Here is a 110,329-nt window from a genome sequence, read left to right as displayed (position 1 = left end):
CCGCCGGTCAGATCCGCGGCTAATTGCTCCTACGCCCTCTCCCCTCTGGGGAGAGGGCCAGGGTGAGGGGTCACCCTCGCGACAAACGATATCCAGAGGACGAACAAGTCACCCATGTTTGCCTACTACCTACAGCTCGGTCTACGCAGCCTCCGGCGCAATCCCATGCTCACCACGCTGATGGTGATGGCGATTGCCTTCGGTGTGTCCGCGTCGATGATTACGTACTCGGTGTTCCGCGCTGTATCCGGCAATCCGATACCGGAAAAGTCCTCGCAGCTGTTCGTGCCGCAGATCGATAGCTGGGGGCCGGGACTCAATGAAAAGGGCGAGCCGCCGGGTGCGTTGAACTATGTCGACGCGATGGCGCTGATGCGCGCGCATCAGGCATCGCGCATGACGCTTATTTATCAGGTCGGTTTGTCGACGCTTCCGCGCGATGCCGATAGCGTGCCGGTCTCCAGTAGCGGTTTTGCGGTAACCGCCGACTTTTTCCCGATGTTCGACGTACCGTTTCTTTATGGCGCCGGTTGGAGCAACGCCGACGACGACGGTCGCGCTCCCGACGTCGTGCTCAGTCAAGAATTCAATCAGCGCATGTTTGGCGGCGCGAACAGCGTGGGCCAGAAAATCACGCTTTCCGGACACGACTATCGCATCGTCGGCGTCGCCAAACGCTGGAATCCTTCGCCGCGCTTTTACGATGCGTGGGAAGGCGGCGGCTTCGACAATCCGCCCGATTTTTATCTGTCGCTCAATCGCGCGCTCGATCTGCAGACCGATAACGCGGGCAGAAACAGTTGCCGTGGCGCGATTACCTACAACGGTTGGGATCAATATCTACAAAGCAACTGCATTTGGCTGATGCCATGGGTGGAGCTGGATACGGCGAGCGATGTCGCGCGATATCGACAATTCTTGGAAAGCTATTCGGCCGATCAGCAACACGCCGGCCGATTCGGGTGGGCGCCGAATGTACGTTTGCCCGACGTCATGAAATGGCTGGATGTAGAACACACGGTGCCGCCCGAAAGCCGCATTTCGCTGATCGTGGCATTGAGTTTCTTCGTCATCTGCCTGGTCAATACGATCGGTTTGTTGTTGGCCAAATTTATGCGTCGGGCAGGAGAAATCGGCGTGCGCCGTGCGCTCGGTGCGACTCGCCACGAAATCTACGCTCAATACTTGGTCGAAGCTGCAGCGGTCGGATTGGCGGGTGGGTTGATTGGATTGTTGCTCACTGCGGTTGGCATGTCCGGCGTGGGCGTGTTGTTCGAACCGGATATCGCGCGGCTCGCGCATCTGGATGTATCGCTGATCGGTTTGTCTTTGGCGTTGGCGATCTTCGCCACCGTTGCGGCTGCGTTCTATCCCGCCTGGCGTGCCGCGCAAGTGCAGCCTGCTTGGCAACTGAAGTCCAACTGAGGCGAGGGAGCATCTATGCAAATTCAGCCCATTCTCGCCGCACTGCGCCGCCATAAGGCGGGCACGGTTTTGATCGCTTTGCAAATCGCCTTGACGCTGGCCATCGTTTGCAATGCGCTGTTCATCATCCATCAGCGCCTGGTGCACATCAACGAACTCAGCGGCGTCGACGAACCCAATTTGTTTGTGATCGGGAACCAGTGGGGCGAGCAGTACTCCACGCAGGAAGCGGCGGAACGAATTCAGCAAGACCTTGTTACGTTGCGGCAGGTGCCTGGCGTACAGGATGTTACGACCGCCAACAACTATCCGATCAGGGGTAACAGCAACGACAACTTCATCACCATGACGCCAGAGCAGCGCGCTCCGACGAGCGATGCGGCGTTTTACATGGGCGATGCCAATTTCGTGCGTACGCTCGGTCTGAAGCTGATCGCTGGACGCGACTTCAGGCCCGAAGAAGTGCGCGACCAGGGTTTGAGGCAATCCGTGGTTCCGTCCGTCGCCATCATCAGCAAGGCGATGGCCGACAAATTGTTCCCGCACGGCGATGCGCTCGGTCAACATTTCTACGCCATGACTCCTAATCCGATCACCGTGATCGGCATCGTCGACGTATTGCAGCGCGGCGATGTGGGAACGTGGAGCGAGCCTTATGCGGGCGAATCGATGGTGGTGCCGGTCCGGCCGGCTGAGCCATTCGGGCTTTACTACGTCGTGCGCGCCAAACCCGGTCAGCTCGCCGAAGCGATGCGCGCCGCGCCTAAGGCGCTCTACAAAGAAAATCGCATGCGCATGATCGATCCCAAGGATGGCTTGCTCAGCTACGCGGAAATTCGTCGTCGCGCCTTTGAAAGCGATCGCGGCATGGCGATTTTGATGAGCGTCATTTGCGGAGTGCTACTCGCCATTACAGCAGCGGGCATCGTCGGCCTTACCAGTTTTTGGGTGGGCCAACGTCGCCGGCAAATCGGCGTGCGGCGTGCGTTGGGCGCGACTCATCGCGACATTCTGCACTACTTCATGACGGAAAACCTGTTGATCAGCCTGGGCGGCATCGCCATCGGCGTGCTGCTGACGTTCGGGCTCAATCTGTGGCTGGTCACGCATTTTGATGCATTGAAATTGTTGCCGCTGACTTACGTGCTGAGCGGCATCGCGCTTTTGCTTTTGCTTGGACAGGGTGCGGTGTTCGCGCCGGCCCTGCGTGCGTCGCGTGTACCGCCGGTCGAAGCAACGCGTCCGGCCTAACGATCGTCTGTTTTTCGATACGAACGAAAACATCTTGGAGAAGCGTACATGCTGGGCTATTACCTTGATCTGGCGATACGAAGTCTGAAACGAAGCCCTGGGCTCACCCTGCTGATGATCCTGATCGTCGGCTTCGGCGTGGCAGCGTCCATGACCAGCTACTCGGTGTTCCGCGCGGTGTCGGGCGATCCGATTCCGTGGAAATCCGCGCGGCTGTTTGTCCCCCAGATCGATATGTGGGGGCCGAAAGGGCGTCTGGATCAAACCAACAACAACGAGCCGCCGGATGCGATGGATTACACCGATGCCGTCGCGCTGATGAAACAGCATCGCGCGCGCAACCAATCGGCGATGTATCGTGTGTCGCCGTCGGTGGTGCCGCCCGATCCGACGATGCATCCGATCAACGTCGGCGGTCATGCGGTGTACGGCGAGTTTTTCCCGATGCTCGACGTGCCCTTCAAATACGGCAGCGGCTGGAATGCGGACAGCGACGCGCAACACGCGGCAGTAGTGGTGATCAGTGGCAAGCTCAATCAGAAGCTGTTTGCTGGCGCCAATAGCGTCGGCAAAACGCTGAACATGGACGGCAAGGATTACCGCGTGATCGGCGTGCTGGACAACTGGAATCCCAAGCCGGTGTTCTACGACGTGGTCAATACGGGCGGATTCACCACCCAACAAGAAGATGTGTTCCTGCCCTTTACACGCGCCATTGATGTCGGCATGCCCAACGACGGCAATACCAACTGTTCGGAAATTCCGAAAGGTTCGGGCTTTGTCGGTCTGCAGCAATCGTCGTGTGTATGGATATCCTATATGGCGGAGCTGGACGACAAAGCGGCAGCAGCCTCCTATAAGGATTATTTGGATGGCTATTTCCAAGATCAAAAATCCGCCGGTCGATTCAACTGGCCCGTGAACAACCGTCTGCGCGATCTGCCCGCGTGGTTGGAGAGCGAGCACGTCGCGCCCAGCGATACCAAGGTGTCGTTGGTGGTGGCGCTAGGTTTGTTGATCGTTTGCCTGGTGAACACGGCCGGTTTGTTGCTGGCAAAGTTCCTGCGCCGCAGCTCCGAAATCGGCGTGCGCCGCGCGTTGGGGGCGCCGCGTTTGGCGATCTACTCGCAGTTCCTGATCGAGGCGGCCACCGTCGGTTTGACGGGTGGCGTGCTCGGTTTGTTGTTGACGTGGGTTGGCGTCGTCGGCGTGGGTTGGGTGCTGCCCAAGGAAATCGCCACCTTGGCCCATGTCGACTTCAGCTTGTTGGCGCTTACGCTGCTGGTGGCGGTGATCTCCACCATGCTGGCCGGGCTGTATCCCACCTTCCGTGCATCGCGCGTGCAACCCGCGCTGCAACTGAAATCGAACTAAGGAGCGCTGCCATGACTTTGCATCCCATGATCGCGGCATTGCGCAAGCACAAAGCGGGCGTCGTGCTGATCGCTTTGCAGATCGCATTGACGCTGGCCATCGTCTGTAATGCGATCTTCATCATCTACGCGCGCATCGAGAACGTGAAGCGCCCCACCGGCCTGGAAGAGGACAACCTCTTCATGGTCACGCAGCAGTGGGTCGGCGCGCCGAGCGGCGACGATGCGGCCAGCATCCAGAAGCTCGATGCGATGTTGCAGGAAGATCTAAGCGCCCTGCGCGCAATGCCGGACGTCGAATCCGTTACGCCGGTCAATACGCTGCCGCTGTTTCCGTCGAGCTGGAACGGTGCGATGTCGCTAAAGCCCGGCACGGAACTTCGCGCGGGCAATGCGCGAACGACGTACTACTTCGGTGACGAACGTTTGCTGGCGACTTTGGGTCTGCATTTGGTCGCCGGGCGGAATTTTACCTCCGCCGATGTCGTCAACAAAGGCTTTCGCGATCCCAGTGAAGCGAATCTGGTAATCGTTTCCAAAGCGCTCGCCGACAAATTGTTCCCGACGGGTACCGCGATCGGTAAGGTGGTTTATATGGATGGCTCCAACACGCCGAGCACGATCGTCGGCGAAGTCGAGCGTCTGCAAGTACCTTCCGTAAGCAGCTGGGCGAGCTCCTTCGTATGGAATTCGACCATCGAACCGGTTCGTCTCAATTCCAATTTCTCGCGTTATGCCGTGCGTACCAAGCCGGGCCGGCTCAATGACGTGATGCGCGCCATTCCGGCGAAGCTCTATTCGATCAATCCGATGCGCGTGCTGGATGACGACAGCGTCAAATCGTTCAAGGACATTCGCACCGAAGCGTATCGCGCCGACGTTGGCATGGCGGTGTTGATGGGCGTGGTCTGCCTGATTCTACTGGCGGTTACTGCGGCAGGTATTGTCGGGCTGACCAGTTTTTGGGTGGGACAACGCCATCGCCAGATTGGTGTGCGTCGCGCACTGGGCGCACGCAAGGTCGATATCTTGCATTACTTCCAAATGGAAAATCTGATGATTGCCGGTGTAGGCGCGGTCGTCGGTATCGGGCTCGCCATTGCATTGAATCGTGTGCTGATGAGCAAGTTCGAGATGGCAAGCATGCCGGTGTATTACGTGTTGGTGGGACTTGCGGTCGTGATGCTGTTGGGGCAGCTCGCCGTGTTCGTGCCTGCGCGACGCGCATCCAACGTACCGCCGGTGGTGGCGACGCGGTCGGTGTAAGCCAACAAGGTGCAAGGGGAATGCCGTGCTGAGTTACTACTTCAGTCTTGCTTTGCGTAGCCTGCAGCGAAACCGCGTGCTTACGGCGCTGATGGTGCTTGCCATCGCGATGGGCATCGGCGCGAGCATGACCACGTTGACGGTGCTGCATGTGCTCTCCGGCGATCCGCTGCCGGGTCGCAGCGGGTCGCTGTATTACCCGCAAATCGATCCGCAGGATATGGACGACTTCGGGCCCAACGTAGAGCCGCCGGATCAGCTCACCTGGACCGACGGCATGTACTTGCTGAAGGCCAAGCGCGCGACGCATCAAGCGTTGATGACGGAAGGGATGGTGCCGTTGCAGCCGACGCAATCGAGCGTCGATCCGTTCCAGGCGGCGTCGCTCTACACCACGGCCGACTTCTTTCCGATGTTCAGCGTGCCGTTCAAGTTTGGCCAAGGCTGGGGTGCGGGAGAGGATGATGCGAAAGCAAGAATTGCAGTCATCTCATCGTCGTTGAACGACAAGCTGTTCAACGGCGCGAACAGCGTCGGCAAGGAACTGCGGCTGCAGGATGCGAGTTTTCACATCGTGGGCGTATTGGGTGATTGGCATCCCAATCCGCATTTTTACGAACTCTACATGGGTAGCTACGACAGCGACGAGGATGTCTATATCCCGCTGTCGACATCGCGAGATTTGAAGCTGGAACACGACGGCACTACGAATTGTTGGGGCGGTACGGGCAGCGACCCGAACAACCTGGAACACTTGAGTTGCGTGTGGTTGCAGTTCTGGGTGCAACTCGATAGCCCTGCGGATGTTGCGGCGTACAAAGCGTTTCTCACGCATTATTCGGAAGATCAGCACACCGCCGGACGGTTTCTTCGACCGCCTAACGTTCGCCTTCGCAACGTGATGCAGTGGCTGGATTACCAACGCGTGGTGCCGAGCGACGCGAAGTTGCAGGTATGGCTGGCGCTGGGTTTTCTGGTGGTGTGCCTGGTGAACACGGTGGGTTTGATGCTGGCCAAGTTCATGCGTCGCGCCGGCGAACTGGGCGTGCGTCGTGCGCTGGGTGCATCGCAGAGCGCGCTGTTTGCGCAATTGCTGGTCGAGTCGGGCGTTATCGGTTTGGCGGGTGGAGTAGGTGGCTTGCTATTGGCCTTGATCGGCCTTTGGTTGGTCCGGCATCAACCGGCGGATTACGCCGCGTTGGCGCATATGGATATCCCGATGTTGCTCGCCACGCTGACGCTGGCAGTGTTAGCAAGTTTGTTGGCAGGACTGCTGCCCGCATGGCGCGCCTGCCGCATCACACCCGCTCTGCAGCTGAAGGCGAACTGACATGGACATCAAGCCGATTCTTTCAACATTACGCCGGCACAAATTCACCGCCTGCCTGTTGATTGCGCAGATTGCGCTAACCTGCGCCATCGTGTGCAACGCGATCTTTTTGATCGGTCAGCGTCTGGAGCGCATGAACGTTTCCACTGGCATGGCCGAGCACGAACTGGTTTACGTGCAGCTCGCCAATATCGGCCATCGCCCCGACGCGATGGCGCGCACCGCAGCCGACATTGCCGCGCTGAAAGAAATCCCTGGCGTGATATCGGCGATGTCCACCAATCAAATCCCCTTCGCCGATTCCTCGTCCAATACGGGCATCAAAACCGATCCGATGCAACGGAACAACGTGATCAACGCGGGCGAGTATCTTGGCGAGGACGTGGTGCGTACGCTCGGCGTGCAACTGGTCGCGGGTCGCGATTTTCGTCCGGACGAGTATCGCGATCTGGATGATGTGTACGCCATGTTACGCAGGGGCGATAACCACGCTTTGCCCGGTTCCACGCTCGTCACGCAGGTAATGGCGGAGCGCCTTTGGCCTGGACAGAATCCGCTCGGCAAGCAGGTTTATGTCGCGCAGAATATTTCCGAGACGGTGGTGGGCGTCGTCAAGCAACTGGCGCGCGGCGGCAATTTTGAAGAAGGCATGCAATACAGCATGATCGATCCGATCCGTATCGGCATGTCGTCGGGCACGCTATATGTGATCCGTTGCGCGCCGCAGGACCGCGAGCAGGTGCTGAAGAGCGCGCTGGCCAAGCTGAAGGATTTGGGTCCCAACCGCATCGTTCTCAAAAAGGGTACGTACGACGAGTTGCGGTACGGCTATTTCCGCAACGACCGTTCGATGGCCGGCATTCTGCTCGGCGTGAGCCTTGGATTGTTGATCATCACCGCGCTCGGGATTGTGGGTTTGGCAAGCTTCTGGGTGGCGCAACGCAATCGCAGTATCGGCGTGCGCCGTGCATTGGGAGCGACCCGCGGCAATATCCTCAATTATTTCCAGACCGAAAACTTTTTGTTGACCACGATGGGCATCGTGCTGGGAATGGTGCTCGCTTATGGCATCAATCTGTTTTTGATCGTGCACTACGAGTTGCCGCGCATGCCCGGCATCTATCTTCCAGTTGGCGCGATCTTGCTGTGGGCGATCGGTCAGGCTGCCGTGCTGGGGCCGGCGTTGCGCGCGGCCGCGGTGCCGCCGGTCGTCGCGACACGGTCGGCGTAAAGGGCAACACATGTTCCGTTATTACCTTGATTTGGGCTTGCGCAGCCTGACGCACAACAAAGTACTCACCATGCTGATGGTGCTTGCGATCGCGGTGGGTATCGGCGCAAGCATGACGACGCTTACGGTGCTGCATGTCCTGTCGGGCGATCCGCTCCCCGGACGCAGCGGTTCGTTGTATTACCCGCAAATCGATCCGCGCGATCCAACCGGCACCCTTTCCGGCAAGGAGCCGCCAACTCAGGTAACGTTGATCGACGGATTGAATCTTCTTCGCGCCAAACGCGCCAACCGGCAAGCACTGATGAGGGGTGGCGCGGTGGCGGTGATGCCGTCATCGACCGGCCTCGATCCGTTTATCGTCGAGGCGCGTTACACCACGGCCGATTTCTTTCCGATGTTCGATACGCCGTTTTTGTTTGGCGGCGGTTGGAACAGTGTCGACGACGAAGCCAAGGCGAGGGTGGTCGTGATCGCCCGCAAACTCAATGACCGTTTGTTCGCTGGCGCAAACAGCGTGGGGCGCGTGCTGCGTATTGGGAAAAAAGATTTTCGCATCGTTGGCGTGCTCAACGATTGGTCTCCGAATCCTCACTTCTACGATCTCAACACCGGCGATTACAACTATGCCGAACAGGCATTCGTGCCGCTGCTGACTGCCTTCGATTCCGGCTTCAGCATCGACGGTTCGAATGATTGCTGGGGTAATGGAACCGGTGGCGTGGGCACGACGCTTCCGTCGGAGACGTGCGTGTGGCTGCAGTTCTGGATTGAACTGGATAGTCCGCAGAAGGTGGCCGACTATCGGAACTTTCTGGTGAACTATTCCGAACAGCAGCGCGCCTTGGGACGATTCGAACGTGCGCCGAATGTGCGTTTGCGTAATGTCATGCAATGGTTGGATTACAACCAAGTGGTTCCGGATGATGTGCGTTTGCAGACCGGACTCGCGTTCGGTTTTCTGATGGTTTGCCTGGTCAATACCGTCGGTCTGCTGTTGGCGAAATTCTTGCGGCGGGCCGGCGAGCTGAGCGTGCGCCGCGCACTGGGCGCATCCCGCCGCACGGTCTTTATGCAATTGATCGTGGAGGCGGGTTTAGTGGGGCTCCTTGGCGGCCTATTGGGGCTTGGACTTGCCTTGTTCGGTTTGTGGCTGGTGCGACATCGTCCATCCAGTTATGCCGCGCTTGCGCATTTGGATGTTTCGATGCTGGCGACCACGCTCGCGTTGGCGGTCGGCGCCAGTGTGATTGCGGGCCTGTTGCCCGCGTGGCGCGCGTGCCAGGTGGCGCCGGCCTTGCAGTTGAAGAGTCAGTGAGGCGCCATGGAAATCCGTCCGATTCTTTCGACGCTGCGCAGGCACAAGATCACGGCATGGTTGTTGATCATGCAGATCGCGCTGACCTGCGCCATTGTCTGCAACGCGATCTTTCTGATCGGCTTGCGTCTTCACCATATGCATATGCAAAGCGGCGTTGCCGAGCACGAGGTGCTGCAGGTGCAAGTGGCCGATGTGGCGAATACTGACAATAGGTACGTACGCGCGGCGGAAGACCTTGCCATCCTTCGGCAAATTCCCGGCGTGCAAGCGGTGGGCCAGACCAATCAGGTCCCGTTCGCCGGATCGTCTTCGAACGTCAATATTCGGCTCGACGCCAATCAACACGAACCCACGTTAAGGGCGGGCAGCTACTTCGGCGACAATATTACTCAGGCGTTGGGTAGTCGCCTGGTGGAAGGGCGCGATTTCACAGCGTCCGAATATATCGACGCGGACACCGCCATCAAAGCATTGAGCAGTGGCGATACCAGATCTTTGCCCGCCATTGCGATCATCACTCGGCCCCTCGCCGACCGTTTGTGGCCGGGGCAAGATCCGCTGGGCAAAACCATCTATCTGACCCAAAGTTTCGGCGCGCGCGTGATCGGCGTCGTGCAGGGTTTGGCGCGCGCCAACCCCTATAAGGACGAAACAGCGCAATATTCCATGGTGCTTCCTCTGCATATGGGTGTGGGGAAGGACCAGAGTTATGTGATACGCACTCATCCGCAGCAGCGCGCGGAAGTTCTCAAAGCAGCCGTGGCCGCTCTTAAGCGTGCCGATCCCGAGCGCGTTGTCATACGTCAACGCACGCTCGATGACATTCGGCGCGATTTTTTTCAGGATGACATCGCCATGGCGGGCATTCTGGTGTCGGTCTGCGTGGCGCTGCTGGTGGTGAATGCGCTCGGCATTATTGGTCTGGTGAGCTTCTGGGTAGCGCAACGTCGGCGCAGCATCGGTGTGCGCAGGGCTTTGGGCGCGACGCGCGCCCATATCCTGCATTACTTCCAGACAGAAAACTTTTTGCTGGCGACGATGGGTATTGGTCTGGGCATGATGCTGGCCTACGGCATCAATATTTATTTGATGCTGCATTACGAATTGCCACGCTTGCCGACGATGTATTTGCCCGTAGGCGCTGCGTTGCTTTGGCTGATCAGTCAGGCATCGGTGCTATGGCCGGCCTTGCGCGCGGCCGATGTGCCACCGATTGTCGCGACGCGGTCGGCGTAAGCGCGATATTCCATTGCATTCACAGGGAGTTGGTTATGCCGTTATTTGGAAGGGTTCGTTGGTGCGCGACGTGGTTGGTCGCCGCTGCCGTCATGGCTCCGCTGTATGCCGCGAACACGTCGCACGATGACGCGAACGCGCAAAACAAGCCGCAAACGATGACGCGAGCGGAAGTCACCGCGATCATCGCCAACAGCCGCCGTATCGTGACGCCCAACGGCGTCGACGAGATGGTGAAGGTGCCGATCAACGGCATCGATCAGTGGCTGTCGATCCGCGGCAAGGATCGTCGCAATCCCATCTTGCTGATGCTGCATGGCGGTCCGGCATCGCCCAGCATGCCGGACGATTACACCTATCAATCCTCATGGGAGGATTACTTCACCGTTGTGCAATGGGATCAACGCGGGGCAGGCAAGACGTACGCGGCCAATAGCGAACAGAACATGGCGCCGGGCATGACCATCGAAGGCATGACGGACGATGCAGCGCAGGTAGTGCAATATCTGCGAGAGCATTACCACAAGCAAAAAATCTTCGTGCTGGGACATTCGTGGGGCACGGTGCTGGGCACACGTCTGGCGCAACAGCATCCCGACTGGCTTTACGCCTATATCGGTGTGGGGCAGGTGGTGAATGTGCGCCGGAATGAGGAAATCGGCTACGGCTTTGCGCTGCGTGAGGCTCAAGCGAGCGGCAATGCGAAAGCGCTCGCGGAACTGAAAGGCATTGCGCCGTATCCCGGCACGGCGCCCTTGACGCTCGACCGCCTTGGCGTGCGCAGCAAGTGGGAAATGTTTTACGGCGGTCTGGCGTTTGGTCGGCAGAACTACAGTTTCGATTCCGATGCGGAGACGCTGTCGCCGGATTACAGCCAACAAGAACTGGATGCGATCGACAAAGGCAGCGCGTTCACCATCCATCATCTGATGGCGTCCGTTATCGACGTCGATTTCGACAACACGACGCATTTCAAGTGCCCCGTGATCCTGTTTGTGGGCGCGCATGACGAAACCACCTCGCACGAGCTCGCCGAACAATGGTTCGACAAGCTGCAGGCCCCGTCCAAACGACTGGTCATTTTCGCCGACGCCGCGCATATGGTGATGCAGGAGCAGCCGGGCCGTTTTCTGACGCATCTCGTGAACGACGCGCTGCCGCTGGCTCAGGCCGCTGGCGACGCCGCGCCGGCAGAGGTTTCACGTGACCGCTAACACGTTGTTACGTGTGTTTTTTTGGGTTCCATGACTCATCGCCGTATACGTAGGCCATTGGGCATGGCAACCTTTTGGGCGGGAGCGGCATCTATGCCCGCATGTGTAGGAAACGAATGCGTACCGTACTGATCATCGACGACAACCCTGCCGTAGGCGAGGCGCTCTCGCTGCTGCTGTCCTTGCACGACGTACGCCCGTTGGTGGCGCTGACGCCGCACGAGGGCTTGGCCATGCTGGGGCGCGAATCCGTCGATGTGGTCATTCAGGATATGAACTTCACGGCCGACACCACGTCAGGCGAAGAAGGCGTGACCCTGTTTCGCGATATCCGGCAAGCGCACGCCGATCTGCCTGTCATCTTGCTGACAGCGTGGACGCATCTGGAAACGGCCGTGGAATTGGTGAAGGCCGGCGCCGCCGACTACCTCGCCAAGCCGTGGGACGACTCCAAGCTGCTGGCGACGGTGGAGAACCTGCTGGAGCTGTCGGAATCCACGCGCGAGGTCAATCGCACGCGTCAGGAGCGCCGCAAGCGCCGCGACGCCTTGCAGCGCAAATACGAGCTGGATGGCTTGGTGTTCGCCTCCGAAGCGATGGCGCGCACCATCGATCTCGCCTGCCAGGTGGCGCGTTCGGATGTGCCGGTGTTGATCACCGGCCCCAACGGCTCGGGCAAGGAGCGCATCGCGGCGATCGTGCATGCCAATTCGTCGGTGAAGGACGGCCCATTTATCGCCGTGAACTGCGGCGCGTTGCCGGGCGAGCTGATCGAAGCGGAGCTGTTCGGCGCTGACGCCGGTGCGTATACGGGCGCGAACAAAGCGCGCGAAGGACGTTTCGAGCTTGCCGACGGCGGCACCTTATTCCTCGACGAGATCGGAAATCTGCCGTTGCCGGGACAGATGAAACTGCTGCGCGTGCTAGAAACCGGGCAGTTCGAACGACTTGGCTCCGGACGCACGCGCAAGGTGAAAGTGCGCGTGTTGAGCGCCACCAACGCCGATCTCAAAGGCATGATTCGCGCCGGTACGTTCCGCGAAGATCTTTATTACCGGCTCAACGTGATCGACGTGAACTTGCCGCCGCTGTCCGAGCGGATCGACGACATTCTGCCGCTGGCCGATTTCTTTCTGGCAGGCCGCGCAGAACTCAACGATGCCGCACGCGAGGCGCTGCTCACGTATCCGTGGCCGGGCAACGTGCGCGAGTTGAAGAACGCGATCGAACGCGCGGCGCTGTTGGCGGGTAGCGGTCCGATCACGCCCGAGCAGCTCAATCTGCCGCAACACGCGGGCGCGGCGGCGGTGCGCAATCTCGACGAGCCCAGTCGCGAAGTGGTGGAAACGGCCTTGCATCGCGCCGATGGCGTGGTAAGCCGCGCGGCTCAATCGCTGGGCTTGTCGCGCCAGGCGCTTTATCGGCGCATGGAACGCTACGGATTGATCTCGCAGGCGTGATTCGCGCCCGCATCGGATTGGACTTCGAAGCGAGCGCCCATGCGTGGCGCTCGCGGCGGCAACCGGAACAAGCTTCCGGCAGTGGTATGCATACGTCGCAACGTGTAGAACAACTGCATTCCACGGGGAGATCGTCCATGCCTCCACGCACGTACCAAAGCCGGGGTGCTTCATGCGCATAAGATCGCTGGAGGCTCGCCTGGCGATGTGGCTGGCGCTGGCGGCGCTCACCGGCGCGCTGGTCTATGTCGGCGTAACGCAATGGCCGCTGCCACAGGCGTTGTTGTGGTTCCACAATGAACTGAAGCTGCAACTGGCCACACCGACGCATACCGAAGCCATCGTGATCTGCGCAGCGGTGCTTGCGCCGCTTTGCTGGTGGTTCGCGCATATCGTGATGGACCCGGTGACGCGTCTGCTGCGTGCGTTGGAGGGTGCGGTAGCGAGTTATCGCGACGGGGATTTCAGTATTTCCATTGCGCTGGATCGTCGCGATGAATTGGGCGATCTCATCCATGTGCACAATGAGCTCGGTCAGACGCTGCGCGAACAACGGCAGAATCTCGCGCAACGCGAATTGCTGCTCGATACCGTGGTGCAGAACACGCCCGTGGCGCTAGTGTTGACGGATGGCAGTGGTCGGGTGGCGTACGCCAACATCGCGGCACGGCATTTGTTCAACGAAGGGCGCAGCCTCAACGGCCTGCATTTCGGCAGCTTGATCGCCGACGCGCCCGAAGCCCTGCGCAAGGCGACCGAAGGCACGGAAGACGCGCTTTTCAGCGTGGAAATGGACGGCAGCGAAGAAACCTTCCATCTCTCGCAACGCAGTTTTCGACTGCAGGGCAGGCCGCATCGTCTGCAGCTGTTCCGTCGTATGACGCGCGAATTGTCGCGGCAGGAAGTGGCAGCATGGAAGCGCGTGATTCGCGTGGTGAGTCATGAATTGAACAATTCGCTCGCGCCGATTTCTTCGCTTGCGCACTCCGGCGCCGAGTTAGCGCGGCGCGGCGACGTGCAACGTTTGCCCGGTGTTTTCGGCACGATCGGCGAGCGCGCTCGCCATCTGCACGGTTTTATCGACGGCTATGCGCGCTTTGCCAAATTGCCTGCGCCGCGTCCGATCCTGATCGAGTGGAAGCCGTTTCTGGACGGGCTGGCCTTGCATTGTCAATTCCAATTGGTCGGCAACGCGCCGACACAGCCGGGTTGGTTTGACACCGCGCAAATCGAACAAGTGCTGATCAATTTGATCAAAAACGCGCATGAATCGGGCAGCGCGCCCGAGGGCGTCACTTTGTCGCTTACCGTCGTCGGGCACGAACTGCGTGTGGAAGTGGCCGACCGCGGTCCGGGCATGAGCGAAACGGTGTTGTCCCAGGCACTCTTGCCGTTCTATTCCACCAAGCGTTCGGGCACTGGTTTGGGCTTGGCGCTGGCGCGCGAAATCAGCGAAGCCCACGGCGGTCGCATTGCGCTGGCCAATCGCGAGGATGGCGGCTTACGCGTAACGCTGATTTTACCGTTACTTTCTAGCACTACGTCATAACGTAACTGGGGTGTACAAAGAGCTGCCCTATACTCCGCCTGGTCAAAAGGAGGAGATGTCATGGGAAGTACGGAAGGTTTCGTTGCACTCGTTTTGGTGATCGTTGCGATCATCGTCGTAGCCAAGCTGGTACGTATCGTTCCGCAGGGTTACGAATGGACGGTCGAGCACTTCGGTCGTTATACGCGCACGCTCTCGCCCGGTTTGCATTTTCTAGTTCCGTTCGTCTACACCATCGGTCGCAAGATGAACATGATGGAACAGGTGCTGGATGTGCCCAGCCAAGATGTCATCACCAAGGACAACGCCGTCGTGCGCGTGGACGGCGTGGTGTTTTACCAAGTGTTGGATGCCGCCAAAGCGGCGTATGAAGTGGCGAATTTGGAGCAGGCGGCGCTCGCGCTGATCATGACCAATATCCGTACCGTGCTGGGATCGATGGATCTGGACGAGTCGCTAAGCCAGCGCGACGCGATCAACGCTAAGTTGCTCACTGTCGTGGACGAAGCCACGCATCCGTGGGGCGTAAAAGTCAATCGCATCGAGATCAAAGACATTGCGCCGCCGCGCGATCTGGTCGATTCCATGGCGCGCCAGATGAAAGCCGAGCGCGAAAAGCGCGCGCAGATTCTGGAAGCCGAAGGCATGCGTCAGTCGGCCATTCTGAAAGCGGACGGTGAAAAGCAATCCGCCATTCTTGCGGCCGACGGCAAAAAAGAAGCGGCGTTCCGCGAAGCCGAAGCGCGCATTCGTTTAGCCGAAGCCGAAGCGCAGGCGACGAAACTCGTCTCCGATGCGATCGCCAGCGGCGACGTCAATGCGCTCAATTATTTCGTCGCCAACAAATATGTGGAAGCGCTGAAGGAAATGGCCAATTCGCCTAATCAGAAGATGCTGATGTTGCCGATGGAAGCAACCGGCATTCTCGGGTCGCTGGCGGGCATCGCAGAATTGGCGAAAGAGTCGTTCGGGCAGCAGCAGGAAAAGATCGCGGCGCGCCGCACGCCGCCGTCCATCGGCTGAGTGCGGTTGGTGATATGACGGGCCGCCAGTCGGCCCGTCATGCATGTTTTGCTTCGAAACATTTTGGAGTCGATCATGTTTGCAAGCGTTGCTGCGCATTACCTCTGGTGGATCGTCGCGTTGGTGTTGATCGGCATTGAAGTCGCGATGCCTGGGTTTTTCATGTTGTGGATCGGCATCGGTGCAGCCGCGACGGGATTGCTGACCTTGTTCGTGCCCGGTCTTTCGCTACTCGCCCAGGCGATTGCCTTTGTGGTGTTGGCGTTCGTGTCGTGCGCGGTTTATGGGTACGTCCTTCGGCCGAGGTTTCAGCAAGGCCAGGTTGGCGATGGGCGGCTTAATCGGCGCGGCGAGCAGCTTATTGGCGGGCGCTATGTGCTGATCGAGGCGATCAGCAACGGTCGCGGCAAGGCGCGAGTAGGCGACGGACAGTGGCTTGTCAGCGGCCCCGATTTGCCGGTTGGCAGCACGGTGGAAGTGGTGTCAGTTGATGGCACGACGTTGAACGTGCGGCCCGTTTGATCGGGCCGCGTATCGGACTCGACAGCCTTTGCATACAAAAGTGGCGCGGTTCCGGTAAAAATGGAGCCATGTCCGCTGTCACGTATCCATCTTCGTTACCGCATGTCGCCGTCGCCCGACCAAGGGCGATTACGGCATGAACGTGCAATTCGCCACCACGGCGCTCAATACGCGCATGGCCTTTCTGGTCGAGCTTGCGACGCGCCTGCATAAGTACGGCGCGTCCTCGCCGCGCTTGGAAATGGCCATTACCAGTTCCGCGCACCGGATCGGTCTCAGCGCGGACGTGTGGTCCAGTCCTACGGCGATCATTATTTCCTTTGCAGACCTCGCACAGGGCGACGAGGGACGTTTGGCGCAGGTGACCCAGGTGGTGAGGCTGCTGCCCGGCGACGTCAATCTCGACAAGCTGTGTCGCGCGGACGAGATTGCTGATCGGGTGATCGCCGGTGAGCTGGATTTGCGCGAAGGCTTCCGTCTGCTGCGCGCACTGGAAATTCCCGATACGCCGCGTCAACAGGCAGGCGTGATTCTTAGCTACGGCTTGTCCGCGGCCGCCATCGACGCGCTGTTTCTGCATACCGCCTGGACGGATCTGCTGGTCGCCGCGTTTGTCGGCTTGATGATCGGCACCATCACTATTTTGTCGGCGACGCGCCCGCGCCTGCAGGTTGCCAGCGATGCGATCTGCGCGATGGTCGCCACGTTGACGGCGATTGTCGTGAGCGCGTTTGTGGTGCCGTTGGCGATCAAGTCCGTGGTGTTGGCGGGGCTGATTGTGCTGGTGCCGGGCATGTCGCTGACCACGGCCGTGCGCGAGATTTCCAGCCAGCATCTGGTTTCAGGCATGGCGCGCATGGGCGGCGCGATGTCGACGCTGCTCAAGCTCACCTTCGGCACGGTTGCGGCGACGCAGATTTGCGCCGTGCTCCATATCGAACCGCGCGATTTTGCGTTGCCGGCGTTGCCGGGATGGATCGATTATCCGGCGCTGCTTTTAGCCGCCATCGCCTTTGCCATCCTGTTTCGCGCGGCGCTACGCGATTGGCCGGTGGTGATTCTTGCGGTGATCGCGGGCTATCTCACCACACGTCTTGGCGGTGAGATTTCCTTGAGCATCTCCGGCGCTCCATTCGGCGTTTTCCTCGGTGGTTTGTTGCTGAGCGCGATGGCGAACCTTTACGCGCGCTATGCCGGTCGCCCCGGCGCGGTGATTCGCGAGCCGGGCATTTTGTTGCTGGTGCCGGGCAGCGTGGGGTTTCGCAGCGTTTCGTATCTGCTCGAACGCAATGCGACGCTCGGCTTCGATACTGGCATCTTGCTGGTGACCTTGCTGATATCGCTGGTCGCGGGGCTTATGTTCGGCGAATTGTTGATCGCTCCGCGTCGCTCGTTGTGAGGCCTCGCCAACAAAAAAAGCGCCGGCATTGACCGGCGCTTTTTAGGGCGTTCGCGACAATCAGATCGCGAGATCTTTTTCTTTCTTGCCGGCTTTCAGCGCATCGTTGAACCAGCGCGGACGCTTGCCGCGGCCGGACCAGGTCTGTTCCGGATCGGCGGGATTGCGGTATTTCGGGGCGACGGAGCCGGTGCCACGGCGCTTGCCGCGCACGACTGCGCCGGCGCCGAAAATATCTTCGAACGTGACGCCTTCGGCTTTCAGCAGGGCATGCACCTTTTCACGCACTTTGGTGATTTTTTCTTTTTGCAATTCGTTTTGACGCAATTGCGCTTTTTGAATCAGGTCATTGAGCTGGTTATGGTTGAGGCTCTTGATATCAATGGCCATGTGCGGCTCCGGTAAAAAGAAAATGAGCAGAACACTCCGAGCTATAGGATTATGAATAATATGCCCGGATAGATTTTTTATTCTCTCGCATCGAGGGATAAATTGCAAAAATGGCGGGCACTTAGATAATCGTTTTTGTACTACACCGCGATTTTCTTGGCGTGACGAGCGCGCATAAAAAAGGCCGCATAAAGCGGCCCTTTTTAAACCTTGGTGAGCGTATCAACCCAATATTTCAAAAAGCTCATCGCGCGTAATGGCGCTGCTTTCGGCGGCAGTGCGGGCGCGATATTCGAGAGTGCCGGCCGCTAGGCCGCGCTCGCTGACCACCACGCGGTGCGGAATGCCGATCAACTCCATATCGGCAAACATAGCGCCGGGGCGCAGGCCGCGATCGTCCCACACGGTTTCGATACCGCGCGCGACGAGTTCGTCGTAGAGCGACTCGGCTGCCGCATCGACGTCGGGCGAATTTTTCGGATTGATCACGCACACGGCGACACGCCACGGCGCCATCGCGTCGGGCCAGATAATGCCGGCGTCGTCGTGACGCTGTTCGATGGCGGCGGCCACGATGCGGCTGACGCCGATGCCGTAGCAGCCCATCAGCATCACTTGCTTCTTGCCCTGATCGTCGAGCACGGTGGCGTTGAGCGCCTCCGCATACTTTTTGCCGAGCTGGAAGATATGGCCGACTTCGATGCCGCGCGCAATCTGCAGCGTGCCGTGACCATCGGGCGAAGGATCGCCCGCCACGATCTGGCGAATATCTTCCACGCGCGTGATGCGCGCATCGCGTTCCCAGTTGGCGCCGGTGTAATGCGTGTCGTTGGCGTTGCCGCCGCAAATGAAATCGGCGAGTACGGCCGCGCTGCGGTCGACGATGACGGGAATCGACTCGGGCAGACCGACCGGACCGACGAAGCCGGGGCGTGCGCCGACAGCCGCGAGAATTTCTTCTTCCGTAGCGAGCACGGATTCGTCGGGCAGTTCGGGAAGCTTGCAAGCCTTTACTTCATTGATTTCATGATCGCCACGCAAACACAGCGCCACCAGACCTTCGTTGCCGCGTACGAAAATCGTTTTGACGATGCGATCGGCGCCGATGCCGAAATGCTTGGCGACATCCTCGACCGTACGCACGCGCGGCGTATCCACGCGCTGTAGCGATGCAGCGGGGGCAGGGCGCGTGGTGGCCGGCGCAAGCGCTTCGGCTTTTTCGATATTGGCGGCGTAATCGGAACCGTTGGAGAAGGCGATCAGATCTTCGCCCGAATCGGCCAGCACCTGGAATTCGTTGCTCGCGTTGCCGCCGATGGCGCCGGTGTCCGCCTGCACTGCACGGAATTTCAGGCCCAGGCGCGTAAAGATGCGCGAATACGCCTGATACATCACGTCATACGTTTCAGCCAGCGACTCCTGCGTGAGATGGAAGGAGTACGCATCCTTCATCAGGAATTCGCGCGCGCGCATGACGCCGAAGCGCGGACGAATCTCGTCGCGGAACTTGGTTTGAATCTGATAGAAGTTGACCGGCAGCTGCTTGTAGCTCTTCAGCTCGTTGCGCGCGAAATCGGTCACGACTTCTTCGTGCGTGGGGCCGTAGCAGAATTCCTGCTCTTTGCGGTCTTTGATCTTCAACAGCTGGCCGCCGAATTTTTCCCAGCGACCGGTTTCTTCCCACAGCTCGCGCGGCTGTACGGAAGGCATCAGCATTTCGATCGCGCCGGCGCGGTTCATTTCCTCGCGCACGATATGCTCCACCTTGCGCAGCACGCGCAGGCCCAGCGGCGACCAGGTGTAGAGGCCGGCGGCGAGCTTGCGGATCATGCCCGCGCGAATCATCAGCTGGTGGCTGGCGATTTCGGCGTCGGCGGGTACTTCCTTTACGGTGGCCAGGTGGAATTGGCTAAGGCGCATGAGTCGGGGGTCCGGCAGGTAAAACGATGATTATAGCCAGGCCCCCGCTGCTCCTTGGAGATGGAACGTTAGCCGTTATTGCGTCGCGCAGTACTGGCTGTATTGGGACTGGCTGGCGTTGAGCTGCTGTTTGCGTTGATCGGCGTTGAGCGCTTGTTGCTGACCGCCGGCGCCCTGCATCACCACCGGGCCGCTGCCCTGGAGGGTGGCGATATTCGTTTTCAACGACGTGCACAGTTTGGCGCGATTCTCCGGGGTGTCCGCCACCGGCGGAGCCGGGGTGCTGCTTGAAGAGGCGCTGCTGTCGGTGCTCGACGTGGTCGTGGACGCCGCATCCGAGTTCGACCCGGCGGGTGCGCTCGAGCCCGTGTTTACGCTGACCTGGCTGTACTTAGTGCCCTGCGCAGGCGGCGTTTCGGAGTAGTGCGTGGTGCCGTGCGCATCGGTCCACTTATAAACCTGGGCGCAGGCCAAGGGCGCGACCAACAGCAGCACCAGGGCAATGGAGGGTCGACGCATGGCAGGACTCCGGCAAAAGGTTGGAGGAACACGGCTAGGGGTGCTCAGATTCATTCTACGTAGGCGGCATGATGTCCAGAGAGCTCGCAGGGTGTGTTGCGTGGCGCAGGTCAGACTGGCCGTCTGTTCAAGCCGCGCGACACACCCTGCGAGCCCTCTGGACATCACCCTTCGGACCGGCTTGTCCGTTTGCATGCCTTCGGCTCATCGTCTTGACAGACAGCCAGTCTGCCTTCGCCGATGGTCCTGTGGCATGCAAACGGACAAGCCGGTGACGCCTGCGTAGAATGAATCTGAGCGCCCCTAGTTAACAACCGGGCCGGTCCGGACTCAAGCGGGGCGTGGGCCAAAGTGTCGATAACGTGCTTGCTCGCACGTTTGCGGCGGGTGTCTCCCGGCACCCTGCTACACTGGTGAGCATCCCGTCACGGATGGATTCATGAGCGAAACGACACCAGCCCGGGTGCCGCGGCATCGCGGTATTTATCTCCTGCCGAACCTGTTCACCACCGGCGCGATGTTCGCCGGTTTCTACGCCATCGTCGCGAGTATCGCCGGGCACTTCACGGATGCCGCCATCGCGGTGTTCGTGGCGGCGCTGCTGGACGGACTCGATGGCCGCATCGCGCGCCTCACGCATACGCAAAGCGAATTCGGCGTGCAGTACGACTCGTTGTCGGACCTGGTCAGCTTTGGCCTGGCGCCGTCGTTGGTGATGTACAACTGGTCGTTGTCGAGCCTGAAGGAATTCGGGCCGCTGTTGGGCAAGATCGGTTGGGCTTCGGCCTTTATCTATGCCGTTTGCGCTGCGCTGCGTTTGGCCCGCTTCAATACGCAGGTCGGCGTGGCGGACAAGCGCTATTTCCAGGGGCTGCCCAGTCCGGCGGCCGCGGCGGTGTGTATGTCGTTCGTGTGGAGCATGGAAAACTGGGGTTTCTCTGGCGACGAGCTCGACATGTTTATGCCGTTTATGTCGGTGATCGTCGGCTTGCTGATGGTGAGCCGCTTCCGCTACTACAGCTTCAAGTCCTTGCCGATGGCGGACAAGGTGCCGTTCTTGTGGATCCTTATCGCGGTGTTGATCTTGGTGCCGCTGTTTGTCGATCCGCCGCGCGTGCTGCTGGCGGTGTTTTCGCTTTATCTGTTGTCGGGGCCGGTTGTGACGCTGTGGGGATTGGCGACACGTCGCAAACGCCCGCGTCGTAGCGCGATATGAGCGCCGTCGTCGCCAGCCCCGTGCATCGCGCCCGCGTACTGCGCGCGCTGGGCGTGGTGCCGTGGCGCATGCGCGCGGTGGAAACGGTTGCGCCGATGGAACACGCAGCCGCTTCGCAGCCTCAGCAAGCGACGGCTGGCGCAAATGTCGTGGTGGTGGTGCCGCGTGGATGCGCAGTGCGCGAGCTGGATTTGCTGGGGCGTGCGCTGTCCGCCTTCGGACCGCAACTTGCGCGAGCGCCGCGCATCGAAGCACTGAACGATGAGCCCATGCAGGTGCCACATGCCGCGGCGTATCTGGTGTTCGGTCAGGCGCAAGCGCATGCCCTTGGGCGCGTGTTGTCGGCCGATGTGATGCGCAACGCCCATATCGTGCTGGCGGATGCGCCGTCCGACATCTTGGCCCAAGCCGCGTCTAAACGGCGGCTATGGCAGGCCTTGCGCGCCCTGCGTCGCGCATTGGCGATAGGGAAACAAGCCTGATGGTTGCGGTGGCGCGCCCCTCGCTTGAGATGCGCGCGATGCGGCGCGAAGATCTGTCGCGCGTCAGCGAGCTGGAAAGCGCTTCCTACGATTTTCCCTGGACCATGGGCATTTTTGGCGATTGCCTCAAAGCCGGGCATCCGTCTTGGGTGCTTTGCATGGACGGCCAGATCATCGGCTACGGCATCCTTTCCGTCGGTGCTGGCGAAGCGCACGTGCTCAATGTCTGCATCGATCCGGAACAGCGCGGCCGTGGTTTCGGTCGTCATTTGATGCGGCGCTTGCTGGACATCGCGCGGTGGAACGGCGCCGATCGCGTCTTTCTCGAAGTTCGGCCGTCCAATCCGAATGCGCAGGCGTTGTATACGTCGCTGGGCTTTCATGAGATCGGGCGGCGCCCGCGCTATTACCCGGCGCATCAAGGGCGCGAAGATGCGATCGTGATGGCGATGGATTTTCCGGTGTCGTGATGCGCTTTTACTCCCTCTCCCCTTCGGGGAGAGGGCTGGGGTGAGGGGTCAAGGCTTGCCTCAGATTTTATAAAGGCCGCGCTCAGATTTACCTATCGCGCAAGAGCAGCCCCTCACCCTAACCCTCTCCCCGAAGGGGAGAGGGAACTGGGCCGCACGCGTTACCCAAGCTTCAACATCTGCTCGCGCAAAGCGCCAAGCTGCACGCCCCAATCGGCGATGCGTTGACGTTCCTGCGCCACCACCTCGGCCGGCGCATTGGCGACGAAGTTGGCGTTGCCGAGTTTGCTCTCGCACTTTTTGATCTCGCTTTCGATGCGCATGATCTCTTTGCCGAGGCGTGTTTTTTCCGCACTCAAATCGATTAAGCCAGCGAGCGGAATCAGTACGCGTAGCGAGCCGACCACCGCAGCGGCGGCTGCCGGCTCATCGCTGCCTGAAGCAATCCACTGCGGCGCTTCCACGCGCGCGAGGAAGCTGATTTGCGTCGCGAATTTCGCCACGCGTGCGCGATCGCTGGCGTCGCCGTCCGCCAGCAGCAGCGGAATGGTTTTGCCAGGCGCAATATTCATTTCGGCGCGAATGCGGCGAATGCCGCTGAGCACGTTTTTAAACCACTCGACTTCGGCCGTCGCTGCTTCGTCGACGGCAATCTCGTTCGCATTCGGCCACGAACGCAGAAAAATGCTGTCGGCGTGGATGCCGAGTTTCGGCGCCACCGACTGCCAGATTTCCTCCGTGATAAACGGCACGACCGGATGCAGGGCGCGCAACACTGTTTCCAGCACCACCACCAACGTGTGGCGCGTCGATGCGGCGGCCGTTGCGTCTTCGCCGTTCAATGCGGGCTTGGACAGTTCAAGGAACCAATCGCAGTACTCGTTCCACACGAATTCGTACAACGCTTGCGCGAGCAAATCGAAACGATACGTAACGAAATGCTGCTCGACCTCGTTGAGCGTCTGCTTCAGGCGCGTGAGAATCCAACGTTCCGCTTCGGTCGCCGGCGCGCCGGTCGGTGCGGGAAGTTCGCCTTCCGGCAAATTCATCAACACGAAGCGCGCCGCGTTCCACAGCTTGTTGCAGAACGCCTTGTAGCCTTCGGCACGCTTGATATCGAAGTTGATCGTGCGGCTGTAACTGGCCAGCGCTGCGAAGGTGAAACGCAACGCATCGGTGCCGATGGCGGGAATGCCTTGCGGATAATCCTTGCGAATGCGCTTTTCGACTTTCTCGCGCACCTGCGGAATCAGCAGCGACTTGGTGGATTTTTCCACCAGCGGTTCCAGCTCGATGCCGTCGATCAGATCCAGCGGATCCAACGTATTGCCCTTGGATTTGGACATCTTCTGGCCTTCGGCGTCGCGCACGATGGCGTTGATGTAAACCTCGCGGAACGGCACTTTGCCCGTGAAATATTTGGTCGCCATCACCATGCGCGCGACCCAGAAGAAGATGATGTCAAAGCCGGTGACCAACACCGCGCTCGGCAGGAAGATTTTGTCGATCTCCCAGTTCGCGACGATCTCGCCGCGCTCGTTTTTCACCGGGCCGTTGGCCGGCCAGCCGAGTGTTGAGAACGGCCACAATGCCGAACTGAACCACGTGTCGAGAACATCCTCGTCTTGCTTCAACGCGCCGACGGGTGCGACGGACGCATGCTTGCGTGCATCGGCTTCATCTTCGCCGACGAAAATATTGCCCGCTTCGTCGTACCACGCCGGAATGCGATGGCCCCACCAAAGCTGGCGACTGATGCACCAGTCCTGGATATTTTCCAGCCACTGCGTGTACGTGGTGGTCCAGTTCTCGGGCACAAATTTGATTTCGCCGGTGCGCACGGCATCGAGCGCGGGTTCCGTAATCGCCTTGCGACCTTTCTCGCTGGTGAGATCGACGAACCATTGGTCGGTGAGCATCGGCTCGATCACGGCATCCGAACGCTGACTCACCGGTACCTGCAATTTGTGCGGTTTGGTTTCGACCAACAGGCCGCCCGCTTCCAGATCCGCGAGCACAACTTTGCGCGCTTCGTAACGATCTAAGCCTTGATACTTCGGCGGCGCGTTGCCGTTGACCTTGGCGTCGAGCGTGAAGATATCGATCGGCGCGAGTTTATGGCGCTGGCCGATGGCGTAGTCGTTGAAGTCGTGCGCGGGCGTGATTTTCACGCAGCCGGTGCCGAATTCGCGATCGACATAATCGTCGGCGATCACCGGAATCTGGCGGCCGGCGAGCGGCAAGGTGAGCGTTTTGCCAATCAGGTGCTGATAACGCTCGTCTTCGGGATGCAAGGCCACGGCGACGTCGCCGAGCATCGTTTCCGGACGTGTGGTGGCGACGACAAGGCTTTCGTCGCTATTGGTGACGGGATAGCGAATCGACCACATGTGGCCGTCGCGTTCGACGTTGTTCACTTCCAGATCGGACACCGCGGTGCCCAGCACCGGATCCCAGTTCACCAAGCGATTGCCGCGATAGATCAAACCGGCGCGGAACCACTCGACGAACACTTTGCGCACCGCGCTGGACAGACCTTCGTCCATCGTGAAGCGTTCGCGCGACCAATCGGCGGCGACGCCGAGACGACGCATTTGATGGGTGATGGTGGAACCGGATTCTTCCTTCCACTGCCACACGCGTTCGACGAACGGCTCGCGACCGAGATCGTGGCGGCTCTTGCTTTCGACGGCGAGCTGGTTCTCCACGATCTTTTGCGTGGCGATGCCAGCGTGATCCGTGCCCACCTGCCACAGCGTGTTCAAGCCGCGCATGCGCTGGTAGCGAATCAGCATGTCCATCACCGTCTGCTGGAACGCATGGCCCATATGCAGCGTGCCGGTGACATTGGGCGGCGGAAGCAGGATGCAGTACGGCTCGCCGGTGCCGGACGGGCGGAATACATCGCTGGCTTCCCAGCGGGCATACCACTTCGACTCGATCGGGCGGGGCTCGAAACTCTTTTCCATCGGGGACTCGCAATGGCGCGACCATGCAGGCGCGCGTGGGAAGGCATAAAGGCCCCATTGTACGGGGAGGGTGCGGGCCTGCCAAAGCGCGGGCCTATGCGAGAATGACGCGATGAATCTCCTAGCCCTCGAAACCGCCACCGAAGCCTGTTCCGTGGCCCTTGTGCACGGCGAAACCGTGATTGCCCGCACCGAGCTGGCGCCTCGCCGCCAGGCCGAACGCGTGCTGCCGATGGCGGATGAGTTGCTCGCCGAGGCCGGCATCGGCAAGCACGCACTGGATGCGATTGCCGTAGGGCGTGGACCCGGCGCGTTCACCGGTGTGCGGCTGGCGGTATCGCTGGCGCAGGGCATGGCGATGGCGTTGGATCGTCCTGTCGTGACCGTTTCGTCGCTGGCCGCGCTGGCGCTGGAAGCGCCGGAAGACGATGCGGCGATTCTCGCCGTGATCGATGCGCGCATGGGCGAAATTTACGCGGCCAGCTATCGACGCGACGACGAGGGCGGTTTGATCGCGCTGGACGACGAGCGTGTCAGCACCGCCGATTCGCTGATTCTGCCGAACCTCGATGCGTGGAACGTGGTCGGCACGGGTTGGGCGACCTATCACGATGCGTTGCGTAGCCGATTAGGTTCGGCGCCGCGCTCCGCCGATGGTGCCTGCTTTCCGCAGGCCAAACATGTGGCGACGCTTGCCGTTCGCGAATTCAAGGCCGGTCGGGCGGTGGCGCCGGAGCATGCGCTCCCTGTCTATCTGCGCGACAAAGTGGCATTGACGTTGGAAGAGCAGGGTCGCTGAAACGTCAGAGCTGCCCGATCGTCAATTGCACGAGCAAGCTGCTGATCGACACCGCCGCCCACACACCCAGTCCAAGCAGAATCGGACGCACGCCCGTCGACGCCATCTTGCGCAAGTTGGCCGATAGGCCGATCGCGGTGAGCGCGACGATGATCATGAATTCCGCCGCCACGTGGATCGCCGGTTGAATCGCTACCGGCACGAAGCCCATCGTGCGAATGGCCGAGGCCACCAAGAACCACAGGATGAACCAGGGAAAGATGCGGCCCAGGCTGAAATCGCTGGCGACGCCGGCGTGCTTCGCTGCGCGCTTTTCGCGCATGGCTACGACGATGGCGAGCACCAGGCAGATCGGAATGATCAGCGTGGCGCGCGTCAGCTTCACGATGGTGGCGTAATCGCCGGCCGCAGTGCTGTAGCTGTAACCCGCTGCAACGACGGATGAGGTGTCGTTGATCGCGGTGCCGGCCCACAGTCCGAAACCGAGATCGGACAGGTGAAGCGCATGCCCGAGCAGCGGGAACAGCAGCACGGCGACGATGTTGAACAGGAAGATGGTGGAGATCGCAAACGCGGTGTCGTGATCGTCCGGCTTGATGATCGGCGTGACGGCCGCAATGGCCGATCCGCCGCAAATCGCCGTGCCCACGCCGATCAGCACCTGCAATTTGTCGTGCACTTTCATCAAACGGCCAAGCGCGAACGCGGTGACGAAAGCGACGGTCATGGTCACCACGGTGACCGAAAGCGATTCCAGTCCGGTCTTGGCGACCTGGGTGAGGCTCAGCCCGAAACCGAGCGCGATGATCGACCACTGCAGAATCTGCTTGCTGGCGAACTGGATGCCCGGATTGAAGCGCTCGCCAGGCGCAAACACATTGCGCACCACGATGCCGATGACGATGCCGAACACCGGGCCGCCGATCAGCGGCACGAAGCGACCCAGCCACCAGGCCGCAAGGGCAATCGCGAAAGCCAGCGCCAGACCCGAGGCGCGGATGCGAAGAGTGGGGGCGGCAAAGTGGAGCGGGATGGCGTTCATGGCTGGCGATCCGGTGGGATGCACCTATTGTCCGTTTCGTCATGTATTAGGAAAATTTGAAATATCTAATCAAAGCTATAAGATTGGCTGATGATCAACGTCAGCCTCCGTCAGCTCGATGTATTCGTTCAGATCGCCCTGCATGGCAGCGTGCGCGCCGCTTCGGAGCGACTCCACCTCACCCAGCCGGCGGCCAGCATGGCGCTGGCGGAAATGGAGCGGCAGCTCGACGCCCCCGTCTTCGATCGCGAACGCGGGCGATTGCGCCTTAATGCACGCGGGCGCGAATTGTTGCCGCTGGCGCAGGAACTGCTGGAGCGGCACGCGGAGTTCGGCCGTCGCGCGACCGGGAAAACATTGGCGCTCGCGGGCGAATTGCGCATCGGCGCCAGCAACACCGTTGGCAACTATCGCGTCGGCGAATTGCTGGGAGACTTCGTGCGCGCCTATCCGCAGGTCGCCATCCGCTTGCGCGTTGCTAACACCGACGATATCGCCGCAGCCGTACTCGACCACAGCCTCGACGTCGGCTGCGTCGAAGGCCCGGTCATGCATCCGCTGCTGGAAGTGCGACCGTGGCGCGACGATGCGCTGTTGGTTTGCGCGCCGCCGGATCATCCTCTGGCCAAAAAACGCCACCTGAAACCCGAGCATTTCGCCGGCGCGCGCTGGGTCGTGCGCGAACCGGGTTCCGCCACGCGCGCGACGACCGAGCGTGCGCTTGCGCAGTTGCCTGCCGGCGAAACTGTGATGGAGCTGGATCAGATCGAAGCGATCAAGCAGGCGGTAAAAGCCGGATTGGGCATCGCATGTTTGCCGGAAGTGGCGGTGACGGATGCGTTGGCGACGGGTTGTTTGGTGGCGTTGAAAACCCCGTTCCTCGATCTGCAACGCAAGTTGTCGATCTTGTTGCATCGGGAAAAATATCGAGGCGCGGCGCTCGATGTTTTTCTGCAGTCGGTGAGTGGCGGCTAACACATCGTTTGCACCACTGCTCCCTCCCCTACGTGCAGTAGGGGAGGGGGCAAATCGCTAGTGGCAGCAGTTGTCCGTAATCGAAGCGATCAGCGATTCCGCTTCTTCATGCGTATGCGCGCGAATGATGCGCGGCGCGTAACTCCGGAGTTTGGCGTGATCGAGCGTCGCCAGACGATCGCGCACATGCAGAATGCGGCTCGGATGCATGCTGAATTCGCACAATCCCAAGGCCAACAGCAGGGCGGTGAAGTTCTCGTCGCCGCCGATTTCACCGCACAAACTTACCGGTTTGCCGGCACGACGGCCGGCCGAGATCACATGCGACAAGAGACGCAGCAGCGCGGGCTGCAGCGGGTTGTAGATATTTTCCAACGCGTCGTTGCCGCGGTCGGCGGCGAGCACGTATTGCGCCAGATCGTTGGTGCCGATAGCGAGGAAGTCCGAATGTTCGAGCAGCGCGCGCACGTTGATCGCGGCGGCGGGCACTTCGATCATCGCGCCGAGCGGAAGTTTTTCGGGTAGATCGACGTTCTCGCGCTTGAGTTCTTGTCGCGCGAGCTTGAACAACGTTCGCACGGCGATCAGCTCATCCGGCTGCGTCACCATCGGTACGAGTACGCGTACCGGGCCGTAGCAGGCAGCGCGCAGGATGGCGCGAATCTGCGTCGTGAACACCGCAGGGTGACGAAGCGAAAGCCGCACGCCGCGCACGCCGAGTGCGGGGTTTTCCTCGCCGCGAATGGCAAGTCCGGCCGCATCCGCTTTATCGGCGCCCAGATCGAGCGTGCGGATCGTGACCGGTGCGCCGCCCATGCCGAGCACAACGTCGCGATAGGCGTTGAATTGCTCGTCTTCCGATGGCAGCCCTTTGTGCTGCAGAAACAGAAATTCGGTGCGATACAAGCCCACGCCATCGGCGCCACGCGAGCGCGCAAGCGCGACATCGCCCGGCGACTCGGCATTCGCCAGCAAGCGCACGTCCACGCCATCGCGCGTACGAGTCGGCGCGTTCGCCAGACTGGCGAGGCGGCGTCCCTCCAGGATCGCCGCGCGCTGCCATGCGCGATAACGCGCGAGATCCTGCGCGGTAGGGTGCACGACCGCTTCGCCGTGCTCGGTGTCGACCAGAATCAGGTCGTCGTCGTGAATGGTGGAGAGCGCATCGCGCGTACCCACCAGCATCGGTAGGTTGAGGCTGCGCGCGAGAATTGCGCTGTGCGAATACGGGCTGCCGGAACTGGTGATGACGCCGAGCAAACCGTGGCCGGCCAGGTGCGCCATATCGGCCGGCGCAATCGTGTCGGCGACGAGAATTTCGCCGACGCGCGCGGCGAGTTTGCGTTCTTCCACGCTGGTTTGCCGTTGCAACGCGGAGATCACGCGACCGATTACCTGGTCGACGTCTTCCATGCGGCTGCGCAGATACGGATCGTCCATCGCGCTGAATACGCCCGCGAGTCGATCGCGTTGCTTCTTCAGCGCCGCGCCGGCGCGATAGCGGCCGATGGTGATCATCTCGTCGAGGCCGCGCAGCAGCTCCGCATCGTCGAGCAGCAGACTGTGCGCGTCGATGAATTCGTTGACTTCGCGCGCCAACGCGCCGTGCAGTTTTCCGCGCAGCTCGCGCAATTCTTGTCGCGCGGTGTCGAGCGCTTTATGCAGATGTTCGAGTTCGGACGAGACTTCGTCTTCGTTCAACGGGCGCGTGTCGACCAGGTAACGGCTGGGTTGAACCAGGCGGGCGCGTCCCAGGGTCATGCCGCGAGAGGCCATCGTGCCGGACAGGATTTGCCTCATCGGCGTCCTCCCGCAACGACGGAAACAAGCAACGGGGAACGGAGAATATCGATGCCGCGCAGGCGTGCGTCACGCTGCGGCCGCGAGTTTTCCCGTTCCTGGTTCCTTGTTCCTTGCTTCATTCAAGCGCCTTCGTCGAATTTGCGATCGAACAGTTCCACCACCGCATTGAGCGCGGCCGATTCGTCGGGACCGTCTGCGCGAACCGTGAGCGGCGTGCCGATGCCCGCTGCCAACATCATCACGCCCATGATGCTCTGTGCGTTGACTTCGCGGCCTTTGCTGATCAACCACACGGTGGATTTGAAACTTTGCACGAGTTGCACCAGCTTTGCCGATGCGCGGGCATGCAAGCCCAGTTTGTTGGTGACGACAATATCTTTTTCAAGCATGATCGATGAAGATTCCTCCGCGACCGCCGCTGGCCGCTATTTCCGCAAGTTCGTCCAGCGGCTTGTCGGCGTAATTGAGTACGCGCAGCAGCATGGGTAGGTTCAATCCTGAAACACAACGCAGCCTTACACCCACCGTACTCAGCGACAGCCCGATATTGCAGGGCGTCGCGCCATACAGATCCGCCAACACCAGCACGCCATCGCCGTGATCCAGCTCGCGCGCATGCTTGGCAGTCAGCGTGCGCATGACATCCGGATCGGCTCGCGCCGGCACTTCCACGGTGGCGACTCGCAGCGGCAGTTTTGGCAGCACGTGACGTGCGGCTTTCACCAGCGCCTGGCCAACCGACTCGTGGGTCATCAGAAGCACGCCGACGGTCATGACACGGCGGCTTCAAAGAGGCTTGTTAGAGACAACATAAACATCACTCAAGTTCGCGATGGAATGTGAGAACGCCTTCGCGGGTCGCGCGATAGTGCGCTGCAAGTTTTTCGACCAGATACACCGAACGGTGACGTCCGCCGGTGCAACCGATGGAGATGGTGACGTAACTGCGATCGTCCGCCTCGAAGCGCGGCAGCCACGCGTCGAGCCAGCGCGCCGTGTCGGCCTCGTATTCGGCGACCAAAGGTTGCCGTTCGAGGAACTCGCGCACCGGGCCGTCCTTGCCGGATAGCGGGCGCAGCGTCGGTTCCCAATGTGGGTTGGGCAGGCAGCGGGCGTCGAACACGAAATCGGAATCCAGCGGCAATCCGCGACGGAACGCGAACGACTGAAACATCAACGTAAGGCCGGCCGTGGTTTGCGCGTAACCGGTCGCGATAAAGCGACGCAATTGGTGCACGTTTAAATCGCTGGAATCGATCACGCGCTCGGCGATCGCCATTAACGGGCGCAACAACCTGCGTTCTTCGGCGATCGCGTCGGCCAACGATCTGCCGCGCGTGGCTAGCGGATGTCGGCGTCGCGTTTCGGAGAAGCGCTTGGTCAGCACTGCATCGCTGCAATCGATAAAGATCAAATGCACCTGCACGGTGTTGGCGAGCGCCGAGAGCACCTTGGGCATGTGTTGGAAATCTTCGTCGCGATTTCGAACATCCACGCCGACGGCGATGCGGCGACGATGACTGTCGCCGCGTGTCGCCGCTTCGACCAACTGCGGCAGCAACGCGCTCGGCAGGTTGTCGACGCAGTAGAACTCGAGATCTTCCAGCGCGCGCAGCGCCACCGTTTTGCCGCCGCCGGACATGCCGGTAAGCACGACCAGATGAATGGCGTTCGGATCGTCGTTGGAAATAAGGCCTTCGTATTGAGATTGACTCATGGGGTCACCACGGTGGGAGCCGGCGCATCTGATGGGCTTGGCGGTCCATAAAGCTCGTCGCAGGATCGATGCCCTTGCTCTTTAACATATGGCTGCGCACAGCCGCTTCGACCAGTACCGCCAGGTTGCGGCCGGGCGCGACCGGCAACGTAATCATCGGCATCTTTACATCGAAAATTTCGCGATGGCCGACATCGCCGGTGAGGCGCGTCAGCGCATCCGTATTTTCGCCGTCGCGCAATGGTTTGAGGTGAATGACCAGGCGCAAGTATTTCGACGTCTTTACCGACGTGTGGCCGAACATCTCGCGCACGTTGAGCACGCCCAGGCCGCGCACTTCCAACAGATCTTGCAGCAATTCCGGACAGGCGCCGTCGATTACATCCGGCGCGATCAGCGTGAATTCGGGCGCATCGTCGGCAACCAGTCGATGGCCGCGACTGATCAGTTCCAGCGCCAGTTCGCTTTTGCCGGAACCCGCTTCGCCGGTAATCAGCACGCCGATGGAAAACACTTCCAGCAACACGCCGTGCAACGTTAGACGCGGCGCCATCGTGCGCGCGAGGTGATATTGCATCCACGTCAGCAATTCGTGACCGCGCTTGGAGCTGATCCAAAGCGGCGTATCGGTTTCCTCGGCGACTTCGCGCAAGTCGGCGGGAATCGGTTGATCTTTAGTGACGATAAATGCGACAGGATGCGTGGCGGCTGCTTTGTGGATCACTTCCCAACGTTGGCGCGAATCCAGGCTGTCGAGAAAACTCAGTTCTTCCGTGCCGACAATCTGGATTTTGTTCGGGTAAATAACGTTGAGATAACCCACCAGCGACGGACGGCGCGCCGGCGTGGAGCCGTATTCCAGCACGCGCATTTCGCCGCGCATGCCCGCCACCCACCGGAGCGCCATGCGCTCGTGGATATCGTCGAAGAGTTGTCGTGCGGTAAGCCGTTCCAAGGATGTTCCCTTTGCCGCAGGGCTGCCTCATCGGGGCGGCGGCGGGAACATTGTGCCAGTTTGGTGGCTTGAAGGGTCGCTTCGCCGCCTCGTGTCCCGCTATGGGGCGAGGATTTTGGGGAGAAATGGGAGCTTGCGGCGGTTGGAGATGACTGAAGTTCGGATCGTTTCTAAATAAGGGCGAGATCCATCGATTTCCAGTCTTGCGGCCTTTTGTTCTATCCCTCTCTCCGGTCGGAGAGAGGGATAGGTACGGCTGGGCGTGTCAGCCGTATTGTCGGATTTCGCGTACTTCGCGTTGATGTTTGTCGCACAGCTTTTCACGGTAACGGCGCAGCTGATCGACGAGTTTGTCGAAGAGATTGTCTATAGAGGCGTACATATCGTTCTCGGTGGCTTCGGCGTGCAGCGTACTGCCCACGACTTTGACGGTTCCCTCGGCACGTTGCTGAAGCTTGTCGACCGAGAGTACGACGCTCAGGCTTACGATGCGGTCATCGAGGCGAGTCAATCGATCGAGCTTGGTTGTCACGTGATTGCGCAGGGCGGGAGTGACGTCGATCTTTTGACCACTGAGTTGGAATTGCATGGTGCGCCTCCTTCTAGAGCTGGCCGCCAGTGGCGGCGTTGATCGATGCGCGGATTGCCGTGAAACAATCGTTGCACCGTGAAGCTAGAGACTTTGAATAAACCTTACTCCTGAAAATGGGATCGTTCCATGAAGCCACAAGTTCCCTGAAAAAATTTTTCGGGCGTGCGGACTTCAACTGCTGCGTTGTCGCTCGCTGGAACTGGGAATGCGCAGAATTTCTCGGTATTTCGCCACCGTACGGCGCGCTACCTGAATGCCTTTGCCGTGCAACTCTTCGGCGAGCGCCTGATCGGACAGCGGCTTGCGCGGGTCTTCGTTGTCGACCAGCTTGCGCAGCATCGCTTGAATGGCGGTAGCCGATGCGCTGCCGCCGTCCTCGGTGGACACGCCGCTGGAAAAGAAATACTTCAGCTCGTAGGTGCCGCGCGGCGTGTGAATGTATTTGCGGGTCGTTACACGTGAAATCGTCGACTCATGCATACCCACCTCCTCGGCCACTTCACGCAGCACTAACGGCTGCATGGCTTCCGGACCGTAGTCCAGAAAGGCGCTTTGCCGTCTCACGATGGCGTCGGCGACCTTTAGGAGTGTTTCGGCACGAGACTCCAAACTCTTAATCAGCCAGCGCGCTTCCTGCAGTTGACCGCGCATCCAGCTGGCGTCGTCGCTGCGCGCCTGGGCGATAAGACTGCAGTAATGCTGGTTGAGGCTGAGCTTGGGTTGGCTGTCCGGGTTCAGGAGCACGCGCCAGCGCGTGCCGTCCTTGCGGGCGTAGACGTCGGGCGCCACGTATTCGACGGGCGTGGTGTCCATCGCCGCGCCGGGACGCGGGTCCAGGCTGCGGATAAGCAAGGCGGCGCCGGTGGTTTCTTCCTCGGTCGCGTGCAGGCGGCGAGCGAGCTTGGCCATGTCGTTGCGCGCCAAGAGTTCCAATTCGTTTTCGACGATGCGCAACGCCAGGTCCCGATGCGGCGTGCTGGGCGCGAACTGCTCCAGCTGAGCGCGAAGACAATCGGGAAGGTCGATGCTCGCCACGCCGGCAGGGTCGAAGTGCTGCAATCGGCGGCGTACGGCTTCCACTTCTTCGAGAGTGGCTTTCAGGTGCGGAGGAAGCGCCGCGAGCACCGCATCGAGACCTTCTTCCAAATAACCGTCGGTGTTAAGCGCGTCGATCAGCACCGTGGCGATGGCCTTGGCGCGTGGATCCATCGGTGTGAGATTAAGTTGCCACAGCAGATGTTCCTGCAGCGACTCGGGCGCCGCATTCTGCGGTTCCATGCCTTCGTCGTCGCGATTGTTCGAATTACCGCTGCCGTTGGACGACGAAAAATCGATCGGCTCGTCGGAACTCATTTCCGGTTCCGCCCAATCCGGCGCCTCGTCGTTGCCGTCGCTGCCCGATGCCGAATCGCTGCTGACGGTTACCGGCGCATCGAATTCGTTTTCGAATTCGCCATCGGTTTCGGTTTCGTCTTGTTCTTCCGATGCATCTTCGGCGAACTCGAGCAGCGGATTGCTCTCGGCAAGTTGACGCAACTCGGCAGCCAGCTCCAGTTGCGACAATTGCAGCAGGCGAATGGCCTGTTGCAGTTGTGGCGTAAGAGCCAGCTGTTGATTTAGACGGAACTGAAGCCCTGGTTTCATGCCTGGCGAAAGGGTTGTGGGATGCGCTGACTCATTCTACGTAGGTGTCACCGGTCCTGTCTGTTCGCATCTCTTCGGTCCATCGTCTCGACAGACGGCCAGTCTGCCTTCGCCGATGGCCCTGTGATCTGCGAACAGACAGGACCGGCCCGAAGGGTGATGTCCAGAAGGCTCGCAGGCTGCGTCGCGCGGCTTGAAAAGACGGCCAGTCTTCCCTGCGCCGCGCAACACATCCTGCAAGCCTTCTGGACATCATGCCACCAACGTAGAATGAGTCAGCGCATCCCTTGGCCTCATCCTAACCCTTAGACGGAGTGTCGGCCATAGTTGCTATGGCCGGAAATACCTGCCCGTGCCGTGGGTGTGAAGCGGCGCAAATTGCAACTTGTGCGGACGGCGAAGTTGGAGTATTACAAACGGAATTCGCGGCCCAGATACACTTCGCGAACCCGCTCGTCCGCCAGAATATGCGCCGGCGTGCCGCGCGAGAGCACCTCGCCCTCGTTCATGATGTAGGCGCGATCGCAAATGCCCAGGGTTTCGCGCACGTTGTGATCGGTGATCAGCACACCGATCCCGCGCTCCTTCAGATGTCGCACGATGCGTTGGATTTCGCCGACTGAAATCGGGTCGACGCCCGCGAACGGTTCGTCCAGCAACATGTAACGCGGCTGCGCGGCGAGGGCGCGTGCAATTTCAACACGGCGACGTTCGCCGCCCGACAGGCTGATGCCTTTTTGCGTCGCGATGTGCGCGATTTTCAGTTCGTCGAGCAAGCTTTCCAATTCGGCATCGCGCTTGCGTTGATCCAAGCCTTCGCGCAATTCCAGCACCGCCATGATGTTGTCGGCGACGCTGAGACGACGGAAAACGGACGCTTCCTGCGGCAAATAACCGATGCCAAGTTTGGCGCGCGCATGCATGGGAAGGCCAGTGATGTCGCGCTTGTCGAGTTTGATGGAGCCGGCGTCGGCTTCGATCAAACCCACGATCATGTAGAAGCAGGTGGTTTTACCGGCGCCGTTGGGACCGAGCAGGCCCACCACTTCGCCCTGGCGAATCGAAAACGCAAAATCGCGCACCACTTGGCGCGCGCGGAAACTTTTTTGCAGACCTTCTGCGGAAAGCATGAGTAATGATTATCCCTTCGACGGCGCGCTGCTGGCGGGCGCCGGCGCTTTGGTGCTGGATGACGATGCCGGTTTGGCGGGAGCGTTGGTGGCCGGCGTCGAAGCGGGCGCGCCATGCTTCGGCGGCGGCAGCGGCTTCTGTTTCGGCAGGAAGGTCATCGTGACCTGACCGCTGCTGCTGCTTTCGCCGACCATGTAGCTGGTTTGCGTGTTGTAGGTGAGCTTGGCGCCGTGCGCGTCGCCTTTGTTCTGTTGGTGCACGTTGGCGTTGCCAGTGAGAATGGCGATGCCGTTGACGTTGTCGTAGTAAAGCTGATCGGCGTCGCCGGTCATCAGGTTGCCGCTGTCGTCGATCTGCTCGATATGCGGACGCTTTTGCGGCGTGCCGGTCACGATGATGTGATCGACGGACGTGTCTTCCTTCGCCGTATAAATTTTCGCAACCTGACCGGTGAGTTTCATCGTGCCCTGCGTGATCAACACGGCGCCGGTGAAGGTGCTGATCGTGTTGGGCTGGTTGTAACCGTCGAAGCTGTCCGCATGCACCACGTGGATCGGCTGGTTGCGGTCATCCTGCTTTGCTAGTGCCGGTTGCAGAAGCAAGAGCCCGGCAATCAAGAGGCTTAGCCGTAGCGTTGTTCTGGCTTGAATAAAGCGTGCCGTGCACGTCATGGAGCAACTCCAGATGGTTTTCGTTGAGATTGGCACGCATGCCGATGCCGTTCATTACGCTTGCGCCCTGCGTCATGGTGGCCGGATCCGCAGTTTCCATGCGGTTCTCCTTCGGCCAACCGGTGACGTTGGAGGTACATAATGTTGCCATGGGACCCTGCGCATAGGCAGGGCGGTGCATGTAAACCGCACCGTCGAGATTGACTTGCGTGCCGCTCTTGTTGACCCGGCCGAAGGGTGCGTTGCCTTGCCAGTTCGGCACGCCGGGCTTTTTCGAAATAAGTTCGAACACGGGCGAATTGAGATACAGCGATTCGTCGCCCGCGCGGCGATCGATGCGCGGCGAGGTCATGTTGATGCTCAGCAGTCCGTCGATGTCGTAGCTCCAAACTTTGGAGTTGTAGAGCACGTAATCGGAAATCGGCGGCCCGACGAAATCGTTGACCGGCGGCGCGCCGACCACCCAACGCTGCAACATCCAGCTGGCCGGTGCAGCGATGGCGAGCAGCGCGATGGCGACGTTGATGCGGTTGTCGCGCAGGTATTGGCGAAAACTCACTGCCAATGCTCCTGTTCTGCGCGGCTTTTGTTCTGTGCGTGCAGGATGAGATCGCACACTTCGCGCACCGCGCCTTGTCCGCCCGAAAGGTGTGTCTGGTAGTGCGCGCGTTGCGCCACCCAAGGGTGCGCATTCGCCACGGCAACCGCCAGGCCGGCGACGCTCATCGCCGGCAGATCCGGTAAATCATCGCCCACGAATGCGACATGTTCCGGCTGCAGGTTCAACGCTTCCATGATCTGGCGCATGCATTCGCGCTTGTCGGATTGACCTTGATAGACGTGCGCGATGTTCAACTCTTCCGCGCGCAACGCGACCGGATGACTGATACGCGCGCTGACGATGGCCACCTGCACACCGTGTGCCTGGAGACGCTTCAAACCCAGGCCGTCGTGGACGTGAAACACCTTGGTTTCGTGGCCGCTTTCGCTGTACCACAAGCGACCGTCGGTAAGCGTGCCGTCGACATCGAACGCGGCCAGGCGAATCTTGGCGGCGCGAGCGAGTACGTCGGCGGGCAGGTTGGAAAGGTAATCCATGGAATAAAGTGTTCCGTCAGACCACGCGCGCGCGCAGCAGGTCGTGAATGTTGAGGGCGCCGACCACGCGTTGCGCTTCGTCGACCACCAGCAAAGCGTGAATCTGATACTTCTCCATCAGCTGCGCCGCTTCGATGGCGAGCTTGTCCGCGCCGATCACCTTGGGGCCGCGCGTCATCAAATCGCTGACGCGCGCGCTGCGCAGATCGACACCATCGTCGTCGAGCGCGCGGCGCAAGTCGCCGTCGGTGAACACACCCAGCAAATGCTGGTTGTTGTCGACCACGGCGGTCATGCCCAAATGTTTGCGGGTCATTTCCATCAGTGCTTCGGTCAGGCTGGCGTCGGGGGAGATCGTCGGGATGCCCGTGCCGGTGTGCATCACATCGCTGATGTGCAGCAGCAACCGGCGCCCAAGGCTGCCCGCCGGGTGAGAACGCGCGAAGTCTTCAGAGGTAAACCCGCGCGCTTCCAGCAGGGCGATGGCCAGCGCGTCGCCCATGACCAGGGCGGCTGTGGTGCTCGCGGTCGGGGCCAGACCAAGCGGGCAGGCTTCGGCGGAAATGCCGGCGTCCAGATGCACGTCGGCCTGGCCGGCGAGGGACGATTCCGGATTGCCGGTGATGGCGATCAGCGGAATGCCCTGGCGCTTGATCACGGGCAGGATGAAGAGAATTTCGTCGGTCTCGCCCGAGTTGGACAAGGCCAGCACCACGTCCTGCGGCAGGATCATCCCCAGATCGCCATGGCTGGCTTCGCCGGGATGCACGAAGAAGGCCGGCGTGCCGGTCGAGGCCAAGGTCGCGGCGATCTTGCGCCCCACATGCCCGGATTTACCCATGCCGGTGACGACCACGCGCCCTTTGCAGCCCAGAATCAGCCGGCAGGCGTCGACAAAGGTCTGGTCGACGCGCGGCTCCAGGGCCCGAATGGCGGCCGCCTCGGTGGCGATGACCGTGCGCGCGCTGCGCACGATGGCGGCGGCATCCACCCGGGTGGATTTGGCTTTGGTGATGGGTGCGTTCATGCGTCCTCAGGGGCAGCTGGACAGGGAATCGACAGTGATGTCGTTTCTGCGACAGCGGATTTCCATTAACATGGCATATTCGCATTCTATCTTGATGCCCGACGCCAATGGCTCGCCCTGAACTGGCCGGCGGTGGGCGTTCAGTATTTTAGTAAATGGGTAACCGATGGACGCAGCCAGCATCCAGGCAATGATCGAAACCGGCCTGCCGGGCGCCAAGGCGAGCGTGCAGGGTGACGACGGCGTGCACTTCGAGGCCGAAGTGGTGGCCGCGCAGTTTGCGGGCAAATTGCCCCTAGCGCGCCACCGTCTCGTGTACGCCACGTTGGGCGACCTCATGGGGGGCGCGATCCACGCGCTCGCGCTCAAGACATTGACGCCGGAAGAAGTCGCTGCGCGCCGATAACGGCGGCGCAGTCAGCTCCGGCCTCGCATTTATTTAAGGACCCTCGATGGCCAAAATCCTGATCAGCGGCGGCGAGCCGCTACGCGGTGAAGTGGGTATTTCCGGCGCCAAGAACGCCGTGCTGCCCATTCTCGCTTCCTGCCTGCTGGCCGACGAGCCGGTCACGATCAGCAACGTGCCGCATCTGCACGACGTCACCACCACCATGGAACTGCTCGGCCAGATGGGCGTGCAGTTGGTGCTGGACGATCGCATGAAGATCCAGGTGGATCCGCGCCCGGCTGATCGCTATTTCGCTCCGTACGAGCTGGTGAAAACCATGCGCGCGTCGATCCTGGTGCTGGGGCCGCTGGTCGCGCGCTTTGGTCAGGCCGAGGTCTCGCTGCCTGGTGGTTGCCAGATCGGCTCGCGCCCGGTGGATCAGCACATTCGCGGCCTGCAGGCGCTGGGCGCGGAGATCGACGTCGAGAACGGCTACATCAAAGCGCGCGCCAAGCGTCTGAAAGGCGCGCGCATCGTGATGGACATGGTCACCGTCACCGGCACCGAAAACGTGATGATGGCGGCCGTGCTCGCCAACGGCACCAGCATCATCGACAACGCGGCGCAGGAACCGGAAGTGGTGGACCTCGCCAACTGCCTCAATGCGCTCGGTGCGCAAATCGAAGGCGCGGGCACGTCGACGCTGGTGATCCACGGCGTGGAACGCCTGCACGGCGGGCATTACGAAGTACTGCCCGATCGCATCGAAACCGGCACCTTCCTGGTCGGTGCAGCGATGACCGGCGGCAAGGTGCGTGCGCGCAACGCGCGCGCCAACACACTCGATGCGGTGCTGGTGAAACTCGAAGAAGCCGGCGCGCATATCGCCACGGGTCCGGATTGGATCGAACTGGATATGCACGGCCGTCGCCCGAAGGCGGTGAACATCACCACCGCGCCATACCCGGCGTTTCCCACGGACATGCAAGCGCAATTCACTGCACTCAATTGCGTGGCCGAAGGCGTGGGCATCATCACCGAGACCGTCTTCGAAAATCGCTTTATGCACGCGCACGAGCTGCAGCGTCTTGGCGCGGATATTCGCCTGGAAGGCAACACCGCGATCATCCAAGGCGTGAACAAGATGAGCGGCGCGCCGATCATGGCCACCGATTTGCGCGCATCCGCGTGTCTGGTGCTGGCCGGCTTGGTGGCCGAAGGCGATACCACGGTGGATCGCGTGTATCACATCGATCGCGGCTACGAGAACATCGAAGAGAAGCTCAGCACGTTGGGCGCGAAGATTCGTCGCCTTCCCACGTAATGTTTCATATCGTCATCCCAGCTTTCGCTGGGATGACGAGCAAAAGCGTTATGGCGTGCTGTAATGCACGAGCTGCAACGTCAGATTGCCGCCATCGCTCTGCGCGATCTTTACCGGCAACGGATATTGCTTGGGCACGTACCACGCGTCGAAGTGTTTGTCCGAATCGGTGCGCGAGACGCGCTCCGCTTGGAACTTGCCTGCTGGCACATCGACCGCTTCGGTGCCTTGCACTTTGAACTGTTGCTGTTCAACGCGCTGTTTGACGCCCACGGGCAGCGTTACGTTCTGATTGCCGGCGCGCAGCGCCAAACCAAGCGCATACGACATCGTGTTTCGATCCACCATGCCCGGCGCGGCGGCGTAATTGGTAACGCCTTTGCCTTCGTCCACGCTGACTTGCTTGGTATTCCAATCCACTTGCATCGTGCGTTGCTTGGTTTTCAGCGCAGAAACCTTGGACGAGTAGGTTTCGGTTTCGGGTGCGTTGTTGTTCCAGCGAAAGCGTGTAACGTCGCTGGAGTTGGCGCCGAGCATCGCGGCCAAACCGGACGTTCCGTGAATCTGGTTGCTGTATTCGAATTCGCCGTTGCCCAGCGATTTCAGTGTAATGGTCGCTTCGCCCATCGCTTCGCCTTCGCGCGAGACTTGATACGTCGCGGTGAACGGCGTCGGCTGAGCGGCAAACGCGGATGTGGTGAGGACGGCCAACGCGAGGCCGGCGAGAACAGAGCGAGCAGGGTTGAGTGTGCGCATGGGTCGGCAGTGTACGCCGGAATTCTGAACGTTCGATGGCGGTCAGCGAACCAGTTTTCCGCCGGTCCACAGCAAAGGTTTGCGAAGCAGCTCGCCGTCGAAGGCAATGCCTTGATCGCCAAGCGCAAGCCGGTCGTCGGCAATGCACGCAACCACGGCAGGAAGCAGGCGGTGTTCCAGCGGAAGCAGCTTGCCGGCGAGCGTGTCTTCGGTGTCGCCCGATTCGATCGCAAGCGTTACTTGCGCGATGACAGGACCGCCGTCGAGTTCGGCCGTCACGTAGTGCACGCTGGCGCCGTGTTCGGCATCGCCCGCTTTCAGTGCGCGACGATGCGTATGCATGCCGCGATATTTGGGCAACAGCGAAGGATGAATATTGATCATCTTTCCGGCCCACGGTTTCAACGCATCGCCGTCGATGATGCGCATAAAGCCGGCGAGCACGATCAAATCCGGTTTGCTGACCGCAATGCGATCGAACAATGCGATGTCGTAGTCGCGGCGTTCCGCGTAATCGCGTGGATTGAGTACAAGCGTGGGAATGCCTGCGGTTTGCGCCAGCGCAAGCACGGTGGCATCCGCTTTGTCGCTGGCGACAAGCACAAACTCGACCGCCAATTCGCCGCGCTCGCGCGCCGCCAGCAGCGCAGCGAAATTGCTGCCGCGTCCGGAGGCGAGTACTGCGATGCGAAGCGGTGATGACATGGCGTTTTATTTACTCCCTCTCCCCTATGGGGAGAGGGCTGGGGTGAGGGGCAAATCTTGCGACGGTGTCAGCGTCTGAAAGCGGTTTTTCGCAATCAGCCGATATGTACGCGTTCGTCGCCCTTGGCGGGCACGACTTCGCCGATCACCGAGCTAGCCAAACCGTGCTTCTTCAGCAACGCGGACGCAGCGCTCACGGCATCGCGCGGCAACAACACGGTGAAGCCCACGCCGCAGTTGAACGTGCGCCACATTTCTTCGCGCGCCACATTGCCTTCGCGCATCAGCCAATCGAACACAGGCGGCAACACGATGGCGGATGCATCGAGTTGCAAGCCAAGACCATCGGGCACGACGCGGATAATGTTTTCTTTCAGGCCGCCGCCGGTGATATGCGCCATGCCGTGCACAGGCACGGATTTCAGCAGGTCCAGCATGGCCTTCACGTAGATGGTGGTGGGCGCCATCAGCGCGTCGGCGAGTTTTACGCCGCCCACGTCCAGATCCAACGGGCTGCCTGCGCGTTCGACGATCTTGCGCACCAGCGAGTAACCGTTCGAGTGCGGACCGGACGATGCGACGCCAAGGACGACGTCGCCCCCGACGATGCTGTCGCCGCTCATCAAGGCATCTTTTTCCACCGCACCGACGGTGAAGCCAGCCAGGTCGTATTCGCCCGGCGGATACATGTCCGGCATCTCCGCCGTTTCGCCGCCGATCAGGGCGCAACCGGCCAGTTCGCAACCTTTCGCGATGCCGCCGACCACGGCGACGGTGGTGTCCACGTCCAGCTTACCGGTGGCGAAGTAATCCAGGAAGAACAACGGCTCGGCGCCTTGCACCAGCACATCGTTCACGCACATGCCGACAAGATCGATGCCGATCGTGTCATGACGGTTCAATTGTTGCGCCAGCTTGAGCTTGGTACCCACGCCATCCGTGCCCGACACCAGCACGGGCTCTTTAAAGCGGGTGCCGAGATTGAACAGGCCGCCAAAACCGCCCAGGCCGCCCATGACTTCGGGCCGGAAAGTGCGCTTGACGAGCGGCTTGATGCGTTCGACCACGGCATTGCCGGCATCGATGTCCACGCCTGCGGCGCGGTAGGTGAGGGCGTCGGACATGGCCAACCTGACGTTGAAGAAACGTCCAATGATAGACGTTGGGGGTCGGATTGGGCAGACTTTTGTTCGATCCCCCAAGTCTGAACATGGCCCACTCATGCGTCTTTCACGCCTGCTGATCGCAACTTCGCTGTTTGGTCTGGTGCTGGGGCTGCTCCCAGTCGCCCGGAGCCAGACGACCTCCCCCTACACCGTCCTCGTGCCAGTGACCGACACCAGCGCGGCGCAACGCAATCAGGCCTTCCAGACAGCGCTGGGGCAGGTGCTTGTGCGCGTGTCGGGCGGTCAGGACCTTAGCGCCAAGAGCGGCTATCCCGAAGCCATGCAAAACGCGGCCGGCATCGTGAAGCAGTTCCAGTACCAGGGTAACGGCGGCAATCCGCCTACCTTCACGCTCAACGTCAGCTTCGATCAGGGCGCGGTGCAGCGGCTCGTGACGCAGCTGGGCGCCACATCCGCGGGCGTCAAGCCACCGTTGCTGGTGGTGGTGAAAGGGAGCGACGGCAAGGTGCTTGGAAAGGACGGATTGGGCGCGCTCAGCAGCGCAATCAGTCAGCACGGCTATCAGGTGAGCTACGGCGATCCTGCGCAGCTGCCGGATCTCGGCAAGCTTGCTTCGGCCGATCCCGCCGCGCTCTCGGCGATCAGCCGCATTTATCACACCGGTCTGGTGCTGATCGGCGATCTTCATGCGAACGGTGCCGACTGGACGCTGATCAGCGGCGGCCAGGCGCAACACTGGGCCGCGCAAGGCAACGATCAAAACGGCCTGTTCGCCGATGCGGGCAAAGGCGCGACGGATCGTCTGGGTCAGGCGCTCAACGTGATCGGCTCCAGCCAGATCAACGCAAAGTTGTGGGTGTCGGGTCTGCATTCGGCGATGGATTACGCCAACTTGTTGTCCACCCTGCATGCCGATCCTTCTGTGCAAACCATCACCACGCTGGGCGCGCAGGACGATGGTGTGCTGTTCGCCGTCAAAGCCGGCATGCCGCTGGACGGGCTGGTCGCCAATCTCACGGCGGGCGGCCGCATGATGGAAGGCAGCTCTCACGACGGCGCGGACGCAAGCCTGCGCTGGCTGCATTGATGTCATGGCCGTGGCGATGCCGCTTGCGTCGCGATCGCCCTGGCGGCATTTGCCCAATGCCATCTCGTTGTTGCGGGTGTTGCTCGTGGCGCCCATCTGCTGGCTGCTGTGGCATGAGCGCTGGTCATCCGCGCTGATTTTGGTTGCTGTGGCGGGCGTGTCGGATGGCGTGGACGGTTTTCTCGCGCGTCATTTCGGCTGGCAAAGTCGGCTCGGCGGCATGCTCGACGCGATCGCCGACAAGTTGCTGCTAATCAGTTGTTTCGTGATTTTGGCGTGGCTTGGGTTTGCGCCGGTTTGGCTCGCTTGGCTCGTTTGCGGGCGCGACGTGGTGATCGCCACCGGCGCGCTGTTCTGGCGAATGTTGATTGGCCCGATCGAGCCGCATCCGAGTCTGCTTTCGAAAGCCTGCACATTGATGCAGATCGTGTACCTATTGGCCGTGCTGCTGATGCTGGCGCAATGGCCGGCGCCACCCGCACGTTGGTTCGTGTGGCTGGTGGCAGTGCTTTGCGCGGCGAGCGGCCTGGATTACGTGGTCCGTTGGTCACGCCGGGCCTGGTTGGCGTTTCGATCTCGGTAGCGTGCGATTGCGTTCACGCGCAAGACTTTGAACGGCCCGCTACATGGGCCACACTTTCACTGCTCTCCCACCAACGGCAAATTCTTCGTGTCCATAAGCCAAGAGACATCCCGCCGCTGGCAGATGCTGGCGATCATCGTAGCCATCGGGTTGCTGGTGTGGTTGCTCGCGCCTGTGCTCATGCCGTTTGCCGTCGCCGCGATGCTGGCGTATCTGGGCGATCCGCTGGCCAATCGTCTGGAGCGCCTGGGTTTGGGACGCTCGCTCGCCGTGAGCATCGTGTTCGTGGTGTTGATTCTGGTGATCGCTGCGGCGCTGCTGTTGCTGGTGCCTTTGATCGTGCGCCAGATCGAAAATCTGGTGCTCAACTTTCCGCGCTACGTGGAATGGGCCAAGGACACGGCGTTGCCATGGTTGCAGGCCAAGTTGCATCTGGATCCCAAGGCTTTCGATACCGATCGCCTGATGGCGCAGATCAAGGAACATATCGGTTCCATCGGCAGCGTGATCGGCACGCTTTCGCGCTCCGGCATCGGCGTGGTGGCGTGGTTGACGAATCTCGTGCTGATTCCGGTGGTGTGGTTTTATCTGCTGCGCGATTGGGATCGCCTGGTTGCGTGGATCGATCGCATGTTGCCGCGTTCGGTCGAACCAACCGTGGCGCATCTGGCGCGCGAATCCGACGCCGTGCTCGGTGCGTTCGTGCGCGGGCAATTGCTGGTGATGCTGGCGCTCGCCATCTACTACGGCGTGGCGTTGACGCTGGTGGGCATTTCAGTCGGTCCGCTGATCGGCATGGTGGCCGGTTTGCTCAGTTTCGTGCCGTATCTTGGTTTTATCACCGGCTTTGTCGCGGCGATCATCGCGGCGTTAGTGCAGCATGGCGATTGGACGCATGTGTTGCTGGTGGTCGGTGTTTTCGTCGTCGGTCAATTGCTTGAAGGCTACATCCTGGTTCCGCGATTGGTCGGCGAAAAAATCGGCCTGCATCCGGTCGCCGTGATTTTTTCGGTGCTGGCCGGAGGGTATCTGTTCGGATTTCTCGGTGTGCTGCTTGCGTTGCCTGCGGCTTCGGTGATTCTGGTGCTGCTGCGTTATCTCGCGCAGCGTTACCAGCAAAGCGACCTTTATACGGAGGAAGGTGCGCCCGACACCGTAATTGCGGAAGTCGACGTGGTGGTGGATTCGAAGTCTGAAAACGGCGCACATGTCGAAGTCGTCAAAGACAGTAGCAAACCATGACGGCACAGCTTCCGTTGGGATTGCGCTGGCCGCGTCGCCAGCGTTTCGAGCATTTCCACGCGGGAGTCAACGCGCCCGCGTTAGCGGCCGTGCAAACGCTGGCTACGCAATCCGGGGCGCCATGGCTGTATTTGAGCGGTGCCGCCAGCAGCGGTAAGAGTCATTTGCTGATGGCCGCGTGTCAGGCCGCGCACGAAGCAGGGCGCACCGTGCAGTATCTGCCGTTGAAGAAATTGAGCGATCATGCCGCCGTTATTCGTGGCGTGGTGGGCAGCCAATTTATCGCGCTGGACGATCTCGATGCGCTTGCGGGCAGCCGCGACGCCGAGCACGCCTTGTTCGATGTTTACAATCGCGCACGTGCTGAAGGCACTGCGCTTATTTTTACCGCCGAAGCGGTGCCGACACAACTTGCGCTGACGCTGCCCGATCTGCGCTCTCGCCTCGGCGCGTGCACGCAATTCGTGTTGAAACCGTTGGACGACGACGAACGCCGCGAAGTTCTCAAGCGCCAAGCCGCCGTGCGCGGCATCGAACTGGACGACTCCGTGCTCGATTGGCTGTTCGCGCGTTATGCACGCGATCTGGGTGCATTGTTCGATCTGCTCGACCGATTGGATCAAGCGTCGCTAGCGGCTCAGCGCCGCGTGACGGTGCCGTTTTTACGAGGTTTGCTGCGTGAAAGTTCCTAGGACAACGCATTAGCGCGAGGAGTCGATGCATGGCCAAGACCATCACCCCGTTCCTGATGTTTGAAGGCGCCGCCGAAGAAGCGATGACGTTTTATGTATCGCTGTTCGACGGCTCGCATATCGATTCGATTTTGCGTTACCGCGCGGGCGAATCCGGCCCAGAGGGATCGATAAAAATCGCTTCCTTTACGCTGTGTGGGCGACCTTTCTATTGCTCGGACAGTCCGATCGAGCATGGCTTTACCTTCACGCCGTCGATGTCGCTGTTTATCGAATTGGATGACGAATCCGATCTGGATCACGCCTTTGCGCAACTGGCGGCGGACGGCAAGGAGCTGATGCCGCTGAACAACTACGGGTTCAGCAAAAAATTCGGATGGGTCAACGATCGATTCGGCGTATCGTGGCAACTCAACTTGCCCAACTGATTTAGGGAACGCTGCATCTCTTCAACAAGGTAATTCGCATGATCTGCCGTATCTGGCATGGCCGAACATCGCGCGAGCGCGCCGACGAATACGCGATATTCCTGAAGGACCGCGCGATTTCCGATTACCGTTCGGTTTCCGGCAATATCGATGTCGCAATTCTGCGACGCGACGACGGCGATGTTTCGCATTTCCTCACCGTTACGCATTGGTCGTCCGAGGAGGCGATACGCGCTTTCGCCGGCGACGATATTCTGAGCGCGAAGTATTACCCGGAAGACTCGGGGTTTCTGCTGGAATTCGAGCCTGAAGTGCAGCACTTCGACGTGGTCGCGGAACAAGCATCGCACTGAGCGCATTGCGCTCAAGGAGTGATCGACATGACAGCTTCCATTCGTTCCTCGCGCGACATCATCATCCGCACTGACGATTGGCCTGCGGCCATCGCGTTTTACACATCGACCTTGGGCTTCGAGGTGGTGTATCGCAGCGACACCATGATGGGATTCGAAACCGGCTCGTTTCGCCTTTACGTAGAAAAAGGCGAAGCACATGGACCAGTTTTCGATTTTCTGGTGCAGAACGTGCAGGCAACGAAACAGGCTTTGCTCGCTTCCGGATGCACGTTGATCGAAGAAGACCCCGCCGTTCCGCGCTGTTATCTTCGCGATCCGTTCGGCATGACGTTCAATCTCGGTTTGCGCGATTCGTCGCCCTGATAAAAAAGCGCCTGACGGCGCCTTTTTTGTTGAGCGATAAACCTCAGGCTTTCAACAACGCCGGCGTCGCATTGGCGCCGATTGCTTCGGTCATCGCTTTCACCAACAAGTGATTGCCGGCGATGATGTTGCCGCTTTCAGGAATACCGTCGCGTCCTGCGAAATCGCAGTATTGACCGCCCGCTTCACGGACCAGCAGTACGCCGGCGGCCATATCCCACGGCTTCAACCCGATTTCGAAGAAGCCGTCGTAGCGGCCGGCTGCGGTGTAGGCGAGATCGAGCGCGGCCGAACCCGAGCGGCGAATGTCCTCGGCTTGCGTCAGCAGCGCGCGCGTCATCGCGAGTTGCGAATCCAGATGCGCGCGTTGGCGATACGGAAAGCCGGTGCCGATCATTGCGCCGACGAGGTTTTCGCGCTTGCTGACGCGAATGCGGCGATCGTTGAGATACGCGCCATCGCCTTTGCTTGCGGTAAACAATTCGTCGCGCAACGGATCGAACACCACCGCGTACACCGGCTCGCCTTTGTCGAGAAGCGCGATGGAGACGCTGAAATGCGGAATGCCGCGCAGGTAGTTGTGCGTGCCGTCGAGGGGATCGATCACCCAGACCAGCGGCCCCTTGCCCGTGCTGCCGCTTTCCTCGGCGAGGATCGAGTGGGTGGGGTAGGCGCGACGGAGTTCCTTGACGATCTCGGCCTCAGCCAGCTTGTCGACCTCGGACGCAAAGTCCATGCGTTGCTTTTCAACGACATTGAGGCCGTCGATACGGTTCATGTAACGCAGGATCACGTTACCGGCGGAGCGCGCGGCACGTACCGCGACGTTGACGGCGGGTCTGGTCATGGCTTTGGCTTGGCAAAAGAACGGGTTAACGGCCGGAAATGGTAGCAGAGCGCGAGGTTCGGGGCGAGGGACGGGTGGTGCGAAAGCCTTGCAAACACCCGCGACAGCTGGAAATTTTGCGCTTTGCGGCCTCCCATTTGCCCAGAAATCCCCGGCGGTCGACTATCCTTGCCACCCCTCAACGCGCATCGTTCTTCGCATGACCGTCGCCTCCGATCTGCCTGGCCTCTTTCGTTTCGTCCTCGTTCGCACCTCCCATCCGGGCAATATCGGCAGCGCGGCGCGGGCGATGCGGACCATGGGTTTTTCCCGCATGAACCTGGTCGCGCCGCACCGCTTTCCCGATCGCGAAGCGTCGGCCATGGCGGCAGGCGCGGACGATGTGCTGGAAGGCGCAGGCGTGCATGACGGGCTGGTCGATGCGCTGGCCGGAACGCGGATAGCGTTTGGGTTATCCGCACGGCGTCGCGGCGTGAATCTGCCGGAACTCACGCCGCGCGAAGCGGCGGCACAGGCGTTGGCCGCAGCCGAGCGCGGCGAGGAAGTGGCGCTGGTGTTTGGCAACGAGCGCACCGGTCTTGAGAACGACGAACTGGCGCGTTGTCACGCGATGGTGCGCATTCCCAGCGTGGACGATTTCAGTTCGCTCAATCTTTCGCAGGCCGTGCAGGTGATGGCGTACGAGTTACGCATTGCATTGCTGGGCGAAAAATTACCTTCGCCACCACCCCTGAACGACGAACCGCCGGCCGATGCGGCGCAGATGGAGCGCTTCTACGAACATCTGCTGCAGACCTTGGACGACATCGATTTTCACAAGGGCCGTGCGCCAACGATGATCATGCTTCGCCTGCGCAAGCTATTTCAGCGCGCGCAGATGGACGAGCGGGAGTTGCGCATGTTGCATGGGATTCTTGCGGATGCGCAGCGGATGGCGAAGTTGGCGGGCGAGAAGAAATAAGCATCGCAAATGCAAAGATCTGCTCCCTCCCCTACGTGCAGTAGGGGAGGGAGAAAACTGCATTACTGCTCGTCGTCCGCAAGCTCGATTCGTGGCGCCGGCGTCACCAACAATTTGTCGATACGCGCACCGTCCAAATCCACCACTTCGAAACGAATGCCGCGCCACGCGAACACTTCGCCGGTTTGCGGAATATGCCCCAGCGCCGCCATCACCATGCCGGCAATGGTGCGGAAGTCGTGTTCGTCTTCGCCGGGTAAATGATCGACGTGGAGCAGTTCGCGCAGATCGTCGGTGGAAAGCGAACCGTCGATTAACCAGCTGCCGTCTTCACGTTGCACGATGGGCGCACTTTCTTCGCCGCCGCCATGACCGAGCTGGCTGGCACCCACCACGGCGGCGAGCAAATCGTTGAGCGTGACCACGCCTTCGATATCACCGTATTCGTCGACGACGAGCGCCATCGGCGTTTCCGCGTCGCGAAATTCTTCTAGCAAATCGAGCGCACGCGCCGTGGCCGGTACGTACAACGGCTTTGCCAGCGTGCGGAACAAGTCGGGACGTCCCACCGTGATGCCGCCAAGCAAGCTCTTCACTTCCATCACGCCGACGACGTCGCTTTCGTCGCCGCGATACACGGGATAGCGCGAATACGAGGTGTGCCGCAGCACGTCGAGGCTTTCTTCGATCGGCGCATTGATATCCAACCACGCGATGCGCGTGCGCGGCGTCATCACGCTGTCCACCGTGCGATCGCCCAGGCGTAGCACGCGGTTCACCATCGCCTGCTCGTCGGCATCGAGTACGCCTTGTTCGGTGCTCTCGGCGACAAGCAAACGGATTTCTTCTTCCGTGGCGGCGCTCTGGCCGCGATCTTGGACGCGCATCAGCTTCAGCAGCAAACCGCTGGAGCGATTGAGCAACCACACAAACGGCGCTGTGGCGCGAGAAAGCACAAGCATGGGCACCGCGACAATGCTCGACACTTTCTCCGGCGACGACAACGCCATGCGCTTGGGCACCAGTTCGCCGACCACGATCTGGATAAACGAAATGATCATGAAGCCCAAAACGATGCCGATGATGCGCGTGTACGGCGCCAGCCAGGCGATGCTCCCGCCCTGCAGCAGGCCGCTGATATGCGTGCCGATCGCATCGCCGGCGATGGCGCCGGTCACCAGCATCACGATGGTGATGCCGACCTGCACCGTGGAAAGAAAGTGCTCCGGCGCTTCGGCATGGCGCAGCGCCACCTTGGCCCGGCGGCTGGTCTGGGCCATTTGCTTCAAGCGGCTTTTGCGCGAGGCCACCAGCGCCATTTCCGATAGCGCGAAGAAACCGTTGCAGAGGGCGAGGAGAAGGACGAGCGCGATTGTAGTCAGCATCGCGACAGGGCATCTGAGGCAGGCATGACCGCAGTGTAAGGCACGTCGGGGGTGCTTAGGGGCGTCGCGGGGTGGTTGAAGTGGTGCGGTGCGACAGGGGTCTCCTGTAACATTCCGGAAATATTTACCCTTTCTGCCCCAGGGCCAGCCTGCATGTTTTCACTTCAGACGATTTTCGGAAAAGGCGACAAGTTCTACGGCCTGCTCGAGCAAAGCGCCGAAGCGGCCCGCGAGAGCGCCAAGGCGCTGCACGAACTGGTCACCCAGGCCGATCGCGCGCCGGTGATGGCCGCCTTCGCCGCCGCGCGCTCGCGTGAAAAGGCGTTGGCCGCGCAAATCAGCGAGGAACTCGTCAACACGTTCGTGACGGCGCTGGATCGCGAGGACATCGAGGCGCTGAACAGCGCGCTCTACAAAATTCCAAAGAGCGTGGAGAAGTTCGCCGAACGCTACGAGATTGTCTCCAGCCGCCTCCACGGCGTGGACTTTGCGCAACGCACATTGGTGCTGACGCGCTCCACCGACGTCGTCGCCGAGATGATCGGCGAGTTGCGTCGCGGCCTGCGCATCGATCCGGTGAAGAAGCTGCAGGATCGCCTGCAAACGCTCGAATCCGAGGGCGATCGCATGTTGCTTGCGCCGTATCGCACGCTCTACATCGAAAACAACGACGCCATGCGCGCGATGTTGGCCAAGGATCTGTTCGAGCTGATCGAGAAGGCCATCGATAAATGCCGTGATGTTGGCAACATCGTTTATTCCATCGTGTTGAAGAACTCCTAAAGGAGCACGCCTTGCACGCTTCATTTATGGCACGGCGCGCACGGACAGGAGCGCAGGCATGAGTCTTGGCCTCGTTGCAGTCGTCGTGCTGATCGCACTCGTCTTCACGTACATCAACGGTTTTCACGACACCGCCAATTCGATCGCCACCGTGGTCGCCACCAAGGTGTTGTCGCCGGGGCAGGCGGTGTTGCTGGCGGCGGTGACCAATCTCGTCGGCGCGCTGTGGGGCACGGCGGTGGCTGCAACGATCGCGGCGGGCATCGTCAACACCGGCGTTGTCGATGCAGGTCCGCAATTGTTGATCTGTGCCTTGTTGGCGGCGATTGTCTGGAACCTGATCACCTGGTGGGTCGGTCTGCCTTCCAGCTCCAGCCATGCGCTCGTGGGCGCGCTCGTTGGCGCGGCCATTGCCGAGTCCGGCGGCCGGTTTGCGGCGGTGATCTGGGCGCAGGGCGGCGCGCACTGGTGGGAAGGGAAGGGCGTGCTGCCGAAAGTGGTGATGCCGATGGTGGTGTCGCCGATCATGGGTTTCGTGCTCGGCTTCGTGCTGATGGGCGGGCTGTACGCGTTATTGGCGTGGTTTGCCTCGCGCAAGGGCGCGCTGCGCTATCTGGGACGCACGCCGTTCGTAAACAGCTTCTTCGGCAAGGTGCAGATCTTGTCCGCCAGCGCGATGGGCCTCGCGCACGGTATGAACGACGCGCAAAAGAGCATGGGCATCATTGCGTTGGCATTGGCCAGCGCCACCACCGCAGGGCAGTTCGATCAGCTGCCGGCGTGGTTGTCGTTTTTACGCATTCACACGTCCACTGCGAATGGCTTCGCCGTGCCGCACTGGGTGGCGGCGGTGTGCGCGCTCACCATGGCGGCCGGTACGGCCGGCGGTGGCTGGCGCATCATCAAGACGCTTGGTCACAAGATGGTGAAGTTGCATCCCATCAACGGCTTCGCGGCGGAAGGCAGTTCGGCGATGGTGATTCTTGCGGCGTCCATGTTTGGATTGCCGGTGTCCACCACGCATGTGGTGTCGTCGTCGATCATGGGTGTCGGCGCGGCCAAGCGCTTCAACGCCATTCGCTGGTCGGTGGTCGAGCGCATGGTGTGGGCGTGGATCCTCACGCTGCCCGTCACCGCGTTGGTTGCTTATGGATTTGTCTATCTGGCGCGACAGTTCGGTTAGCGCCTGTTCGCAATCGAACGGGCTTCTAAAAATCGTCGCCGCCATCGACGATCACTTGCTCCAGCTGGTCGCCCAGCAGGCCGAGTTCGTTGATCAATCGATGCAGCTCGTGCTGGCTCAACAGCTCGTACGGACGGTTTTCGCATAAATGCAGATAAGGCGAGCCGTCGAGGTCGGCCACGGCCAGAAATCCGCTGCGCTGCTCCCAGTTGAAACGCAGGCAACGTTTCGGATCGGCGCCGGAAAGCGGGCCAATGGGCGTGGAGATTCGCAGGTAACGTGCGCCGCCTTCGTCTTCCAGTTCGGCCAGGTAAATGCCCTGATGTCGACCATGCGGTAGCGTGAGATCGAAGCTGATCAGATACGGATCGTTCTGCCGCAAGGCATGCTGGCTGCCGACAAGCGAACGCACGGCTTCGAAGTGATGCATACGGCGTTATCCGGACAGGTGGCGGATTGGGGATACTCTGCCACGATTGGGGGAACGTTCGAGTTAATTCTGTGCAGCGATGACGGCCCGATCCATCGATTCGCCGCGGAACACGCGCTCACGGCGTCCGCTTCGCATCTGGCTATCATGGCGAGAGGACACAACTAGGTACTCGCTGTAATGAAAAAGGAATATCTGCGGGTCTTCGACGCCATTGCGGCCATTCCGCCGGGGCGCGTGGCCAGCTATGGCGCGATCGCCGCGCGCGCGGGGCTGCCAGGCCGTGCGCGACTGGTCGGGCGATTGTTGGGCGAGGTTCCCGACGGCATGATACTGCCGTGGTTCCGCGTGCTGCGTTCCAGCGGTCATATCGCCATGCCGCCGGGCAGCCGTGGTTTTCGCGAGCAATGCCGATTGCTGCGCGCGGAAGGGGTGGAAGTGAAAAACGGCCGCGTGCCGTTGTCGCGTTTCGGCCTCGACGCGGATGTGGATAAGGCATTGTGGGGTTTGCCTTAGTTTTTTCCGGTCTTGCCGGGTGAGGGGGAGGACTCTTCGCCATGGCAATCACTGACGCGTACTGTTACTCGAACGCTTCGCACGAAAGAAATAAGCTTGTCCGCCAGATGGTCCCCTCACCCAACCCTTTCGCTGTAGGCGAGAGGGAGAAAAAATAAGCATGCCGGCCACACCTCTTCATATCCTCCAAAGCGTTTTCGGCTACGCCCAATTTCGCGGTCATCAGCAAGCCATCGTCGAGCATGTCGCCGAAGGCGGCGATGCGCTGGTGCTGATGCCCACGGGCGGCGGCAAATCGCTGTGTTTTCAGATTCCGGCGATGTTGCGCCAAGGCACGGGCATCGTGGTGTCGCCGTTGATCGCATTGATGCACGATCAAGTCGACGCGTTGTGCGAAGCCGGTGTTGCGGCGGCGTATCTCAATTCCAGTCTCGACGCGCAGAAGCAGCGCGAAGTGGAACGCAAACTTGCCGCGGGCGAATTGGATTTGCTGTATGTGGCGCCGGAGCGTTTGCTTACCGGACGCTTTCTCGAAGCGCTCGACCGCACCGAAGTAGCGCTGTTTGCCATCGACGAAGCGCATTGCGTATCGCAATGGGGGCACGATTTCCGGCCGGAATACCGCGAACTCACGCTGTTACATCAACGCTTTCCGCATGTGCCGCGCATCGCGCTCACCGCAACGGCCGATCCACGCACGCGCGAGGAAATCGTCGAGCGATTGGCATTGCAGGATGCGCGCCAATTCGTGTCCAGTTTCGATCGCCCGAACATCCGCTACACCGTCGCGTCGCGCCACAACCCGCGCAGTCAGTTGATGAGTTTTCTCGACGGCCATCGTGGCGATGCCGGCATCATTTATTGCTTGAGCCGCAAGAAAGTGGACGAAACCGCGGCATGGCTAGCCGAGGCGGGCATCGAAACGCTGCCGTATCACGCCGGCCTCGACGCGGCGACGCGTACGGCGAATCAGCAACGATTTCTGCGCGAAGACGGCGTCGTGATGGTGGCGACCGTCGCCTTCGGCATGGGCATCGACAAACCGGATGTGCGCTTTGTTGCGCACTTGGATTTGCCGCGCAGCTTAGAAGGCTACTATCAGGAAACCGGTCGCGGCGGACGCGACGGTCTGCCTGCCAACGCGTGGATGATCTACGGCTTGTCCGACGTGGTGGCGATGAGCCAGATGATCGCGCAGTCCGAATCGGGCGACGAACGCAAACGCGTCGAGCGTTCGAAACTCGACGCATTGCTTTGCTACGCCGAAGCCACGCAGTGTCGCCGTGAATTGTTGCTCAGTGCGTTCGGTGAAACGTTTCACGGTCCGTGCGGAAACTGCGACAACTGCCTGGAACCGCCCAAAACTTGGGATGCCACCGTTCCCGCGCAAAAAGTGCTATCGGCGGTGTATCGCAGCGGGCAACGCTTTGGTGCGGGGCATGTCATCGATATTCTGCGCGGCATCGACAGCGAACGCATGACGCAGCTCGGCCACGATCGTTTGACCACGTTCGGTATCGGCGCCGACATCGACGAAAAGCAATGGCGCTCGGTATTTCGTCAATTGCTCGCCGTAGGATTGCTGGCGGCGGATGCGGAAGGATTCGGAACGCTGCGACTTACAGCCGCCAGTCGCGATGTGCTGACCGGCCATCGATCGGTCTATATGCGCGAAGAAACGCGCCCGGTGCGTCGCGCATCGCGTCGTCGCGACAGCAAGCTGATTGCCGGCGCCAGTCTCGGTATCGAGGCGTACGAGCAACCGATGTGGGATGCGCTGCGTGCGCTGCGCGCGCAGTTGGCGAAGCAGCATGGCGTGCCGGCGTATGTGATTTTCCACGACGCGACGTTGCTGGCGATGTTGCGCGCCTTGCCGGGCAATGAAGAAGAACTCGCATCGATCAGCGGCGTAGGCGAGGCCAAGCTAAAGCGCTACGGTCGCGATTTTCTGGACGTCATCAACGCCAACGAATGAAAATGGGTCGCGACCGATCATCCATGATCGGTCACGCCACGGCTTCGGCGACCCGATGCGCGTCGCGAGCGAAAGACGCGAGCCTGCGACGGATCGATGCCAGACATTCGGAACGCATGCGTGGCGCGCGCCAAGCGAGCGTGCGGCAACGACGTCGCTTCGCCGAGATAACGCCACTGGCTTAACGCCCGAGGCAGTCGCGCCTGAGGCCAGGCTTCACGCAACGCATCCAACGCTGCCTCCGGCGAATCGTGTCGCGCGATTTCCCGGGTCTCATGCAGAGACCGCCAACGATGACCATGCCTGACAATGCGAAACAGGCCACGGCTGGAAGGGAAAACGTACTGCGACACCATCGGGAAAGGCTCCGGCTCCGATGGTGAAAGCATGGCTGACAGTGATGACGTGGGGATTATTTCTGTGCGTCACTTCGATGGCGGGACGTGGTCGCCGCGATGACGAATGTGGCGCAGTCGTTAGGCATTTGTGAGGTCAGCGCGCCTGGCACTGAACGCCGGGCGAACTGGCGATGCTTTCGCCCGCTGCCAGCGGGGCCAGCATGCCGTCGTGCATGCCTTTGGTCCACCACTGCCAACCATCGCCGGTATAGCGCGCGCCGCTGCCAGATAGAGCGATATGCAGCGTATGCGTCTGGCCCTTGATTTGAATCAGCGCCGTGTTGGTGTCCGGATAGGCCGCGAGCAGCGTTTGTCCATCGCTGCACGCGTAGTTCACCCATGTCACGGTTGAGTTGGCGGCGGCCGTGTCGGTTGGCGTTGAGCCGCAACCGGTCAATGCAACGATCGACACGAAGAACGCGCTCCGAACGATCATGGCCAAGCCTCCTCGAAAGGTCGGTCAAGAATAAAACCATCACCCCTGAGAAGCCGATGGTTTACGGCGTTTCAATGCAACGCCGAACTCGCCAGCGCTTTGATCTGATCAGGATCGGTCAAGCCAACTTCGCGGCCGGTTTCTTTGTCGCCCTTGAAGACGATCAAGGTACTTTGCTGCTGGATGCCGAGCGCGCGTTTTTCCGCAGTTTGATTGTCGTAATCCAGACGCAGGATCAGCAGCTTCGCGAAGGCCGGATCGCTGGCCATGGCGTCGATGGTGGGCGCCTGTTTGCGGCACGTCGGGCACCAACTCGCATAGGCATCCACCAAAACCGGTTTACCCGCCGCCTGCGCCGCTTTCAGGGCTGCGGTGGAAAAGGGCTGGATGGGTTGCGCCATTGCCGGAGCGGCGAATATCAGGCCGAAAACCATCACGGCGGCCAGTTTGCGAAAGATGGTCATGGGCGGATCCTTGCAGTGAGTTCTAGTGGCTATTCGTTACAAAAAGACATGGGGTTACAGCCGTAACCCTTAGACTTGTTTCAGCGAAAAGAGGGTGAATCCCGTCACCAAGGAGCCCTTTATGACCGCTTGCGCGAATACACAATTCGTATACGTCGAGGCGAAAGCATGAGCGGCAGCCTCAATCCGCTGGTCGCCTACGCGGCAGGCGCGCTGACGATTTTGTCGCCGTGCGTGATTCCGCTGATTCCCATCGTGTTGGGCAGCGCGGCGCAGCGTCACCGCTGGGGGCCGCTTGCATTGGCGTTGGGTTTGGTCGCGTCGTTCACGCTGACCGGTTTCGTTATTGCGACCCTAGGCGCATCCATCGGTCTGAATGGCGATTCCATTCGTTTGTGGAGTGCCGTGCTGCTGCTGATTGTGGGTGTGGTGCTTATCGTTCCGCGATTGCAAGCGCTGTTCGAACACGCTGCAGGTCCGCTGGCGAATTGGGCAGGGGAGCGACAAGCGCGTTTGGAACAATTTGGGTTGGCGGGCCAGGCGGGCATTGGCGTATTGCTTGGTCTGGTGTGGAGTCCGTGCGTAGGTCCGACGCTGGGCGCAGCAACCTTGCTCGCTGCGCAGGGCAAGAATCTGAGTCAAGTTGCCTTGGTGATGTTGGCGTTTGCGCTCGGCATCGCCACGGTATTGCTGGTATTGGCCTTGCTTGCGCAAAACATGCTCGCACGTTGGCGCAGCAAATTGATGACGACAGGCACGCGCGGCAGGCGGGTGCTAGGCGTGCTTATCGTGCTGGTCGGTGCGTTGATCGTCACCGGTACCGATCGCAGCCTGGAGGCTGGCGTTTTGGGCGTGCTGCCCGATTGGGTAACGAATCTCACGACCTCGTTGTAAGTGCGAGTTGAGGCGACTCAATTCGTTCCAATAATTCGGCCGGACTGTGCATCGATTTTCAGCGAGACCCGTTCGCCATTTGGATTCTTGGCGCGAGCCGTCCAAATGCCGTGTTCGAAATCGAGATCGTGCACGTGCGTAAAGCCTTCTTCGGAAAGCATGGCGCGAACGTCGGCTTCTTCCATGCGCGACACTTGCTTGTTCGGGTATGCCTTACCGGTGACCGGGTCCACGCGCAATTTCACGCGCGATCCATCGCCGCTGCGCGCACGCGCCGTCCACACGCCGTCTCGGAAACCCACGTCGTGTATATCGGAATAACCTTGCTGCGTGAGATCGCCGACCACTTGTTGTTTGGTGAGCGCCTGATCCTGATCCTGCGCCCACGTCGCACCGGCACATCCCAACGCCACCGCGATGGTCAATGAAGCGACTTTCTTCATGGCCTAACCCTCGTTGCAGATGAGTAACGAGTCTTGGTTCCATGCAATCAATGTGCGGTGAAGAAAAGATTAGCCGGGTTCACATCTGTTCATGCGTGGAGTCAGGATCCAGACAGCCGTTGCGCGATGGATGGCGAAAGACTGCGCATAAAGGATTCCACTTGCCGTGTGTAATCCGAATCCAGGCCAAGCGTTTCGTTGATCTGTTCGTGAGTGAGATCCTCCCCAAGCACGGATGCATGCGTACCCAACGCGACAGCTTTAGTCACGAAGCTTTGCGCTTGCGGACAGGAATCCTTGCGTTGCGTGGAACAGACTGCGAGGAAAGGCACGATGCTTCCGCGCATTTGCTGCAAGGGCGACACGCTCGCCCAATCGTCGGATTGATTTCCAAAAGCGCGGTCGTAAAGCGGAAGGTGTCGCGCCTGCATGATCGCGACGACGTTCAGCGCCGCGCTATCGAGCGATATCGTTCCGAGCCACGGCGCCACGCCCTGGCGCTTTCCGATCGATGTATCCGTGCTGATCAGCGCCACCAGATGCGCGCCTGCCGAATGCCCCATCACGACGAATGCGTCGGAATCGCCGCCCCATTGCGCAGCGTGCTGTTGCGCATACGCCAGCGCTAGCGCCACGTCTTCTGCCTGCACCCGTGGCGATGCTTGGGGAAGCATGCGGTAATCGATGGAGATAAAGATAAAGCCTTGAGATACCCAACGCGACACCTTGTTCTGTACGACGCCGCGCGCCGTTTTGTCGCCAAAGGCCCATGCGCCGCCATGGACCATAAAAATGACAGGCGCATGGGCTGCGTGCGGTGGCAGATAAACATCGAAACGCTGCTGCGGGTCGTCGCCGTAACGGACGTCGCGAACGATTTGTATGTCAGCGGGCAAGGTCATATTTTGCTGACGGCGTTGAAGCATGGCGTTGCGCCATGTTCCGGTTTGCGCGCGGGCACTTGCAGCAAGTTGCGCAAGCAGCAGCAACGCCATGCCGCAAACCAGAAATCCATTTGTTTTCGTCATTGCCGTTTTCCCCTTGCCGACCGTCAGAACGTTTTATCGCATCGAGAGTTTACTGACCGCACGCCACCGATTGACCGCTGGCATTGGTGCACGAACCGCTGTGCGTAAATCCTTGACCTTTGGTGTAAGTGGTTTGTCCGTCGTACGTGATACCCGTGGCGTTGTTGGTCGCCGTCGTGTCGTGGGTGGTAACGCCGTTGGCCGTTGTGGTGCCGGCATCATACGTACCGCGCGGTCCGCTGCCTTCGGTTTGCGAACTTCCGGTTAGCGCACCAGTCGAGCTGCGGTTGTATGCGCTGCTTGTACTGTAGGCGCCGCCCGCCGCAGTGGCGCCGTGGCCATTTTGACTTAGCGACGCGGAGCCATCGGCGTTCCGGGTGTAACTGTTGTGGCCGGCGTAGCTACCGCCATTTACGCCATGGATGATGGTGCCGCCTTGATGGTGGATCACGCCGCCGGATGCGGTCGTGTAGCCGCCGTTGACGGCGGTGCCGCGCGCTCCGCTTACGCCACGCACGTGGAAGCGGCCTTGCGCATCGGCCGTATGCATGGCGGCCATGGTCGTCACGCAAAGCAGGGTAAGCGACGTCATACGCAGAATCGAAGACCTAGTCATATCGCGCTCCTTCGAGTGGGATGAACTTAACTTCGGCGCTCAGCGCGCCGCGTGGACGCATCTTCCAACTGACTGAGCAAAAAGGTGTTTCCAACTGCGCCCGAATGTGAGCGTTTGTTGCTGCCGATAGCGTTGGAAACATTTGCTTACAAATGGGTGGGAAGGACGCTTGTCCGCCGCTGGCTGGCAGGAGATAGTCGCGCCATGGACAGCCCACATATCCTTGTCGTCGACGACGATCTACGCCTGCGCGATCTGATCGAGCGCTACCTCACGCAGCAGGGGTTTCAAGTGCATAGCGCTCCCCATGCGGCTGGGATGCGACGCGAATTGGCCGCGCATCATGTCGATCTGATCGTGCTGGATCTGATGTTGCCGGATGCGGATGGCCTGCAACTCTGTCGCGCATTACGCGCCGAAGGCGTCGACATTCCCATCATCATGCTCACGGCGAAGGGCGACGATGTGGATCGCATTGTCGGACTGGAAATTGGCGCCGACGATTATCTGGGCAAGCCCTGCAATCCGCGCGAACTGGTGGCGCGCATTCGCGCCGTGTTGCGTCGTCGTCCACGTGCGCCGGTGGGTGCGCCGCAAGTGGAATTGGCGCCGGTGAATTTCGGTCGGTTTACGTTCGATATGGGAACACGCCAATTGCTCGACGAAGGCGCACCGATTAAGTTGACCAGCGGCGAATTCGCCGTACTCGCAGCGCTGGTGACGCATCCGTTCGAAACCTTGAGCCGGGAACGTTTGGTGGCGCTCGCCCGCGGTCGCGATCACGAGGCCTTCGATCGCAGTATCGATGTGATGGTGTCGCGCTTGCGCCGTTATATCGAAGACGATCCGCGACAGCCGCGTTGGCTGCAGACCGTTTGGGGCGAAGGATATGTCTTTGTGTTTCACGGAGGCCGCGTATGAAGCAGGCGCCATCGACGTTCTCGCTGATTCTTGGCCTGGTGGCGTTGGCGTTGACGCTTGCGCTGACGCTCGCCGCGATCCTTTCCATGCGTGTCAGCCTGCGGGCGGGCAGCGATGCCTACGGTCATCTTTCTACCGTCGCCGCGCTCGCCGCCGATGAGCTCTCCACACGTAACGACCCGAACGCAGCGCAAACGATGGAGACGCTGCGCAAGACCGGGCTGCGTTTTTCCGCCGAGCCGCCGCCGTCCAGCGTTGTGCGCCCGTCGGTGATATTGAAAGACATCGGTTATACCGTGGGTCAGTTGCTTGGCGATCCGTCGCGCGTCGTTGTCGTGCAAACGCCAGATCCACAGATATGGGTGCGCAGCGCGCACGATCCGCAGCGGTGGATTGTGTTGCATGCGTTGAGCTATCGGCGGCAGATTGTCGCTTCCACATTTGTCATCACCGTGCTTGCAGGATTGATTGCGCTGATCATTGCAGCGCTTGCGGCACGCATGCTGACACGTCCACTTGAAAGTCTTACGGCGCACGCCTCGGAATTATTATCCGGCGAGCCGGTCGTGCAAACGCACTTAAGCAACAGCCCGCGCGAAGTCCGCAAGCTTGCATTGGCGATTGGTGACGCGGGCGAAAAATTGCGCAGCGTGGCGCGCGAGCGCGAGCTGATGCTGGCCGGTATTTCGCACGATTTGCGCACGCCGTTGGCACGGTTGCGCCTGGCGCTGGAGCTGGGCGATGCGTGCGATCCGTATCGGCGAGACGCCATGGTGGCGGATCTAGACGAACTTGATAGCGCGCTGGAGCAGTGTCTGGCATTTGTACGCGACGGCCGTGACGAGCCGCGACGCGAAATCGATCTGGTGACGCTCGTGGGGCAATTGCTTGCATTGCGCGCCCAACCGGATACTTGGCAACTAAGCGGCCCTTCTGTTTTGCCTGCTAACGTTCGACCAAGCCTGTTGCGCCGGGCCATTGGCAATCTGATGGACAATGCCGAACGCTATGGCGCGGCGCCTTTCGAAGTCAGCCTTAGCAACGGCCATTCCGATGTGGTCGTTCGCGTGACTGACTCCGGCCCTGGTGTGAATCCCGAGCTGCTTGCTCACCTCGGCCGCCCGTTTATGCGAGGCGATCAAGCACGTGGAGGCGTGGGTACGGGACTCGGTTTGAGTATCGCGCTGCGCGCCGCCGAATTACACGGCGGCGCAGCAGAATGGAGCAATGTGCCGGAAGGAGGCTTCGCCGTCACATTGCGGTTGCCCGCAGGATCGGCTTAGCGGGCGGTACGCATCCGTGCTTTTTTATCAGCGATCAACCAACGCCATCATGCGTTCGTTGTAGCGCGGCCCGGAAATTTTTCCGGGCGCCAAGGCATCATCCAACGTTTGCATCTGTGCGGCGCTGAGTTTGATCGAAGCCGCAGCAACGTTTTCTTCCAGATATTTTCGGCGCTTGGTGCCTGGAATCGGTACGACGTGTTCGTTCTTATGAAGAAGCCAGGCGATCGCAATTTGGCCCGGCTTTGCGTGCAACGCTTCAGCGATATCGCGCACGATCTGCGCGGCCTTCACATTGGCGTCGAAGTTGCTGCCTTGGTAGCGCGCATCGTTATGGCGGAAATCGTCTTTCGGATATTCTTCAGCGCGTTTTACTTCACCAGTCAAAAAGCCGCGACCCAGCGGCGAAAATGCAACCAAGCCTATGCCAAGTTCCGCAAGTTGCGGCACGAGGTCTTTCTCCAGATTGCGTTCCCATAGCGAATATTCGCTTTGCAGCGCCGAAACGGGATGAACCGCGTGCGCGCGTCGAATGGTCGCCGCGCCCGCTTCGGATAGACCGAAAAAGCGCACCTTGCCTTGCTTCACCAAATCGCCCACAGTGCCCGCTACGTCTTCGATCGGTACGGTGCGGTCGACGCGATGCTGATACAGCAGATCGATATGATCGGTGCGCAACCGTTTGAGCGATGCATCGACAACGTCGCGGATATGCTCGGGCCGGCTATCGGTGCCGACGCTCTTGCCATCTTCGATCTTGAAGCCGAACTTGGTGGCGATGGTGACTTGGTCGCGTTTGCCGGCCAGCGCGCGTCCAAGCAGGTCCTCGTTGGTAAACGGGCCGTAGACTTCTGCCGTGTCGAGAAATGTGCAACCCAGTTCGATGGCTTGGTGTAGCGTCGCGATGGATTCGCCTTCATCGGCAGGACCGTAGAACTGGCTCATGCCCATACAGCCCAGGCCGATCGAGGAGACGCTCAAGCCCTGACTGCCGAGTTTCCGTTTGGGTAATGTCATGACGATGTCCTCGCGATATCGGCCGGAAAGTGTAAGTTCCCAATGCTTAGCGCCGCGTCTACGGCAGTGCTTGCGGTTGCCAATGGGATGCCCAGGTCGAAGGTTTGGGTCCCATCACGAAATTCAACGTGCCGCCTGCTTCGATCTGCGCGTAGGAAATCACGGGCGTTTCGAGCGGTTTGCCGTTGAGCGTCGCCGACTGAATGTAGACGTTGCGGTCGGAATTCCGCGGCGCCGTCATTTCGAAACGCTTGCCGTTCGGCAGATTCAACGTGACCCGCGTAAATAGCGGACTGCCGATCACGTAGTCGCCCGATGCGGGATTCATCGGGTAGAAACCCATCGCGGTGAAGATGTACCACGCCGACATTTGTCCGCAGTCTTCATTGCCAAGCACCCCATTCGTCGTGTTCGAATAGGCGTCGCGCGCGATTTCGCGCACGCGCGCCTGCGTTTTCCACGGTTGCCCAGTGAAATCGTATAGATAGCCGTAGTGGTGGCTGGGTTCGTTGTCGTGGCGGTTGTGGCCGCCGTTGAAATGAGCGTCCAATTTGGCGGCCGCCGCGTCAGGTCCTCCCAGCAATTTCACGACGCCAGGCACGTCGTGCAGCGCGGCGAAGAGATAGACCCATTGATCGCCTTCCGTCCAGCCATCATCCGGCGACGCCCAGGTGCCGTCGGCGTTTTTCGCCTGCATAAAACCGCGGGCCGGGTTGAATAGGTTGCGGTAGTTGGTTGACCGCTTCATAAAGAAGTTGTAATCGTCGGTTTTGTCGAGCGCTTTGGCGACTTGGGCTACTGCGTAGTCGTCGTACGATTCCTCCTGCGTGCTTGAGGCGGATTCCAAAATTTTATCGGCGGGGATGTAGCCGAGCTTTTCCGCGTACGTCAGTCCGGCGCGCGCTTCATATGGCGTATGCGGTTCGCGGTCGAACCAGCGGCGTGTCGTGTCGCCGTCGGGCGGCGTCATCGCGTCTTTGTAGACAGCTTTGTACGCAAGTTGATAGTCGAAACCTTTGAAGCCTTTGTTGATGGCTTCCGCCACCAACGAATCGGCGTGCGTACCGATCATGATATTGGTGTAGGAAGGATTTGGCCATTTCGGCATCCATCCGCCTTCGACGTAATCCTGCAGCAGCGCTTGCACCATGCCGTCGATGCGTTCCGGTGCGAAGATCGTCAGCAGGCTGTTTTCCGCGCGGAAAATATCCCAGATCGAATACGCGGTATAGGAAACGCCGTTGTGCACGCGATCGTCGAACGCGCTGTAGTAGCGGCCGTGCTCTGAAAACAATTTGGGGTAGAGCAGGGCGTGATAAAGCCCGCTGTAGAAAATGCGGCGCTGATCGTCGCTGGCGCCTTCGATGGAGGCAATGCCGAGCTTTTTGTTCCACGTCGTCTTGAGCGAATCGCGGACGTCATCGAAGTTCCATCCGAGCATTTCTGCATCGAGATTGGCGCGCGCCTGATCGATGCTGATAAAGGATGTGCCGACCTGCACGTCGACCGTATCGGTATCGAAGGATGCGATGGCGCCGACGTTGTTGCCTTGCACTTCTTTCTTGTCCGGCCAAGTCAGCACGCCTTCGTAGACTTTCGCCGCAGCCATCGGCTGTTTGAACCGGACCACGAAATAGCCTTTGAAATTCTTAAGCGCGAACGGTCCGAGATGGGCGTCCATGCGATCCGGGTTGTAGCCGACGATTTCATTGCGGCTAGCATCGATGCTGACAAAACCTTCGATGCCCGGACGCGTGGCTTCGATCAACACGCTCGGCTTTGCATCGTGCGGATAGACAAAGCGCAGATAACCAGCGTGATCGGTGGCCGTCATTTCGGCGAATATTTTATGCGCCGCGTCAGGACCCATCGTCACCGCGTAGTAATAGGGCGTACTAATTTCGTCTTTGTGCGTAAAGGCGAGCCGGCGCGCCTCGGGCGCATAGTTGGCATCGCCCATTTCCGGCATCAGCGTGACGTAACCGTAATCGCCCATCCAGATGGCCGGCTGATGCGTGCCGATAAAACCCTGAATGTAGGTGTCGTCGTATTCGTAGGAACTCACGCTAATACGGTTTTGCCGGGTCTGCGCAGTCCAATTCGTCATGCCGAACGGGGTAGTGACGAACGGCATCGTGCCCCCGTACTCCGCGCCTTCGCCGCCGGTGCCGATGAAAGTGTTGACCCAGTCGACGGGCGTCGCGGTTTTTGGCGCGTCTCGACCAAAGGAGGTGGACGCGAAAGCGCAAAGTGCGAGGATTAGGCAGATATCAGCGATCAGGGATCGGGAATGGGCGCGGTCTGAACGGAGCATCGATAGTTCCCTTCGCATCGTCGATGACGAGATGACCTAGGAATAGTCGAAAACGCGTTTGGATGCGTCAAGTGGCGTGTCATGGGTTTTCACGCCGGGTGCCGGGCGTCGTCGCAAGTAGGTTGCTTGGCGACGACGCCGGCTTGAACGTCAAGGCTTTCGCCAGTTCGGACGTGCGGGTTTTACTTCGCAGCGCACTTATCGTTCGGACACGCGAAGTCGATTTCGGCGTTGTGACCCACGATCAGCGGAATGTTGGATCGCGTATCGACGGTTTGTCCGTCCTTTTCCAACGTCACGGTGTAATCGCCCGGCGGCAGCGAACCGAACTTGTAGCGACCATCGCTATTCACCATCTTGTGGTGATGCGAGCCGGTCGCGCTGCTTGCCGTAACGGTTTCCCCAGCCGGTGCGTGACCGAAGATGGTGGCGCTGGTGTCCTGCGCACGCACGGTGGCCGGAGACAACGAAGTGACGACACTCGATGCAGCGACCAATAACGAAAGCGCCCCAAAGTAAAGATGCTTGCGGGCTTTGAAATGCTCAATCTTGAACATGGAAACTCCTGTTTCACGAGTGACACTACGGACGCGTGAGATCAGCCGACTACGGCCTTGATGATTGGCCGTCGGATCACGCTCATGCTTGCTGATAAAGCAATGCCGGATTTCGCTTCCTTGCATCGGCTATTCGCGTTGCCGCGCTCCCTGTGCTCTGGGCTATGCGTCCCAGGCGCGTTGGATCCATTCACCGTTGGATCATTTCAAAGGTTGGATCGGTCCCCTGCGCGTATCATTTGCGAAGCTTTGCAGCGCCGTCAAATGCCGTTGGTTGGTCTGGAAACGAAAAAGCCCGCGCGATGGCGGGCTAAATCATGGAATGCGATGGTGGCCGGGCCCAGTATCTGCGTTGCCCAGTGTGCAGAAGTCCTTTCTCATGAGGAAGCTATTGCCGCTCTTGCGACGTGTGCGGCACAACATTCGACGTATAAACTAACGTCCGCTTTCGACCCAAAGCAGACATTTCCAAGATTCAAAAAAGGGACAGAGGTAGCTAATAGATTTAGCCATTTCCGTCGCGTTTGGGCTCAACCCAATCTTTGCGCCAAGCGGGAGCTTCGAAGGGGTCGGCAAAATACTGAGTCTCGTGCGTCACCTTTCCATCGCGAAATTCCATGATGCTCACGGTATGCGCGAGCTTCGTTTCATAGGCGATGACATATTCCGAAACCCAGAGATTCCCATCTCCCTGGATACGCCGAATCACAAATCCCGATGGTTTGCCTGGGTGATGGCTGCGAAGCGATTGAAGGTTGCGGCGACCATGTATGACTTCGCCCGACTGCGGGTACTCGCATATCACGTCGTCGTGATAAATCTCATGCTCTTTAAGCTGATCACCCGCAGCGGATGCAGCCCAATGTTGATCTATGACCATCCGAATCTTCTGCGCTTTCATCTCCCACTCCACGTTTGTCCGCAGCACTCGGGAACAAAGAAGACTACTCGCGCAGTAAAAGAATGTGGGTAGATGTGCGGGTATCTCAAACCGCAGAAACAAAAAAACCAAGGTTCGTCAAAACCTTGGCTTTCATATGTGGTGGCCGGGGACGGAATCGAACCGCCGACACGGGGATTTTCAATCCCCTGCTCTACCAACTGAGCTACCCGGCCAAATGGACAGTCGCGAGGACTATCTGTGTTGCGTGGAGCCGCTCATTAAATCGGATGAGCGGCTTTCAGTCAAGACTCGGCCTCTGGCGGTTTGTAGCCTTCAGGCGTTTTCACATCGCCGCCGAACAGGAATTTCTCCATTTCGCCGCCGAGAAACTGGCGCGATTTGGGGTCCAGCGGGTTGAGGCGGTATTCGTTGATCAGCATGGTTTGGTGGGCCAGCCATTGCTGCCATGCCGACTTGGAAATTTCGGCAAAAATGCGTTGCCCGAGCGGGCCGGGCCAGGGGGCGAAATCCAGGCCTTCGGCGTCGATGCCGAGCTTGGCGCAATGAATCGTACGGCTCATCGGAAATATCTCGTCTTCAATTACAACGCGGTGGGTTCGGGCAGCGCGGTCAGCAGCGAGCGAACGGGAGCAGGCAGGCCCAATGCCGGTAAATCGGCGATGGCGCACCAGCGCAGATTTGCATTATCGGCGATTGCGTGCACGGGCGCTGCGCTATCGAACAGCAACGGCTGAATCTGCAGGCGATAGTGGCTGAAGACGTGCACGAAAGGGGGGAGCGGTTGCGCATCGTCGATCTGCGCGTGTTGTTGCGCTTCGCGCCATGCGTCGTCGGTATCGACCGCTTCGGGCAGGCTCCACAAGCCCGACCAAACGCCTTGCGCACCGCGACGCTGCAGCAGCACGCGACTTTCGGCATCGCGCAGTATCAGCATGATCGTGCTGCGCGTGGGAATGGTTTTGCTCGGTTTGGGCGTAGGAAGCTGTGCGGTGAGATTGTCGCGATGGGCGACGCAATCGGATTGTGCGGGACACATGGCGCACAAAGGGCGAGTGCGCACGCATACGGTTGCACCCAGATCCATGATGGCTTGCGTGTAGTCGGCGGTGCGCGTTGCGGGCGTGTGTGCGTCGGCATGCTTCCACAGCTGCTTTTCCACATCGCGCTCGCTCGTGTGTCCTGCGATGCCGTGAAAGCGCGTCAGCACGCGTTTGACGTTGCCGTCGAGGATCGGAAAACGCAATCCATAAGCTTGCGCCAGAATTGCGCCGGCGGTGGAGCGGCCGATGCCGGGCAAAGCGGCAAGCGCATCGAAATCGCGCGGCATCTCGCCGTTGTGTTCCGCTACGCAAGTCTTCGCGGCTTGATGCAGGAATCGCGCGCGGCGGTAATAACCAAGCCCCGACCACAGAGCGAGCACCGTGTCTTCGTCAGCTGCAGCGAGATCGCGCAGCGTTGGAAGTTGCGAAACGAAGCGCTGAAAATAGGGGATGACCGTGGCGACTTGCGTCTGCTGCAGCATGATTTCGGACAACCACACGCGATATGCGTCGCGCGGATGCTGCCACGGCAAATCGTGTCGGCCGTGACGATCGAACCAATCGAGCAAGGCGGATGCGAACGGAGTCACTGCGAATTCGGCGCGGCGGGTTTGCCAGGGGATTTCGGCTGATCGGGCGTTTCCGAAACGGCGGTGCCGGTTTGCACGCTCAATCCCTCGACATGCACTTTGCCAATATCGAGTTTGGCCATGTCGATCTGCCCGTTGCCCGGCGGCGCGGTGAGTTTCGGTCCTTGCGTGCTGGCGAGCTGATTCCACCATTGCGCCAGCGCGAGCGGCGGCAATTCCAGATCGATATGGTTGTCGCTGCCGAGCAGTTTGAGATGCAGCAGCAACGGATCTTTCTGGGTGGCGGGCGAAAGTGTCGCGGCGGCGTCGTAGTTGCCTTCGTTCACCATATGGAACGTGCCTTGTAACTGCAGGGTCGCGTTCGCGGCGCCCATCCAACTTGCGTTGCCGGCAAGATGCAAGGTTGTTGCGTTGCTGTCGACGACGCGCACCGTGATGTTGTCCAGTTTCAGCGCGCCGTTGGCGATGCTGGGTACGCTGGATATTTGCAACTGCAGCGGCGTGCCATCGGTTTCCTTCGCCGACAGATTAATCGAGAAGGCTTGGCCCGGCATCAGGCGGCCTGTGTCGAGCGATACGTCGGTGAGCCATTCGCTGTTGTTTTCTACGACGCTGCCGCTGCGAATGCGCACACCCGTCGCAATGTGTGGAATTTCTTCAGGTACGGTGGCCGATTGCGATGGCAGGTTCATCAGCCATGCTTGCAGCGCATCCAGATCCACGCGCGGCGAATTGATCTGCAGGCGCGATATATCCACCTGGCGCCCGAACAGCGCGCGCCATGGCAACACCATGCGACCGTTGGCGGCAAGCAAAATAGGCATGTTGGTGGTCGTCGAACCCGTATCGCGTGCGACGAGCGTGATGCCTTCCAGTTGCAATGCAGGGCGTGGAAATAGCGTGGGGCTCGCAGGGCTCGATAGCGTCAGCTGCAAGCCCGCGTGATTGGCCTGCTCTTTGAGCATCTTGGTGAAGCGATCCGGCTGCAGCAACAAATACAACGCCACCAGCACCACAAACGCGATGCCGCCCAGCACGCTGGCGAAGGCGATCAGCAGCAGTCGCAGCGGGCGCGGTATGGTCATTTAGCTTCGTGCGAACTCGGCGGGTAGCAAACCATCGACGTACGCTTCAGCGTCGAACACGCGCAAATCCGTTGCGGTTTCGCCCAATCCGACAAAGCGAATCGGCAAACCGAACTCGCGTGCCAACGCAAACACCACGCCGCCCTTGGCCGTGCCGTCGAGCTTGGTCACTGCCAATCCGGTAACCCCCACAATTTGTCGGAACTGGCGCACTTGGTTGACGGCGTTTTGACCGGTGGTTCCGTCGATCACCATCAACACTTCATGCGGCGCTTCGGCGTCGAGTTTTTTGAGTACGCGCGCGATCTTGCCCAGTTCGTCCATCAAGCCGCCTTGCGTATGCAGACGGCCAGCCGTGTCGGCGATCAGCACATCGGCATTGCGCGAACGCGCCGCCTGCAGCGCATCGAAGATCACGCTGGCGGCGTCGGCATCCTGTCCTTGCGAAATCACTGGCACCTGATTGCGATCGCCCCAGGTTTTGAGTTGCTCGACGGCGGCGGCGCGGAACGTATCGCCAGCGGCCAGCAAAACTTGGCGATTTTCGTCGCGCCAACGGCGGGCGAGCTTGCCGATGGTGGTGGTCTTGCCCGCGCCGTTAATGCCGACGATTAAAGCAACAAAGGGTTTGTGGCCGCTGACGTCCAGCGGTTTTTGCACGGGTTTGAGCAGGGCGATCAATTCTTGACGCAAGGCGTGCAGCAACGCGCTCGCATCGGCGAATTCGCGCTTGTGCATGCGTTTGCGCAGGTTCTCCACCAGCGACGTGCTGGCTTCGATGCCGACGTCGGCCGTGATGAGCGTGGTTTCCAGCTCGTCCAGCAGGCTGTCGTCCAGCTTGGGATTGCGCGAGAACAGCGAGGAAAGCCCGCGCGCAAACGTGCTGCCGGAAAGGCGTTCGCGCCAGCCACGTTTAATGGGGGCTTCGGCGGCTGGAACCTCGACGAAAGGCTCAGGAATTTGACGTGCGGGCTCGATCTGCTCGGGCGCCAGCGTTTCTTGAGCTTCTGATGCGGCCGCTTCCTGGTTTTCCCCGACCTCAGGGTCGGAGGGCTTCTTTTTCCAGAATTTGAGCATGGGGAAGTAATTCAAAGACAATACTTAACATGCTAACACCCTCACTCGTGCTGTCTGCTGAGGCCGCCGCTGAATGAAGCCCGCGCCTGGACGAATTCGCATTATTGGCGGCAACTTGCGCAATTCGCGCTTGAACGTGCCCGATCTCCCGGGATTGCGGCCCACGCCCGAGCGCGTGCGCGAAACCCTGTTCAACTGGTTGGCCCCGACCCTTGCAGGCGTGCGGGCGCTGGATCTGTGCGCCGGCACCGGGGCGTTGGGCATCGAAGCGCTGTCGCGGGGCGCGGTGGCCGTGCAATTCGTGGAGCCGGAACGTGCGTCGGCCGACGCATTGCGGGCCAATCTCGCCCGACTCAAGGTGAATAACGGGGACGTGGCGGTGAGCGATGCGGCCCATTTTCTGCGCGGTACGCCGCAACGGTACGGCCTGGTTTTTCTCGACCCGCCCTTTACCCTGAATTTGTGGACCCCGCTGGCGCAGCAGCTCGAACAGGCAGGCTGGCTGACCGACGCGGCGCAGGTGTATGTCGAATCGCCACGCGAGGTATCGCCGACATTGCCCGCCAATTGGGCGCTGCACCGCGAGGGACATGCGGGCGAGGTGCGCTTTGCGCTCTATCGCCGCACTGGGACGGTTCCGTTAAGCTAGTGGCGTCTTCCCCCGCGAATCCGTTTTCGTGAACCAAAAGCCGGTCAACAGACGCCTCGCCGTATATCCGGGTACGTTCGACCCGATCACCAATGGTCATGCGGATCTTGTCGCGCGCGCAGCGCCGTTGTTCGAACGCATCGTGGTCGCCGTCGCCGAGAGCCCCAACAAGGGCAAGGGACCGGGCTTTACGCTGCAGGAACGCATTTCACTGGCGCGCCTTGCGCTGGCGGATTTGCCGAACGTGGAAGTGCGCGGTTTCGATTGCCTGCTGGCCCAGCTCGTCAGCGAGATGGGCGCGGGCGTGATCATTCGCGGACTGCGCGCCGTGTCGGATTTCGAGTACGAATTTCAGTTGGCCAGCATGAATCGCCATCTCATTCCTCAAACTGAGACGCTATTCTTGACGCCGGCCGAGCAATACAGCTTTATTTCTTCCTCGCTGGTGCGCGAGATCGGTCGCCTTGGGGGCGACATAACCGGTTTCGTGCATCCTGCGGTCCAACAAGCCATGCGGCAGCGCTGGCATAAAAAGCAACCCGAAACCGAAGGGGATAACTATGCGTAAATTCACTCTGATCGCCACCGCCCTAGCGCTGACCGGCTGCATTGCACTGTCTGCTTGCAACAACCAGCAGCAGGGCGATGGCCAGCAACAGGCGCAGCAGTCGCAAGCGGTCACCAAGCCGACCGATCCGAACGACACCAAGGCATGGGGCGCGTTCCTCGGCCAGATCGTGCAGAAGAACATGCAGGGCATGTCGGCGCCGCAGCCGTATGCGTACATGATTCCGGCCGGCGACAGCGACGACGCCAAGGACTCGCGCGATCGTCAGCTCAGCAACGTGCAGGACATCGTCGCCCGCGGCGTGCTGCCGGGTAACCTGATCGCCTTCGGCGGCCCGGATTCCGGCAAGACGGCCGATCTGGTCACCACGGCGTTCAAAGATGCCAAGCCCGGTTCGCTTAAGGGCGTGATCATCATCGTTATCGGCGACAAGGCGGACGAACAGCGCGTGGAAGACACGCTGAAGCCGACCGACTCCGTGACGCGCTATATCGTGATGTAAGTTTCTCGCCTTCGACCCTCTCCTGGATGGGAGAGGGTTCGGCGAGCGCCGGCTTGCTCGATCGTGTATCGGCGGCCAGTTTCGAACGGCGCGTTGGGCAAGCAAGCCCTCGCGCCACCATCCTTGTCGCCACGGCGCGAGGAACCCAGCCTGCAGCTTCGCGCAAGCTTCGACAGGCCCGTGTAGACTTAATCGGCATGTCCCTGAAGATCCTCGACACCTGCGTCAATTGCGACGTCTGCGAACCCGTCTGCCCAAACAAGGCGATTTCGCTCGGCGAGGAGTACTACGTCATCGATCCCGCTCTGTGCACGGAATGCGTCGGTCATCACGACGAGCCGCAGTGCGTGGTCGTGTGCCCGGTGGAATGCATCATCGTCGATGCCGCGCACCCTGAAACGCGCGATCAGCTCGAAGACAAATACAAACATCTGATGGAGACCAAGGGATGAAGCTTGCGATGCGTTGGCACGTGGTGTTGATCGGTTTCCTCCTTGGTACCAGCGGCGCATTCGCAGCGGATAAACCCACGCCTTCCACGCATGCGGCGCAGCTTGCGCAGCGTCCCGGTCACGCCGGCATCGCCAGTGCAAACGCCTTGGCGACGGAAGCGGGATTCGAAGTGCTCGCCAAAGGCGGCAACGCATTCGACGCCGCGATCGCCGTCGCGTCGACGCTGTCGATCGTCGAGCCTGAAAGCTCGGGCATGGGCGGCGGCTTTATGGCCACGATCCATGTGGCGGCTTCCGACCACAACGTTTTTATCGATGCGCGCGAAACGGCGCCGGCCGCGGTCGATGCCAAGGATTACCTCAACGCCGACGGCGCGCCCAATCGCGATACCGCGTTGAAGGGGCCGTTGGCGGCAGGCATTCCCGGCGAACCGGCCGGCTTAGTTTGGTTGGCCAAGCATTACGGCAAATTGCCGTTGTCCGAATCGCTCGCGCCCGCCATTCGTACCGCGCGCGATGGCTTTAAGCCCGATAGCCGATTGCTCGGTTCGATCAAAGAAGAACAGAAGAACATCGAGCGTTGGCCCGCTTCATCCGACAAATTTCTGCCAGGCGGCCAGCCGCCGGCAGATGGCGAAATCTGGCGCGATCCCGATCAGGCGCACACCCTGGAACTGCTCGGCAAATACGGCGATGCGGGTTTTTACAGCGGCGAAACTGCGCAGAAGTTGGTGAGTGCGGTGCGCGAGGCCGGCGGTAAATGGACGCTACAGGATCTGGCCTCGTATCGCGTAAAAGAACGCGCGCCGATTACCGTCGACTATCGCGGTTACAAGATCATCACCGCGCCGCCACCGTCGTCGGGTGGCGTGGCGATCGCGGAAATTCTCAACATTCTTTCCGGCTTCGACATTAGCAAGCTCGATCAGGTGCATCGCGTGCATTTGGTGATCGAAGCGATGCGTCGCGCATTCCGCGATCACAACGATTATCTGGGCGATCCGGATTTCGTGAAGATGCCTTTGGATATGCTGCTGTCGCCGTATTATGCCGACGGTCTGCGTCAAACCATTCTGCCGGACAAAGCCACGCCGTCGTCAATGCTGGCGCCGTCCAGCGGCGCTGATCCGGGTATGCACACCACGCATTTCTCGATCATCGACGCTGACGGCAATTTGGTGGCGATCACCTCCACCGTGAATTACGTGCTGGGTTCCACCTTCGTCGCCAAGGGCACGGGCATTCTGCTCAACGACGAAATGGACGACTTCGCGCTGGTGCCGAACAAACCGAACGTCTACGGCTTACTGGGCAGCAAGGCCAATGCGCCGGAGCCGGGCAAGCGCATGTTGTCGTCGATGTCGCCGAGCATCGTAATCGGCCCCGACCGTACGGCGGTGATCGGTTCGCCAGGCGGTTCGACCATCATCACGCAGGTCTTGGAAGGCATTCTGGCGTTTATCGATGGCGGCGATGCGCATGACGTGGCTGCGCACAAGCGCTTCCACCATCAGTACATGCCCGACACCGTGATGGTGGAGCCGGGCGCGTTCGATGCGGCCACGACCGATGCGTTGACGCGCATGGGTTACACGCTAAAAGAGCGTTCGCCGTGGGGCTTTATGAATGTGGTGATCTGGGATCGCCGCACGAACAAGCTGGATGCCGCGAGTGATCCGCGCAGGGAAGATGGTTTGGGCAAGGTGCGGTAATTGTTCGTAATCATCAAATCTACAAATTAAACGCTCGTCACCCCGGCGTAGGCCGGGGTCCAGTTTAAATACACGTCCGAAGGACTCAAAACCGGTTTGGTGTGCTTCGCACGATTTGTTTGACTGGATTCCTCGCTCCTCAAAGCGGGTACATCCATGTACCCTCCCCACGTACCGGCCTTCGCCGGAATGACGGTTCGGCAAGAACGGATAGCGCGGAAATCTTCATGCAACTGTGGTCGATCAACGGTAATACGCAAAAGCTCGACGGCGGCGCGATGTTCGGCAATGCGCCGAAGGCGATGTGGTCGAAGTGGATTGCGCCCGACGAACTCAATCGTATTCCGTTGGCGTGCCGTTGCTTGCTGGTAAAAGATCTCGAGGGCCGCAACGTATTGTTCGAAACCGGCATCGGCGCGTTTTTCGAGCCATCGCTGCGCGAACGTTACGGCGTGGTGGAAAGTCATCACGTGTTGCTCGAGTCGCTCGCCGCGGCGGGCGTATCGCATGAAGACATCGATGTGGTCGTGCTGTCGCATCTGCATTTCGATCACGCAGGCGGATTGCTTGCCGCGTGGGAAGAAGGCAAGACGCCCGCGCTGTTGTTCCCGAATGCGAAATTCCTCGTTGGCGCGAATCACTGGCAGCGCTCGTTGAAACCGCATCCGCGTGATCGCGCGTCCTTCATTCCCGAATTGCAGCAACTTTTGATGCAGAGCGGCCGGTTGGAGCTGGTGGCGGGCGAATACTCGCAAACGCTCGGGCAGGCTGTGCGCTTTCATTTCTCGGACGGCCATACGCCTGGGTTGATGCTGGCGGAGGTAGCGGGTGTCGTGTTCTGCGCCGATCTGATTCCAGGGCGCCCCTGGGTGCACTTGCCGATCACCATGGGTTATGACCGCTTCCCCGAGACATTGATCGACGAAAAGCGCGTGTTTCTAGAGGACAAGCTCGCTCGCAACGTGCGGCTGTTCTTCACCCACGACCACGCCTGCGCCGTGGCGCGCGTGACACGCGACGAACGCGGGCGCTATGGTACGTCCGACGAGCAGGCCCAATTGCAGGGCGCGGCCTGAGTTTTCCTTCCAGTCGGAGGTTCGATGAGCGGCGAGCGCAAGCCACCCCTCTCCATCCGTGAGTTGTTGTGGCCCGCTTTGGGTGCGGTGCTTTTGCTAATCGGCGTGGGCGTCGGCGCCGTCGTCGAAAAAGGCCAGATCGACTACAGCGCGCAAATGAAGCGGCACGGCGGCGACGTGATGGATTTGGGAAGCGCCGGCCATCCTGACGCCAGCGAACAGGGATTTATGGTGCGCGTCGTGGGCGACCTCCAAGTGGTCGAGTCGCCGCTCGATCAGCAATTCAATCAGCAAACCAATCAACCGGCGCTGATTCGCCATGTTCAGATGTTCCAGTGGCGCGAGCTGCGCTACGGCGGCCCGGCGACGTACGAACTGGATTGGGTCGACCATCCTGTCGATACCAGCCATTTCGAACATCCTGAAGGCCACGCCAATCCCGGCAAATTTCCGATCGAGAGCGCGCAGTTCGACGCTGGCGTCGTGCGGATGAACGACTTCGTGCTGGCGCCGGCCCTGGTGCACGCGCTGATCGGCAATCAGCCGGTGTCGCCGAATCTGCGCAATTTGCCGAGCAATCTTGCGGCGAGCTTTAGCCTCTACGACAACGGTCTGGTCACGAGCGCGGTGCCATCGCATCCGCAATTGGGCGATATGCGGGTGACGTGGGAAGCCGTCCCTACGCAAACCGTCACCGTGGTGGCGAAAGTCGACGGCAATAAACTGATTCCTGCCAGCGACGCCACCGATGGGGCGGGTTTTGCCGTGCAGTCCGGAGATGTGCCGCTTTCGGAATTTTTTCCCGATTCGCCGTTGCCGCCGGAACATCCCGTGGCGCGTCGTCTATTTGCGGTGCTGCTCGCGATACTTGGTGCAGGATTGCTGGTGCGATGGCACTACGCGCAAATCGACCCGATACTCACTGTGGCGATTGCGGTGTTGGTGATCGGCGCCGTCGATACAGTGCTGTGGCTCGGCAACAACAATTCGATGGCGCTTTCCTGGTTCGCGCTTGCCGCCGTGGGCATCGTGCTGACCGCGTGGCGCGTGCGCGCGTTAAGACAGCAAGGCGCTTAGCCAAACGCTTCGGCGTGCTCGATGAACCACAAACCCGCGAACAATTTCGGGTCGATCGAATAACCGTCTTTGGCGCGCGCCAGCAGCCATGCGCCGGCTTCGCTGCGGGGCACTTCGTGCACCACGATGTTTTCGCTCGCATCACCGCCGCCGCTGCCTACTTTCACGAGATCGTGCGCGCGCACGAACGCGATTATTTCGGTGCTCATGCCGGACGAAGAAGGACCCTCATGCACAAACGTCACCCTGCTGCAACGGTAGCCGGTTTCTTCTTCGAGCTCGCGCTGTGCGGCGAGCAGCGTTGTTTCATGTTGCTGGCCGGCCACATCGCCGACTAGACCCGCGGGCATTTCGATGGTGAATTGCTGCACGGCCACGCGGTACTGCTCGACGAAAAGCACTTTATCTTCCGGCGTTACAGCCAAAATGATCACCGCGCCGCCCGGATTGGTGCGTTCGGCGTATTCCCAACGACCGCGTCGACTCAAGCGCAGCCAGCGTCCCTGATAAAGCGTTTCCGGCGTGGCATGGGCGTCGTCGGGTTTGCGGCGGGCGTCATTCATGGATCAGGTCACCGTGTCGGTCGCGATGGTCAGGCGGCGCTGAGCGCACGCAAGCGGTTGCGTGTGAGTGGGCCGAAGCGAAATTGTTCGCATAGCGGTTCGAGTGCGCCGGTGTCGCGCTGGCGCACCAATACGTCGGCACCGGCTTCGATGGGCGCATCCAAGGCGATGCGGGTCAATCGTCGATAAAGTCGCGCTGCGTCGGCATGCTCACGCAGTTTCGCCGCGCAACTTGCCGCGCCGCGTATGCGAAGAAAGGCCACTTCGTCCACGCGATCCAGCAAATCGTCCAGATTGCCGAAATGCGCAAGCAATGCCGCGGCCGTCTTGGCGCCGATGCCGGGCACGCCTGGAATATTGTCGACGGCATCGCCGCATAGCGCGAGAAAATCCGCGACCTGCGCCGGATGCACGCCAAGCTTTTCGAACACGCCGGACGGTCCCCAGCGCAGATTGCGCGCGAAGTCCCACTGCTCATCGTGCTCGCTGAGCAGTTGGCCGAAATCTTTGTCCGCCGACACGATCACGCTGCGGAATCCGTGCGCGCGCAAACCCCATAACGTACTACCGATCAAATCGTCCGCTTCGTAGCTGTGATCGATCAGTACGCGCACGCCCAGCGCTTCGGTCACCGCGCGGCATTGCACGAATTGTCGTTCCAGATCGGGCGGCGGCAGTTCGCGATTGGCTTTGTACGCAGGATAGATGGCGTTGCGGAACGATGTGGTCAGCGAAGCGTCGAACGCCACGGCGAGATGCGATGGTTTTTCACGCTCCAGCAGTTCGCACAGGAAACGCGTGTAGCCATGCACCGCATTGACTGGATGACCGTCGACGTCGTGAAACTCGTCCGGCATCGAATGCCAGGCTCGAAACACATACAAACTGCCGTCGATCAAATGTGCGGTGGGGAGGCCAGTCACGCGATCAACCCTTCCATTCGCTCAAGAGATCGTTCAATGCCGGGCGATCTCGGTCCGGAATTTCCGATTGCGGCGTGCCGATATGCACGAAGCCGATCACGCATTCGTTCTCGGCCAGTTCCAGCATGGCTGCCACATCGCGATCATACGCCGCCCAACCCGTAAGCCATTGCGCGCCGTAACCCATGGCATAAGCGCCGAGCAGGACGTTGTAGGCCACATTGCCGGCGCAAAGTTTCTGCTCGATTTCCGGAATGCCTGCGTCCTGATCGATACGCGCCACGACAACCAACACGAGTGGCGCGAAGGTGTAGCGCAGGCGTTCCTTTTCGCGCTTGGCTTCGGGCAGGTTTGGGTTGTTGCGAATGGCGCGCTCAGCGAGCGTCGCGCCGAACTTCAACTTCGCGTCGCCGCGCAGTGCGATCAAACGAAATGGCACGAGCTTGCCGTGATCGGGTACGCGAATGGCCGCTTCCAACATGGTGCGCAACGTCTCCGCATCGGGCGCGGGTTCGCCGAGCTGGCGCGAGGGTGCGGAATGGCGTTGTTGCAGCAGCGCGAGCGGGTTGGGCATGGGGGCGTACCTGGGGAAACGCTTATCGTACAACCGTCTGCGGCGCGTCACGATGCCTTTCAGTCACGCAGACACGGTGGGGGACGGGTCATACGATCCGCACACCCTCCCAAGGACTGCCCCCATGAAGCTGCTGACAGGTTTAGCCGCTTTGATTCTGATTCCACTGATGGCCGGTGTGAGCGCAAGTAAGGCCGACACGACGGTGTCTGCGATCAACGACGGATATTTCACAACCGACGATGGCGCGCGCATTCATTACCTTCGGGCCGGCGACAGCCACACAGCGCCAGCCTTGGTGCTGATACCAGGTTGGACATTGACGGCAACGCTGTGGCGCGAACAATTGCAGCGCTTCTCCAACGATCGAAGCGTGATTGCAGTTGATTCGCGCTCGCAAGGCGCGTCGTCGATCATGCTGACCGGCAACACGCCGGAGCGCCGCGCGCAGGATCTACACGAATTGCTCGCATCGTTGCACGTCGAACATTGTGTATTGGTGGGTTGGTCGCAAGGTGCGCAGGATGTCGCCGCGTATGTGCAGCAATACGGCACCGGTTCACTCGATGGCGTGGCGTTTGTGGATTCGCCGGTCTCAGCAGGTACGAACGAAGTCGATATCCGAAAAGAATTCACCAAGGCCATTCTCTCCGGATTGTCGCGCTATGCGTCGCAGCCTGCGGATTACAGCGCCGGCATGGTGCGTTCCATTTTCAAGCGCCCGCATCCGGCGGCGGATATCGATGCGGTGATCGCGCAAGCGCAACGCACGCCGCCCGCTGTGGGTGCCGCGATGTTGGTGTCGGATATCTTCGGTGCAGACCGCAGGCCTGCGCTGAAGAAAATCGATCGTCCCACGCTGGTTATCGCATCAGCCAATTCGCCGTTGCTCGATGCGCAAAAAGCGATGGCGTCCGACATTCAAGGTTCGCGATTCGTAGAGGTGGCGAATGTGGGGCACGCGGTATTCGTGGACGATCCGCAAACGTTCGATACCGCCTTGGCTCAACTGCTAAGCGAGACGAATTCAGCGCGAGGGATGAAGTAGGAACCCGTCCGGGAGCAACGCATCCACCGTGGTTTGGCGCGTGGCGCCGGCGACATTGGCCAGCAACACCGGCATGTCGCCGGCGCACAATTCGATCAACACTTGACGGCACGCGCCGCAGGGCGTCACTGGTTCGGGTGTGTCGGCGATGACCGCGATGGCGCGAAAATCGCCCGGCTTGCAGCCCGCGGCGATGGCGCTGAACAAAGCCGTGCGTTCGGCGCAATTGCACAATCCGTACGACGCGTTTTCCACGTTGCATCCCTGGAAAACGCGGCCGTCCTTGGTTTGGAGTGCCGCGCCGACCTGAAAACGGGAGTAGGGCGCGTACGCCGATTCGCGTGCGCTGCGGGCGAAATCCAACAGTGTGCTGCTGACCACCTGCTCGGGCATCGGAATCCTCGTATGCCGATTTTCGGCCGATCAGTCTAACCCGAAGCCCGTATGTATCCGCTAGGATGAAAGGACTACTCCGCAGGGGATGCCCGATGTCGATCACCGTATCCGCATTACGTGAAACCGCTGCTGGCGAACGCCGCGTGGCGATCACCCCCGAAGTGGCCAAAAAAATTCGCGGCAAAGGGCTACGTGTTTTGCTGGAGCGCGACGCGGGCACGGCGGCCGGGTTTCCCGATGCCAGCTACGCGGATGTCGAGTTTGCGAGTGCGGCGGACGTGTTGGCGCAGGCCGATCTGTTGGCGTGCGTGTTGCCGCTCGAAGACAGCACCTTTGGAAGCTTGCGCGAGGGTGCGATTGTGCTGGGTCAATTGCGTCCGCACGGTGCGGCTTCGCGCCTCGCAGCGCTGGCGCAAAAGAAATTGACGGCGTTCGCCTTGGAGCTGTTGCCGCGGACCACGCGCGCGCAGGCGATGGATGTGTTGAGTTCGCAAGCGGCGGTGGCTGGTTATCGCGCCATGTTGATCGCTGCCGAGAGCGCACCGAAGTTCTTCCCCATGTTGACGACAGCGGCCGGCACCATTCGTCCTTCGCGCGTGTTGGTGATCGGTGCGGGTGTGGCGGGATTGCAGGCAATCGCCACGGCGCGCCGTCTCGGTGCGCAGATCGAAGGTTACGACGTGCGCCCCGAAACGCGCGAACAAGTGGAATCACTGGGTGCGAAATTTCTGGATCTCGGCGTGAGCGCCGCCGGCAGCGGTGGCTATGCGCGCGAGCTCACCGCCGAAGAACGCGCGGCGCAGCAGCAGGCGCTGGCGGATCATTTGAAAGTATTCGACGCCGTCGTGACCACGGCGGCCGTGCCGGGTCGCGCGGCGCCTAAAATCCTTACCATCGCGATGGTGCAAGGCATGAAGCCTGGCGCGTTGATCGTCGACCTTGCTGCGGAGAGTGGCGGCAATTGCGAACTCACCCGTCCGGGCGAGCGCGTGGAACATAACGGGGTGACGATCCTGGGGCCGCTCAATCTCGCGGCGGGGGCGCCGCTGCACGCGTCGGAAATGTACGCGCGCAACATCTACAACTTCGCCGAGCTATTGATACGCGATGGCGCGCTAAGGCCGGATTTCGACGATGAACTCGTCGCCAAGAGTTGCGTGACCCGCAATGGCGAGGTGTCGTTTACCGCGTAACGATGATGGGAACGCGCCTCAGTGGCGCGGCATGCCGAACGCGCGCCCCGACGGCAGCGTCGAGCGCGGCCCCATGTGTTGCAGCCACTGACGGCGCTCTTCAGGAGATTGTTCCATCCACTGGCGGCGCAACGCTTCGCGTTGATCCGGCGGAAGTTGCTGGAAGCGCTTGAACGCATCGTGCAGCTGCTGCTGCTTTTGACTCGGCAGCGTGTCGTAGAGGTGCTGGTTTTCGCGCGCCTGCTGCCGTTGTTCCGGCGTCATCTGCTGCCAGCGCGCGATGCGGTCGCGAATTTCCTGCTGGCGTTGCGGCGGCAACTGCATCCATTCCTGCGTGCGCTCAAGCATATGCTCCTGGCGCTTGGGCGGAAGCGTGTCCCATTGCGATTGCAGCGGCTCAAGCAGGTGCTGCTGAGCCGGGCTAAGCGTGTTCCACGGATGCGTTGCGCCATCTTGCGCATACGATGGCGCCGCGATCGTCAGACCGAGCAGTAGAGGCAATAGCGATGGCAGGCGGAGTCGTCGTGGCAACATGGATCAGCGTTTGGTTTGGCTACTGTCATTGGCGGCAAGCCAACTGTAAAAGTCGAGATTCTGGACCAGGCCGGGATCGGTCTTGTCCGCTTCGGGCGGCAGATATTCGCTATCTTGCTGCTCGCTCGCGACGGCGGCTTGCGGGTTGTGCTCGGGCTGCGAATGCGGAAGCGGTTGCCAGATCATAAGCGCGGCCAACGCGATGGCGGCCAGCGCACCCGCCGGCACCAGCACGCGCGCGCGATGATGCGGCGACGCATGCGCAGAGGCCGCTTCGAGCGCCGTGCGACGGGCGGCGCGCAGACGACCGGCGGTAACCGGATCGATGCGTTGCGTCGCCTCTTGGTAAAGCGCGCGGGCGCGCTGTTCGAATTGTTTGTCGGACGAGTTCATCGCCACGCCTCCAAGTGCTCTCGCAAGTGTTGCATTGCCCGCGAGAGATGAGTTTTTACGCTGCCTTCCGAACACCCCATCGCGGTGGCGGTTTCCGCGACATCCAGTCCTTCCAGAACGCGCAGCATGAAGGCTTCGCGTTGACGCTGCGGAAGCTTTTTCACCGCCGCGGCCATATCCGCATAGGACTGTTCGCCATGAAGCTTTTCCAACGGGTCTGGGCCGTTATCGGCCGGTTCCCATGCCGGCAATTCGTCTCCGTCGTCATCGTGCCCGCCGCCGAGCCAGCCGATCACGATCGAACGCACCTTGCGTCGGCGCTGCAGATCCACGATGCGCCGGCGCAAAATGCCCCAGAACAGCGGCGTCCATTCCTGCGCCGGCTTGGTGCGGTAATGCTTCACCAAGCGGAGCATCGCGTCCTGCACGGCATCCAACGCGTCTTCCCGGTTACCCAGGTGCAGCTCCGCCATGCGGAAGGCGCGCCGCTCCATGCTCGCCAGGAACGCATCCAGGGTCGCAGGGACGGCTTGACCATCAGGCGCAAGAAGTTCCGCCTCGAAAACGGCTGAGACGCCATTCATGGCGCCGTTCTCCGCATCGTCAGGGCGAGCATTCCGGGGCTCCATCTGTTCGACTCTCGACATCAACGCGCGGGGCTAGCGTGGGTTGACTGACAGGCGCCCCCGCATTCCACGCACAGTAAGGCGGCGTGGATCGCAGCATCGCACTCACCGTATGATGCGGTGAATGTGACCAATTGGCGGGGGAAGCACATGCTGGATGGGTTCCTGGCGCTTTACATCTTTATGCTGGCTGCGTTCACGGGGTATGAAATCATCGCGCGGGTGCCGGTGATCCTGCACACGCCCTTGATGTCGGGCTCCAATTTCATACACGGCATTGTGCTGGTTGGAGCCATGATTGCGCTAGGTCATGCGCAAACTTCGTTTGAAATTGCGATTGGCTTCGTCGGCGTACTGTTAGGTGCCGGCAACGCCGCCGGCGGTTACGTCGTGACCGAGCGGATGCTGGAGATGTTCAAGTCCAGCAAGCCCGGTCAGGGCCGCGGGGAGGCCAAGTGATGGCCTGGCTACAGACGTTGATCGACGCTTCGTATTTCATAGCCGCTCTCTTATTTATCCTCGGTTTGAAGCGCATGAGCTCGCCCCGCACGGCGCGCGGCGGCATCGTGTGGGCCGGGTTCGGCATGCTGCTGGCGGTGGTCGCCACGTTGTTCCTGCCCGATATGCATCATCGCGGGCTGATTCTTGCGGCCGTGCTGATCGGCGTTTCAGCGGCTTGGTGGTCCGGCCGACGGGTGGCGATGACGGCCATGCCGCAGATGGTGGCTCTCTATAACGGCATGGGCGGCGGCGCTGCGGCGGCTATCGGCGCTGCGGAACTGGTCGGGCATGCGCAAAATATTGCGATCATGGGTGCCATCACGGCGCCCAACACCTTTCCGCTGATGCCGGAAAGTTGGTCGGCCTTACACGGCGCCGCGGTGGTTGAGCCGCTCACTCCCATCGCGCTCGCCTTGGGCGTGCTCGGCGCGTTGATCGGATCGGTCAGCTTCTCCGGCTCGTTGATCGCATTTGCGAAATTGCAGGGCTGGCTCGATCGGCGCTTTGTTTTCCCAGGTCAGCAAGTGGTGAACCTGTTGGTGCTGGCGGCAACGGTGCTGATCGGCATCGCTCTCGCGATGGGGCATCTGACAATTCCCTTGATCTGCGCCTTCTTCGCACTCGCGCTGTTATTTGGCTTGTTGATGACGCTGCCGATCGGCGGCGCCGATATGCCCGTTGTTATTTCGCTCTATAACGCTTTCACCGGTTTGGCGGTGGCGTTCGAAGGCTTCGTACTGCAGAACGAAGCGATGATCATCGCCGGCATGGTGGTGGGCGCCGCCGGTACGTTGCTGACGCAATTGATGGCGAAAGCGATGAACCGCTCCATCGGCAATGTGCTGTTTGGCAACTTTGGCGCTGCGGCAGGTGGCACGGCGCAGGAGATTGGCGGCAGTCAGAAGCCCATCGAAGCAGCCGACGCAGCGGTGATGATGGCTTACGCCGAGCGCGTGGTGATCGTGCCGGGCTATGGCATGGCCGTCGCGCAAGCGCAGCACAAAGTGTGGGAGTTCGCGCAGCTGCTGCTATCGCGCGGCGTGAAGGTGAAATTTGCCATTCATCCTGTTGCGGGTCGCATGCCGGGTCACATGAATGTGTTGCTCGCCGAAGCGGGCGTGCCGTACGACTTGATTGTCGACATGGAAGACATCAATCCCGAATTCCCTGTCACCGATGTTGCCTTGGTGATCGGTGCGAACGATGTGGTCAATCCCATGGCCAAAACCGATCCGACGTCGCCGATCTACGGCATGCCGATTCTCGACGTCGCCGACGCCAAGCAAGTGATCGTGGTCAAGCGCGGCAAAGGCACTGGCTTTGCGGGTATCGAAAACGCGCTGTTTTATGCGGATAACACGCGAATGCTTTACGGCGATGGTCAGGCGGCAGCCGGCCAGCTCGTGTCGGAGCTCAAGACGCTAGACGGCTAATTGGGTTTACGCATCGTCGCGGTGGGCGAACGCAACGCCGTCACCATCGCGACGACGATCCCAATCACGCCCCACACCACGTCCTGCTTGCTGACGCCGAAACGCGCGAGATCCAGCAGCATCGACGCACCGGCGGTGCGCAGGGCGTCGATCAATCCGTAACCCAACATCGCCGCGATGTTGACTGTGGTGATCAACACGCGGATGTAGACACTCGCAACGACCACGGCGAGCGCCGCGAGCACCGCCGCATTCCATTTCCTGGTGTGCACCCATTTGCGCATGGCTTTCGCCAGCAGCCAGCCTGCCGGTACTGCCAGCCACGGCAGCGGTCGATGCAGAAACACGGTTGGAACAAGCCAGATCGCGCCAGCCGCCAAACCCAACATCAAGGCACACCCCAGCGCGAAGCCTTCGCCGATGATCTGGCGTACGGTCATGGGCGGTTGCCGCCATGGAAGTGGAAAATGCTCACTTAGGTGTCCTGCCGGGTAAAACAAAGCGGGCATCTTAGCGTGGCAGGGGCCGCTCTCCCTAGCATGACTGCCGACCTCCCTTGAGATTCGACCGATTCAACCTGATGTGGGGGACAGGCCCCACGAGCGGCCGGCATAATAGAGGGCCGGAAAGCCGCCTGACGGCTTTCCCCCAATGATCGATGAGATGGCATGAGCGGTTTCAGTCTAAGCAGCGAACCTTTCACCCTGGAACGGGACTGCAATGCGGTGATGGTGCCGCAGGGCGAGAGCGTGGTGCTGCCGGCCGGACAGGTCGGTTACATCACGCAGGCGCTTGGCGGCAGTTTTACGGTGTATGTGGAAGGCAACCTGTTTCGCGTAGCGGGCAACGACGCTGATGCACTTGGCAAAGAACCGCCGCCGCCGTTGGAGTTGCCCGCCGACGCCACTGATGCGGATGTCGAGCAACTGGTGTGGCAGCAATTGCGCACCGTGTTCGATCCGGAAATTCCCATCAACGTGGTCGAACTCGGTCTCGTCTACGACGTAAGTTTGGAAACCACCGCACCCGATCAGCGCAAGGTGTACGTCAAGATGACGCTGACAGCGCCAGGTTGCGGCATGGGCGATGTGTTGATCGACGATGCGCGCACCAAACTGGAATTGATTCCCACTGTTGCCGAAGCGGATGTGGATCTGGTGTTCGATCCGCCGTGGAATCACTCGATGATGTCCGACGCGGCGAAGCTCGAAACGGGCATGCTCTGATTCGCAACAACGAAAGCAGCTATGACAGCTTTTTATAAAGCGCTGACAGCGGCATTGGCTTTTCGTTTTCGATTTTCTATTCGTTATATACACGCCGGGAAATCGCCCGCGCGCGTTTAGTAGAACTTTCAACAAGAACGGCGTATACGGTGAAATCAGCGGCAACAAAATGCCGCTCATCAGACAAGCTGCGCGATATCCGTTTCTAGAGAAGGGGTATTTCGTATGAAACAGAAGCCTGTGCAATGCATGGTTTTGAGTCTGGCTCTTACGCTTCCTTGTGCTGCTTTCAGTTTTCAGGGGCAGCAATTGAAAGTGGGTGTGAAGCTAAATGGTGGGTGCGGTTATGACGTGCTAGAACCCACTCACGCGCACTTCGGTGAGCACACCTCTGGGATGGATCACCCTCAAAAAAAAGAGACAGGAAAAGCGAATTTTTGGTGTTCGCAGGACATCCCTTTTACCGTCGTGGTGGATGACGGGCAGAACTCAAGTGGCAGCACACGGCGCATGAAGCATCAGGGAACGAACGACTATATCGATTACACCCTGGACCACACTCCGAAATCGGGTACCGGCACCGGAAACACGCTGATTCACGTGGATGTCGATTTCACCGTCGCCGCAAACGCGATGAAAAACGCACCACCTGGAGAATACGAAGACGTCGTAACGGTTACTGCCGATCTCTGATCCCAAAGGAGTCACGTGATGATTGCGAACAAGCGTCTTGCGACGGGCCTGATCAGCATATTGGTGGCCGGGACTGCGGGAGCGGCTGGATTTGGCGTATCACCGCTGCGGTTGGATTTGGCCGGTAATCGTTCCACCACGGTGGAAGTGACTAATCCCGGCGACACACCCGTCGACTTAGAAGTGCAAGCCAAAGCCTGGACGCAGGCCGACGGCAAGGATGTTTACAGCGATACGAGCGACTTGACGTTCTATCCCGCTAAGTTCACGTTGGCAGGCAAGGGCAAGCGCGTCATTCGCGTAACCACATCGGGTAAGAGCGACCTTCCGGATACCGAAAAAGCGTATCGGCTCTATATCACGGAGTTACCTGTACTGACTCATGAGGCCGGTGAAAATATCGAACTACGAGAAAGATTCGGCGTGCCGCTTTTTGTTCATAAGCCCAAAGCAAGTTCGCAACTCAGCGCCAGCGTGGAAGGCGGCGGCGCCGGAATTGTCAAAGTGCGACTTATCAACCAAGGCACGGCGCACGCGCATCTGACATCCATTGCATCCGACCCCGCCGGCATTCAAGGCGCCGCCTTGGATGAGTGGTACGTGTTGCCCGGCGCATCGCATGTGTTTTCACTGCCTGTTTCCGGCAGCGTGTGCAATCAAGCGCAAGCTAAGTTGCACATCAAAACGGATCAAGGCAAACCCGTCGATCTGCCTATCTCTATACCTAGCGGCGCTTGTAAAGCAGGTTGATGGCGACTGCGTGATTCGGGTGACGCGGCGTGAGTGAAGTGAAAGTAGGGCGCATGTAGGAGCGTGCGTCCTACGAGGGTCGGAGGCGACAAGCGCCAGGATGGCGCGGCGTGCATACGTAGGGAGCGCGTCAGCTTCTCGATGGGTGGTTGATCAATACAATTGGTCGGGGAGAGGCTGCGTGCGCAAATGCCCGATCATCCGCATCGCTGCGGACTGGCGCTGGTGGGGCGTGGGTTGGTTGCTGGCGATCCATGCGGCCAGCGCACAAACCGTGGATCGTATGCAGGCCCCGTTGAGCGACGTGACATGGGTGGTCGATGTCAATCACGGTGCGCCCACAGAAGAAGATGGGTTGACCGACGGCGAACATGCCTTATTGCCTGCGTCCATGCTTAATGCGATCGGATTGGTGACCACGCCGACCTTGGACCACTTCCACGGCAAAGATTATTTCGATCCGCAACGCATTCAAGGCGCCAAGATCGACATCGATTTCAACGAGCTCGCCATCCATGTCGTTGTGCCTGGCGACAGGTTGAAGGGTGGCGAGGTCAATCTGTCTCGAGCGGTGATTCATACCTTGACGCCCGAGCCGACCTGGTCCGGATTTTTGGATTACCGTTACGACCGTACAGAATCCCAAGCCAGAACGTTTCAACAAATGTTCTTGTCGCCTCATCTTCGTCTTTTCGGGTGGTCGATCTTCGACGAACAGGTGTTAACCAGCACACCGTCTGGATTTCAAAACACTCGATTCGATACCGTCGCTTATCACGATTGGCCCAACCAAGCCTTGCGGCTGTTGATCGGCGATTACACGCCAAGCACGGGTGATCTGGGGACCAGTTTTTCCCTGGCGGGCCTCACGTTGCAGCGCAGCTACGCACTGCAGCCCGGACAAGTCACCAACCCGACGGCCAGCATGTCCGGTATCGCCCAATCGCCTTCGCAAGTTCAGATTTACATGGATGGCGTCATGATCGGATCCACGCAAATCGGCCCCGGTCCGTTCAACTTGCAGAACCTGCAAGGTTATGGCGGCCTGCGCAATATCAGTGTCCTGGTGACGGATGCGGCCGGCAATCAGCATACGTACGCGATCCCCTACTACTTTTCCAACGAACTGCTGAAGGCCGGATACGACACCTTCGACATCAGCGCGGGTTCGCCACGCGCAGGTTTCGGCAGCGGTGGATATAGCGGCAAAGCAGCCAGCATTGCGTATCTCTACGGTATGACCGATGGGTGGACCATTGGCACCAACGATAGCTATATCCAAGGTGATCGTCGTCTTTCGCCGCTGATGACATTCGGCTTGGGGCCGATGGGCACCATGACGTTGATGAGTGCGCAGCGTCAATACCATCACATGCGCCGTTATGCGCACGAATTCAATTACCAAGGTGTCTGGCGCGGCACGCAATTGCAATTCCAATGGCGGCACGCACAAAAGGATTTCGACAGTACGTTGACCCTACCCGAGGACAACGGCGAGCAGCCTGTGCTGCCCGACTTGCGCGCACGTGATCGCTATTCTCTGGGTATTTCGCAGCAGCTTGGATCGTTTGGGTTGCTGTCTGCCAATGTGGGCAGACTCTATCGCTTCGACCAGAGCGTGGTGACCAGCGAGTCGTTGTCGTGGTCGTTGCGGCTACCTTGGCGCGGGCAATTCAACGTAAGCGGCCTCTACACGCGTGGAGCCGGCACGCGTCTGCGCGGCATTTTCGCATCTGTTTACTATCCGCTCGGCTCCCAGACGACCGTGATCGCTGGCTATCGCGATGTAACCAACACTTCGCCGCAGCGGTACATCGAAGCCAATTCTTATCCCCCCACCGAAGGTGGTTTTGGCTACCGGCTCTACGACAGTTGGCAAGGCCCCATCAATGACAAAGATGTGAGTGGCACGTGGCTGAGTCGTTGGATGCAAGCCGATGTGGGTGTGCGCGATCTGGATGATGGACAATTCGTGCAACAAGCGACGCATGTCGCCGTTAGCGGCGCAATAGCTGTGATGGGCGGCCATGTCTATCTAACGCCGGAAATCAATAGCGCTTTTGCGGTTGTCGATGCCGGTTATCCAGGCGTGGGCATCTATCGTGCAGGACAACTTATCGGCACGACGGGGCGTAACGGCACTTTGCTGGTGCCGGAAGTTGCGCCTTATGGCGTTACGACGTTGTCGGTGCGCGACGACGATTTACCGCCGGACGTCGATCTGCTTTCACCCAAGGTCGATGTTGTGCCCGCCGATGGCGCGGGTGTGTTGGTGAAGTTCGATCTGCCGAGAATCTCCGCCGTAAATGGAAACCTGCATTTTTCGTCGGCGAACGGCGGCGGAGCTGTAGACAATTACCTCATCACGGTCACCACGCCAACCGGACAGATATTGAACAGCCGCACCGGCAATGACGGATTCTTCGAATTGGATAACGTTTCCCACGGCAGCTATCGCATCGACGTGCCCGATGCGTCACCCGCATGTGTTGCCGTGATCCACGTACCTGAGCAGAAGCCTGCCATCTGGCAGGCAGGGCAGGTGACCTGTGAATAAGCGCTTATGGTTTTGTGGTTTGGTGGCTGTGCTGTTGATGCTCGACAGTACGCGCGCGTGGGCTCAATTCACGATGCCTCCGCCAGCAGAGCCTGTCGATGCCTTGCCTCCGTCGGCGCACCCGTTGCCGCCTCATACCGAACCTGTTCCGGCCGCGGCGGAATGCACCATCATGACCAACGATATCTATTTGCGGAGTTATAGATCCGGGCAGAGTAACGATGTTGGAGATTCCATGGGGATGACCATGATCTGCACGCAAGACGTCCGAGTTCTTGTACGTGCGTCGCCGAGCCCGGAGAGTGCTGATTTTCAATATCGTCTCTTGCGCCAAGAGAGCGGTGGCGCCACGTTGCGCTACCAACTTTATACCGATTATGGTCGCAGCCAAATTTGGGGAAACGGCGAAGGGCAAAGCGTGCCGATCAACAGATCTGTCTCAGCAGGATCCACCACGCTGGACGTATTCGCGACGATCTTTGCGCATCAAAGCGTACCGCCGGGACGATATTCCGATACCGTTATCGTCACCATCGATGTCGAATGACACGCTCATTTCACCAGCGGAACCAAGCGTTATCCAGCGTGATTGCCTTCAATCGCCCCACGGCCGAAACGCGTAGGCCCAAAGCGATTGAGCAGATAGACCACCCGTCATGTCGTTGCGCACCATCCGCGTCCGATAAAGAGGGTATTTTCTATGAAGCAGAAACATGTGCGATGCATCGCTCTATGTCTGGCATTGGCTTTATCGTGTCGTGCCTCTGCTTTTCAGGAGACCGGGATAAAGGTCATGGTGACTGTCGAAGGAGGATGCGATTTCTCCGATCAGCCGCCGACCGATGCCGACTTCGGCGTGCATAGGGCCGGAACGTCTAACGAGTCAATCCAAAAAACCGGCACGGTGAAATTTTGGTGCAGCTCGGGCACCACGTTCAACGTAAGTATTGATCGCGCGGTCGGTGGATCGCACCACATGAAACAAATAAACGGGAGCGCTGAAGTCGCCTACTCCGTCGTGAGTTTCGGTTCGACGTCCGACACGGGACAAGGTCCCGATAATTTGATTACGGCGTACGTCAACGTCTCAATGGCGGCGGGCGCGTTACGCGATGCGCCACCAGGCGACTATGTCGATGAAGTATCGGTAACCGTCAATCCTTAAGCGCCGCCGCCGATTTCCTCGAATCGATTCGCATCGCGATTCTTGCGCACCTTCGCCGGATTCCACACGCGACCGTTCATCGCGATATACACGCCGTCGGGCAGCGTCTGCACGGCGGCGACGGCACAGCCAATGTTGAACACCGCATCCGAACCTTGGAAGCGCGCGGGATTCAGCGCGCCAGTCAGCACGATCACCTTGCCCTTGATCGAGGCGAGTTCCTTCGCGGTTTCCACCATGGTGTCGGTGCCGTGCGTCACCAGTACGTAACGGCTGGGTTGCGCTTCGATCGTGGAGCGAATCAGTACGCGATCTTCCGCGGTGACGTGCAGGCTGTCTTTGCGCAGAATCGGAATGACGTCGAACTGGAACGCGACGCCGAGCTGACCAAGAATCTCTCCGATTTGCGGAGCGCCGATCTTGTAATCGGATTTGTCATCGAAGTAGATCTTGTCGATGGTGCCGCCGGTCGTAACGATGGTCAGATGCTGCATGATCGCGCTGGGCTGGAGGGTGGAGGCGCATTTTAGCCGCACTGGCCGTGGGGTGTGGGTAATTATTCCAGCAGCCGGCGGGTGTCCTCCCCGCCGATATCGGAAAGACGCAGCAATCCGTGGCCCAGAAAGCGGCGCAGGGCAGCGCCCGGGCGTTCGTCGCCGCGCGTGGACGACCAAGCCGCCTGACGCGCCAGCAAGGCCGCCGCCGCGCAGCGCGCCAGCGTAAGGGCGATGCCGCGCGCGCCGGCCTCCAAGGCGTTGCGTTCGACCTTTTCCGTGTCCAGATGCATGGCGGTGGCCTCCAGCGCCGAATGGATGGCGAAGCTGGCCGGCTCGTTGTGGGCCTGGGTCAGCCATCCGCCAATCACTTTGCGGAAGGCCGCGAAGGTGTTGTTGCCAGCCAGCGCGCGCAAGCTATCGAGCGACAGCACATTGGTGGTTCCTTCCCAGATGGCGTAAACCTGCGCATCGCGCAGCAGCTGAGGCAACCCTGTGTTTTCGATATAGCCGGCGCCGCCGAAACATTCCAGCGCTTCCGAGCAAAGATTCACGGCCATCTTGCCGGTCCACAATTTCACCAGTGGCGTGAGCAATCGCAATGACGCAGCTTCCTGCAGCGTGGCGGCATTTTGTTCGACACGCCCAAGCAAGTGCGCCACTTCAAAGGTCAGCGCGAAAGCCCCTTCGAATTCGGCCTGCATATCGGCGAGCGTTTGCGCGTGCAGCGGCTGCTCAATCAGCAATTTGCCAAATGCGCGACGTCGGGACGCGTAATCGCGCGCGAGGCTGATCGCGCGCGACATGCTGGCAATGGCGCCGATCGCATTCCATGTGCGCGTGATATTGAGCATCGGCGCAACGTGCCGTACGCCGTGCGCAAGTTCGCCGATGGGCCATGCGGGCAGCCCGTCGAGATGAATTTCGGCGGTTGGCAATTCGTGCGTGCCCAGCTTGTCTTTGAGACGATCGATGATCAACTCGGGTTTGCGTTCTTCGCCGTTCATGGTTTCGACGTAGAACAGCGCAAGCGTTCCGGCGCCTTCTTTGGCGCCTTCGGGGCGCGCCAACGCCAACGCCGCTTCGCCGATAACCGCCGAACTGAACCACTTGCGGCCATACAAGCGCCATTGACCGTCGGCGTCTTGCCTGGCGATGGTCTCGGTCTGACCGACATCGGAGCCGCCGGCGTTTTCCGTCATCCATTGACCGGAGAGCCAGAACTTATGGACGTCGCGGCTTATGAAATGCGGCACGGCGCGATCGATCAGCGCTTTGTTGCCTGATGCTTTTAACGCGGTGGCCGCGCCATCGGTCATTGCGAGCGGGCACGTATAGAACTCGCTGGCGACGTGATAAACGTACGCACGCGCGAATTCTTCTAATCGCGCGTGCTCGTGCACTTCGTGACCGGCTGCAAGAATGGCGTGACGCGTGGTGAGCTGTGGGCCTTCCCGCCAAGCGGTCGTCAATTCCACCCGATCCACGCGACGTCCCCATGCATCCCACTGCGTCAGGATCGGTTTGCGCCGTTCGCTACGGTTGTTGCGCTCCCACGTCATTTGCGCGTAATCGCCCAGCGCGTCCAGATCGAAATCCAGCGCGGCGCGACGTTTGGAGGGAAAGATGCGATCGAGCAAGGCGATCAGCAGACGGTCGCTGCGATAGGGATGCGCGAGTTGCGGGGCGTCTTGCAGAAATCCCATGACCATCACCTCGGCGAGCGGTTACGGCCAGTATAGGCAGGAACGTGGTGGTGTTTTGTCAGGTTGTACGTCGTCTGCGTTTAACGCCGGCGCCGAGCGCGCCGATCAACAACAATGTAAGCAACACTTCCAGCAACGCGGGCACACGTTCTTGCGCTGAGCTCCAGCTTTCGGCAATGCCATGGCAGAAATAGAACAGACTGAGCATGCCGACCCACAGCAGCGCGCGTCGCAGATTGCCGATGGCCAGGAATGGGAGCAGCAAAGGCACGACGGCGATTACCAGCGCCAGCCACATCGGCAGATGTTGCGGCGGAAAAAGCCACGCATACCACGCGCATTGCAGCAGAATCAGCGCGATCCAGGCCGATACGCCGATACGCTGCGTGACGCCGGTGTTCGAAGTCATATAGCGCCTGCAAGTTTGCGCGCGGTATCGGCCAGGCGGCGGCCGAGTGCGCGAGCGAGTTCGCGTTCGTGTTCGCTGATGCCGTTTTCGCCTTTGGTGCCTGACACGTGGCTTGCGCCGTAAGGCGTGCCGCCGCTGGTGGTGTTGCTCAGCGCCGGCTCGGTGTACGGGATGCCCAGCACCAACATGCCGTGATGGAGCAGGGGCAAGGCCATGCTCAGCAACGTGGATTCCTGGCCGCCATGCATGGTGCTCGTCGCCGTGAACACGGCGGCCGGCTTACCCACCAACGCACCGCTCGCCCATTCGGCGCCGGTGGTGTCCAGAAAGTGCTTCAACGGCGCGGCCATGTTGCCGAAACGCGTCGGGCTGCCCAGGGCCAGTCCCACGCACTCGTGCAGATCCTGCTTGCTCACGTACGGCGCGCCTTCCTCAGGCTCCGGCGGATGAGCCACCTCGGTCACCGGCGCAACCGGCGGAACCTGCCGAAGGCGCGCGCGCATGCCGGGGATTTCCTCCACGCCACGGGCAATCAAACGGGCCAGTTGGGCGACGTGGCCAGTGCGGCTGTAATACAGGACAAGGATGTCGGTCATGGTTTGAGGCATTCACACGGGATGGGGTAGTGTACGGATGGCATCAGGGATGTACATCAACGTCATGAATCTGCGTTTCGATCGCGACCGCACACTGACTTTCGGCCATTTCCTCTGGCAGCGCTTCCTCGACGATAAGTGTTTCGAGACGTCGGGCGCGCTGTCGTATACCACGCTGGTATCGCTGGTGCCGCTCACCGTAGCGGTGCTGGCGATGTTCGCGGCCTTTCCCATGTTCGAGGAAGCGCGCGACACGCTGATCAATTTCGTCTTCAGCAATTTCGTGCCCGCGGCCGGCGAGACGGTACAGAAAGCGCTGCTCGATTTTGCATCCAATGCGCGCAAGCTGACCGGCATCAGTATTTTGGTGATGCTGTTCAGCGCCGTGTCGATGATGAATAGCATCGAAGACCGGCTCAATCGCATCTGGCAGGTACGCCAGCATCGCCCATGGGGTCCTCGATTGCTGCTTTATTGGGCGGCGCTCACGTTGGGGCCGGTGCTGGTGGTGGGTGGTATTGCGGTGACATCGTATGTCGCGGCGGTGCCCATGTTGCGCAATGCGGGAGATGAGCTCGGCATCGGGCAAGAGTTGTTGAAGGCGATGCCGTTTGTGGTGACGTTTCTCACCCTGTGGCTGATGTACACCACGATTCCGAATCGACGCGTCAACAAGCAACACACGGCCATCGGCGCCTTGCTTGGCGCCATTTTGTTCGAGCTCGCCCGTTGGGGCTTTACCCACTACGTCCGCAACGCACAGAACTACCAGCAGATCTACGGAGCGCTGGCGATTATTCCGCTGCTCCTGCTGTGGATTTATCTGTCCTGGGTGATCGTGATTTTGTGCGCGTCGGTGGCTGCATCCATTTCGGCTTTCGAATACCAAAAGCCGTGCGATGTCATGCCGGAAGGATCGGAGTTTCTTGGATTGCTGGTGGTGCTCCGCCATTTCGTCGATGCGCAACGTGCGGGACGATGCGTCGATCTCGGTGCGATTCGCGAAGCGGAGCCCAGTTTGCGCAGCGATGTCATCGCGATTTATTTCGAAGACCTGGTGCGATCGGGCCTGATCCATCGCAGCGAAGGCGGCAGCTGGTCGCTGGTCCGCAGTCTGGATAGCACCGACTTGCTGATCGTGTATCAACACACCGGTTATCAATTGCCACTGAGCCCGGTCGAGCAGGCTGAGGCCGCTGGCATCAAGTTGCCGACCGAATTGTTGTCGCTACTTACGCGGCTCGCCGAAGCGCTCGACGACACATTGGGCGCGCGTCTTGATCAGGTTTATCCTTTTTCGGCGGGAACGGCACCTACCCGGCCATCGTCACAAACTTAGGAATCGGAACTATGAAGTTGTTCGCGTTATCGCTGTTGCTGGCGGTTGGCATGCTGACCACTCCCGTCTACGCGGCGATGCCGGCGCAACCGTCGCTCAAAGCCACGGCGCTGGACGGCAAACCTTACGACCTGGCGGCGCAACGCGGTCATTGGGTCATCGTGAATTTCTGGGCGACCTGGTGCGTGCCGTGCATCAAAGAACTGCCGGATATTTCGCACTTCGTGGCGACACATCCGAATGTGCGTGCGGTGGGTGTCGCGTATGAAGACACCGATCCTTCCGATATACGCGCATTCCTCGCCAAGCATCCGGTGTCTTATCCCGTTGTCCAGGTCACCATGGACAAGCCGCTCACCGATTTCGACGAGCCGTTAGGCCTGCCAACGACGTGGCTTATTTCCCCGGATGGAAAAGTCGCCAAGCACTTTATGGGGCCGATCACTTCGGCGGCATTGAGCGCCGCGATCGGCAAGTGATGCCATGCGCGGCGCACGTTTCCTGGTGAGCGGTCGCGTGCAAGGCGTGTTCTTTCGCGCCAGCACGCGCAACGAAGCGCTGCGTCTTGGTTTGGACGGTTACGCGCGTAATCTTTCCGATGGCAGCGTGGAAGTGGTGGCATGCGGAAGCGCCGAGGCGCTCGCTCAGCTTGAGCAATGGCTTTGGCAAGGACCGTCTGCTGCGCACGTGGAAGCAGTTTTGCGCAGCGAATACGATGGTTCGGTGCAAAAAGGGTTTGCCGTTACGTAAGCGCGGTTTGCTACAAATCGACATCCGTCGGCGGACGGCCGATGCGGTAACGAGCGCTGATCGCACGCACGGCGCGGCGGAAATCCGAGGCTAATCCTTTCAAGTCGAATAGCGGATTGAGGCTGCGTTCCAGCATCAAGTGACGACGCAGCGTCGCCAAAGCCTCGGTGTCGTTGCCAAGCGTGACGGCCATGTCGACGAATGACGCGTTGTCGGCGGTGATCAGTTCGGGGAGGCCAAAATGATGCAGCAAGCTCGCCACGGTACGCGATGCGATGGTGTTGCCGGTGCGCGTAAGTACCGGGCGGTTGGCCCACAATGCATCCGATGCGGCGGCGCGCGAATTGATCGGCACCGTATCCAGATAGAGATCGACGTGCGCGTAAAGCCCTAGATAATCCGAATACTGCACGCGCGGCATGAAGATCAGCCTTTCCGGATCGATATCGACGGCCTGAGCGGCTTGTCGCAAACGTTCGTTGGTGTCGGACGGCTCGCTCAGCAACCACAGCACGCTGTCGGGTACTTGCTCAAGAATCAGCATGTAGCGGACGAATACTTCGGGCGTGATGGTATGCGTGTCGCTGAAACACGCGAACACCACACCTTTTTCCGGCAGCCCGCACGCGGAGCGCGGCGGCGGTTCCGAATGGAAACGATTCGGGTCGCTGGGCTGATGGCAACGCGGCAGGCGGATGACTTTTTCGCTGACGTGCGCACGCAGCTCGCTGGGAAGCGTGATGGCGTCGGTAACCAAATAGTCCATCCATGGCGCACCCGAACTACCGGGATATCCAAGCCACCCCACTTGAATGGGCGCAGCGCGCAGCGCCATCAATTCGGTATTGGCGCGACCGCGGTAACCGTTGAGATCGAACAGGATTTCGATCGCGGTACCGTGGATCAACGAAGCCGCTTGCGCGCGATCGAGAGCGGAAATGTCGTGCAGCGTCGCGGCGGCGGAAAGGCGACGACGCACGGGGCTGCCATCGTCCGGCGTGATGGCGAAAAGGTGAATGTCCAGATCGCTTTCGGCGAGCGCTTCGACAAAGCCGACGATATGTTGACCGGCCGCCGTATCGTTGAAACCCTCGGCAAGCATGCCGACGCGGATCGGAGCATCCGGCAGCGGCAACGCATGGCGCAAATTGAGCTGCTTGCGCAATGGCGCAGCCTGCTCCTCGATTGCCGACGCGTAGTTTTTTGCACAACGAAGTTGTAGCGCGGCGTCTGCGCCTTCAGAAAGAAATGCAAACGGGTGAACACCTTGATCGCCACGCGACGCCGCGTCGACGACACGCTTGCTGAGCGCATCGATGTCTTGCCAGCGACACAGGCGACGGCGGGTCAGTAGAAGCTGGCTCATGATCGGCGCGGAGTCGGGCGCACGCCGCAGCGCTTCGGTGAAGCCCTCTTGCGCAGCGGACAAATCATTCATTTCCGCCATCATCAAGGCGGCTTGGAATACATGCTGCACGTTGTTCGGTGCGAGTTGGCCGGCTTGCAACAAGGATGCGGCGGCTTCTTTCGGGCGACGTTGCATGTACAACAGGTGGCCCAGCATCGCATGCGCCAAATCGGAATTCGGCGTTTGCTGCAGCACCTGGCGAAGTAGCGCCTCGGCTTCCGTGAAATGCCCCAGTTCGATTTCCACTGCGGCAAGGTTGAGACGGATGGCCGGGTGTTGCGGCACGCGCTGCAACGCCGATGCGAACGCGTCACGTGCTTGTATGCGTTGTCCGGCAGACATATACGCGCCGCCTAGCGTCTGCAACAACGCGGGGTGTCCGGGTGTTTTCATCAAGGCCCGCTGCATGCGTTCGATCGCGGCGCCGGCGCGGCCTTCGGACATGGCGAGATTGGCGAGATTGCATTGCAGTTCGATGTTGTCCGGCGCCAATTCCGCGGCGCGATTCATCGCCACCTGCGCTTCGCGGCGATGCCCCAGGCGCAACAATGCTAGGCCGTGCAGGCGAATCAATTCGGCCGATACGGGAAATTGCCGCCGCGCGGTCGACGCAAATCGAACCGCTTCCTCATTGTTGTTCCGCTGTAGCAGCTCGTTGAGCTTTTGCAGGGTGGAGGCGATGTCGGTAGATGGCGCGTCGGTCATCGGCTAACGGTGGCGTGAAGAGGCAGAGTGAAGAAGCCTGCATTCGGAGCCGTCATGCCGGTTTTTTCCGGAACGACGGTTGGAAAGACATAGCCCCCTTGGTCCCGTAAGAGTAACGCCAATCGCGGCTGCCGCGGACCTCTCAGTGGCTGGCCAGCGACTTCAGTTCGTCTGCCTGATGCTCGCGCGTCAATGCGCTAAACAGCTCATCCAAATGGCCAGCCATGACGTCAGGCAAGTTGTGCAGGTCCAGGCCGATGCGATGGTCCGTGACCAGGTTGTCCTTATAGCGATAAGTGCGGATGCGCTGGCTACGATCACCGGTGCCCACCTGCAGACGGCGCGATTGTGCCTGTTCCGCTGTCTGCTTGGACTGGGCTTCATCCAGCAGGCGGGCTTTGAGCAGGCTCATCGCGCGCGCGCGGTTTTTATGCTGACTACGTTCATCCTGGCATTCCACCACGATGCCGCTGGGCAAATGCGTGATGCGGATCGCCGAATCGGTTTTGTTGACGTGCTGGCCGCCTGCGCCAGAGGCGCGGAAGGTATCGATTTTCAGGTCGGCGGGGGATAGCTCGATATCGCCGATCTCGTCCAGTTCCGGCAGCACGGCGACCGTGGCGGTGGACGTATGCACGCGGCCTTGCGATTCGGTGAGCGGCACGCGTTTGACGCAATGCACGCCCGATTCGAATTTCAATTTGGAGAACGCACCCTTGCCTTCGACACGCGCGATAATTTCCTTGTAGCCGCCATGTTCGCCCGGGTTTTCGCTGAGTATTTCCACTTGCCAGCGTTGGCGCTCGGCGTAGCGGGTGTACATGCGGAACAAATCGCCCGCGAAAATGGCCGCTTCATCGCCGCCGGACCCGGCGCGTACTTCAAGAAACAGGTTGGCTTCGTCGCGCGGATCTTTCGGGATCAACAGCAACTGCAATTCGCCCTCGAGCTCGGCCATGCGCGATTCGAGCCGCGCGATATCTTCGGCGGCCATGTCGCGCAGTTCGGGATCGTTCAGCATCACGCGTGCATCGGCGAGTTCGCGCTCGGATTGCGCCATGTCGCGCATCGCGTCGGCGATGGGCTGAAGTTGCGCGTATTCGCGCGACAGATCGCGAAAGCGCGTGTTGTCGGCCAGCACATCCGCTTGCGCCAGCAAGAGGCTCAGCTCTTCGTGGCGCTCGACGGTGGCTTCGAGTTTGCGGCGAATGGAAGGAGTCATGAAAAGAGACCGAAAAAAAGAAAGGCGGATGCGAGCGGTGCGCTCGCGAACGAATGGCACATCGAGCGCGGCAGCCAGCCGCTCTCGCTATTCGTCGTTCGTTTCGGTCGTCTCGTCCAGGCCGTACAAACGACCTGCAGCGTGTAGCAGATCGTGATCGCCGTTGAGCGTGGCTTCGCGCAGTCGTGCGCTCGGGTGATGCAGCAATTTGTTGGTCAAGGTATTGGCGAGGAACGATAGCGCTTCGTCAGGCGATTTACCGCGCGCGATCATGGCGCGCGCTTTTTCCAGTACTTGATCGCGATACGACTCCGCGTGCAGGCGCAGATCCACCGCGGGATTGCGGATCGTCAACGCGCGACGCCAGGACATATAGCGCTCGACTTGGAGATCGATAATGGCGTCGGCCTCGCGCGCTGCCGTTTCGCGCGAGCGACGGTTGTCGTCGATTACCTGGCGCAAGTCGTCGATGCCGTAGAGATACACGTCGTCCAGTTCGCCCACCGATGGTTCGATATCGCGCGGCACGGCGATGTCGACCATAAACATTGGTTTGCGGCGACGCGCCGCAATCGCTTTTTCCACGATCGCGCGCGTCAGCACGGGTTGTCGTGCGGCGGTGGACGCGATGACGATATCGGCTTCCGCCAGATGCTGCGGAAGATCGTGCAACGAGATCGCGTAACCGCCGTGGCGACTGGCGAGTTCTTGCGCGTTTTCCAACGTGCGGTTGGCGACGATCAGCCGTCGCACCTGCTTTTCGGCGAGATGGCGCACCGCCAGCTCGATGGTGTCGCCCGCGCCGATCAGCAGCACGCACGCTTGGCGCAAATCGGTGAACACGCGCTCGGCCAGCCGCACCGCCGTGAATGCCACGGACACGGTATGCGCGCCGATGCGCGTATCGGTGCGAACGCGTTTGGCGACCGCAAACGTGTGTTGCAGCAGGCGATCCATCGGCGTTTTCAGCGCGTTGGCTTCTCGCGCTTGCTGATACGCCTCTTTCACCTGGCCAAGAATTTGCGGTTCGCCCAACACCATCGAATCCAGCCCGGTGGCGACCCGAAACATATGTCTCACGGCCGCTTCGTCATCATGGCGATACAGGAACTCGTCAAGCTTGCCCGGAGTCAGACGATGGTGACGGCTGAGCCACTCCTGCGGCGCGTTTTCAGCGCCGGCTGTTACGCTGACGTAAAGCTCGGTGCGATTGCAGGTGGAGAGGATCATCGCCTCCTCGACGCCTGGCACATGAGCGAGTTCGCGCAGGGCCTCGTTCGCTGCGTCTTCGTCGAACGCCACCTGTTCGCGCAGGCTGACCGGCGCGGTGAGATGGTTGAGCCCGAGGGCGATCAGCTTCATGACGTGATGCGAATGGAGGCGACGGGCGTGGGCCGGCGTAGACTAGACAAATCCGGCTTACGCCGGAACCGACAAGTGGTTGGAGGAATAGTGTGCTGAGCGGGACGGGCAAGTTCAAGCAAGTGCGGCAGTTTGTAGCTGTAGGGTTGGTCGTGCTTGGCATGGTCGGATGTGCCGCGGTACCGCATCGGTCGAGCCCTCCATCTAAAGCGTCGCAACAGCCGCTGGCAACGGTAACCGTAGCCACCCCGGATGCCGATCACGACCTGCTGGCCCAGCTGATGGCAGGAGAGTTGGCGCTGTCCGGGGCCGATCTCAAGGCCGCGTCCCAGGCCTATGACAAAGCCATGGCGCTTTCGAGCGACCCGGATGTGGCCGGAAAGGCCGCCGCCTTGGGCATCGCCATCCACGATCCGGAGGCCGCCAGACGCGCCATTGACCGCTGGCAGGCGCTGGGCGCGACGCCAGCGCAGCTGGCCCAAGCCCGAGCCCAGTTGGCGGTGGAGCAGGGGCAGACTGACGAAGCACGTCGCCAGCTTTCCCTGCTTATCACGAGCGGCGACAAGGATGCCTGGCGCATGTTCGGGCGCGTGTTGATCGGCAGTCGCGATCCGGCGCTCGCCGCCAATCTGCTCGAATCGCTGGCCACGCCGGAGCATCTGCCGGCCGATCCCAAAGCGTGGCTCGCCATGAGCGAACTCGGCGAACAGTTGGGCCGCCACGCCTACGCCGGACAAATCGCCGATGGCGCGTTGAAGCGTTTCGGCACCGCCGAAACCTATGCGTGGGCGGCGCAGCTGAAGCTCAATAACGGCGATCGAACGGGCGGCCTGACGCTGTTGCGCCAGGCGCAAGTGAAAGATCCCACCAACATCGGATTGCGATTGACCTACGCCTCGTTGCTGGGTCAAAGCGGTCAATATTCGCAAGCCGCGCATCTGTTGGAGAAAGGGCCGCAGAACGCGCAGACCTACGCCTTGCGCGCTGCGCTGGCGGCCAATGCCAAAGACAACAAGTCGCTTGGCCAGGTCTATCAGCAACTCGCGCAAGCACCCGATGATGTGCGCACGTCCAGTGCGTATTTGCTCGGTCAATTGGCCGAAGTGCTGGGCAAAAAGGACGAGGCGCTGAAGTGGTACGACCAGGTGCCGGACGACGACGATCACGCTTTCGATGCCGACTTGCGTAGCGCGATTTTGCTGCAGGACCTCGGCCGCAGCGCCGAAGCGCATCAGCAATTGGCCGAGATGCAGACCGATTACCTGGATCAGCCCGCACAACTGCGCCGCGCGTACGAAGTGGATGCCGATCTCTATCTGCGCGACAAGCGTTACCCGGAAGCCACTGATGCATTCAGTCATGCGCTGCAGGTGGCGCCGGACGATCCGGATCTGTTGTACGGGCGTGGTTTGGCGTATGCGGAAATCGGCAAAATCGATCTCGCCGTTGCGGATTTCCGTCATCTGCTGCAGGTCAAGCCGAACGATATCGATGCGAGCAATGCGCTGGGATTCACGCTGGCCGATGCCGATCGCGATCTTGCCGAAGCGGAGAAGTTGATTGCGACCGCACGTGCGGCCAAGCCAAACGATCCGTCGATCGCCGACTCGTGGGGTTGGCTGCAATATCGGCTCGGAAATCTAAACGAAGCGGTGGCCGTGCTGCGCAACGCGTGGCAAACCGGCAAAGACGCCGACGTCGGCGTCCACTTCGGCGAAGTGCTGTGGAAGCAGGGCGATCGCGATCAGGCGCAGCAAGTCTTCGATCAAGTGCGTCGCATCGATCCGCACAACGCCAACCTGCAACAAACTTTGAAGCGCCTAGAGCCATGACCTCACGATTCCGCGTTATCGCAGCGCTCGCACCGCTGCTGCTATTGACTGCGTGCGCGCCGAAGCAGCTCGTGCGCAACCAGGGAGATGCCGCGTCGTTATCGCAACAGGCTGCGCGCGAACAGCAACTGGCCAACGCCGATCACTGGGTTTTGCAGGGTCGGCTCGCAGTCTCCGACGGCAAAGAGGGCGTGCCGGGCAGCGACTTCACGTGGACGCAGAACGGCGCCAGCTATGAACTCATTTTTCGCGCGCCCGTATCCGGCAAGAGCTATCGCTTGAGCGGCGGCCCGGACGGCGCCGAGCTAGACGGCGTCGATGGCGGTCCTCAGCGCGGAGCGGACGCGGAGGCGCTTATGCGGCGCGCGCTGCATTGGGAAGTACCGCTCGATGAATTGCGCGCATGGGTGCTCGGATTGCGGGCACACGGCGCACAAGCCGACCTGAGTTTTGGTGACGATCGTTTGCCTTCCGTTTTGCAGCAGGATGGCTGGACGGTGAGCTATCTCGCGTGGGATACGACGCGTCAACCGCCGCTGCCCTTGAAAGTGTTTGCCGAGAAACCGCCGTACAAAGTGCGGCTCGCGATTCAATCGTGGAGCTTGCAATAACCATCGCATTCATGGGTGGTATGCGTTGCTGACACGAACTTTGATGGCGCTTTGTCATGACATTTCGAATTGAGCGGGCCACTACATCGCACGTAGACGCCCTTTGCACCATCGAGCGCGCAGCCGTGGAAATGTTTCGCGGACATGCGGCGTGGCGTTTTTATTCGTCCGTATCCATTCCGCCGGAGCAGCTTGCGGAAGAAATTCAGCGCGGTTTCGTTTGGGTCGCGATCGATGACGAAAGCGACGAGCCAGTGGGATTCATTTGGCTCGATGCAGAGCAAGATGGACAGATCATCGGCATCGCCGAGATCGATGTGTTGCCGGCGTTCCACCGTCGCGGCATCGGTACGGCGTTGCTTGAACATGCCTGCGCCTGGGCGCGCGCGGCGGGTTATCGGCGCGTCGACCTGGGCACGCTTGCCGATGTGTCGTGGAATGCGCCGTTCTACGCCAAGCATGGTTTTTCGATTGTCGATAAGAACGATCCCGCTTACGCCTATGCGCGCGAGCGCGATCAAGAACACGGGTTTCCCGACACGTTGCGCGTGTTCATGTCGCGTGTGCTTTCGTCGCCCGATGCAAGCGAATGGAGCATTTGGCCGGCGCCGATAAAGCTCAATCTATTCTTGCGCATGCTTGATGAGAACGATGACGGCCAGCGGCAATGGCAAACCGTCTTTCGCCTGTTGGATTGGAGCGACGAACTTCGCGTGCGTGCACGCGATGACGGGCGCATCCATTGCGTTGCGGGCGTGCAGGACGGTTCCAACGATTTGCTGATCCGCGCAGCCGAATTGCTGCGCAGTCGCGCGAATGTGCGTGAAGGTGCAGAAATCGAGATTGAAACGCGTGTTCCCGCGATCGACGGTTTGGGCAGTCGCGCTTCGCACGCCGCCGCCGCGATGCTTGCGCTGAATCATCTTTGGCGATGCGGTTTGGATGTGGACGAGGTGGCCGATTTGGCAAGCGAGCTCGATGCGGAAACCGCGTTGTTCGTGCGCGGCCGTTCGGCGTGGGTGACGGGTGCGGGCGATCGCGCCCGACCGATCAAGTTGCCGCGGCGCTGGTACGTGGTGCTCGACCCGCACGAACACGTGTCGGTCGACGATTTTTTTCAAACAACTGAATTGACACGCATTGCGTCGCCAGCCACAATTTCATCCTTTGCTTCCGGCGAAACGCTGGAGAACGTCTTCGAACCATTCGTCCGCGCGCGATACCCTCGGGTTGCTGTGGCGTTGGATTGGCTGGGAGACCATGGTCACGCACGGCTTTCCGGTGCAGGCGGTTGCGTTTTTCTGGAAACGCCCACGCCTGAGCGGGCTGAAGCGGTTGTTCGGCGTTGTCCGACATCGTTCTCGGCGTACGTGGTCGAGGGCGTCGGGTTGTCGCCGTTGCATCGGGCGCTCGCGCGCCACGCGGCAGCGGCGTAAGTCCGGCGGAGGCAAATGACAATCGAGATATTGGGGCGTCGCCAAGCTGGTTAAGGCACGGGATTTTGATTCCCGCATGCGTAGGTTCGAATCCTACCGCCCCAGCCATATTCGACAGGGGGTCTCATGACCCCCTGTTTCGTGCAATCTGGATGAGATTGCCGCGTATCGAGTGCAACAGAGTTCGATACGATAGAGCCCGCTTCGGGCAGGGACCCGACGGGTGAGTTGAAAAGGCGGCCATCCCCTTTTCAGTGCTGAACTAACAATAGCCTGGTTCTGAGGAAACAACCGTGGATACGTCCAGCCCGATGCTGTTTACCGGCAATGCGCACCGTGCACTCGCCGAAGACGTCGCTCATCGCCTGGGCGTGCCGCTCGGCAAAGCCTTGGTCGGCAAGTTCAGCGACGGCGAAGTGCAGATCGAGATCGAAGAGAACGTCCGCCGCCAGGAAGTGTTCGTGCTGCAGCCTACCGGCGCGCCGAGCGCGGAGAATCTGTTCGAATTGCTCACCTTGGTCGATGCGCTCAAGCGCGCGTCCGCGGCCAGCGTGACCGCGGTCATCCCATACTTCGGTTATGCCCGCCAGGATCGCCGCCCGCGCTCCGCGCGCGTGCCGATTACGGCCAAGATGGTGGCGCGCTTGATCGGCACCTCCGGCGTGGATCGCGTGCTGACGGTCGACTTGCATGCCGACCAGATCCAGGGCTTCTTCGACGTGCCGGTCGACAACGTCTATGCTTCGCCGATCCTGCTGGCGGACATCTGGCGCAACTACAGCATGGACGATCTGATCGTGGTCAGTCCGGACGTCGGCGGCGTGGTGCGCGCTCGCGCGATCGCCAAGCGCCTGGACGATGCCGATCTGGCCATCATCGACAAGCGCCGCCCGAAGGCCAACGTGGCCACGGTGATGAACATCATCGGCGACGTCGAGGGCAAAACTTGCGTGATGGTGGACGACATCGTCGACACCGCCGGCACGCTGTGCGCCGCGGCGGCTGCGCTGAAAGAGCGCGGCGCGCGCAAGGTCGTCGCTTACTGCGTGCATCCGGTGCTGTCCGGCGCGGCGATCCGCAATATCGAGAATTCCCAGCTCGACCAGCTGGTGGTCACCAATACCCTGCCGCTGCGCGAAGAGGCCAAGGCTTGTGCGCGTATTCGTCAGCTTTCGGTAGCCGAATTGCTGGCCGAAACGATCCGCCGCATCGCGTACGGCGAATCGGTGAGCTCGCTCTACATCGACTAAGGGTTTTCTTCCTCTCCCCGCCGGGGAGAGGACTGAGGTGAGGGGTCAAGGCTTGCCCCGGGCTCCAGAAAGCGGTGCTTCGAACTCGCGATCTCGCGAGATTTGCCCCTCACCCAAGCCCTCTCCCCGGAGGGGAGAGGGAGCCACGTTGCTCGATTTTCTGTATACTTACCCGCTTTTCCGCCCGCATCCGCGGGCAATACGGCTCTTCTGGTCGCGGGAGAGTCAGTCTGGCTGCCGCGAGGCGGCTTTCAAAAACCTAAGGCAATTCCGACATGGCTAAGACTCATGAAATCGCGGCACAGGCCCGCAAAGACGAGGGGAAAGGTGCGAGCCGCCGCCTGCGTCGTGCGTCCTTCGTGCCCGCAGTGGTTTACGGTGCGGGTCAACCCGCTGAAAGCATCCAGATCGAGCACAACACCATCCTGCTCGCCGCCAAGCACGAGTGGTTCTTCTCGTCCGTGCTCGACTTGAACGTCGACGGCCAGGTGCAGAAGGTGCTGGTGCGCGACTGGCAGAAGCATCCGTTCAAGCAGCAGATGCTGCACATGGACTTCCAGCGCATCAACGAAAACGAAGCGATCCGCGTGAACGTGCCGATCCACTTCCTGAACCAGGAAAAATCCCCGGCTGGCAAGACCGCCGGCGTGGTGGTTTCGCACAACCTGACGGAAGTGGAAGTGTCCTGCTTGCCGAAGGATCTGCCGGAGTTCATCGAACTCGACCTGTCCGACCTCAAGCCTGGCGACATCATCCACTTGTCGCAGCTCAAGCTGCCGGCGGACGTGGAAATCGTTTCGCTGCACCTGGGCGCCGACCACGACGTGGCGGTGGTCAGTGCCGTGACCGTGCAGGAAGAAGTGGAAGAAGCTCCGGCTGCCGAAGGCGCCGAGGGTGAGGCTGCCAAGCCGGCTGCCGAAGCTTCCAAGGAACCGAAGAAGTAAGCCGCGGCGCATCCGTGTTCCTGCTAGGAATGCGGATGCGTCTTGCCGAAGCGCTCTATGGCAGGTTTGCGTCTCATTGTCGGACTGGGTAACCCCGGTGCCGAATACCTCAGAACCCGGCACAACGCCGGGTTCTGGTTTGTTGACGCCCTCGCAGCAGGTCAGGGCGAGCGTTTCGGGTTCGATGGCAAATTGCACGGCGAAACCTGCAAGGTGCGCATCGGCGGCGATCCCGTTTGGCTGCTGAAGCCTTCAACGTTCATGAACAAAAGCGGCATCGCCGTGGCGTCCGCGTTGCGCTACTACAAGATCGAACCGGAAGAGTGCCTCGTTGCACACGACGAGTTGGATCTGCCAGCGGGTACCGTGCGTTTGAAGTTCGATGGCGGCCATGGCGGTCAAAACGGCCTGCGCGATATCGTGTCGCACTTGGGCCACGGCAAATTTCATCGCTTGCGTGTCGGTATCGGTCATCCGGGTCACAAGGATCAGGTGACGTCGTGGGTGCTCGGTCGCCCTTCGGCGAAAGACGAAGACGCCATGCTCGATGGTATCGCGCAAGCGCTTAACGTGCTGCCGCTTGCAGTCAGCGGTCAATTCGACAAAGCCATGCAGCAATTACATACCCCGGGAACGGAAAAAAAGTCGCCGCCGTAGGCGTGCTTTCATGCAGTTCTGATATCTCACGTTTCTCGTTTTTAGTTTTTCGGAGTTCTTCATGGGCATCAAATGCGGCATCGTCGGCCTGCCTAACGTCGGCAAATCCACCTTGTTCAACGCGCTGACCAAGGCGGGTATTGCAGCAGCCAACTTCCCGTTTTGCACCATCGAACCCAATGTGGGCGTGGTGCCGGTGCCGGATCTTCGTTTGAATGCGCTAGCGGCTATCGTCAAGCCGCAGAAAGTAGTGCCGACGGCGGTGGAGTTCGTCGATATCGCAGGCTTGGTCGCCGGCGCGTCGAAGGGCGAGGGCCTTGGCAACAAGTTCCTATCGCATATTCGCGAAGTCGATGCAATTGCGCACGTGGTGCGTTGTTTCGAACACACCGACATCATTCACGTCGCGGGCAAGGTCGATCCGATCGCGGACATCGAAACGATCGATACCGAATTGGCGCTGGCGGATTTGGACTCGGTCGAAAAAGCGCTCAATCGCGCCGAGCGAGCCGCCAAGGCCAACGATAAAGAAGCACTGGCGAAAAAGCCGGTGTTGCAAAAGCTCGCGGCAGGCCTCAATGAAGGAAAATCCGCGCGCAGCCTGGGCCTGGATGACGAAGAAAAAGCCTTGATTCGCGATCTTTTTCTGCTGACGCTCAAGCCGCTGATGTACATCGCCAACGTGCGTGAAGACGGCTTTGAAAACAATCCGCATCTGGATGCGGTGCGTCAGCGCGCAGCGGGCGAGGGTGCGGAAGTGGTGCCGGTTTGTGCGGCGATCGAAGAAGAATTGTCGCAACTGGACGATGCCGATCGCGATGAATTCTTGAAGGATCTCGGCCTGGAAGAGCCGGGCCTCAATCGCGTGATTCGCGCCGGCTACAAACTGCTTAATCTGCAGACGTATTTCACCGCGGGCGAAAAAGAAGTGCGCGCGTGGACCGTGAAACGCGGCGCGACCGCACCGCAAGCCGCGGGCGTCATTCACACCGATTTCGAGCGCGGTTTTATCCGTGCGGAAACGGTGTCGTACGACGACTTCATCCATTTCAAGGGTGAAAGCGGCGCGGCGGCCGCCGGCAAGTTGCGCAAGGAAGGTAAGGAATATCTCGTCAAAGACGGCGACGTACTTCACTTCCTGTTCAACGTTTGAGTTCGAAGGCCCCGCAAAAGCGGGGCTTTTTTTATGCGAGCATTCGCCTTATGGCCGGAGTGAATGCTCATGTCTCGTGACGTATTGCGGCTGCGACTTGCGCAGCCGGACGATGCGCGCGTCATCGGCGTGTTGAGTCGTCGCGTGGTGGCGCGCTGGGTGGCGCCCGATCAATCGCGCAAGGTCGCTCGAGAATTGCTTTCGAGACTGACGGCGAAGGCGCTCCGCCAAAAAATCATGGAAGGCCAACGCTTTCATTTGGCCTATTTGAACGACGTTTTGGTTGGCGTGGCCGCGATGCGCGACGATCATCATCTCGTTCATTTCTACGTGAGTACGCGCTATCAAGGGCGTGGTATTGCGCGACGTCTTTGGCAGCGCACTGTGCAAGATGCGACGCGGCGCGCCGGCACGCATCGTTTCACGCTCAACGCCACGCGCTGCGCCATTCCCATCTATCTTCGCTTCGGTTTTCGTGTGGACGGCCCAGAACAGCCCTCGCCCAACGGGGTTTTCACCACGCCAATGACGTTGCTGCTCCCGAAGCGAGCCGGTAAGCGCGCATAATGCGAGTTCTACCGTTCGCGTTTCCGTTGGAGATCGCATGTCAGGCCAGCAGCACGAAG

Annotated in this window: 117 protein-coding genes and 2 tRNA genes (2 of these 119 cut by a window edge); 67 read left to right on the top strand and 52 right to left on the bottom strand. The window is 60.3% G+C overall.

Annotated features, from left to right (window positions below; genetic code table 11):
* The 15 genes from L0U79_RS17245 to L0U79_RS17175 form a co-directional block, all read left to right on the top strand.
* Positions 1-23, top strand: the 3' portion of a protein-coding gene (locus tag L0U79_RS17245; RefSeq protein ID WP_233843458.1) for an ABC transporter ATP-binding protein. It extends 700 nt beyond the left edge of the window; the window shows 23 of its 723 coding nt (coding positions 701-723); the start codon falls outside the window, past its left edge; it ends in the stop codon at positions 21-23.
* A 91-nt stretch (positions 24-114) separates the two neighbouring features.
* A complete protein-coding gene (locus L0U79_RS17240) occupies positions 115-1,425 on the top strand; it encodes an ABC transporter permease (RefSeq protein WP_233843457.1) in 1,311 nt (436 codons plus the stop codon).
* Between the two features lie 15 nt (positions 1,426-1,440).
* Entirely contained in the window at positions 1,441-2,676 is a 1,236-nt protein-coding gene (locus tag L0U79_RS17235; protein WP_233843456.1) for an FtsX-like permease family protein, read from the top strand.
* Positions 2,677-2,724: 48 nt separating this feature from the next.
* Complete coding sequence (locus L0U79_RS17230) at positions 2,725-4,050, top strand: ABC transporter permease (RefSeq protein ID WP_233843455.1); 1,326 nt, start codon at positions 2,725-2,727, stop codon at positions 4,048-4,050.
* A gap of 11 nt (positions 4,051-4,061) precedes the next feature.
* Positions 4,062-5,315, top strand: coding sequence for an FtsX-like permease family protein (locus L0U79_RS17225; protein WP_233843454.1), 1,254 nt, complete (start codon positions 4,062-4,064; stop codon positions 5,313-5,315).
* Positions 5,316-5,340: 25 nt separating this feature from the next.
* On the top strand, positions 5,341-6,645 hold the full coding sequence (locus L0U79_RS17220) for an ABC transporter permease (RefSeq protein WP_233843453.1): 1,305 nt from the start codon (positions 5,341-5,343) through the stop codon (positions 6,643-6,645).
* A 1-nt stretch (position 6,646) separates the two neighbouring features.
* Positions 6,647-7,876: an FtsX-like permease family protein gene (locus L0U79_RS17215; protein ID WP_233843452.1), complete on the top strand. Its 1,230-nt coding sequence runs from the start codon at positions 6,647-6,649 to the stop codon at positions 7,874-7,876.
* A 10-nt stretch (positions 7,877-7,886) separates the two neighbouring features.
* Complete coding sequence (locus L0U79_RS17210) at positions 7,887-9,194, top strand: ABC transporter permease (protein WP_233843451.1); 1,308 nt, start codon at positions 7,887-7,889, stop codon at positions 9,192-9,194.
* 6 nt (positions 9,195-9,200) lie between these two features.
* Positions 9,201-10,433, top strand: coding sequence for an FtsX-like permease family protein (locus L0U79_RS17205; RefSeq protein ID WP_233843450.1), 1,233 nt, complete (start codon positions 9,201-9,203; stop codon positions 10,431-10,433).
* Between the two features lie 35 nt (positions 10,434-10,468).
* The gene (locus L0U79_RS17200) at positions 10,469-11,647 is read left to right on the top strand and encodes an alpha/beta hydrolase (RefSeq protein WP_233843449.1); all 1,179 of its coding nucleotides are present in this window, start codon (positions 10,469-10,471) and stop codon (positions 11,645-11,647) included.
* 116 nt (positions 11,648-11,763) lie between these two features.
* Positions 11,764-13,107: a sigma-54 dependent transcriptional regulator gene (locus L0U79_RS17195; protein ID WP_233843448.1), complete on the top strand. Its 1,344-nt coding sequence runs from the start codon at positions 11,764-11,766 to the stop codon at positions 13,105-13,107.
* Between the two features lie 172 nt (positions 13,108-13,279).
* Positions 13,280-14,656 (top strand): ATP-binding protein, encoded by a 1,377-nt coding sequence (locus L0U79_RS17190; protein WP_233843447.1) that lies wholly within the window; start codon positions 13,280-13,282, stop codon positions 14,654-14,656.
* A 60-nt stretch (positions 14,657-14,716) separates the two neighbouring features.
* On the top strand, positions 14,717-15,679 hold the full coding sequence (locus tag L0U79_RS17185) for an SPFH domain-containing protein (protein ID WP_233843446.1): 963 nt from the start codon (positions 14,717-14,719) through the stop codon (positions 15,677-15,679).
* Between the two features lie 75 nt (positions 15,680-15,754).
* Positions 15,755-16,201, top strand: a complete 447-nt coding sequence (locus L0U79_RS17180; RefSeq protein ID WP_233843445.1) for an NfeD family protein — start codon at positions 15,755-15,757, stop codon at positions 16,199-16,201.
* Positions 16,202-16,337: 136 nt separating this feature from the next.
* A complete protein-coding gene (locus L0U79_RS17175) occupies positions 16,338-17,600 on the top strand; it encodes a threonine/serine exporter family protein (protein ID WP_233843444.1) in 1,263 nt (420 codons plus the stop codon).
* 60 nt (positions 17,601-17,660) lie between these two features.
* Here L0U79_RS17175 and L0U79_RS17170 read toward each other — a convergent pair whose 3' ends face one another.
* From L0U79_RS17170 to L0U79_RS17160, 3 genes are all read right to left on the bottom strand, one after another.
* Entirely contained in the window at positions 17,661-17,990 is a 330-nt protein-coding gene (locus L0U79_RS17170; protein ID WP_233843443.1) for an H-NS histone family protein, read from the bottom strand.
* A gap of 222 nt (positions 17,991-18,212) precedes the next feature.
* Entirely contained in the window at positions 18,213-19,910 is a 1,698-nt protein-coding gene (locus tag L0U79_RS17165) for a proline--tRNA ligase (protein WP_233843442.1), read from the bottom strand.
* Positions 19,911-19,985: 75 nt separating this feature from the next.
* Entirely contained in the window at positions 19,986-20,429 is a 444-nt protein-coding gene (locus tag L0U79_RS17160) for a DUF4124 domain-containing protein (protein ID WP_233843441.1), read from the bottom strand.
* A 439-nt stretch (positions 20,430-20,868) separates the two neighbouring features.
* On the opposite strand from L0U79_RS17160, the gene pssA reads away from it, so the two are divergent.
* From pssA to rimI, 3 genes are read left to right on the top strand one after another with little or no spacing between them, the layout of a single operon-like run.
* Positions 20,869-21,645, top strand: a complete 777-nt coding sequence (gene pssA, locus L0U79_RS17155) for a CDP-diacylglycerol--serine O-phosphatidyltransferase (protein ID WP_233843440.1) — start codon at positions 20,869-20,871, stop codon at positions 21,643-21,645.
* Entirely contained in the window at positions 21,642-22,127 is a 486-nt protein-coding gene (locus L0U79_RS17150; RefSeq protein WP_233843439.1) for a hypothetical protein, read from the top strand. Before pssA ends, L0U79_RS17150 begins: the two co-directional genes overlap by 4 nt.
* Positions 22,127-22,597: a ribosomal protein S18-alanine N-acetyltransferase gene (gene rimI / locus L0U79_RS17145; RefSeq protein ID WP_233843438.1), complete on the top strand. Its 471-nt coding sequence runs from the start codon at positions 22,127-22,129 to the stop codon at positions 22,595-22,597. Before L0U79_RS17150 ends, rimI begins: the two co-directional genes overlap by 1 nt.
* Positions 22,598-22,758: 161 nt before the next feature.
* Here rimI and L0U79_RS17140 read toward each other — a convergent pair whose 3' ends face one another.
* The gene (locus L0U79_RS17140) at positions 22,759-25,566 is read right to left on the bottom strand and encodes a valine--tRNA ligase (protein WP_233843437.1); all 2,808 of its coding nucleotides are present in this window, start codon (positions 25,564-25,566) and stop codon (positions 22,759-22,761) included.
* A 112-nt stretch (positions 25,567-25,678) separates the two neighbouring features.
* Between L0U79_RS17140 and tsaB the strand changes: the two genes are divergently transcribed.
* The gene (gene tsaB, locus L0U79_RS17135; protein WP_233843436.1) at positions 25,679-26,365 is read left to right on the top strand and encodes a tRNA (adenosine(37)-N6)-threonylcarbamoyltransferase complex dimerization subunit type 1 TsaB; all 687 of its coding nucleotides are present in this window, start codon (positions 25,679-25,681) and stop codon (positions 26,363-26,365) included.
* Between the two features lie 4 nt (positions 26,366-26,369).
* On the opposite strand, the gene L0U79_RS17130 is transcribed toward tsaB, so the two are convergent.
* Positions 26,370-27,407, bottom strand: coding sequence for a putative sulfate exporter family transporter (locus L0U79_RS17130; RefSeq protein ID WP_233843435.1), 1,038 nt, complete (start codon positions 27,405-27,407; stop codon positions 26,370-26,372).
* 90 nt (positions 27,408-27,497) lie between these two features.
* Between L0U79_RS17130 and L0U79_RS17125 the strand changes: the two genes are divergently transcribed.
* The gene (locus tag L0U79_RS17125; RefSeq protein WP_233843434.1) at positions 27,498-28,382 is read left to right on the top strand and encodes a LysR substrate-binding domain-containing protein; all 885 of its coding nucleotides are present in this window, start codon (positions 27,498-27,500) and stop codon (positions 28,380-28,382) included.
* 57 nt (positions 28,383-28,439) lie between these two features.
* Here L0U79_RS17125 and ptsP read toward each other — a convergent pair whose 3' ends face one another.
* The 12 genes from ptsP to L0U79_RS17065 all read right to left on the bottom strand — a co-directional run bounded on the left by ptsP (position 28,440) and on the right by L0U79_RS17065 (position 39,020).
* The gene (ptsP, locus tag L0U79_RS17120; protein WP_233843433.1) at positions 28,440-30,182 is read right to left on the bottom strand and encodes a phosphoenolpyruvate--protein phosphotransferase; all 1,743 of its coding nucleotides are present in this window, start codon (positions 30,180-30,182) and stop codon (positions 28,440-28,442) included.
* 122 nt (positions 30,183-30,304) lie between these two features.
* Entirely contained in the window at positions 30,305-30,574 is a 270-nt protein-coding gene (locus tag L0U79_RS17115) for an HPr family phosphocarrier protein (RefSeq protein ID WP_233843432.1), read from the bottom strand.
* Positions 30,567-30,959: a PTS fructose IIA subunit family protein gene (locus tag L0U79_RS17110; RefSeq protein ID WP_126673254.1), complete on the bottom strand. Its 393-nt coding sequence runs from the start codon at positions 30,957-30,959 to the stop codon at positions 30,567-30,569. The genes L0U79_RS17115 and L0U79_RS17110 overlap by 8 nt, the downstream gene beginning before the upstream one ends.
* A gap of 43 nt (positions 30,960-31,002) precedes the next feature.
* A complete protein-coding gene (gene rapZ, locus L0U79_RS17105; protein ID WP_233843431.1) occupies positions 31,003-31,902 on the bottom strand; it encodes an RNase adapter RapZ in 900 nt (299 codons plus the stop codon).
* Positions 31,903-31,906: 4 nt separating this feature from the next.
* Positions 31,907-32,857: an HPr(Ser) kinase/phosphatase gene (gene hprK, locus L0U79_RS17100; protein WP_255682813.1), complete on the bottom strand. Its 951-nt coding sequence runs from the start codon at positions 32,855-32,857 to the stop codon at positions 31,907-31,909.
* Positions 32,858-33,122: 265 nt separating this feature from the next.
* The gene (gene raiA / locus L0U79_RS17095; protein WP_233843430.1) at positions 33,123-33,446 is read right to left on the bottom strand and encodes a ribosome-associated translation inhibitor RaiA; all 324 of its coding nucleotides are present in this window, start codon (positions 33,444-33,446) and stop codon (positions 33,123-33,125) included.
* Positions 33,447-33,620: 174 nt separating this feature from the next.
* Positions 33,621-35,093, bottom strand: a complete 1,473-nt coding sequence (locus L0U79_RS17090) for an RNA polymerase factor sigma-54 (protein ID WP_233843429.1) — start codon at positions 35,091-35,093, stop codon at positions 33,621-33,623.
* Between the two features lie 410 nt (positions 35,094-35,503).
* A complete protein-coding gene (gene lptB / locus L0U79_RS17085) occupies positions 35,504-36,223 on the bottom strand; it encodes an LPS export ABC transporter ATP-binding protein (RefSeq protein ID WP_233843428.1) in 720 nt (239 codons plus the stop codon).
* Positions 36,224-36,232: 9 nt separating this feature from the next.
* Positions 36,233-36,826 (bottom strand): lipopolysaccharide transport periplasmic protein LptA, encoded by a 594-nt coding sequence (lptA, locus tag L0U79_RS17080; RefSeq protein ID WP_233843427.1) that lies wholly within the window; start codon positions 36,824-36,826, stop codon positions 36,233-36,235.
* Complete coding sequence (gene lptC / locus L0U79_RS17075) at positions 36,792-37,454, bottom strand: LPS export ABC transporter periplasmic protein LptC (RefSeq protein WP_233843426.1); 663 nt, start codon at positions 37,452-37,454, stop codon at positions 36,792-36,794. The genes lptA and lptC overlap by 35 nt, the downstream gene beginning before the upstream one ends.
* The gene (locus L0U79_RS17070) at positions 37,451-37,993 is read right to left on the bottom strand and encodes an HAD family hydrolase (protein ID WP_233843425.1); all 543 of its coding nucleotides are present in this window, start codon (positions 37,991-37,993) and stop codon (positions 37,451-37,453) included. The genes lptC and L0U79_RS17070 overlap by 4 nt, the downstream gene beginning before the upstream one ends.
* 16 nt (positions 37,994-38,009) lie before the next feature.
* On the bottom strand, positions 38,010-39,020 hold the full coding sequence (locus tag L0U79_RS17065; RefSeq protein WP_233843424.1) for a KpsF/GutQ family sugar-phosphate isomerase: 1,011 nt from the start codon (positions 39,018-39,020) through the stop codon (positions 38,010-38,012).
* A gap of 166 nt (positions 39,021-39,186) precedes the next feature.
* Here L0U79_RS17065 and L0U79_RS17060 point away from each other — a divergent pair, with 166 nt between their 5' ends.
* Positions 39,187-39,426 (top strand): BolA/IbaG family iron-sulfur metabolism protein, encoded by a 240-nt coding sequence (locus tag L0U79_RS17060; protein WP_233843423.1) that lies wholly within the window; start codon positions 39,187-39,189, stop codon positions 39,424-39,426.
* Positions 39,427-39,472: 46 nt separating this feature from the next.
* The gene (murA, locus tag L0U79_RS17055; protein WP_233843422.1) at positions 39,473-40,732 is read left to right on the top strand and encodes a UDP-N-acetylglucosamine 1-carboxyvinyltransferase; all 1,260 of its coding nucleotides are present in this window, start codon (positions 39,473-39,475) and stop codon (positions 40,730-40,732) included.
* Between the two features lie 48 nt (positions 40,733-40,780).
* Here the strand turns inward: murA and L0U79_RS17050 are convergent, their stop codons facing one another.
* From L0U79_RS17050 to purM, 3 genes are all read right to left on the bottom strand, one after another.
* Positions 40,781-41,488, bottom strand: coding sequence for a DUF3108 domain-containing protein (locus tag L0U79_RS17050; protein WP_233843421.1), 708 nt, complete (start codon positions 41,486-41,488; stop codon positions 40,781-40,783).
* A 42-nt stretch (positions 41,489-41,530) separates the two neighbouring features.
* Positions 41,531-42,193: a phosphoribosylglycinamide formyltransferase gene (gene purN / locus L0U79_RS17045; RefSeq protein WP_233843420.1), complete on the bottom strand. Its 663-nt coding sequence runs from the start codon at positions 42,191-42,193 to the stop codon at positions 41,531-41,533.
* 95 nt (positions 42,194-42,288) lie between these two features.
* Entirely contained in the window at positions 42,289-43,317 is a 1,029-nt protein-coding gene (gene purM, locus L0U79_RS17040) for a phosphoribosylformylglycinamidine cyclo-ligase (RefSeq protein ID WP_233843419.1), read from the bottom strand.
* Between the two features lie 97 nt (positions 43,318-43,414).
* Between purM and L0U79_RS17035 the strand changes: the two genes are divergently transcribed.
* From L0U79_RS17035 to L0U79_RS17005, 7 genes are all read left to right on the top strand, one after another.
* Positions 43,415-44,407, top strand: coding sequence for a DUF2066 domain-containing protein (locus L0U79_RS17035; RefSeq protein WP_233843418.1), 993 nt, complete (start codon positions 43,415-43,417; stop codon positions 44,405-44,407).
* 4 nt (positions 44,408-44,411) lie between these two features.
* Positions 44,412-44,990 (top strand): CDP-alcohol phosphatidyltransferase family protein, encoded by a 579-nt coding sequence (locus L0U79_RS17030; protein WP_233843417.1) that lies wholly within the window; start codon positions 44,412-44,414, stop codon positions 44,988-44,990.
* 87 nt (positions 44,991-45,077) lie between these two features.
* A complete protein-coding gene (locus L0U79_RS17025; RefSeq protein ID WP_233843416.1) occupies positions 45,078-46,232 on the top strand; it encodes an AI-2E family transporter in 1,155 nt (384 codons plus the stop codon).
* Entirely contained in the window at positions 46,229-46,924 is a 696-nt protein-coding gene (gene hda / locus L0U79_RS17020) for a DnaA regulatory inactivator Hda (protein ID WP_233843415.1), read from the top strand. The genes L0U79_RS17025 and hda overlap by 4 nt, the downstream gene beginning before the upstream one ends.
* Before the next feature lie 29 nt (positions 46,925-46,953).
* A complete protein-coding gene (locus tag L0U79_RS17015; RefSeq protein ID WP_233843414.1) occupies positions 46,954-47,352 on the top strand; it encodes a VOC family protein in 399 nt (132 codons plus the stop codon).
* A 38-nt stretch (positions 47,353-47,390) separates the two neighbouring features.
* On the top strand, positions 47,391-47,705 hold the full coding sequence (locus L0U79_RS17010; RefSeq protein WP_233843413.1) for a hypothetical protein: 315 nt from the start codon (positions 47,391-47,393) through the stop codon (positions 47,703-47,705).
* Positions 47,706-47,732: 27 nt separating this feature from the next.
* Positions 47,733-48,071, top strand: coding sequence for a VOC family protein (locus L0U79_RS17005; protein WP_233843412.1), 339 nt, complete (start codon positions 47,733-47,735; stop codon positions 48,069-48,071).
* A 43-nt stretch (positions 48,072-48,114) separates the two neighbouring features.
* On the opposite strand, the gene L0U79_RS17000 is transcribed toward L0U79_RS17005, so the two are convergent.
* Entirely contained in the window at positions 48,115-48,918 is an 804-nt protein-coding gene (locus L0U79_RS17000) for an inositol monophosphatase family protein (protein WP_233843411.1), read from the bottom strand.
* A 199-nt stretch (positions 48,919-49,117) separates the two neighbouring features.
* Between L0U79_RS17000 and L0U79_RS16995 the strand changes: the two genes are divergently transcribed.
* Positions 49,118-49,879 (top strand): RNA methyltransferase, encoded by a 762-nt coding sequence (locus L0U79_RS16995; RefSeq protein ID WP_233843410.1) that lies wholly within the window; start codon positions 49,118-49,120, stop codon positions 49,877-49,879.
* A gap of 62 nt (positions 49,880-49,941) precedes the next feature.
* Here the strand turns inward: L0U79_RS16995 and L0U79_RS16990 are convergent, their stop codons facing one another.
* A complete protein-coding gene (locus L0U79_RS16990; protein ID WP_233843409.1) occupies positions 49,942-51,264 on the bottom strand; it encodes a hemolysin family protein in 1,323 nt (440 codons plus the stop codon).
* A 153-nt stretch (positions 51,265-51,417) separates the two neighbouring features.
* Here L0U79_RS16990 and L0U79_RS16985 point away from each other — a divergent pair, with 153 nt between their 5' ends.
* A complete protein-coding gene (locus tag L0U79_RS16985; protein ID WP_233843408.1) occupies positions 51,418-52,047 on the top strand; it encodes a pit accessory protein in 630 nt (209 codons plus the stop codon).
* A 58-nt stretch (positions 52,048-52,105) separates the two neighbouring features.
* Positions 52,106-53,230, top strand: coding sequence for an inorganic phosphate transporter (locus tag L0U79_RS16980; RefSeq protein ID WP_233843407.1), 1,125 nt, complete (start codon positions 52,106-52,108; stop codon positions 53,228-53,230).
* Between the two features lie 25 nt (positions 53,231-53,255).
* Here L0U79_RS16980 and L0U79_RS16975 read toward each other — a convergent pair whose 3' ends face one another.
* Positions 53,256-53,660 (bottom strand): hypothetical protein, encoded by a 405-nt coding sequence (locus L0U79_RS16975; protein WP_233843406.1) that lies wholly within the window; start codon positions 53,658-53,660, stop codon positions 53,256-53,258.
* 180 nt (positions 53,661-53,840) lie between these two features.
* On the opposite strand from L0U79_RS16975, the gene L0U79_RS16970 reads away from it, so the two are divergent.
* Together L0U79_RS16970 and recQ are read left to right on the top strand one after the other, a co-directional pair.
* On the top strand, positions 53,841-54,176 hold the full coding sequence (locus tag L0U79_RS16970; protein ID WP_233843405.1) for an MGMT family protein: 336 nt from the start codon (positions 53,841-53,843) through the stop codon (positions 54,174-54,176).
* A 160-nt stretch (positions 54,177-54,336) separates the two neighbouring features.
* Positions 54,337-56,151, top strand: coding sequence for a DNA helicase RecQ (gene recQ, locus L0U79_RS16965; RefSeq protein ID WP_233843404.1), 1,815 nt, complete (start codon positions 54,337-54,339; stop codon positions 56,149-56,151).
* A 492-nt stretch (positions 56,152-56,643) separates the two neighbouring features.
* On the opposite strand, the gene L0U79_RS16960 is transcribed toward recQ, so the two are convergent.
* Both L0U79_RS16960 and L0U79_RS16955 read right to left on the bottom strand, forming a co-directional pair.
* Positions 56,644-56,985, bottom strand: a complete 342-nt coding sequence (locus tag L0U79_RS16960) for an MliC family protein (protein ID WP_233843403.1) — start codon at positions 56,983-56,985, stop codon at positions 56,644-56,646.
* A 71-nt stretch (positions 56,986-57,056) separates the two neighbouring features.
* Positions 57,057-57,449: a thioredoxin family protein gene (locus L0U79_RS16955; protein WP_233843402.1), complete on the bottom strand. Its 393-nt coding sequence runs from the start codon at positions 57,447-57,449 to the stop codon at positions 57,057-57,059.
* Between the two features lie 168 nt (positions 57,450-57,617).
* Between L0U79_RS16955 and L0U79_RS16950 the strand changes: the two genes are divergently transcribed.
* Positions 57,618-58,343: a cytochrome c biogenesis CcdA family protein gene (locus tag L0U79_RS16950; RefSeq protein WP_233843401.1), complete on the top strand. Its 726-nt coding sequence runs from the start codon at positions 57,618-57,620 to the stop codon at positions 58,341-58,343.
* 17 nt (positions 58,344-58,360) lie between these two features.
* Here the strand turns inward: L0U79_RS16950 and L0U79_RS16945 are convergent, their stop codons facing one another.
* The 3 genes from L0U79_RS16945 to L0U79_RS16935 all read right to left on the bottom strand — a co-directional run bounded on the left by L0U79_RS16945 (position 58,361) and on the right by L0U79_RS16935 (position 60,430).
* Positions 58,361-58,786, bottom strand: a complete 426-nt coding sequence (locus L0U79_RS16945; protein ID WP_233843400.1) for a PepSY domain-containing protein — start codon at positions 58,784-58,786, stop codon at positions 58,361-58,363.
* A gap of 101 nt (positions 58,787-58,887) precedes the next feature.
* Positions 58,888-59,814 carry an alpha/beta hydrolase gene (locus L0U79_RS16940; protein ID WP_233843399.1) on the bottom strand — a complete coding sequence of 309 codons (927 nt, stop codon included), beginning with the start codon at positions 59,812-59,814 and terminating at the stop codon, positions 58,888-58,890.
* A gap of 49 nt (positions 59,815-59,863) precedes the next feature.
* The gene (locus L0U79_RS16935) at positions 59,864-60,430 is read right to left on the bottom strand and encodes a hypothetical protein (protein ID WP_233843398.1); all 567 of its coding nucleotides are present in this window, start codon (positions 60,428-60,430) and stop codon (positions 59,864-59,866) included.
* 204 nt (positions 60,431-60,634) lie between these two features.
* Here L0U79_RS16935 and ompR point away from each other — a divergent pair, with 204 nt between their 5' ends.
* Complete coding sequence (ompR, locus tag L0U79_RS16930) at positions 60,635-61,351, top strand: two-component system response regulator OmpR (RefSeq protein WP_233843397.1); 717 nt, start codon at positions 60,635-60,637, stop codon at positions 61,349-61,351.
* Positions 61,348-62,634 carry an ATP-binding protein gene (locus L0U79_RS16925; protein ID WP_233843396.1) on the top strand — a complete coding sequence of 429 codons (1,287 nt, stop codon included), beginning with the start codon at positions 61,348-61,350 and terminating at the stop codon, positions 62,632-62,634. The genes ompR and L0U79_RS16925 overlap by 4 nt, the downstream gene beginning before the upstream one ends.
* Before the next feature lie 27 nt (positions 62,635-62,661).
* Here the strand turns inward: L0U79_RS16925 and L0U79_RS16920 are convergent, their stop codons facing one another.
* The 9 genes from L0U79_RS16920 to ftsY form a co-directional block, all read right to left on the bottom strand.
* Positions 62,662-63,651, bottom strand: a complete 990-nt coding sequence (locus L0U79_RS16920; protein ID WP_233843395.1) for an aldo/keto reductase — start codon at positions 63,649-63,651, stop codon at positions 62,662-62,664.
* 58 nt (positions 63,652-63,709) lie between these two features.
* The gene (locus L0U79_RS16915) at positions 63,710-65,965 is read right to left on the bottom strand and encodes a GH92 family glycosyl hydrolase (protein WP_233843394.1); all 2,256 of its coding nucleotides are present in this window, start codon (positions 65,963-65,965) and stop codon (positions 63,710-63,712) included.
* Between the two features lie 182 nt (positions 65,966-66,147).
* Entirely contained in the window at positions 66,148-66,522 is a 375-nt protein-coding gene (locus L0U79_RS16910) for a carboxypeptidase-like regulatory domain-containing protein (RefSeq protein ID WP_233843393.1), read from the bottom strand.
* Positions 66,523-67,027: 505 nt separating this feature from the next.
* Positions 67,028-67,423 (bottom strand): nuclear transport factor 2 family protein, encoded by a 396-nt coding sequence (locus L0U79_RS16905; RefSeq protein WP_233843392.1) that lies wholly within the window; start codon positions 67,421-67,423, stop codon positions 67,028-67,030.
* A 139-nt stretch (positions 67,424-67,562) separates the two neighbouring features.
* A tRNA-Phe gene (locus tag L0U79_RS16900) sits at positions 67,563-67,638 on the bottom strand.
* Positions 67,639-67,707: 69 nt separating this feature from the next.
* Positions 67,708-67,986 (bottom strand): oxidative damage protection protein, encoded by a 279-nt coding sequence (locus L0U79_RS16895; protein ID WP_233843391.1) that lies wholly within the window; start codon positions 67,984-67,986, stop codon positions 67,708-67,710.
* Positions 67,987-68,006: 20 nt separating this feature from the next.
* Positions 68,007-69,056, bottom strand: coding sequence for an A/G-specific adenine glycosylase (gene mutY / locus L0U79_RS16890; protein WP_233843390.1), 1,050 nt, complete (start codon positions 69,054-69,056; stop codon positions 68,007-68,009).
* Positions 69,053-70,141 carry a membrane assembly protein AsmA gene (locus tag L0U79_RS16885; protein ID WP_233843389.1) on the bottom strand — a complete coding sequence of 363 codons (1,089 nt, stop codon included), beginning with the start codon at positions 70,139-70,141 and terminating at the stop codon, positions 69,053-69,055. Before L0U79_RS16885 ends, mutY begins: the two co-directional genes overlap by 4 nt.
* Positions 70,142-71,218 carry a signal recognition particle-docking protein FtsY gene (gene ftsY / locus L0U79_RS16880; RefSeq protein WP_233843388.1) on the bottom strand — a complete coding sequence of 359 codons (1,077 nt, stop codon included), beginning with the start codon at positions 71,216-71,218 and terminating at the stop codon, positions 70,142-70,144.
* A gap of 73 nt (positions 71,219-71,291) precedes the next feature.
* On the opposite strand from ftsY, the gene rsmD reads away from it, so the two are divergent.
* From rsmD to L0U79_RS16845, 7 genes are all read left to right on the top strand, one after another.
* Positions 71,292-71,867, top strand: a complete 576-nt coding sequence (gene rsmD / locus L0U79_RS16875) for a 16S rRNA (guanine(966)-N(2))-methyltransferase RsmD (RefSeq protein ID WP_233843387.1) — start codon at positions 71,292-71,294, stop codon at positions 71,865-71,867.
* 28 nt (positions 71,868-71,895) lie between these two features.
* Positions 71,896-72,435, top strand: a complete 540-nt coding sequence (gene coaD / locus L0U79_RS16870) for a pantetheine-phosphate adenylyltransferase (RefSeq protein ID WP_233843386.1) — start codon at positions 71,896-71,898, stop codon at positions 72,433-72,435.
* Positions 72,428-72,937 carry a hypothetical protein gene (locus L0U79_RS16865; RefSeq protein WP_233843385.1) on the top strand — a complete coding sequence of 170 codons (510 nt, stop codon included), beginning with the start codon at positions 72,428-72,430 and terminating at the stop codon, positions 72,935-72,937. Before coaD ends, L0U79_RS16865 begins: the two co-directional genes overlap by 8 nt.
* A 197-nt stretch (positions 72,938-73,134) precedes the next feature.
* On the top strand, positions 73,135-73,389 hold the full coding sequence (locus L0U79_RS16860) for a YfhL family 4Fe-4S dicluster ferredoxin (protein ID WP_233843384.1): 255 nt from the start codon (positions 73,135-73,137) through the stop codon (positions 73,387-73,389).
* Positions 73,386-75,101, top strand: coding sequence for a gamma-glutamyltransferase (gene ggt, locus L0U79_RS16855; RefSeq protein ID WP_233843383.1), 1,716 nt, complete (start codon positions 73,386-73,388; stop codon positions 75,099-75,101). The genes L0U79_RS16860 and ggt overlap by 4 nt, the downstream gene beginning before the upstream one ends.
* Before the next feature lie 227 nt (positions 75,102-75,328).
* Entirely contained in the window at positions 75,329-76,177 is an 849-nt protein-coding gene (locus L0U79_RS16850) for an MBL fold metallo-hydrolase (protein ID WP_233843382.1), read from the top strand.
* A 24-nt stretch (positions 76,178-76,201) separates the two neighbouring features.
* The gene (locus L0U79_RS16845; RefSeq protein WP_233843381.1) at positions 76,202-77,254 is read left to right on the top strand and encodes a TMEM43 family protein; all 1,053 of its coding nucleotides are present in this window, start codon (positions 76,202-76,204) and stop codon (positions 77,252-77,254) included.
* Here the strand turns inward: L0U79_RS16845 and L0U79_RS16840 are convergent.
* From L0U79_RS16840 to L0U79_RS16830, 3 genes are read right to left on the bottom strand one after another with little or no spacing between them, the layout of a single operon-like run.
* Positions 77,251-77,817 (bottom strand): NUDIX hydrolase, encoded by a 567-nt coding sequence (locus L0U79_RS16840; protein WP_233843380.1) that lies wholly within the window; start codon positions 77,815-77,817, stop codon positions 77,251-77,253. The two genes, L0U79_RS16845 and L0U79_RS16840, sit on opposite strands and share 4 nt — an antisense overlap.
* 29 nt (positions 77,818-77,846) lie before the next feature.
* Positions 77,847-78,740 (bottom strand): 5'-3' exonuclease H3TH domain-containing protein, encoded by an 894-nt coding sequence (locus L0U79_RS16835; RefSeq protein WP_345778443.1) that lies wholly within the window; start codon positions 78,738-78,740, stop codon positions 77,847-77,849.
* 4 nt (positions 78,741-78,744) lie between these two features.
* Positions 78,745-79,314: a nitroreductase gene (locus tag L0U79_RS16830; protein WP_233843379.1), complete on the bottom strand. Its 570-nt coding sequence runs from the start codon at positions 79,312-79,314 to the stop codon at positions 78,745-78,747.
* 124 nt (positions 79,315-79,438) lie between these two features.
* On the opposite strand from L0U79_RS16830, the gene L0U79_RS16825 reads away from it, so the two are divergent.
* The gene (locus L0U79_RS16825) at positions 79,439-80,362 is read left to right on the top strand and encodes an alpha/beta hydrolase (protein ID WP_233843378.1); all 924 of its coding nucleotides are present in this window, start codon (positions 79,439-79,441) and stop codon (positions 80,360-80,362) included.
* On the opposite strand, the gene cdd is transcribed toward L0U79_RS16825, so the two are convergent.
* On the bottom strand, positions 80,342-80,755 hold the full coding sequence (gene cdd, locus L0U79_RS16820; RefSeq protein WP_233843377.1) for a cytidine deaminase: 414 nt from the start codon (positions 80,753-80,755) through the stop codon (positions 80,342-80,344). The two genes, L0U79_RS16825 and cdd, sit on opposite strands and share 21 nt — an antisense overlap.
* 95 nt (positions 80,756-80,850) lie before the next feature.
* Here cdd and L0U79_RS16815 point away from each other — a divergent pair, with 95 nt between their 5' ends.
* Positions 80,851-81,951 carry an NAD(P) transhydrogenase subunit alpha gene (locus L0U79_RS16815; protein WP_233843376.1) on the top strand — a complete coding sequence of 367 codons (1,101 nt, stop codon included), beginning with the start codon at positions 80,851-80,853 and terminating at the stop codon, positions 81,949-81,951.
* An 18-nt stretch (positions 81,952-81,969) separates the two neighbouring features.
* On the opposite strand, the gene L0U79_RS16810 is transcribed toward L0U79_RS16815, so the two are convergent.
* The 3 genes from L0U79_RS16810 to L0U79_RS16800 are packed head-to-tail and all read right to left on the bottom strand — an operon-like array spanning position 81,970 to position 83,462.
* On the bottom strand, positions 81,970-82,485 hold the full coding sequence (locus L0U79_RS16810; protein WP_233843375.1) for a DUF3106 domain-containing protein: 516 nt from the start codon (positions 82,483-82,485) through the stop codon (positions 81,970-81,972).
* 3 nt (positions 82,486-82,488) lie between these two features.
* A complete protein-coding gene (locus tag L0U79_RS16805) occupies positions 82,489-82,878 on the bottom strand; it encodes a DUF3619 family protein (RefSeq protein ID WP_233843374.1) in 390 nt (129 codons plus the stop codon).
* Positions 82,875-83,462, bottom strand: coding sequence for an RNA polymerase sigma factor (locus tag L0U79_RS16800; protein WP_233843373.1), 588 nt, complete (start codon positions 83,460-83,462; stop codon positions 82,875-82,877). The genes L0U79_RS16805 and L0U79_RS16800 overlap by 4 nt, the downstream gene beginning before the upstream one ends.
* A 192-nt stretch (positions 83,463-83,654) precedes the next feature.
* Between L0U79_RS16800 and L0U79_RS16795 the strand changes: the two genes are divergently transcribed.
* Both L0U79_RS16795 and L0U79_RS16790 read left to right on the top strand, forming a co-directional pair.
* Positions 83,655-83,963 (top strand): NAD(P) transhydrogenase subunit alpha, encoded by a 309-nt coding sequence (locus L0U79_RS16795; protein ID WP_233843935.1) that lies wholly within the window; start codon positions 83,655-83,657, stop codon positions 83,961-83,963.
* Complete coding sequence (locus tag L0U79_RS16790; RefSeq protein WP_233843372.1) at positions 83,963-85,438, top strand: NAD(P)(+) transhydrogenase (Re/Si-specific) subunit beta; 1,476 nt, start codon at positions 83,963-83,965, stop codon at positions 85,436-85,438. Before L0U79_RS16795 ends, L0U79_RS16790 begins: the two co-directional genes overlap by 1 nt.
* On the opposite strand, the gene L0U79_RS16785 is transcribed toward L0U79_RS16790, so the two are convergent.
* Positions 85,435-85,878 carry a hypothetical protein gene (locus L0U79_RS16785; protein WP_233843371.1) on the bottom strand — a complete coding sequence of 148 codons (444 nt, stop codon included), beginning with the start codon at positions 85,876-85,878 and terminating at the stop codon, positions 85,435-85,437. The two genes, L0U79_RS16790 and L0U79_RS16785, sit on opposite strands and share 4 nt — an antisense overlap.
* A 228-nt stretch (positions 85,879-86,106) precedes the next feature.
* On the opposite strand from L0U79_RS16785, the gene sufT reads away from it, so the two are divergent.
* From sufT to L0U79_RS16755, 6 genes are all read left to right on the top strand, one after another.
* Complete coding sequence (gene sufT / locus L0U79_RS16780; protein WP_233843370.1) at positions 86,107-86,664, top strand: putative Fe-S cluster assembly protein SufT; 558 nt, start codon at positions 86,107-86,109, stop codon at positions 86,662-86,664.
* Between the two features lie 225 nt (positions 86,665-86,889).
* Entirely contained in the window at positions 86,890-87,357 is a 468-nt protein-coding gene (locus L0U79_RS16775) for a spore coat protein U domain-containing protein (RefSeq protein WP_233843369.1), read from the top strand.
* A gap of 18 nt (positions 87,358-87,375) precedes the next feature.
* Complete coding sequence (locus tag L0U79_RS16770) at positions 87,376-88,107, top strand: fimbria/pilus periplasmic chaperone (RefSeq protein WP_233843368.1); 732 nt, start codon at positions 87,376-87,378, stop codon at positions 88,105-88,107.
* 181 nt (positions 88,108-88,288) lie between these two features.
* Positions 88,289-90,664, top strand: a complete 2,376-nt coding sequence (locus L0U79_RS16765) for a fimbria/pilus outer membrane usher protein (RefSeq protein WP_233843367.1) — start codon at positions 88,289-88,291, stop codon at positions 90,662-90,664.
* Positions 90,665-90,701: 37 nt separating this feature from the next.
* A complete protein-coding gene (locus tag L0U79_RS16760; RefSeq protein ID WP_345778455.1) occupies positions 90,702-91,211 on the top strand; it encodes a spore coat U domain-containing protein in 510 nt (169 codons plus the stop codon).
* Between the two features lie 153 nt (positions 91,212-91,364).
* Complete coding sequence (locus tag L0U79_RS16755) at positions 91,365-91,829, top strand: spore coat protein U domain-containing protein (protein ID WP_233843365.1); 465 nt, start codon at positions 91,365-91,367, stop codon at positions 91,827-91,829.
* Here the strand turns inward: L0U79_RS16755 and L0U79_RS16750 are convergent.
* From L0U79_RS16750 to wrbA, 4 genes are all read right to left on the bottom strand, one after another.
* Positions 91,826-92,323: an asparaginase domain-containing protein gene (locus tag L0U79_RS16750; RefSeq protein WP_233843364.1), complete on the bottom strand. Its 498-nt coding sequence runs from the start codon at positions 92,321-92,323 to the stop codon at positions 91,826-91,828. The genes L0U79_RS16755 and L0U79_RS16750 overlap by 4 nt on opposite strands.
* 62 nt (positions 92,324-92,385) lie before the next feature.
* Entirely contained in the window at positions 92,386-94,029 is a 1,644-nt protein-coding gene (locus tag L0U79_RS16745; protein WP_233843363.1) for an acyl-CoA dehydrogenase family protein, read from the bottom strand.
* Positions 94,030-94,087: 58 nt separating this feature from the next.
* Complete coding sequence (locus L0U79_RS16740) at positions 94,088-94,438, bottom strand: DUF2069 domain-containing protein (RefSeq protein WP_233843362.1); 351 nt, start codon at positions 94,436-94,438, stop codon at positions 94,088-94,090.
* The gene (gene wrbA / locus L0U79_RS16735) at positions 94,435-95,046 is read right to left on the bottom strand and encodes an NAD(P)H:quinone oxidoreductase (RefSeq protein WP_233843361.1); all 612 of its coding nucleotides are present in this window, start codon (positions 95,044-95,046) and stop codon (positions 94,435-94,437) included. The genes L0U79_RS16740 and wrbA overlap by 4 nt, the downstream gene beginning before the upstream one ends.
* A gap of 52 nt (positions 95,047-95,098) precedes the next feature.
* Between wrbA and L0U79_RS16730 the strand changes: the two genes are divergently transcribed.
* The 3 genes from L0U79_RS16730 to L0U79_RS16720 are packed head-to-tail and all read left to right on the top strand — an operon-like array spanning position 95,099 to position 97,123.
* On the top strand, positions 95,099-96,373 hold the full coding sequence (locus L0U79_RS16730) for a YihY family inner membrane protein (RefSeq protein WP_233843360.1): 1,275 nt from the start codon (positions 95,099-95,101) through the stop codon (positions 96,371-96,373).
* A gap of 11 nt (positions 96,374-96,384) precedes the next feature.
* Positions 96,385-96,852, top strand: coding sequence for a TlpA disulfide reductase family protein (locus tag L0U79_RS16725; RefSeq protein WP_233843359.1), 468 nt, complete (start codon positions 96,385-96,387; stop codon positions 96,850-96,852).
* 4 nt (positions 96,853-96,856) lie between these two features.
* Positions 96,857-97,123: an acylphosphatase gene (locus tag L0U79_RS16720; RefSeq protein WP_233843358.1), complete on the top strand. Its 267-nt coding sequence runs from the start codon at positions 96,857-96,859 to the stop codon at positions 97,121-97,123.
* A gap of 10 nt (positions 97,124-97,133) precedes the next feature.
* Here L0U79_RS16720 and L0U79_RS16715 read toward each other — a convergent pair whose 3' ends face one another.
* From L0U79_RS16715 to hemA, 3 genes are all read right to left on the bottom strand, one after another.
* Entirely contained in the window at positions 97,134-99,236 is a 2,103-nt protein-coding gene (locus L0U79_RS16715; RefSeq protein ID WP_233843357.1) for a tetratricopeptide repeat protein, read from the bottom strand.
* Between the two features lie 142 nt (positions 99,237-99,378).
* Positions 99,379-100,458 (bottom strand): peptide chain release factor 1, encoded by a 1,080-nt coding sequence (prfA, locus tag L0U79_RS16710; protein ID WP_233843356.1) that lies wholly within the window; start codon positions 100,456-100,458, stop codon positions 99,379-99,381.
* 87 nt (positions 100,459-100,545) lie between these two features.
* Positions 100,546-101,820, bottom strand: a complete 1,275-nt coding sequence (gene hemA / locus L0U79_RS16705) for a glutamyl-tRNA reductase (RefSeq protein WP_233843355.1) — start codon at positions 101,818-101,820, stop codon at positions 100,546-100,548.
* A 92-nt stretch (positions 101,821-101,912) separates the two neighbouring features.
* Here hemA and L0U79_RS16700 point away from each other — a divergent pair, with 92 nt between their 5' ends.
* The 10 genes from L0U79_RS16700 to L0U79_RS16655 form a co-directional block, all read left to right on the top strand.
* Positions 101,913-103,652 carry a tetratricopeptide repeat protein gene (locus L0U79_RS16700; protein ID WP_233843354.1) on the top strand — a complete coding sequence of 580 codons (1,740 nt, stop codon included), beginning with the start codon at positions 101,913-101,915 and terminating at the stop codon, positions 103,650-103,652.
* The gene (gene lolB / locus L0U79_RS16695) at positions 103,649-104,263 is read left to right on the top strand and encodes a lipoprotein insertase outer membrane protein LolB (RefSeq protein ID WP_233843353.1); all 615 of its coding nucleotides are present in this window, start codon (positions 103,649-103,651) and stop codon (positions 104,261-104,263) included. Before L0U79_RS16700 ends, lolB begins: the two co-directional genes overlap by 4 nt.
* A gap of 56 nt (positions 104,264-104,319) precedes the next feature.
* Positions 104,320-105,699 carry a 4-(cytidine 5'-diphospho)-2-C-methyl-D-erythritol kinase gene (gene ispE / locus L0U79_RS16690; protein ID WP_233843352.1) on the top strand — a complete coding sequence of 460 codons (1,380 nt, stop codon included), beginning with the start codon at positions 104,320-104,322 and terminating at the stop codon, positions 105,697-105,699.
* A gap of 31 nt (positions 105,700-105,730) precedes the next feature.
* Positions 105,731-105,807: transfer RNA gene (locus tag L0U79_RS16685), tRNA-Gln, on the top strand.
* A 203-nt stretch (positions 105,808-106,010) separates the two neighbouring features.
* The gene (locus L0U79_RS16680; RefSeq protein WP_233843934.1) at positions 106,011-106,949 is read left to right on the top strand and encodes a ribose-phosphate diphosphokinase; all 939 of its coding nucleotides are present in this window, start codon (positions 106,011-106,013) and stop codon (positions 106,947-106,949) included.
* Between the two features lie 275 nt (positions 106,950-107,224).
* Positions 107,225-107,893, top strand: a complete 669-nt coding sequence (locus L0U79_RS16675) for a 50S ribosomal protein L25/general stress protein Ctc (RefSeq protein WP_233843351.1) — start codon at positions 107,225-107,227, stop codon at positions 107,891-107,893.
* A gap of 57 nt (positions 107,894-107,950) precedes the next feature.
* Positions 107,951-108,550 carry an aminoacyl-tRNA hydrolase gene (gene pth / locus L0U79_RS16670; RefSeq protein WP_233843350.1) on the top strand — a complete coding sequence of 200 codons (600 nt, stop codon included), beginning with the start codon at positions 107,951-107,953 and terminating at the stop codon, positions 108,548-108,550.
* A gap of 61 nt (positions 108,551-108,611) precedes the next feature.
* Complete coding sequence (ychF, locus tag L0U79_RS16665; protein ID WP_233843349.1) at positions 108,612-109,703, top strand: redox-regulated ATPase YchF; 1,092 nt, start codon at positions 108,612-108,614, stop codon at positions 109,701-109,703.
* A gap of 69 nt (positions 109,704-109,772) precedes the next feature.
* On the top strand, positions 109,773-110,270 hold the full coding sequence (locus L0U79_RS16660) for a GNAT family N-acetyltransferase (RefSeq protein ID WP_233843348.1): 498 nt from the start codon (positions 109,773-109,775) through the stop codon (positions 110,268-110,270).
* A 37-nt stretch (positions 110,271-110,307) separates the two neighbouring features.
* A protein-coding gene (locus tag L0U79_RS16655; protein ID WP_233843347.1) for an acyl-CoA thioesterase crosses the window boundary here: on the top strand, positions 110,308-110,329 show its 5' end (the start). It continues 467 nt past the right edge of the window; only the first 22 of its 489 coding nucleotides appear in the window; its start codon is at positions 110,308-110,310; the stop codon falls past the right edge of the window.

This window comes from Dyella sp. 2HG41-7, assembly GCF_021390675.1.
Classification (GTDB): Bacteria; Pseudomonadota; Gammaproteobacteria; order Xanthomonadales; family Rhodanobacteraceae; genus Dyella_B.
Note: the sequence above shows the minus strand (reverse complement) of the source record. Positions and strands in the feature narration are given on the sequence as shown.

Bases quoted from the DNA above. Each gene is read 5' to 3' on its own strand.
- raiA (WP_233843430.1), bottom strand. From the start codon at position 33,446: ATGCAATTCCAACTCAGTGGTCAAAAGATCGACGTCACTCCCGCCCTG.
- purN (WP_233843420.1), bottom strand. From the start codon at position 42,193: ATGTCATCACCGCTTCGCATCGCAGTACTCGCCTCCGGACGCGGCAGC.
- L0U79_RS17010 (WP_233843413.1), top strand. From the start codon at position 47,391: ATGATCTGCCGTATCTGGCATGGCCGAACATCGCGCGAGCGCGCCGAC.
- L0U79_RS16915 (WP_233843394.1), bottom strand. From the start codon at position 65,965: ATGCTCCGTTCAGACCGCGCCCATTCCCGATCCCTGATCGCTGATATC.
- L0U79_RS16725 (WP_233843359.1), top strand. From the start codon at position 96,385: ATGAAGTTGTTCGCGTTATCGCTGTTGCTGGCGGTTGGCATGCTGACC.
- L0U79_RS16945 (WP_233843400.1), bottom strand. From the start codon at position 58,786: ATGAAGAAAGTCGCTTCATTGACCATCGCGGTGGCGTTGGGATGTGCC.
- L0U79_RS16745 (WP_233843363.1), bottom strand. From the start codon at position 94,029: ATGGGATTTCTGCAAGACGCCCCGCAACTCGCGCATCCCTATCGCAGC.
- L0U79_RS17185 (WP_233843446.1), top strand. From the start codon at position 14,717: ATGGGAAGTACGGAAGGTTTCGTTGCACTCGTTTTGGTGATCGTTGCG.
- lolB (WP_233843353.1), top strand. From the start codon at position 103,649: ATGACCTCACGATTCCGCGTTATCGCAGCGCTCGCACCGCTGCTGCTA.
- L0U79_RS17030 (WP_233843417.1), top strand. From the start codon at position 44,412: ATGGCCGTGGCGATGCCGCTTGCGTCGCGATCGCCCTGGCGGCATTTG.
- L0U79_RS16760 (WP_345778455.1), top strand. From the start codon at position 90,702: ATGCTCGACAGTACGCGCGCGTGGGCTCAATTCACGATGCCTCCGCCA.
- pssA (WP_233843440.1), top strand. From the start codon at position 20,869: ATGAGCGAAACGACACCAGCCCGGGTGCCGCGGCATCGCGGTATTTAT.
- L0U79_RS17130 (WP_233843435.1), bottom strand. From the start codon at position 27,407: ATGAACGCCATCCCGCTCCACTTTGCCGCCCCCACTCTTCGCATCCGC.
- ychF (WP_233843349.1), top strand. From the start codon at position 108,612: ATGGGCATCAAATGCGGCATCGTCGGCCTGCCTAACGTCGGCAAATCC.
- L0U79_RS17205 (WP_233843450.1), top strand. From the start codon at position 9,201: ATGGAAATCCGTCCGATTCTTTCGACGCTGCGCAGGCACAAGATCACG.
- L0U79_RS16840 (WP_233843380.1), bottom strand. From the start codon at position 77,817: ATGAATGACGCCCGCCGCAAACCCGACGACGCCCATGCCACGCCGGAA.
- L0U79_RS16680 (WP_233843934.1), top strand. From the start codon at position 106,011: ATGCTGTTTACCGGCAATGCGCACCGTGCACTCGCCGAAGACGTCGCT.
- L0U79_RS17165 (WP_233843442.1), bottom strand. From the start codon at position 19,910: ATGCGCCTTAGCCAATTCCACCTGGCCACCGTAAAGGAAGTACCCGCC.
- L0U79_RS17070 (WP_233843425.1), bottom strand. From the start codon at position 37,993: ATGGATTACCTTTCCAACCTGCCCGCCGACGTACTCGCTCGCGCCGCC.
- L0U79_RS16775 (WP_233843369.1), top strand. From the start codon at position 86,890: ATGAAACAGAAGCCTGTGCAATGCATGGTTTTGAGTCTGGCTCTTACG.
- L0U79_RS16785 (WP_233843371.1), bottom strand. From the start codon at position 85,878: ATGACCGTACGCCAGATCATCGGCGAAGGCTTCGCGCTGGGGTGTGCC.
- L0U79_RS17170 (WP_233843443.1), bottom strand. From the start codon at position 17,990: ATGGCCATTGATATCAAGAGCCTCAACCATAACCAGCTCAATGACCTG.
- L0U79_RS16950 (WP_233843401.1), top strand. From the start codon at position 57,618: ATGAGCGGCAGCCTCAATCCGCTGGTCGCCTACGCGGCAGGCGCGCTG.
- L0U79_RS17065 (WP_233843424.1), bottom strand. From the start codon at position 39,020: ATGAACGCACCCATCACCAAAGCCAAATCCACCCGGGTGGATGCCGCC.
- L0U79_RS16910 (WP_233843393.1), bottom strand. From the start codon at position 66,522: ATGTTCAAGATTGAGCATTTCAAAGCCCGCAAGCATCTTTACTTTGGG.
- hemA (WP_233843355.1), bottom strand. From the start codon at position 101,820: ATGAAGCTGATCGCCCTCGGGCTCAACCATCTCACCGCGCCGGTCAGC.
- L0U79_RS17015 (WP_233843414.1), top strand. From the start codon at position 46,954: ATGGCCAAGACCATCACCCCGTTCCTGATGTTTGAAGGCGCCGCCGAA.
- L0U79_RS17190 (WP_233843447.1), top strand. From the start codon at position 13,280: ATGCGCATAAGATCGCTGGAGGCTCGCCTGGCGATGTGGCTGGCGCTG.
- L0U79_RS17150 (WP_233843439.1), top strand. From the start codon at position 21,642: ATGAGCGCCGTCGTCGCCAGCCCCGTGCATCGCGCCCGCGTACTGCGC.
- murA (WP_233843422.1), top strand. From the start codon at position 39,473: ATGGCCAAAATCCTGATCAGCGGCGGCGAGCCGCTACGCGGTGAAGTG.
- L0U79_RS17210 (WP_233843451.1), top strand. From the start codon at position 7,887: ATGTTCCGTTATTACCTTGATTTGGGCTTGCGCAGCCTGACGCACAAC.
- L0U79_RS17160 (WP_233843441.1), bottom strand. From the start codon at position 20,429: ATGCGTCGACCCTCCATTGCCCTGGTGCTGCTGTTGGTCGCGCCCTTG.
- L0U79_RS17005 (WP_233843412.1), top strand. From the start codon at position 47,733: ATGACAGCTTCCATTCGTTCCTCGCGCGACATCATCATCCGCACTGAC.
- L0U79_RS16815 (WP_233843376.1), top strand. From the start codon at position 80,851: ATGTCGATCACCGTATCCGCATTACGTGAAACCGCTGCTGGCGAACGC.
- L0U79_RS16940 (WP_233843399.1), bottom strand. From the start codon at position 59,814: ATGACGAAAACAAATGGATTTCTGGTTTGCGGCATGGCGTTGCTGCTG.
- L0U79_RS17060 (WP_233843423.1), top strand. From the start codon at position 39,187: ATGGACGCAGCCAGCATCCAGGCAATGATCGAAACCGGCCTGCCGGGC.
- L0U79_RS17000 (WP_233843411.1), bottom strand. From the start codon at position 48,918: ATGACCAGACCCGCCGTCAACGTCGCGGTACGTGCCGCGCGCTCCGCC.
- pth (WP_233843350.1), top strand. From the start codon at position 107,951: ATGGCAGGTTTGCGTCTCATTGTCGGACTGGGTAACCCCGGTGCCGAA.
- L0U79_RS16850 (WP_233843382.1), top strand. From the start codon at position 75,329: ATGCAACTGTGGTCGATCAACGGTAATACGCAAAAGCTCGACGGCGGC.
- L0U79_RS16955 (WP_233843402.1), bottom strand. From the start codon at position 57,449: ATGACCATCTTTCGCAAACTGGCCGCCGTGATGGTTTTCGGCCTGATA.
- L0U79_RS17175 (WP_233843444.1), top strand. From the start codon at position 16,338: ATGAACGTGCAATTCGCCACCACGGCGCTCAATACGCGCATGGCCTTT.
- L0U79_RS16970 (WP_233843405.1), top strand. From the start codon at position 53,841: ATGAAAAAGGAATATCTGCGGGTCTTCGACGCCATTGCGGCCATTCCG.
- L0U79_RS16720 (WP_233843358.1), top strand. From the start codon at position 96,857: ATGCGCGGCGCACGTTTCCTGGTGAGCGGTCGCGTGCAAGGCGTGTTC.
- ftsY (WP_233843388.1), bottom strand. From the start codon at position 71,218: ATGCTCAAATTCTGGAAAAAGAAGCCCTCCGACCCTGAGGTCGGGGAA.
- ptsP (WP_233843433.1), bottom strand. From the start codon at position 30,182: ATGAGGCAAATCCTGTCCGGCACGATGGCCTCTCGCGGCATGACCCTG.
- L0U79_RS16740 (WP_233843362.1), bottom strand. From the start codon at position 94,438: ATGACTTCGAACACCGGCGTCACGCAGCGTATCGGCGTATCGGCCTGG.
- L0U79_RS16865 (WP_233843385.1), top strand. From the start codon at position 72,428: ATGCGTAAATTCACTCTGATCGCCACCGCCCTAGCGCTGACCGGCTGC.
- L0U79_RS16960 (WP_233843403.1), bottom strand. From the start codon at position 56,985: ATGATCGTTCGGAGCGCGTTCTTCGTGTCGATCGTTGCATTGACCGGT.
- L0U79_RS17230 (WP_233843455.1), top strand. From the start codon at position 2,725: ATGCTGGGCTATTACCTTGATCTGGCGATACGAAGTCTGAAACGAAGC.
- L0U79_RS16675 (WP_233843351.1), top strand. From the start codon at position 107,225: ATGGCTAAGACTCATGAAATCGCGGCACAGGCCCGCAAAGACGAGGGG.
- L0U79_RS17240 (WP_233843457.1), top strand. From the start codon at position 115: ATGTTTGCCTACTACCTACAGCTCGGTCTACGCAGCCTCCGGCGCAAT.
- L0U79_RS17225 (WP_233843454.1), top strand. From the start codon at position 4,062: ATGACTTTGCATCCCATGATCGCGGCATTGCGCAAGCACAAAGCGGGC.
- L0U79_RS17115 (WP_233843432.1), bottom strand. From the start codon at position 30,574: ATGCTTGAAAAAGATATTGTCGTCACCAACAAACTGGGCTTGCATGCC.
- L0U79_RS17050 (WP_233843421.1), bottom strand. From the start codon at position 41,488: ATGCGCACACTCAACCCTGCTCGCTCTGTTCTCGCCGGCCTCGCGTTG.
- L0U79_RS16830 (WP_233843379.1), bottom strand. From the start codon at position 79,314: ATGCCCAACCCGCTCGCGCTGCTGCAACAACGCCATTCCGCACCCTCG.
- L0U79_RS16860 (WP_233843384.1), top strand. From the start codon at position 73,135: ATGTCCCTGAAGATCCTCGACACCTGCGTCAATTGCGACGTCTGCGAA.
- L0U79_RS16845 (WP_233843381.1), top strand. From the start codon at position 76,202: ATGAGCGGCGAGCGCAAGCCACCCCTCTCCATCCGTGAGTTGTTGTGG.
- wrbA (WP_233843361.1), bottom strand. From the start codon at position 95,046: ATGCCTCAAACCATGACCGACATCCTTGTCCTGTATTACAGCCGCACT.
- L0U79_RS16995 (WP_233843410.1), top strand. From the start codon at position 49,118: ATGACCGTCGCCTCCGATCTGCCTGGCCTCTTTCGTTTCGTCCTCGTT.
- L0U79_RS17180 (WP_233843445.1), top strand. From the start codon at position 15,755: ATGTTTGCAAGCGTTGCTGCGCATTACCTCTGGTGGATCGTCGCGTTG.
- rsmD (WP_233843387.1), top strand. From the start codon at position 71,292: ATGAAGCCCGCGCCTGGACGAATTCGCATTATTGGCGGCAACTTGCGC.
- L0U79_RS16935 (WP_233843398.1), bottom strand. From the start codon at position 60,430: ATGACTAGGTCTTCGATTCTGCGTATGACGTCGCTTACCCTGCTTTGC.
- L0U79_RS16770 (WP_233843368.1), top strand. From the start codon at position 87,376: ATGATTGCGAACAAGCGTCTTGCGACGGGCCTGATCAGCATATTGGTG.
- L0U79_RS16925 (WP_233843396.1), top strand. From the start codon at position 61,348: ATGAAGCAGGCGCCATCGACGTTCTCGCTGATTCTTGGCCTGGTGGCG.
- L0U79_RS16905 (WP_233843392.1), bottom strand. From the start codon at position 67,423: ATGAAAGCGCAGAAGATTCGGATGGTCATAGATCAACATTGGGCTGCA.
- L0U79_RS17090 (WP_233843429.1), bottom strand. From the start codon at position 35,093: ATGAAACCAGGGCTTCAGTTCCGTCTAAATCAACAGCTGGCTCTTACG.
- L0U79_RS16975 (WP_233843406.1), bottom strand. From the start codon at position 53,660: ATGCATCACTTCGAAGCCGTGCGTTCGCTTGTCGGCAGCCAGCATGCC.
- L0U79_RS16885 (WP_233843389.1), bottom strand. From the start codon at position 70,141: ATGACCATACCGCGCCCGCTGCGACTGCTGCTGATCGCCTTCGCCAGC.
- L0U79_RS17035 (WP_233843418.1), top strand. From the start codon at position 43,415: ATGCGTCTTTCACGCCTGCTGATCGCAACTTCGCTGTTTGGTCTGGTG.
- ompR (WP_233843397.1), top strand. From the start codon at position 60,635: ATGGACAGCCCACATATCCTTGTCGTCGACGACGATCTACGCCTGCGC.
- L0U79_RS16800 (WP_233843373.1), bottom strand. From the start codon at position 83,462: ATGAATGGCGTCTCAGCCGTTTTCGAGGCGGAACTTCTTGCGCCTGAT.
- L0U79_RS17200 (WP_233843449.1), top strand. From the start codon at position 10,469: ATGCCGTTATTTGGAAGGGTTCGTTGGTGCGCGACGTGGTTGGTCGCC.
- L0U79_RS17215 (WP_233843452.1), top strand. From the start codon at position 6,647: ATGGACATCAAGCCGATTCTTTCAACATTACGCCGGCACAAATTCACC.
- L0U79_RS16895 (WP_233843391.1), bottom strand. From the start codon at position 67,986: ATGAGCCGTACGATTCATTGCGCCAAGCTCGGCATCGACGCCGAAGGC.
- sufT (WP_233843370.1), top strand. From the start codon at position 86,107: ATGAGCGGTTTCAGTCTAAGCAGCGAACCTTTCACCCTGGAACGGGAC.
- L0U79_RS16660 (WP_233843348.1), top strand. From the start codon at position 109,773: ATGTCTCGTGACGTATTGCGGCTGCGACTTGCGCAGCCGGACGATGCG.
- L0U79_RS17140 (WP_233843437.1), bottom strand. From the start codon at position 25,566: ATGGAAAAGAGTTTCGAGCCCCGCCCGATCGAGTCGAAGTGGTATGCC.
- L0U79_RS16810 (WP_233843375.1), bottom strand. From the start codon at position 82,485: ATGTTGCCACGACGACTCCGCCTGCCATCGCTATTGCCTCTACTGCTC.
- L0U79_RS16795 (WP_233843935.1), top strand. From the start codon at position 83,655: ATGCTGGATGGGTTCCTGGCGCTTTACATCTTTATGCTGGCTGCGTTC.
- purM (WP_233843419.1), bottom strand. From the start codon at position 43,317: ATGTCCGACGCCCTCACCTACCGCGCCGCAGGCGTGGACATCGATGCC.
- recQ (WP_233843404.1), top strand. From the start codon at position 54,337: ATGCCGGCCACACCTCTTCATATCCTCCAAAGCGTTTTCGGCTACGCC.
- L0U79_RS16985 (WP_233843408.1), top strand. From the start codon at position 51,418: ATGTTTTCACTTCAGACGATTTTCGGAAAAGGCGACAAGTTCTACGGC.
- rimI (WP_233843438.1), top strand. From the start codon at position 22,127: ATGGTTGCGGTGGCGCGCCCCTCGCTTGAGATGCGCGCGATGCGGCGC.
- L0U79_RS16755 (WP_233843365.1), top strand. From the start codon at position 91,365: ATGAAGCAGAAACATGTGCGATGCATCGCTCTATGTCTGGCATTGGCT.
- cdd (WP_233843377.1), bottom strand. From the start codon at position 80,755: ATGCCCGAGCAGGTGGTCAGCAGCACACTGTTGGATTTCGCCCGCAGC.
- ggt (WP_233843383.1), top strand. From the start codon at position 73,386: ATGAAGCTTGCGATGCGTTGGCACGTGGTGTTGATCGGTTTCCTCCTT.
- L0U79_RS16790 (WP_233843372.1), top strand. From the start codon at position 83,963: ATGGCCTGGCTACAGACGTTGATCGACGCTTCGTATTTCATAGCCGCT.
- L0U79_RS16920 (WP_233843395.1), bottom strand. From the start codon at position 63,651: ATGACATTACCCAAACGGAAACTCGGCAGTCAGGGCTTGAGCGTCTCC.
- L0U79_RS17125 (WP_233843434.1), top strand. From the start codon at position 27,498: ATGATCAACGTCAGCCTCCGTCAGCTCGATGTATTCGTTCAGATCGCC.
- L0U79_RS17195 (WP_233843448.1), top strand. From the start codon at position 11,764: ATGCGTACCGTACTGATCATCGACGACAACCCTGCCGTAGGCGAGGCG.
- L0U79_RS16825 (WP_233843378.1), top strand. From the start codon at position 79,439: ATGAAGCTGCTGACAGGTTTAGCCGCTTTGATTCTGATTCCACTGATG.
- L0U79_RS16805 (WP_233843374.1), bottom strand. From the start codon at position 82,878: ATGAACTCGTCCGACAAACAATTCGAACAGCGCGCCCGCGCGCTTTAC.
- ispE (WP_233843352.1), top strand. From the start codon at position 104,320: ATGACATTTCGAATTGAGCGGGCCACTACATCGCACGTAGACGCCCTT.
- prfA (WP_233843356.1), bottom strand. From the start codon at position 100,458: ATGACTCCTTCCATTCGCCGCAAACTCGAAGCCACCGTCGAGCGCCAC.
- rapZ (WP_233843431.1), bottom strand. From the start codon at position 31,902: ATGAGTCAATCTCAATACGAAGGCCTTATTTCCAACGACGATCCGAAC.
- L0U79_RS16715 (WP_233843357.1), bottom strand. From the start codon at position 99,236: ATGACCGACGCGCCATCTACCGACATCGCCTCCACCCTGCAAAAGCTC.
- L0U79_RS16980 (WP_233843407.1), top strand. From the start codon at position 52,106: ATGAGTCTTGGCCTCGTTGCAGTCGTCGTGCTGATCGCACTCGTCTTC.
- L0U79_RS17235 (WP_233843456.1), top strand. From the start codon at position 1,441: ATGCAAATTCAGCCCATTCTCGCCGCACTGCGCCGCCATAAGGCGGGC.
- lptB (WP_233843428.1), bottom strand. From the start codon at position 36,223: ATGCTTTCCGCAGAAGGTCTGCAAAAAAGTTTCCGCGCGCGCCAAGTG.
- L0U79_RS16750 (WP_233843364.1), bottom strand. From the start codon at position 92,323: ATGCAGCATCTGACCATCGTTACGACCGGCGGCACCATCGACAAGATC.
- L0U79_RS16990 (WP_233843409.1), bottom strand. From the start codon at position 51,264: ATGCTGACTACAATCGCGCTCGTCCTTCTCCTCGCCCTCTGCAACGGT.
- L0U79_RS16730 (WP_233843360.1), top strand. From the start codon at position 95,099: ATGAATCTGCGTTTCGATCGCGACCGCACACTGACTTTCGGCCATTTC.
- L0U79_RS17110 (WP_126673254.1), bottom strand. From the start codon at position 30,959: ATGACCGTCGGCGTGCTTCTGATGACCCACGAGTCGGTTGGCCAGGCG.
- tsaB (WP_233843436.1), top strand. From the start codon at position 25,679: ATGAATCTCCTAGCCCTCGAAACCGCCACCGAAGCCTGTTCCGTGGCC.
- hda (WP_233843415.1), top strand. From the start codon at position 46,229: ATGACGGCACAGCTTCCGTTGGGATTGCGCTGGCCGCGTCGCCAGCGT.